General features: G+C 68.7%; 90 protein-coding genes and 12 pseudogenes (1 of these 102 cut by a window edge). 57 read left to right on the top strand and 45 right to left on the bottom strand.

Features of this window, described 5'->3' with window-relative positions; genetic code table 11:
* Positions 1 to 693 carry the 3' portion of a DUF998 domain-containing protein gene (locus ACQPZG_RS00510; RefSeq protein WP_433543737.1) on the top strand. Its footprint begins 3 nt before the window's first position, so 693 of the gene's 696 nt are visible here — the last part of the coding sequence; the start codon falls outside the window, past its left edge; its stop codon occupies positions 691 to 693.
* 53 nt (positions 694 to 746) lie between these two features.
* Here ACQPZG_RS00510 and ACQPZG_RS00505 read toward each other — a convergent pair whose 3' ends face one another.
* Positions 747 to 953 (bottom strand): hypothetical protein, encoded by a 207-nt coding sequence (locus ACQPZG_RS00505; protein ID WP_433543736.1) that lies wholly within the window; start codon positions 951 to 953, stop codon positions 747 to 749.
* Between the two features lie 329 nt (positions 954 to 1,282).
* Between ACQPZG_RS00505 and ACQPZG_RS00500 the strand changes: the two genes are divergently transcribed.
* From ACQPZG_RS00500 to ACQPZG_RS00485, 4 genes are all read left to right on the top strand, one after another.
* Complete coding sequence (locus ACQPZG_RS00500) at positions 1,283 to 2,476, top strand: ROK family transcriptional regulator (protein WP_433543735.1); 1,194 nt, start codon at positions 1,283 to 1,285, stop codon at positions 2,474 to 2,476.
* A gap of 468 nt (positions 2,477 to 2,944) precedes the next feature.
* Positions 2,945 to 3,073, top strand: a complete 129-nt coding sequence (locus ACQPZG_RS00495) for a lasso RiPP family leader peptide-containing protein (protein ID WP_433543734.1) — start codon at positions 2,945 to 2,947, stop codon at positions 3,071 to 3,073.
* A 17-nt stretch (positions 3,074 to 3,090) separates the two neighbouring features.
* Positions 3,091 to 4,992 carry an albusnodin/ikarugamycin family macrolactam cyclase gene (locus ACQPZG_RS00490; protein WP_433543733.1) on the top strand — a complete coding sequence of 634 codons (1,902 nt, stop codon included), beginning with the start codon at positions 3,091 to 3,093 and terminating at the stop codon, positions 4,990 to 4,992.
* Complete coding sequence (locus tag ACQPZG_RS00485) at positions 4,989 to 5,876, top strand: lasso peptide biosynthesis B2 protein (protein WP_433543732.1); 888 nt, start codon at positions 4,989 to 4,991, stop codon at positions 5,874 to 5,876. The genes ACQPZG_RS00490 and ACQPZG_RS00485 overlap by 4 nt, the downstream gene beginning before the upstream one ends.
* A 237-nt stretch (positions 5,877 to 6,113) precedes the next feature.
* Here the strand turns inward: ACQPZG_RS00485 and ACQPZG_RS00480 are convergent, their stop codons facing one another.
* The 3 genes from ACQPZG_RS00480 to ACQPZG_RS00470 form a co-directional block, all read right to left on the bottom strand.
* Positions 6,114 to 6,254, bottom strand: a complete 141-nt coding sequence (locus ACQPZG_RS00480) for a hypothetical protein (RefSeq protein WP_433543731.1) — start codon at positions 6,252 to 6,254, stop codon at positions 6,114 to 6,116.
* An 881-nt stretch (positions 6,255 to 7,135) separates the two neighbouring features.
* Entirely contained in the window at positions 7,136 to 7,606 is a 471-nt protein-coding gene (cynS, locus tag ACQPZG_RS00475; RefSeq protein WP_433543730.1) for a cyanase, read from the bottom strand.
* 110 nt (positions 7,607 to 7,716) lie between these two features.
* Complete coding sequence (locus tag ACQPZG_RS00470; RefSeq protein ID WP_433544575.1) at positions 7,717 to 8,301, bottom strand: carbonic anhydrase; 585 nt, start codon at positions 8,299 to 8,301, stop codon at positions 7,717 to 7,719.
* 126 nt (positions 8,302 to 8,427) lie between these two features.
* On the opposite strand from ACQPZG_RS00470, the gene cynR reads away from it, so the two are divergent.
* Positions 8,428 to 9,336 (top strand): transcriptional regulator CynR, encoded by a 909-nt coding sequence (gene cynR, locus ACQPZG_RS00465; protein WP_433543729.1) that lies wholly within the window; start codon positions 8,428 to 8,430, stop codon positions 9,334 to 9,336.
* Positions 9,337 to 9,730: 394 nt separating this feature from the next.
* Here the strand turns inward: cynR and ACQPZG_RS00460 are convergent, their stop codons facing one another.
* From ACQPZG_RS00460 to ACQPZG_RS00445, 4 genes are all read right to left on the bottom strand, one after another.
* Complete coding sequence (locus tag ACQPZG_RS00460; RefSeq protein ID WP_433543728.1) at positions 9,731 to 10,822, bottom strand: carboxylate-amine ligase; 1,092 nt, start codon at positions 10,820 to 10,822, stop codon at positions 9,731 to 9,733.
* Positions 10,823 to 11,798: 976 nt separating this feature from the next.
* Positions 11,799 to 12,323 (bottom strand): DUF2199 domain-containing protein, encoded by a 525-nt coding sequence (locus ACQPZG_RS00455; RefSeq protein ID WP_433543727.1) that lies wholly within the window; start codon positions 12,321 to 12,323, stop codon positions 11,799 to 11,801.
* Between the two features lie 222 nt (positions 12,324 to 12,545).
* Positions 12,546 to 13,241 (bottom strand): response regulator transcription factor, encoded by a 696-nt coding sequence (locus ACQPZG_RS00450; RefSeq protein WP_433543726.1) that lies wholly within the window; start codon positions 13,239 to 13,241, stop codon positions 12,546 to 12,548.
* Entirely contained in the window at positions 13,238 to 13,408 is a 171-nt protein-coding gene (locus ACQPZG_RS00445) for a hypothetical protein (RefSeq protein ID WP_433543725.1), read from the bottom strand. Before ACQPZG_RS00445 ends, ACQPZG_RS00450 begins: the two co-directional genes overlap by 4 nt.
* 185 nt (positions 13,409 to 13,593) lie before the next feature.
* On the opposite strand from ACQPZG_RS00445, the gene ACQPZG_RS00440 reads away from it, so the two are divergent.
* Both ACQPZG_RS00440 and ACQPZG_RS00435 read left to right on the top strand, forming a co-directional pair.
* Positions 13,594 to 14,529: a hypothetical protein gene (locus ACQPZG_RS00440; RefSeq protein ID WP_433543724.1), complete on the top strand. Its 936-nt coding sequence runs from the start codon at positions 13,594 to 13,596 to the stop codon at positions 14,527 to 14,529.
* 80 nt (positions 14,530 to 14,609) lie between these two features.
* Positions 14,610 to 15,041 (top strand): hypothetical protein, encoded by a 432-nt coding sequence (locus ACQPZG_RS00435; RefSeq protein WP_433543723.1) that lies wholly within the window; start codon positions 14,610 to 14,612, stop codon positions 15,039 to 15,041.
* A gap of 206 nt (positions 15,042 to 15,247) precedes the next feature.
* Here the strand turns inward: ACQPZG_RS00435 and ACQPZG_RS00430 are convergent, their stop codons facing one another.
* Positions 15,248 to 18,154: a hypothetical protein gene (locus ACQPZG_RS00430; protein ID WP_433543722.1), complete on the bottom strand. Its 2,907-nt coding sequence runs from the start codon at positions 18,152 to 18,154 to the stop codon at positions 15,248 to 15,250.
* 850 nt (positions 18,155 to 19,004) lie between these two features.
* Positions 19,005 to 19,232: a hypothetical protein gene (locus ACQPZG_RS00425; protein ID WP_433543721.1), complete on the bottom strand. Its 228-nt coding sequence runs from the start codon at positions 19,230 to 19,232 to the stop codon at positions 19,005 to 19,007.
* Between the two features lie 573 nt (positions 19,233 to 19,805).
* On the opposite strand from ACQPZG_RS00425, the gene ACQPZG_RS00420 reads away from it, so the two are divergent.
* From ACQPZG_RS00420 to ACQPZG_RS00410, 3 genes are all read left to right on the top strand, one after another.
* Positions 19,806 to 21,464, top strand: a complete 1,659-nt coding sequence (locus ACQPZG_RS00420; protein WP_433543720.1) for an ABC-F family ATP-binding cassette domain-containing protein — start codon at positions 19,806 to 19,808, stop codon at positions 21,462 to 21,464.
* 94 nt (positions 21,465 to 21,558) lie between these two features.
* Positions 21,559 to 21,741 (top strand): DUF5302 domain-containing protein, encoded by a 183-nt coding sequence (locus tag ACQPZG_RS00415; protein ID WP_433543719.1) that lies wholly within the window; start codon positions 21,559 to 21,561, stop codon positions 21,739 to 21,741.
* Between the two features lie 641 nt (positions 21,742 to 22,382).
* Complete coding sequence (locus tag ACQPZG_RS00410; protein ID WP_433544574.1) at positions 22,383 to 22,694, top strand: hypothetical protein; 312 nt, start codon at positions 22,383 to 22,385, stop codon at positions 22,692 to 22,694.
* Positions 22,695 to 22,819: 125 nt separating this feature from the next.
* On the opposite strand, the pseudogene ACQPZG_RS00405 reads toward ACQPZG_RS00410, so the two are convergent.
* Positions 22,820 to 22,945: pseudogene (locus tag ACQPZG_RS00405) on the bottom strand (30S ribosomal protein S18); the annotation flags it as partial.
* A 25-nt stretch (positions 22,946 to 22,970) separates the two neighbouring features.
* Here ACQPZG_RS00405 and ACQPZG_RS00400 point away from each other — a divergent pair.
* Positions 22,971 to 23,085 (top strand): annotated as a pseudogene (locus tag ACQPZG_RS00400) (30S ribosomal protein S14); the annotation flags it as partial.
* A gap of 650 nt (positions 23,086 to 23,735) precedes the next feature.
* Entirely contained in the window at positions 23,736 to 25,310 is a 1,575-nt protein-coding gene (locus tag ACQPZG_RS00395; RefSeq protein WP_433543718.1) for a GMC oxidoreductase, read from the top strand.
* A gap of 674 nt (positions 25,311 to 25,984) precedes the next feature.
* Here the strand turns inward: ACQPZG_RS00395 and ACQPZG_RS00390 are convergent.
* A complete protein-coding gene (locus ACQPZG_RS00390) occupies positions 25,985 to 27,121 on the bottom strand; it encodes an SDR family oxidoreductase (RefSeq protein ID WP_433543717.1) in 1,137 nt (378 codons plus the stop codon).
* A gap of 254 nt (positions 27,122 to 27,375) precedes the next feature.
* Here ACQPZG_RS00390 and ACQPZG_RS00385 point away from each other — a divergent pair, with 254 nt between their 5' ends.
* Entirely contained in the window at positions 27,376 to 34,929 is a 7,554-nt protein-coding gene (locus ACQPZG_RS00385) for an SDR family NAD(P)-dependent oxidoreductase (protein ID WP_433543716.1), read from the top strand.
* A 183-nt stretch (positions 34,930 to 35,112) separates the two neighbouring features.
* Here ACQPZG_RS00385 and ACQPZG_RS00380 read toward each other — a convergent pair whose 3' ends face one another.
* The 3 genes and pseudogenes from ACQPZG_RS00380 to ACQPZG_RS00370 all read right to left on the bottom strand — a co-directional run.
* Entirely contained in the window at positions 35,113 to 37,437 is a 2,325-nt protein-coding gene (locus tag ACQPZG_RS00380; protein WP_433543715.1) for an MMPL family transporter, read from the bottom strand.
* A gap of 104 nt (positions 37,438 to 37,541) precedes the next feature.
* Complete coding sequence (locus ACQPZG_RS00375; protein WP_433543714.1) at positions 37,542 to 37,949, bottom strand: hypothetical protein; 408 nt, start codon at positions 37,947 to 37,949, stop codon at positions 37,542 to 37,544.
* A 384-nt stretch (positions 37,950 to 38,333) separates the two neighbouring features.
* Positions 38,334 to 38,539: pseudogene (locus ACQPZG_RS00370) on the bottom strand (CocE/NonD family hydrolase C-terminal non-catalytic domain-containing protein); the annotation flags it as partial.
* A gap of 22 nt (positions 38,540 to 38,561) precedes the next feature.
* On the opposite strand from ACQPZG_RS00370, the gene ACQPZG_RS00365 reads away from it, so the two are divergent.
* The 5 genes and pseudogenes from ACQPZG_RS00365 (at position 38,562) to ACQPZG_RS00345 (ending at position 42,031) form a co-directional block, all read left to right on the top strand.
* The gene (locus tag ACQPZG_RS00365; RefSeq protein WP_433543713.1) at positions 38,562 to 39,257 is read left to right on the top strand and encodes a hypothetical protein; all 696 of its coding nucleotides are present in this window, start codon (positions 38,562 to 38,564) and stop codon (positions 39,255 to 39,257) included.
* A 50-nt stretch (positions 39,258 to 39,307) separates the two neighbouring features.
* A pseudogene (locus ACQPZG_RS00360) lies at positions 39,308 to 39,641 on the top strand (transposase); the annotation flags it as partial.
* Positions 39,642 to 40,041: 400 nt separating this feature from the next.
* Positions 40,042 to 40,539 carry a DUF2975 domain-containing protein gene (locus ACQPZG_RS00355; RefSeq protein WP_433543712.1) on the top strand — a complete coding sequence of 166 codons (498 nt, stop codon included), beginning with the start codon at positions 40,042 to 40,044 and terminating at the stop codon, positions 40,537 to 40,539.
* On the top strand, positions 40,539 to 40,763 hold the full coding sequence (locus tag ACQPZG_RS00350; protein ID WP_433543711.1) for a helix-turn-helix domain-containing protein: 225 nt from the start codon (positions 40,539 to 40,541) through the stop codon (positions 40,761 to 40,763). The genes ACQPZG_RS00355 and ACQPZG_RS00350 overlap by 1 nt, the downstream gene beginning before the upstream one ends.
* 935 nt (positions 40,764 to 41,698) lie before the next feature.
* The gene (locus ACQPZG_RS00345) at positions 41,699 to 42,031 is read left to right on the top strand and encodes a hypothetical protein (protein ID WP_433543710.1); all 333 of its coding nucleotides are present in this window, start codon (positions 41,699 to 41,701) and stop codon (positions 42,029 to 42,031) included.
* A 778-nt stretch (positions 42,032 to 42,809) separates the two neighbouring features.
* Here ACQPZG_RS00345 and ACQPZG_RS00340 read toward each other — a convergent pair.
* A pseudogene (locus ACQPZG_RS00340) lies at positions 42,810 to 42,947 on the bottom strand (WhiB family transcriptional regulator); the annotation flags it as partial.
* On the opposite strand from ACQPZG_RS00340, the gene ACQPZG_RS00335 reads away from it, so the two are divergent.
* The 4 genes from ACQPZG_RS00335 to ACQPZG_RS00320 all read left to right on the top strand — a co-directional run bounded on the left by ACQPZG_RS00335 (position 42,903) and on the right by ACQPZG_RS00320 (position 47,355).
* Positions 42,903 to 43,502 (top strand): Stf0 family sulfotransferase, encoded by a 600-nt coding sequence (locus ACQPZG_RS00335; protein ID WP_433543709.1) that lies wholly within the window; start codon positions 42,903 to 42,905, stop codon positions 43,500 to 43,502. The pseudogene ACQPZG_RS00340 and the gene ACQPZG_RS00335 sit on opposite strands and share 45 nt — an antisense overlap.
* Positions 43,499 to 44,461 carry an aldo/keto reductase gene (locus ACQPZG_RS00330; RefSeq protein ID WP_433543708.1) on the top strand — a complete coding sequence of 321 codons (963 nt, stop codon included), beginning with the start codon at positions 43,499 to 43,501 and terminating at the stop codon, positions 44,459 to 44,461. The genes ACQPZG_RS00335 and ACQPZG_RS00330 overlap by 4 nt, the downstream gene beginning before the upstream one ends.
* Positions 44,462 to 44,532: 71 nt before the next feature.
* Positions 44,533 to 45,786: an MFS transporter gene (locus tag ACQPZG_RS00325; protein ID WP_433543707.1), complete on the top strand. Its 1,254-nt coding sequence runs from the start codon at positions 44,533 to 44,535 to the stop codon at positions 45,784 to 45,786.
* A 294-nt stretch (positions 45,787 to 46,080) separates the two neighbouring features.
* Positions 46,081 to 47,355 carry a DUF1266 domain-containing protein gene (locus ACQPZG_RS00320; RefSeq protein ID WP_433543706.1) on the top strand — a complete coding sequence of 425 codons (1,275 nt, stop codon included), beginning with the start codon at positions 46,081 to 46,083 and terminating at the stop codon, positions 47,353 to 47,355.
* 629 nt (positions 47,356 to 47,984) lie between these two features.
* On the opposite strand, the gene ACQPZG_RS00315 is transcribed toward ACQPZG_RS00320, so the two are convergent.
* The gene (locus tag ACQPZG_RS00315; RefSeq protein WP_433543705.1) at positions 47,985 to 48,857 is read right to left on the bottom strand and encodes an aldo/keto reductase family oxidoreductase; all 873 of its coding nucleotides are present in this window, start codon (positions 48,855 to 48,857) and stop codon (positions 47,985 to 47,987) included.
* Positions 48,858 to 48,997: 140 nt separating this feature from the next.
* Here ACQPZG_RS00315 and ACQPZG_RS00310 point away from each other — a divergent pair, with 140 nt between their 5' ends.
* The gene (locus ACQPZG_RS00310) at positions 48,998 to 49,435 is read left to right on the top strand and encodes a winged helix-turn-helix transcriptional regulator (RefSeq protein ID WP_433544573.1); all 438 of its coding nucleotides are present in this window, start codon (positions 48,998 to 49,000) and stop codon (positions 49,433 to 49,435) included.
* A gap of 60 nt (positions 49,436 to 49,495) precedes the next feature.
* On the opposite strand, the pseudogene ACQPZG_RS00305 reads toward ACQPZG_RS00310, so the two are convergent.
* The 3 genes and pseudogenes from ACQPZG_RS00305 to ACQPZG_RS00295 form a co-directional block, all read right to left on the bottom strand.
* A pseudogene (locus tag ACQPZG_RS00305) lies at positions 49,496 to 49,690 on the bottom strand (CPBP family intramembrane glutamate endopeptidase); the annotation flags it as partial.
* Positions 49,691 to 49,919: 229 nt separating this feature from the next.
* Positions 49,920 to 50,807: a DUF1963 domain-containing protein gene (locus ACQPZG_RS00300; protein ID WP_433543704.1), complete on the bottom strand. Its 888-nt coding sequence runs from the start codon at positions 50,805 to 50,807 to the stop codon at positions 49,920 to 49,922.
* A gap of 511 nt (positions 50,808 to 51,318) precedes the next feature.
* Positions 51,319 to 51,912, bottom strand: a complete 594-nt coding sequence (locus ACQPZG_RS00295) for a TetR/AcrR family transcriptional regulator (protein ID WP_433543703.1) — start codon at positions 51,910 to 51,912, stop codon at positions 51,319 to 51,321.
* 98 nt (positions 51,913 to 52,010) lie between these two features.
* Here ACQPZG_RS00295 and ACQPZG_RS00290 point away from each other — a divergent pair, with 98 nt between their 5' ends.
* Together ACQPZG_RS00290 and ACQPZG_RS00285 are read left to right on the top strand one after the other, a co-directional pair.
* On the top strand, positions 52,011 to 52,907 hold the full coding sequence (locus ACQPZG_RS00290) for an NmrA/HSCARG family protein (protein ID WP_433543702.1): 897 nt from the start codon (positions 52,011 to 52,013) through the stop codon (positions 52,905 to 52,907).
* Positions 52,908 to 53,268: 361 nt separating this feature from the next.
* The gene (locus tag ACQPZG_RS00285; protein WP_433543701.1) at positions 53,269 to 54,069 is read left to right on the top strand and encodes a DUF6193 family natural product biosynthesis protein; all 801 of its coding nucleotides are present in this window, start codon (positions 53,269 to 53,271) and stop codon (positions 54,067 to 54,069) included.
* 27 nt (positions 54,070 to 54,096) lie between these two features.
* Here ACQPZG_RS00285 and ACQPZG_RS00280 read toward each other — a convergent pair.
* Positions 54,097 to 54,287 (bottom strand): annotated as a pseudogene (locus ACQPZG_RS00280) (NF041680 family putative transposase); the annotation flags it as partial.
* 342 nt (positions 54,288 to 54,629) lie between these two features.
* Between ACQPZG_RS00280 and ACQPZG_RS00275 the strand changes: the two are divergent.
* A complete protein-coding gene (locus ACQPZG_RS00275; protein WP_433543700.1) occupies positions 54,630 to 54,863 on the top strand; it encodes a hypothetical protein in 234 nt (77 codons plus the stop codon).
* 171 nt (positions 54,864 to 55,034) lie between these two features.
* Here the strand turns inward: ACQPZG_RS00275 and ACQPZG_RS00270 are convergent, their stop codons facing one another.
* Positions 55,035 to 55,694, bottom strand: a complete 660-nt coding sequence (locus tag ACQPZG_RS00270) for an MSMEG_1061 family FMN-dependent PPOX-type flavoprotein (RefSeq protein ID WP_433543699.1) — start codon at positions 55,692 to 55,694, stop codon at positions 55,035 to 55,037.
* 46 nt (positions 55,695 to 55,740) lie between these two features.
* On the opposite strand from ACQPZG_RS00270, the gene ACQPZG_RS00265 reads away from it, so the two are divergent.
* On the top strand, positions 55,741 to 56,709 hold the full coding sequence (locus ACQPZG_RS00265) for a transposase family protein (protein ID WP_433543698.1): 969 nt from the start codon (positions 55,741 to 55,743) through the stop codon (positions 56,707 to 56,709).
* 102 nt (positions 56,710 to 56,811) lie between these two features.
* Here ACQPZG_RS00265 and ACQPZG_RS00260 read toward each other — a convergent pair whose 3' ends face one another.
* Positions 56,812 to 57,015 (bottom strand): hypothetical protein, encoded by a 204-nt coding sequence (locus ACQPZG_RS00260; protein ID WP_433543697.1) that lies wholly within the window; start codon positions 57,013 to 57,015, stop codon positions 56,812 to 56,814.
* Positions 57,016 to 57,174: 159 nt separating this feature from the next.
* Between ACQPZG_RS00260 and ACQPZG_RS00255 the strand changes: the two genes are divergently transcribed.
* Both ACQPZG_RS00255 and ACQPZG_RS00250 read left to right on the top strand, forming a co-directional pair.
* Positions 57,175 to 57,396, top strand: a complete 222-nt coding sequence (locus ACQPZG_RS00255) for a hypothetical protein (protein ID WP_433543696.1) — start codon at positions 57,175 to 57,177, stop codon at positions 57,394 to 57,396.
* Between the two features lie 4 nt (positions 57,397 to 57,400).
* Positions 57,401 to 57,964, top strand: coding sequence for an AAA family ATPase (locus tag ACQPZG_RS00250; RefSeq protein ID WP_433543695.1), 564 nt, complete (start codon positions 57,401 to 57,403; stop codon positions 57,962 to 57,964).
* A gap of 538 nt (positions 57,965 to 58,502) precedes the next feature.
* On the opposite strand, the gene ACQPZG_RS00245 is transcribed toward ACQPZG_RS00250, so the two are convergent.
* Positions 58,503 to 58,901 (bottom strand): hypothetical protein, encoded by a 399-nt coding sequence (locus ACQPZG_RS00245; protein ID WP_433543694.1) that lies wholly within the window; start codon positions 58,899 to 58,901, stop codon positions 58,503 to 58,505.
* A gap of 668 nt (positions 58,902 to 59,569) precedes the next feature.
* On the opposite strand from ACQPZG_RS00245, the gene ACQPZG_RS00240 reads away from it, so the two are divergent.
* The 3 genes from ACQPZG_RS00240 to ACQPZG_RS00230 are packed head-to-tail and all read left to right on the top strand — an operon-like array spanning position 59,570 to position 61,776.
* On the top strand, positions 59,570 to 59,881 hold the full coding sequence (locus ACQPZG_RS00240) for a hypothetical protein (protein ID WP_433543693.1): 312 nt from the start codon (positions 59,570 to 59,572) through the stop codon (positions 59,879 to 59,881).
* Positions 59,882 to 59,923: 42 nt separating this feature from the next.
* Entirely contained in the window at positions 59,924 to 61,411 is a 1,488-nt protein-coding gene (locus ACQPZG_RS00235) for a PP2C family protein-serine/threonine phosphatase (protein ID WP_433543692.1), read from the top strand.
* Complete coding sequence (locus ACQPZG_RS00230) at positions 61,408 to 61,776, top strand: STAS domain-containing protein (RefSeq protein WP_433543691.1); 369 nt, start codon at positions 61,408 to 61,410, stop codon at positions 61,774 to 61,776. The genes ACQPZG_RS00235 and ACQPZG_RS00230 overlap by 4 nt, the downstream gene beginning before the upstream one ends.
* Positions 61,777 to 62,371: 595 nt before the next feature.
* Here ACQPZG_RS00230 and ACQPZG_RS00225 read toward each other — a convergent pair.
* From ACQPZG_RS00225 to ACQPZG_RS00215, 3 genes are all read right to left on the bottom strand, one after another.
* Positions 62,372 to 63,529 (bottom strand): SagB family peptide dehydrogenase, encoded by a 1,158-nt coding sequence (locus tag ACQPZG_RS00225; protein ID WP_433543690.1) that lies wholly within the window; start codon positions 63,527 to 63,529, stop codon positions 62,372 to 62,374.
* Between the two features lie 82 nt (positions 63,530 to 63,611).
* Positions 63,612 to 65,864 (bottom strand): YcaO-like family protein, encoded by a 2,253-nt coding sequence (locus tag ACQPZG_RS00220; protein WP_433543689.1) that lies wholly within the window; start codon positions 65,862 to 65,864, stop codon positions 63,612 to 63,614.
* 100 nt (positions 65,865 to 65,964) lie between these two features.
* The gene (locus ACQPZG_RS00215; RefSeq protein WP_433543688.1) at positions 65,965 to 66,096 is read right to left on the bottom strand and encodes an azolemycin family RiPP peptide; all 132 of its coding nucleotides are present in this window, start codon (positions 66,094 to 66,096) and stop codon (positions 65,965 to 65,967) included.
* An 871-nt stretch (positions 66,097 to 66,967) separates the two neighbouring features.
* Here ACQPZG_RS00215 and ACQPZG_RS00210 point away from each other — a divergent pair.
* On the top strand, positions 66,968 to 68,563 hold the full coding sequence (locus tag ACQPZG_RS00210) for a PQQ-binding-like beta-propeller repeat protein (RefSeq protein WP_433543687.1): 1,596 nt from the start codon (positions 66,968 to 66,970) through the stop codon (positions 68,561 to 68,563).
* Positions 68,564 to 68,647: 84 nt separating this feature from the next.
* Here ACQPZG_RS00210 and ACQPZG_RS00205 read toward each other — a convergent pair whose 3' ends face one another.
* A complete protein-coding gene (locus tag ACQPZG_RS00205; protein WP_433543686.1) occupies positions 68,648 to 69,052 on the bottom strand; it encodes a hypothetical protein in 405 nt (134 codons plus the stop codon).
* 58 nt (positions 69,053 to 69,110) lie between these two features.
* On the opposite strand from ACQPZG_RS00205, the gene ACQPZG_RS00200 reads away from it, so the two are divergent.
* Positions 69,111 to 70,850 carry an immunity 49 family protein gene (locus tag ACQPZG_RS00200; RefSeq protein WP_433544572.1) on the top strand — a complete coding sequence of 580 codons (1,740 nt, stop codon included), beginning with the start codon at positions 69,111 to 69,113 and terminating at the stop codon, positions 70,848 to 70,850.
* Positions 70,851 to 70,937: 87 nt separating this feature from the next.
* Here ACQPZG_RS00200 and ACQPZG_RS00195 read toward each other — a convergent pair whose 3' ends face one another.
* The 3 genes from ACQPZG_RS00195 to ACQPZG_RS00185 all read right to left on the bottom strand — a co-directional run bounded on the left by ACQPZG_RS00195 (position 70,938) and on the right by ACQPZG_RS00185 (position 73,385).
* Complete coding sequence (locus tag ACQPZG_RS00195) at positions 70,938 to 71,282, bottom strand: hypothetical protein (RefSeq protein ID WP_433543685.1); 345 nt, start codon at positions 71,280 to 71,282, stop codon at positions 70,938 to 70,940.
* Positions 71,283 to 71,515: 233 nt separating this feature from the next.
* A complete protein-coding gene (locus ACQPZG_RS00190) occupies positions 71,516 to 71,704 on the bottom strand; it encodes a hypothetical protein (protein ID WP_433543684.1) in 189 nt (62 codons plus the stop codon).
* 445 nt (positions 71,705 to 72,149) lie between these two features.
* On the bottom strand, positions 72,150 to 73,385 hold the full coding sequence (locus ACQPZG_RS00185) for a helix-turn-helix domain-containing protein (RefSeq protein WP_433543683.1): 1,236 nt from the start codon (positions 73,383 to 73,385) through the stop codon (positions 72,150 to 72,152).
* Positions 73,386 to 73,552: 167 nt separating this feature from the next.
* Here ACQPZG_RS00185 and ACQPZG_RS00180 point away from each other — a divergent pair, with 167 nt between their 5' ends.
* A complete protein-coding gene (locus tag ACQPZG_RS00180; protein ID WP_433543682.1) occupies positions 73,553 to 74,158 on the top strand; it encodes a hypothetical protein in 606 nt (201 codons plus the stop codon).
* A gap of 154 nt (positions 74,159 to 74,312) precedes the next feature.
* Positions 74,313 to 74,820 (top strand): annotated as a pseudogene (locus tag ACQPZG_RS00175) (hypothetical protein); the annotation flags it as partial.
* On the opposite strand, the pseudogene ACQPZG_RS00170 reads toward ACQPZG_RS00175, so the two are convergent.
* Together ACQPZG_RS00170 and ACQPZG_RS00165 are read right to left on the bottom strand one after the other, a co-directional pair.
* Positions 74,816 to 74,962: pseudogene (locus tag ACQPZG_RS00170) on the bottom strand (ion channel); the annotation flags it as partial. The pseudogenes ACQPZG_RS00175 and ACQPZG_RS00170 sit on opposite strands and share 5 nt — an antisense overlap.
* Positions 74,963 to 75,475: 513 nt before the next feature.
* Positions 75,476 to 76,006, bottom strand: a complete 531-nt coding sequence (locus tag ACQPZG_RS00165; RefSeq protein ID WP_433543681.1) for a DUF421 domain-containing protein — start codon at positions 76,004 to 76,006, stop codon at positions 75,476 to 75,478.
* A 1,017-nt stretch (positions 76,007 to 77,023) separates the two neighbouring features.
* Between ACQPZG_RS00165 and ACQPZG_RS00160 the strand changes: the two genes are divergently transcribed.
* Positions 77,024 to 77,395, top strand: a complete 372-nt coding sequence (locus ACQPZG_RS00160) for a DUF4190 domain-containing protein (protein WP_433543680.1) — start codon at positions 77,024 to 77,026, stop codon at positions 77,393 to 77,395.
* A 162-nt stretch (positions 77,396 to 77,557) separates the two neighbouring features.
* Here ACQPZG_RS00160 and ACQPZG_RS00155 read toward each other — a convergent pair whose 3' ends face one another.
* Both ACQPZG_RS00155 and ACQPZG_RS00150 read right to left on the bottom strand, forming a co-directional pair.
* A complete protein-coding gene (locus ACQPZG_RS00155; RefSeq protein WP_433543679.1) occupies positions 77,558 to 77,944 on the bottom strand; it encodes an STAS domain-containing protein in 387 nt (128 codons plus the stop codon).
* A gap of 210 nt (positions 77,945 to 78,154) precedes the next feature.
* On the bottom strand, positions 78,155 to 78,292 hold the full coding sequence (locus ACQPZG_RS00150) for a helicase associated domain-containing protein (RefSeq protein ID WP_433543678.1): 138 nt from the start codon (positions 78,290 to 78,292) through the stop codon (positions 78,155 to 78,157).
* 401 nt (positions 78,293 to 78,693) lie between these two features.
* Between ACQPZG_RS00150 and ACQPZG_RS00145 the strand changes: the two genes are divergently transcribed.
* Positions 78,694 to 79,365, top strand: coding sequence for a hypothetical protein (locus ACQPZG_RS00145; RefSeq protein ID WP_433543677.1), 672 nt, complete (start codon positions 78,694 to 78,696; stop codon positions 79,363 to 79,365).
* Between the two features lie 258 nt (positions 79,366 to 79,623).
* Here ACQPZG_RS00145 and ACQPZG_RS00140 read toward each other — a convergent pair whose 3' ends face one another.
* A complete protein-coding gene (locus tag ACQPZG_RS00140) occupies positions 79,624 to 80,604 on the bottom strand; it encodes a hypothetical protein (RefSeq protein ID WP_433543676.1) in 981 nt (326 codons plus the stop codon).
* Positions 80,605 to 80,920: 316 nt separating this feature from the next.
* On the opposite strand from ACQPZG_RS00140, the gene ACQPZG_RS00135 reads away from it, so the two are divergent.
* From ACQPZG_RS00135 to ACQPZG_RS00115, 5 genes are all read left to right on the top strand, one after another.
* Complete coding sequence (locus ACQPZG_RS00135) at positions 80,921 to 81,595, top strand: glycerophosphodiester phosphodiesterase (protein ID WP_433543675.1); 675 nt, start codon at positions 80,921 to 80,923, stop codon at positions 81,593 to 81,595.
* A complete protein-coding gene (locus ACQPZG_RS00130; RefSeq protein ID WP_433543674.1) occupies positions 81,592 to 81,957 on the top strand; it encodes a glycerophosphodiester phosphodiesterase in 366 nt (121 codons plus the stop codon). Before ACQPZG_RS00135 ends, ACQPZG_RS00130 begins: the two co-directional genes overlap by 4 nt.
* A gap of 418 nt (positions 81,958 to 82,375) precedes the next feature.
* Positions 82,376 to 84,667 (top strand): CDP-glycerol glycerophosphotransferase family protein, encoded by a 2,292-nt coding sequence (locus ACQPZG_RS00125; RefSeq protein WP_433543673.1) that lies wholly within the window; start codon positions 82,376 to 82,378, stop codon positions 84,665 to 84,667.
* Between the two features lie 111 nt (positions 84,668 to 84,778).
* The gene (locus tag ACQPZG_RS00120) at positions 84,779 to 85,336 is read left to right on the top strand and encodes a hypothetical protein (protein ID WP_433543672.1); all 558 of its coding nucleotides are present in this window, start codon (positions 84,779 to 84,781) and stop codon (positions 85,334 to 85,336) included.
* The gene (locus tag ACQPZG_RS00115; protein WP_433543671.1) at positions 85,333 to 86,499 is read left to right on the top strand and encodes a glycosyltransferase family 4 protein; all 1,167 of its coding nucleotides are present in this window, start codon (positions 85,333 to 85,335) and stop codon (positions 86,497 to 86,499) included. The genes ACQPZG_RS00120 and ACQPZG_RS00115 overlap by 4 nt, the downstream gene beginning before the upstream one ends.
* A 68-nt stretch (positions 86,500 to 86,567) precedes the next feature.
* Here ACQPZG_RS00115 and ACQPZG_RS00110 read toward each other — a convergent pair whose 3' ends face one another.
* Both ACQPZG_RS00110 and ACQPZG_RS00105 read right to left on the bottom strand, forming a co-directional pair.
* Complete coding sequence (locus ACQPZG_RS00110) at positions 86,568 to 87,455, bottom strand: FG-GAP repeat domain-containing protein (protein ID WP_433543670.1); 888 nt, start codon at positions 87,453 to 87,455, stop codon at positions 86,568 to 86,570.
* A 24-nt stretch (positions 87,456 to 87,479) separates the two neighbouring features.
* Positions 87,480 to 88,670, bottom strand: a complete 1,191-nt coding sequence (locus tag ACQPZG_RS00105) for an ISAs1 family transposase (protein ID WP_433543669.1) — start codon at positions 88,668 to 88,670, stop codon at positions 87,480 to 87,482.
* Between the two features lie 148 nt (positions 88,671 to 88,818).
* Between ACQPZG_RS00105 and ACQPZG_RS00100 the strand changes: the two genes are divergently transcribed.
* Complete coding sequence (locus ACQPZG_RS00100; RefSeq protein WP_433543668.1) at positions 88,819 to 89,325, top strand: hypothetical protein; 507 nt, start codon at positions 88,819 to 88,821, stop codon at positions 89,323 to 89,325.
* Positions 89,326 to 89,365: 40 nt separating this feature from the next.
* Here ACQPZG_RS00100 and ACQPZG_RS00095 read toward each other — a convergent pair whose 3' ends face one another.
* Entirely contained in the window at positions 89,366 to 90,346 is a 981-nt protein-coding gene (locus ACQPZG_RS00095; protein WP_433543667.1) for an endonuclease/exonuclease/phosphatase family protein, read from the bottom strand.
* A gap of 506 nt (positions 90,347 to 90,852) precedes the next feature.
* Here ACQPZG_RS00095 and ACQPZG_RS00090 point away from each other — a divergent pair.
* Positions 90,853 to 91,161, top strand: coding sequence for a transposase (locus ACQPZG_RS00090; protein ID WP_433543666.1), 309 nt, complete (start codon positions 90,853 to 90,855; stop codon positions 91,159 to 91,161).
* Complete coding sequence (locus ACQPZG_RS00085) at positions 91,158 to 92,075, top strand: IS3 family transposase (protein WP_433543665.1); 918 nt, start codon at positions 91,158 to 91,160, stop codon at positions 92,073 to 92,075. The genes ACQPZG_RS00090 and ACQPZG_RS00085 overlap by 4 nt, the downstream gene beginning before the upstream one ends.
* Positions 92,076 to 92,106: 31 nt before the next feature.
* Here ACQPZG_RS00085 and ACQPZG_RS00080 read toward each other — a convergent pair.
* A pseudogene (locus ACQPZG_RS00080) lies at positions 92,107 to 93,228 on the bottom strand (IS110 family transposase); the annotation flags it as partial.
* Between the two features lie 281 nt (positions 93,229 to 93,509).
* On the opposite strand from ACQPZG_RS00080, the gene ACQPZG_RS00075 reads away from it, so the two are divergent.
* Complete coding sequence (locus ACQPZG_RS00075; protein WP_433543664.1) at positions 93,510 to 94,235, top strand: SMI1/KNR4 family protein; 726 nt, start codon at positions 93,510 to 93,512, stop codon at positions 94,233 to 94,235.
* A 221-nt stretch (positions 94,236 to 94,456) separates the two neighbouring features.
* Here the strand turns inward: ACQPZG_RS00075 and ACQPZG_RS00070 are convergent.
* The 4 genes and pseudogenes from ACQPZG_RS00070 to ACQPZG_RS00055 form a co-directional block, all read right to left on the bottom strand.
* Positions 94,457 to 94,725 (bottom strand): annotated as a pseudogene (locus ACQPZG_RS00070) (IS3-like element ISMyma3 family transposase); the annotation flags it as partial.
* Between the two features lie 223 nt (positions 94,726 to 94,948).
* Positions 94,949 to 97,180, bottom strand: coding sequence for an FG-GAP-like repeat-containing protein (locus tag ACQPZG_RS00065; RefSeq protein WP_433543663.1), 2,232 nt, complete (start codon positions 97,178 to 97,180; stop codon positions 94,949 to 94,951).
* A gap of 1,271 nt (positions 97,181 to 98,451) precedes the next feature.
* Complete coding sequence (locus ACQPZG_RS00060) at positions 98,452 to 100,644, bottom strand: trypsin-like serine protease (RefSeq protein ID WP_433543662.1); 2,193 nt, start codon at positions 100,642 to 100,644, stop codon at positions 98,452 to 98,454.
* Between the two features lie 313 nt (positions 100,645 to 100,957).
* A complete protein-coding gene (locus ACQPZG_RS00055; RefSeq protein ID WP_433543661.1) occupies positions 100,958 to 101,452 on the bottom strand; it encodes a hypothetical protein in 495 nt (164 codons plus the stop codon).
* Positions 101,453 to 101,724: 272 nt separating this feature from the next.
* Between ACQPZG_RS00055 and ACQPZG_RS00050 the strand changes: the two genes are divergently transcribed.
* From ACQPZG_RS00050 to ACQPZG_RS00020, 7 genes and pseudogenes are all read left to right on the top strand, one after another.
* A complete protein-coding gene (locus ACQPZG_RS00050) occupies positions 101,725 to 105,468 on the top strand; it encodes a hypothetical protein (protein WP_433543660.1) in 3,744 nt (1,247 codons plus the stop codon).
* Between the two features lie 4 nt (positions 105,469 to 105,472).
* The gene (locus ACQPZG_RS00045) at positions 105,473 to 105,832 is read left to right on the top strand and encodes a hypothetical protein (protein ID WP_433543659.1); all 360 of its coding nucleotides are present in this window, start codon (positions 105,473 to 105,475) and stop codon (positions 105,830 to 105,832) included.
* A gap of 816 nt (positions 105,833 to 106,648) precedes the next feature.
* A pseudogene (locus ACQPZG_RS00040) lies at positions 106,649 to 107,806 on the top strand (ISNCY family transposase); the annotation flags it as partial.
* Between the two features lie 10 nt (positions 107,807 to 107,816).
* Entirely contained in the window at positions 107,817 to 108,281 is a 465-nt protein-coding gene (locus tag ACQPZG_RS00035) for a hypothetical protein (RefSeq protein WP_433544653.1), read from the top strand.
* A gap of 64 nt (positions 108,282 to 108,345) precedes the next feature.
* The gene (locus tag ACQPZG_RS00030) at positions 108,346 to 108,744 is read left to right on the top strand and encodes an AAA family ATPase (RefSeq protein WP_433543658.1); all 399 of its coding nucleotides are present in this window, start codon (positions 108,346 to 108,348) and stop codon (positions 108,742 to 108,744) included.
* Positions 108,666 to 109,073 carry a hypothetical protein gene (locus ACQPZG_RS00025; protein ID WP_433543657.1) on the top strand — a complete coding sequence of 136 codons (408 nt, stop codon included), beginning with the start codon at positions 108,666 to 108,668 and terminating at the stop codon, positions 109,071 to 109,073. Before ACQPZG_RS00030 ends, ACQPZG_RS00025 begins: the two co-directional genes overlap by 79 nt.
* A 2-nt stretch (positions 109,074 to 109,075) precedes the next feature.
* Positions 109,076 to 110,146 carry a hypothetical protein gene (locus ACQPZG_RS00020; protein WP_433543656.1) on the top strand — a complete coding sequence of 357 codons (1,071 nt, stop codon included), beginning with the start codon at positions 109,076 to 109,078 and terminating at the stop codon, positions 110,144 to 110,146.
* Positions 110,147 to 110,686: 540 nt separating this feature from the next.
* Here ACQPZG_RS00020 and ACQPZG_RS00015 read toward each other — a convergent pair.
* On the bottom strand, positions 110,687 to 113,242 hold the full coding sequence (locus tag ACQPZG_RS00015; RefSeq protein ID WP_433543655.1) for a Helicase associated domain protein: 2,556 nt from the start codon (positions 113,240 to 113,242) through the stop codon (positions 110,687 to 110,689).
* 286 nt (positions 113,243 to 113,528) lie between these two features.
* Here ACQPZG_RS00015 and ACQPZG_RS00010 point away from each other — a divergent pair, with 286 nt between their 5' ends.
* Both ACQPZG_RS00010 and ACQPZG_RS00005 read left to right on the top strand, forming a co-directional pair.
* Positions 113,529 to 113,723 carry a double zinc ribbon domain-containing protein gene (locus tag ACQPZG_RS00010; RefSeq protein ID WP_433543654.1) on the top strand — a complete coding sequence of 65 codons (195 nt, stop codon included), beginning with the start codon at positions 113,529 to 113,531 and terminating at the stop codon, positions 113,721 to 113,723.
* A 110-nt stretch (positions 113,724 to 113,833) separates the two neighbouring features.
* Positions 113,834 to 114,127, top strand: coding sequence for a hypothetical protein (locus ACQPZG_RS00005; protein WP_433543653.1), 294 nt, complete (start codon positions 113,834 to 113,836; stop codon positions 114,125 to 114,127).
* Positions 114,128 to 114,529: the final 402 nt, after the last annotated feature.

The following is a 114,529-nucleotide window of genomic DNA, read 5'->3' as shown; positions in this document are numbered from 1 at the left end:
ATCGGCTGTCCGCACGGGATGCACGTGACGGAAGGTGGACGGGTGGGAGTCCGGATCGGGTACGGGGCATGGATCGTGGGCGTAGTGCAGTTCTTCGTCATCCACGGGATCGCCGAGTCGGCTTGGGCCAGACCGTACAGCTGGGCACGGAACAACATCAGCGATTTGGGCAACGTTCACTGCGCTTTGCAGCCGGAGCCTGAGCCGCGGTACGTCTGTTCTCCCGAGCATGGCCTGATGAACGGTTCATTCATCGTCCTGGGAGTGCTGCTCGTTGTCGGCGTCGCCCTGATTGGTGGTGACCTCTGGCGCAGACGCCGGGCCGCCACCATGGCCCGCCTGCTTCTGGCCGGTGCCGGTACGGGTTTCGTGCTCGCCGGGCTGGCCCCTGCGGACGTCGATGAGAACCAGCATGTCCTGGGCGCTCTCCTCATCATGGCGGCGGGCAACGTCAGTCTCGTCCTGGCGGGCTTGGGCCTGGCAGAACGCATACCGACCCCTGTGCGGTGGGGCACGAGCATGTGGGGAGTCACAGCGATCACGGCCTTCGGGCTGTTCCTCTCCCACCACTATCTCGGTCTCGGCATGGGAGGCATGGAACGGGTCGCTGCTTTCCCTCTCCTGGTCTGGGCGCTCGCTGTCGGCGTGCGTGGCGTCATCCGTCGGGCAGACCGTGTGCCTGCCGGGGCGTGATCGCACGAAGCCGCGCACGGAGGGACGGTGCCCTGCCGCTGATCTTGTGAGGTCTACCTGGACGGGTCCGCCGGTACGCACAGCTCAGCGATGAACCGGCGCGGCGGAACGGGTGGGCACTGGGCGTCATTCCACCGGGGCGTCACGGCTGAAGTTGGCGTGGAGGAGGTGAGGTAGCGCCCGGTGCCGTTGGTCGCGGGCGAGACGTAGCGATCGATGACGTCGAGGAGTTCGGAGTCGGAGGCACGAGGAAAGCGCATGACGGCATCTTCCTGCTCACCCTTGTCTTGTCGGCCCTGCCTGCACTGCCTGCTATTCACGCGAACCACCGCGGGAAACCGCTCACTCGATCAATGGATGAACATCGTGATCGAAATCAGCTGAGCCATCGACTTCTCCGGACAGTTTCAGCCAATTGTGGATCGCCGAATAGATCATCGACGTACTTCAGGACACGTGGAAACCCCACCGGCCACACCCTTGCCACTCACTTATTCGAAGCCGAAGCCGGTTCAAGTTGAAGGCCCTCCTGGTAGCATTTTCTCTTCGATCCAAAAAATCGAGATGCGCGCACCCGGGTGGGGGAACAATGGCGAACGCGGACGATCTCCTGGGCCGGTTGCCTGCGGCCGGCCCCACGCGGGCGGCCAACCGCCGGAAGGTCCTTCTCGCCGTGGCGATCAAGTCCGGTACGCAGGCCGACATCGCGCACCGCACCCTGCTCTCGCAGGCCACCGTGTCGGCGGCGGTCCGCGAACTCGCGGAGGCCGGCCTCGTGCCCACCACCAAGGAGCGCGGCAAGGTCTGCCTCTCAGCCGTCAACGATGTCGGCGTGGGCGTGCACCTCGGGTTCAACCACATGACCGTGGTCGCCCGCAGACTCGACAAGGAATTCGACCAGGTGACCTCGCGGGGCAGGTCGGAGGGCGTCAGCAGGAGTTGGTCCCGGGCTCTGCCCGAGGTCAAGGAGATGATCGATGAGGCGATCGAGGGTACGGGGCGGTGCCGCTCCGACGTGTTCTCCCTCGGCATCGCCGTACCCCGGATGATCAATCCGCGCACCGGCGGCTTCACCCCGCCGATCCTGCCGCCCTGGCGGGCGGGCGACGACCCGGCGAACGACCTGGGCACCTGGCTGGGCGTGCACGCCTTCATCGACAACGACGCCAACCTCGGCGCGCTGGCCGAGCAGACCTACGGCACCCGGGAACACGCCGAGACGGTGGTCTACGTGAAGGCGTCGACGGGTATCGGCGCCGGCATCATCGTGCACAACAACGTGCTGCGGGGCCATGGCGGCATGGCGGGGGAGCTGGGCCACCTCACCGTGGACCCGCACGGCGCGGTCTGCCAGTGCGGCGGACGCGGCTGCCTGGAGACGGTGATCGGCGCAGACGCGCTGATCGCGCAGGTCCGTGCCGCTCGCGCCCGTAACAGTGTGCCCGCGCCGGAGACGCTCGAACAGGTCATCAGGGCCGCCGAGGCACAGGACGCGGTCTGTATGCGGGTGATCCACGACGCCGGCCGGCGCCTGGGGCAGTCCCTGGCCCAGCTGTGCAACCTGCTGAACCCCGATCTCGTCGTCCTCGGCGGGCAGCTCGCCCAGAGTCCTCTGCTGTTGGCGGGCTGCAAGGAGTCTTTGCGTTGTTTCGCGCTGCCCGGCGCGGTCGCCGAGGACTCCGAGTTCGTCCTCGACCTCAGTGAACTGGACACCCGGGCCGAAGCTCAGGGCGCTCTGGTCCTGGGACTTCGAGGCATGGAGCACGCGGCCAACCACACCTAGACACCCTGCTGCCGGACGTGTGCTGCGCCCCGCCAGAAGCACTTGTGGAGATGCTCGATGGACAACGTGCCGCGCAAGTCCCTCTCTCCTTCGAAATGCAGGGGCGGATGCGATGTCACCGCCGCGCGCGTTCAGATGAGTGAGCGCTGTCGACCGAATGAATCGAGCCTTGGCCGGTGGGCCCGTGGCGGGACCGGAAGCTCTTCTTTCGCCAGGAAACAGGGGCGGTAGCCGCGAGGTCCGAGCACCGATGATCGCGGGCCGGTTCGGCATCCGGTGCGGCTGGGGAATCGCTACACTTTGGCCCCGACGGCGCCGGAACAGCCGGTGCACGCGTCTTTCCCGTTCCGATCTTTTCCGGGGCAGCTGATGCCCCTGACCCGAGGCGGTCTCATGGCCTACGAGCCCATTTCCGTATTCCCGTGCGAGAATTTCGGATATTCGCGACAAGCGGTGAAGGGCGGGGCCGTGCCGTCCCCCGAGGAACCGGCCGCCTACGAACCGCCGACGCTGGTCGACCTGGGTCATGTGCGTGAGGTGACACTGGGCAGTTCCCCCAGCGGGCGCGCCGATGCCAACGCCCAGTACTACTACTGATATTCCGGACAGTTGTCATGCCCCGACCCGCGGTCCCCGCCGCAGCCACGGACCCGCGTCGCCCGTCTCCGGTCCTTCCCCCTCCCGACGGGCCCACCATCGCGGGACTGCTGTCGCCGGCACCTGCTCCGGCGCCGCGTGGAGCCACCCTGCTGTGGCCGGGCGAACCCCTGCTCTGGTCCTGGGGGCCCTGGCATCCGGGCGAGGTCCGCACCGTGCAGTGCGCACATGCCCGGGTGGCCGCCATCGGCCAGTGCCTCGCAAGCGAAGTGACGATGCGTCACGACCTGCGACGGGCCGTGCAGGACGGCCGCTGGGAACGCCTGACCCGATGGCCCGGCGCGTACCTGCTCCTCGTGGTCCGGGACCACGGTCACCTCACTGCGTACGCCGACCCGGCGGGCCAGTTTCCTCTCTACTACGGGCGCCACGGCCACCACACGGTCCTCTCCACCCGGGCGAGGACCGCGGCGGCCCTGTCGGGGACGGCCACCCGGCCCGACACGGCTGTGCTCGCCGCGCACCTCGTCTGTCCCGCAGTGCCCGAACTCACGGAAGGACGCACGGCGTACGACGCAATCCGCCGGCTCGGTGGCGGCCAGGCCCTGCAAGTCGCTCCTTCCGGCCGCTGCACCCGCTGGACGTACGAGGAAGTCGCCCCCGACCCCGGCACGCGGTTCGAGGACAGCGCAGACCAGTTGCGGTCGGCCCTCTCAGGCGCCGTCGCCCTGCGTACCGACAGTGCCCCACGCATCACCTCGGACTTCAGCGGCGGCCTGGACTCCACCTCCCTCGCCTTCCTGGCCGCCCGCACCACCGGCCGGCCGCCCCTGGACGCGTTCGTCTACCACTACCCCGACGCACCCGCCGGCGACCTCGCCCACGCCCTGGCCCACGCCGAGCAGGCTCCGTCCATCCGGCTCGCCGTGACCCGTGGCAGTGAGGACTCCCTGCCCTACAGCGGCCTGCCCGAGCACGGCTCTGCGGACCAGCCCGACCCGGCGGCAGTCATCGGCGCCCGACAACGGCTGCGGCTGGACCACATCGCGCGCGGCGGCCCGAGCATTCACCTGACCGGCGAGGGCGGCGACGCACTGCTGGCCGCGCCCCCCTCCTACCTCGGTGACATCGCGGCCACAGCCGGACTGCGCCGGCTCCTGAGCGAGGGGCGCGCGCTGGCCCGCATGCGTCAACTCTCCCCGGCAGAAGTCGTCCTGCGGGCCAGACGCCTTGCTCGCACACCCTTGCACCAAGCGATGAGCAGACTCGCCTCCCGTCTCGACGAACCCCTGGACCACCCGCCGCAGTGGGCGGACGCGGTCGCCTGGTGGCCGGACCCGGGACCGGAGACGGCCTGGCTGACCACCGGAGCACGCCGGCACCTGGCCGAACTGGCCAAGGAGCGCGCCTCGTCGATCGGTCCGCCATCCGCTTCGGCGCCCGCGACGCCGGGCACCCGGGCAGTCCTGTGCGAACTGCGCACCTCCGCCGCCGTACAGGCCCAGTTCACCTCCACAGCCCGCGCGTTCGGCATCTGGCCGCACGCTCCCTTCCTGGACAGCGAGGTCGTACGGGTCTGCACCCGCCTCCCGTTGGCGCACCGGATCGACCCTTTCACCGCCAAGCCGCTGCTGGCGGCCGCTTTGGCCGGCCTGGTTCCCGCCCCCGTACTGCAGCGCAGAACCAAGGGCGACTACGCGGCCGAGAACTACCGCGGCGCCCGCCGCTCGGCGCCACAGATCAGAGCACGACTCCTCCGGTCCCCGCTGGCCGAACTCGGGATCATCGAGCCCGCGCGGGTGATCGCCTCGGTCGAACGGGCGATCGCGGGTCTGCCCGCACCCTTTCCAGCGCTCGACCGCCTGCTCGGCGCGGACCTGTGGCTGACGGCCGGTGACAGCGGACAGGAGCGGCCATGACGCGGCTGAGCGTGTCCGAGCACGTCCGTGAGAGCACCTCGCCGCACGGTGGCAGCGTGCTGCTGGACGTGCGGTCCGGCCACTGCTTCGCGATCAACTCCGTGGCGCGCACCCTCTGGCAGGAATGGCACCGCAGCGGGAGCTTCGACTCCGCGGTGCTGACGCTGGCCGGTCGTTACCCGGACCTGCCGCACGACCGGATCCGCGAGGACGCCCGCCGTCTCGCCGACGACCTGATCGGTCTTGGCCTCCTCACCGCGCACGCCCCGGGCCCGACGCCCCCCGGGGCGGGACGACGCACCCACCCGTCCCCGGCGGCCGACGCTCCGCCTCCCACGGCGGAACCGGCACCGGTCACCGCGGGCCGAGGTCCGGACGGCCGCGGATCCGCCCGGCCAGCCCCATCGGAGGACAAGGTTCCGCCTGTCGCCGAAGTGCCTGTGGCCGCAGCCCAGATGGCTGCCGAACCGCTGCGGGACGAAGGCGAACGCTCCCTTCGCGGCACCGTGACCGCGGTTCTCAGTCTGTTCGCACTCCTCGGCGCCCTGCTGCTGATCCGGCTGCCGTTGAGAACCGTTCACCGTACGGTGCGTTGGATCGCGCGCACCTGGTGCCGGCGGGAGGCCACGCCGGAGCAGGCCGCACTCTCCCTCGCGGCGGTGCGCCGGGCAGCCCGGTGGTACCCAGGACGCGCCGCCTGCCTGGAGCTTTCCCTGGCCACGCTCGGAGTGCTGGCACTGACCGGCCGGCGGGTGGTGTGGTGCATCGGCACAGCGGACGACCCGTACCGATTCCACGCGTGGGTCCAAGCCCGGGGAGTCGCGATCGCCGCACCCGACGAGTACGGAATCACTGCATTCCGCTGTGTTCTCTCCGTGAGCTGATCCAGCTGGACACGCCGACTGCGGGAACGTGCCACTCCGCGACCTTTTCCGGCTGCCGTGTTCAATTCGCACCCGCCCGATGCCGGCCGGGGACCCTTTCGGACAGTTTCAAGAACGGCGTGGAGAATTCGAGCGTACTCCCCTTCATCGGCCGGACCCTGTGCGCTAGCCTGACAAGGCGAAGGGCGATCACCGGTCTCCCGGCAACCGCCCTCGCCGGAGGGGCCTGCTCGCCCCTCAGACGCGCGGCAACAGCGCGTCGACCAGCGTCATTTCACCGTTTTCGTGAGCCATTGCTGTCAGGAACACGAGGACCATGACGATGATGACCACTCGCACGTGCTGCCAGTGCACGGAGACCGAACAACGAGTGGTCATCGTCAAATTCATACCCATGTGACTTCACCTCACCTTCCCCACGCGCCAACACCGATTTCCGGGAACCCGGCGATGACTCCGTGTGAGGAACAGTGTTCCCGTCAACCCGCCGCAGGACAACGGTGCTTGATGCGGCCTCAGGCGCCCCATGAGCCCCATCCCGTGGGAATTCACTCCGCGTCCCACTTCGATTCGCCCATGGGCGACGAGGGGTGTATTCCGCCGCGCCATGAACCGAAATGTGAGACCGCTCTCCGCTCCCGGCCTCCCCTCGGTACGCACCGCAGAGGCAGCCCCCCTCACGCCGGCGAACCGTCAACGAGCTCTCCCGCGCCTCGGTCTTGCCGGGGGCACGCCCCATACGTGATTCGAAGGCGAGCGGAGAGGGAACACCCTTCGCCCTCATCGAATAGGGCGGCGCAGGCCCCGCGCTGATGCTGTTTCCGCGTACGTGTCAGCAGCTCGCCCCCCCAAGAATGTGACGCACATCACGCGATGCGGGTGCTGAAGTGGCAGTGGGCGCGGAGGACGTCTCCGGGCTGGTTGCCGGAGCGCTACGGAACGGCTCCGGTACGACGCGGTCCCGGCCGGCCGCAGGTCTCGCCCTCCGTCGCCCCGTGTGTTGCGGAGCATGTGGCAGCGGAGGGGGGAAGCCTGCGCGGGGTGTGCACGGTCCGCCTCTCTGGAGGGATCGGCGGCGACATTGCGGCGGGCGATGTCGAGGGTGCGCCGGACGAAGTCCATGGAGAGCCTCGGGATGGGGAAGCGGGAGGTGAGCCGCGTCGGCGGCGTCGCGTGATCGAGGGACGCGGCGGGGCGGGCCGGAGACTGTTTCCGGCCCGCCCCGCCGCTGTTTCCGTGTGACGCCGTACGCGCGCCCGTCAGAAGGGCTTGGTCGGCAGGTACTTGCCGTCCAGGGTGATGACGGCGCGCTCGCCGCCCTCGGGGTCGGCGACCTTCTTCACGTCGAGCCTGAAGTTGATCGCGGAGATGATGCCGTCGCCGAACTCCTCGTGCACCAGGGCCTTGAGGGTGGTGCCGTAGACCTGGAGCATCTCGTAGAAGCGGTACATGGTCGGGTCGGTCGGGATGCGGTTCGGCATCGAGCCGCGGGCGGGGATGGTCTGGAGCAGCAGCACCGCGTCCTCGTCCAGGCCCAGCAGCTCGGTGACGGCCTCGGCGGCCTTCTCCGGCAGCGGGTGCTGGCCCAGGACGGCGGCGGTGGTGAAGGCCACCGAGAGTCCGGAGACCTCGGCGATCTGCTTCCAGGAGAGGTCCTTGCGGATCTTCGCCTCGACGGCCGCGTCGGCCAGGGCCTGGCGGGCGGTGGGGTCGAGCTGGGCGTGCACCATGATCAGTACTTCTTTCCGTGTGGGTGGACCGCTTCGGGGCAGGGCAGGAGGCGGCGAGTGGGTGGCTCCCGGCGCGGATTCGCGCAGGGGAGGCGGAGGCGGGGCCTGGATCAGGCGGCGGTCGCGGAGCTGTCGGTCAGCAGGTCCTCGACGCGGCCGGTGCCGATGTCGTAGACCCAGCCGCGCAGAGTGACCCTGTCCTCCGCCACGGCTCGGGCGACCGAGGGGTGAGTGACCAGGTTCTCCAGTTGCGCGAGCACGTTCTGCCGTATCAGGGCGGGAACGTCACCGGCGGTGGTGCCGGCTCGGGAGGCATCGGCGTGCCGCAGCCAGGAGGCGACCGCCGGAGCGCCGCTGAGGTCGTGCCCCTCGGCGAGGGCGGTCATCGCACCGCACGCGGAGTGACCGCAGACGACGATGTCCGACACTCCCAGCGCGGCGACGGCGTACTCGATGCTCGCCGCCACCCCGTCGGCGCCGGGGCCGTGGGCGGGCACCAGGTTGCCGGCCGTACGGATCACGAAGAGGTCGCCCGGCTCGGTGCCGGTGAGCAGCTCGGGGACGACGCGGGCGTCGGAGCAGCTGATGAACAGGGTGTGCGGCGTGTGATGCGTGGCCAGATGGGCGAAGAGCTCCGCCTTGGCCGGAAAGACGTTCCGCTGGAAACGGGCGACGCCCTCGGCGAGGTCCTGCATGGTCACTCCCTTCGGGTGGTGATCGGCCCGTTGCGGGCTGTTGGGATCCACCATGCATGACCTGCTTCTATAGTGTCCAAGAGCTGATATCGACGCTAGCTATTGCTGACACCTATGGTTCTTTGCATGGCTGCTCTCGAACTGCGTCACCTGCGCTACCTGCTCGCCGTGTCCGAACACGGCAACTTCACCCGCGCTGCCGAAGAGCTGCACATCTCGCAGCCCACGCTCTCCCAGCAGATCAAGCAACTGGAGCGGACCGTGGGCGTGCAACTGCTGGACCGCACCGGCCGCACGGTACGGCTCACCGACGCCGGGGCCGTCTACACCCAGCACGCCCGGCGCGCCCTGCGCGACCTGGCCGCAGCCGAGCGCGCCGTCCACGACGTCCACGATCTCTCCCGCGGCCACCTGCGGCTCGGCACCACCCCCACCTTCACCGCCTACTTGATCGGCCCGCTCACCGCCGAGCTCCACACCCGCCACCCCGGCATCGGCCTCACGTTGACGGAGATGCCCCAGGACCACATCGAAGCAGCCCTGCTCGCCGACGACCTCGACCTGGGCATCGCCTTCACCGGCCCTCACCCACCCGGCGTCACCAGCACCCCACTGTTCACCGAGACCCTCAGCCTCGTCACCGCTGCCTCGCGTGCCCGGTCAACGCCCGGACCGCTACCGGTGCACGACCTCAAGGACAGACAACTCGCCCTATTGAGCGGCGACTTCGCCACCCGCAGCCACATCGACGCCTACTTCGCCCGCCACCGGACCGCCCCACGCGTCTCGGTCGAGGCCAACTCCATCCAGGCCCTCACCGAAATCGTGCAACGTACCTCGCTGGCCACCGTCCTGCCCGACGCCGTCACCCACGACCACCCGCACCTCGATCCGGTTGCCCTCGACCCGCCCCTGCCGACCCGCACCGTGACCCTCCTGCACCGCCAGAGCGCCTATCGCACCGCCGCCGCCCGCGCCTTCACCGAGCTCACCCACGACCTCGTCCGCACACGCGGCTACACATCGCCCCTGTGAACCGACCCGCCCCGGGGGGGCCTCCCGAACGGCCCCGCCGATCGTGGTGGGGATCGTCGGCACTCCCATGCCCTGGGCAGCGCGGGCGACCATCTTGGTGTTGGCTTGCAGCAGCCGAGTGTCCATGGAGCGCATCAGGGAGAACGTCTCGGGCTGGGCTGGCAGTCGATGAGGACCAGGATCGGCCGGGGCGTGGAACCGGACTTCGAGGAGCTGCCCCGAGGGGTTGCGTGCCAGCCGGTGCTTGCCGCCCTCCGTATCCCCTGGCGCGGCTCAGGTGTGGGTCCACTTCGTACCGTCGTTGTTCCCCGCGGAGAGCGGCCCGGCAGCGCGTGGCCGCGCAGTGTGAGGCCCCGCAGAGTGAGGCCACGCAGAAGCGCGGCGACGTCAGCGATCAGACGCTGGCGATGAGGTGATCGACGACGTCGGTGAGGCTGCCTCGGGTTCGATGGGCGGCGCGTTGCCGCTCGGCGCCGTTGCCGTGCGTGCGCTGGCGCGCCCAGAGGGTGTGGATCAGTTCGCTGTCACCGTGGGTCAGCAGGGCCGGCTGCAGCCGGGACAGGAGCCGGTCCACCTGGCCGATGGCGGGGGACAGGCCGCCGGTGGCCAGGTCGATGCCGAGCCCGGCCAGACCGTGGCGCGCCGCGTGCCAGCAGGCGGCGCGCAGCATCTCGGGCCGCGGCCGGAGCGCCGGCTCGCCGGTGGCAATGGCTTCCAGCGCAGCTGTGGTCATCGCCCTGAGGACGCCTGCGAGCAGCACGGTCTCTTCCGGGGTGGTGGCCGCGTCGGCGAACCGGAACTCCAGCGTCGGTACGTGGTGGGAGGGCCTGATGTCCCAGTACAGGCCGCCGCGGTCCATGACAGTGCCCGTGGCGATGAGACCGTCGACGAGGTCCTCGAAGTGGGAGAGGGAATCGAAATACGGCGGAGGTCCGGCCACCGGCCAGCGTCCCCAAGTCGTCGTGCGCCAGCTGGTGTGGCCGGTGTCCCGACCGGACCAGTAGGGCGAGTTGCCGGTGAGGGCGATCAGGACCGGGATCCAGGGCCGCAAGTGGTTGCTCACCTGCACAGCGGTGGCGAGGTCGGGTACGCCGACGTGGATGTGGCAGGCGCAGGCGCTCTGTTCGTCGTCCAGCGCACCGAACATCGCGGCACTTCGCGCGTAACGGGGACCTGTGGTAAGCGGCGGCGGGGTGGCCTGGCCCAGGACGGGCGTGCCGCTGGAGATGATCCGCAGCCCCTGCCGCGCGGCTGCCCGTGCGACGGTCGCACGTGTAGCGCGTACCTGCTCGGCGAACGTCGTCAGGCTGGTGTGCGGGTCGGTGCGCACCTCGACCTGATAATCCGTCAGCTCCGGACCGACGCGGTCACCGAGCTCGTCCGCGGCCTCGGCAACCACCTTCGCGCCCTCCGCGCTCACCGCGCGCGTCACGGGGTCGACCAGGAGGTATTCCTCCTCCGCACCCACCGTCAACGGGAAAGGCACACCCGCAAGAAGGCGACCCCTGCCCTCGCCCGCCGACGAACCTTGTGGACCGGCAGGGCTGCACCCCGTATGCGTCATGTCCATCATGCTGGCACCGGAGTCAGCACGGGTCGACCCCGTGTGGTTGGCGGCGAGGACTCATGCCGGTGACGGCGTGGGCTCTGGCCGGTGATGGCGCGGGCTCAGGCCGGCTCGGCCGAGAAGGATGCACGGTCGCCCGTGTACGCGTTCGTACGCGTTGCACCGTCCAGGCCGACAGAAAGGGCACGTGCTCGGCTCCCTGACCGGCGGGGGAGGGTCCCGCGCCTTTCCGGTACCGGCCGAGGCGGAAGTCCGGTCGGCGACCGTTGCCCATGCCGCGTAGGCGGCCGGGGCGCCTCCGGGCCGCAATCCCGGGCCGGCACCAGACACGGACCACGAGACCGGCCATCGACCGCCTCTCTCCGGCATCGCTGTCCCGGACCGTCCGTCTCGCACGCACCCGGAACCGTCTCCCACCCGGCGCTGTCGGCGCGGCCTTGCGCCGGTGGAAAGTCCACGTCCACCGCACCCAGCACGATACGAATGGTGGCTCGCCGACGAGTTCGGCGACGTCCACTGCCACCGCTGCCCCCAACCCCTTCGAAGCCCGTGCCCTGCTCGACGCCGTGATGCGGGCGATGCCGCAGCGCGGTGCCCGCGAACTCCGCAGGGGCATCGGAAAGACGGACGCCGTCATGGGCCCGCTCACCCGGCCGTGGTACAGGCGGCTACGTACAGACGGACCAACTCCGCGTCCCCGCCGCGAAGGGGCTCCGTGGCGTCCTCGTTCACCAGCTTCTGCACGTGCTCACCTCTCCTGTAAGCCGCCCGTACGGCCGTCATGCCCACAAGAGGCCGACGCGTTCCAGGGCTTGGGACACCAGCACCGCAACAAGGTCAACGTGCGCAGGGGTGGGCACCTGAGGAGCCCGAGGCTCTCGCGTGTCGGCCCTCATCACTGGCTCCTGTCGCGGGAGGGGTGAAGCACCGCTGCGGCAATCTCCCTTACGCGGTGCCGGGTGATACCCGTGCGCTGTTCGACGGCGAGGGGGTGGTCGGTGGGTTCGAGTTCGACGAGAGGGCGCTCGCCGACCGGGCGGGTGTGGACGTGCGTCTTCAGGTGGAGAGTCGTGGGCGAGTAGGCCGAGAGGTCAGTAGTGAGCCAGCCGAAGTAGGGCGCCTCCGCTTCTCGGCCGGTGGTGTTCCACATGTCCGCCGCGCGGGAGAAGTTCTCGCGGCTGAGGGAGACCCAGACAGCCCAGGAGAACACCTCGTCGCTGCCGATGACCGGTATCTCGATCAGACCCTTGACGAAGTAGTGCTGTGCCCGGATCACGCACTGGTCCGACGAGAGCAGGCAGTCGTCCGCGTCAGCGAAGGCCGGATCCCACGCGGCCGGGGCCTCGGCCGCGTAGTTCATGGGCAGCTCAGGGTGGTGCGCCCCACAGCCCGAGCAGAGAAAGCCGAGATCACTGGTCATGACGTGGAGCCTAGTGACCGCCTTCGCGGCCCTCGATCGGCACCCACTGGCACCATCTACGAGCGTGCGGGTTGCGCGTAGCGCTCGATCCACGAGCATGCGGGTTGCGCGTAGCGCTCGGGCGGGCCGACTCCGTCCGTCACAGCAGCCTGGCGACCGCCGGCCACGGGCATCACACACCTCGTTCAAGTGAATGACCGTGTGGGGGAGTAACCGCGTGTGTCAGTCTCCGAAGCCGGCTGCCCCCTCGGGTGGGACGGCGTTGATGATCCGATATCCCACGCCGGGTGTGGTGGCGATGACCGGGGGGTCGCCGAGTTTGCGGCGCAGGCGGCTGATGGTCACCGTGACCGTGTGGGTGAACGGGTCGGCGTGCTCGTCCCAGACCTGTTCGAGGAGGTTCTCCGTGCTGAGGAAGGCGGGGCTCGCGTTCAGGAGTGCTTCGAGTACCGCGAATTCCTTCACGGAGAGGTCGAGTTGGTGGCCGTCGCGGCTGACCGTGCGGCGCATCGCGTCGAGTTCGATGCCTGCCGCGCTCAGGGTGCGGGACCGGGCGGCGGGGCGACGGCGGGCCAGGGCGCGGATGCGCAGGACGAGTTCGGGAAAGTGGAAGGGCTTGGCGACGTAGTCGTCAGCACCCAGGATCAGGCCGCTGACGCGGTCGCCGGGTGAGCCGGCGGCGGTCAGCATCAGGACCATCACGCGGCCGTCCCGCTCGGTGATCATCTTGCAGAGGGTGTCGCCGTGGATGCCTGGCAAATCGCGGTCGAGCACGACGACGTCGTACGCGTTGACGTCCAGCTTGGCCGCGGCGTCGAGCCCGTCGTGGGCCACGTCCACGGCCATGCCCTGGTCGCGCAGTCCCTCGGCGATGACTTCGGCCAGGGGGCGGGCGTCCTCGACCACCAGGACCCTCAACGCGCCACGTCCGTCTCTGTGTCGGGGGCTTTCACCGTCGCCCTGCCGTCAGTACGGGGGAGGGTGAGGGTCACGCGCAGGCCGCCGTCGGGGAGGGTGAGGGTCACGCGCAGGCCGCCGTCGGGGCGGGCGCGCAGGTCCAGGGTGCCGTGGTGGGCCGGAAGCACTCCCTCCGGCCTTCCGCCGGGTGGTCCGGCAGACGCAGTGCCGGTTGTACGGGATTTGTTTGTACGGCGCCGGCCGTCCGACGCCGAACAACGTCGTCGGGCTAGACAGGGTGGCGGCTGCCCCGGGCGACGGGTGCACCCTTCCGGGACTACGACCCCGCCCCTGCCGAAGAGGAGCCGAACGCATGCCGAAGCGGAACGGAGCACGGACCTGCCCGGTCACGGCAGCCCTCCTGAGCATGTTGACCGCCGCCGGCCTGGGCCTCACCGCCTGCCAGCCCGGCGGGGCGGCGAAAACGCCGCCCGCCACGGCCTCTCACGCCACTCCACCACGCGCGGTGACTGCCCAGGAGCTGGACCTGCTCCACCGCGCGAAGCAGCTCCTGCTGCGCGACTGCATGCGGGCCCACGGCTTTGTCTACCTTCCTGTGCCGCGGGAACCAGTTCCGGAAGCCCGCGACTTCCCGTACGGCATCGACGATGCGGCCTGGGCGGCCAGGCACGGGCTGGGGTCCGACATCGACCGGCAGCGGGAACGGATCCGCCGACAGGACCCGAACCAGGTCTACTTCAGGGCCCTGTCGCCACAACGGAAGGCCGTCGCCCTGCGGGTCGCCAACGGACCCGAGCCGGCCGGGCTGACCGCGCGTACGGCCGACGGCGCGGTCCTCACCCGCAGCAACCAGGGCTGCCTGGCCGAATCCGACCGCGCGCTCTACGGCAACCTCGGTCGCTGGTTCCAAGCCGTCTCGACGGCTGATTCACTGGCCGAGCTGCGCCGACAACGCGTCCTGGGCGATCCCGCGTACACGGAGGCCGCCCGGGACTGGTCCGCCTGCATGCGCAAGGCGGGACACGCGTACGCCGACCCCGTTCGACTACGGGCGGCCGTCGGAAGGCAGCCGTCCTTGCCGAAGGCCCGCGAAGTGGCCCTGGCTCTCGCTGAAGCCCGCTGTGCCACGACCTCGGGACTGGCCGCCGTCGCAGCAGAGCTCGACCGCGAGCACGCCGCCCGGCTGCGCCAGGGGCGCGAAGCCGAGGCCGATGCTCAACGGCGTCTTCAGCTCACCGCGCTTCCCCGCGCCCGGTCCGTCGTGGACGGCGCCACGGCCGGGGGATGAGCGCGGGCCCGTGCCCGCGCGACACCGCACAACCCAACACAACAGAACAGCGACCCATTCGTGCACCAACCGTGAAAGGCATGACGATGAATCGACTGCGTACCGCCCTTGTCGGCGCCGGTATCGCGCTGGCGCTCGCTACCCTGCCCGCGACGGCCCAGGCGGCCGAAGCACCCTCGGTCCCGGCACCGAGCGGGGCCGCCGCCGACGGCAAGCTCCACGTCTACCTCGACTACAACTACGTCGGTGAGTGCGCCGCGTGGGCGGGCAACTCGGCGAACTGGGGCACTTGCCGCAACAAGGTCTCCTCGCTGCGCAACAACGGATACCCCGGCAGCCTGGACGACGTGTGGGTTTACTACGGCCTCAACTACACCGGGGCCCGGCGGGGCGTGCACAACGGAGTGAGCCTGTCCAACCTCTCCCAGTGGACCTTCGACCCCAACACGGGAAGCGGCTCCGGCCAGCAGCTTAACGACAACATCGCGTCGCACAAGTGGACCAACCTCTAGTTCCCTGGCTCCGGCGGGGCCGGGCGTGGCCGAATGGCCGCGCCCGGCGCCATCGCCGCCTATGCTCCAGGCTGGATTGCCCACCGTCCGGTCAGACGGATCCCACCGCTGCGGGCTCGGCGGATCCGTCCACCGGCACAGAAGGCCCCGCGGCCACAACAGCGCGACGGTGCCTCGGCCCCCGACAGCCGCCTCACGCGACAACGTCACCTCCGGTCCGCCGGGCAGGACGGGCTGTGGACAACGTCAGGGAAGTAGCGGTCCCACTGCGTACGGGTGAGAGGGGTCGGGTTTCGGGCACAGATCCGGGAAAGCGCCTCCTTCGGATTCGTCGACCACAGCCGTGTGTCGCTTTCCTCGCTGCCCGTGACCAGGGTCCCTCCGTCCGGCGACAGCACCACCTCGTTGAGGGCACCTCCGGAGCCACTGAGTACTCCCGCAGGCCGGGGGCGGCGCGGGTCGGTGACGTCCCAGAGCCGGGCGACACCGTCGTAACCCCCCGAGGCCAGAAGCCGTCCATCGCTGCTGAGCGAAACGGAGATCACCACTTCGGTGTGGCCGGTCAGTACGGGGAGCACGGCTGGGCGCCGAGGGTCGGAGACGTCCCAGAGTCGCACGGTGTGGTCGTCGCTTCCGGAGACCAGGGTGCGGGAGCCGGGGCCGAAGGCCAGGGACGTCACGAAGTGGCGATGGCCGGTGAGGACCGCTGACCTGACCGGCGTACCGGGCCGGGTCACGTCCCACAGCTGCACCGTGCGGTCATCGCCTCCGGTCGCCAAGTACCGTCCGTCGTGGCTGAAGGCCACGGCTTTGACATTCAGTCGGTGGCCGGTCAGTACGGCTCGGACCACGGGGCGGGAGCGCGTGGTGAGGTCCCACAGGCGGACTGTGTGGTCGTAGCTGCCGGTGGCCAGGGTCCGCCCGTCAGGGCTGAAGGCGACGGCGAAGACCACATCCGTGTGTCCGGCGAGAGTGGCGACCGGCGCGGGATGCCGACGGTCGGACACGTCCCACAGTTGTGTCCGGTGACGGAAGCCCCCCACGGCCAGGGTGCGGCCGTTCGGAGAGAACGCCATGGATGCCACCGGACCGCCGCCTACCGCCTCTCCAGCCTTCAGCGGCGGCCCGGACGGGGGGACGTTCCACAGCCGCACGGTGTCTCCTCCCGTCGCCAGCCCGCGCCCGGACGGATCGAACGCGACCGCGGAGACACCCCGGACATGACCGGGGAGCGCTGTGGCGGCCGCGTCGAGGAGGCCGTCGCGAGCCTCCGCGGTCGGTGACAGACGGTAGGCCGCGGTCATCAGTCGCGCGTACAGGGCGGGTTGGGTGTCCCGCAGCAGGCTCGCCTCGGTCACGACGTTGCGGGAGAGGACGTCGTTGCGCTGCTGAGTGACCTCCCGCTGGACGTGCAGGGCGTAAGCCGCCGCGCCGGTGGCGAGGAGAGCCATGGCGGTCAGCAGGGCCACGAGCCGGCGCAGCCGTCGTGTCTGCAGGGCGGTGTGGCGTTCGGTGTCCTCCTCGGCCGCCAAGCTGGCGTCGAGGAAGGCGCGTTCCCGGGCGCTGAGGGTGCCGGAGAGCGGTGGCTCCACGAGGAATTCCTTGACCATCGCGAGGCGCCCTCCGCGGTACAGGGCGTCCGGGTCCTCGTCGAGCGAGTCCCAGAGCAGGGTCGCCTCGGTCAGTCTGCGGTGGCGGCGGAGGCTTTCGCGGTCCTCTGTCAGCCACTGGTGCAGACGTGGCCAGCACCGGATCAACGCCTCGTGGGTGATCTCGGTGTGCAGGTCGTCGACGGTGAGCAGACGGGCGCCCGCAGCCTGCTCCAGGACGGCGGCGGTGTCCTTGTCGAGGTCGAGTTCCCCGCGCAGCAGTCGTCGTTTGGTGTCCTCGGTGCCTTCACCCAGCGCGGTCAGCCGCAGGAAGAGCTGCCGGGCCAACTGCTGGCGGGCAGGCGTGAGTGAGGTGTAGAAGGACTCCGCGGTCCGTGCGAGGGCGCCTTCCACGCCGCCCGCGGCCTGGTGTCCTGCGAGCGTGAGCGCGTTTCCCCGGCGCCTGTGCCAGGTTTCCAGCAGGGCGTGCGAAAGCAGGGGGAGCACTCCCGGGCGACCGTGGCACTCGGCGATGAGCGAGGCCACGAGCGGGGCCTCGACGCTCAGCCCCGCGCGCGCGGCGGGCTGGACGATCGCCTGGCGCAGCTGTTCGCCCGTCATGGGACCGAGGACGATCTGGCTGTCGGCCAGTGCGGCGACCAGCTCCGCGTAGTGCGTGCAGTGGGCGTAGAAGTCGGCGCGTACGCCGAGCACCACGCGGCAGCGGCTGTTGGGGGCTTGCGCCGCGAGGCACAGAGCGGTGATGAAAAGGGCCCGCTCCTCCTCGCTCGGGCACAGAGTGAAGACCTCCTCGAACTGGTCGACGACGAGGACCGCCTCGGCTGCGGCGGGCCGCTCGGCGAGCAACTGCCGCACAAGCCGGTGCAGGTTGGCGGGGTCGTCCGCCAGTTCTGCGTGCAGCGCCCCGGCCGTGGCCCCGAGCCGCCCGGCCAGCGTGACCGCGCACTCTTCGAGCGGGCGCGGGCCCGGAGTGAGGAACACCACGGCTCCAGGTTCGGCCTCCGCGTACAGCCTGGGCAGCAGTCCGGCTCTCAGCAGGGAGGACTTGCCCGAACCGGAGGCTCCGAAGACCGCCACGAGCCGCCGCGTCGACAGACTGCGCACCAGGGCGTTCGTCATCTGTTCGCGGCCGAAGAACCTTTCGCCGTCCTCCAACTGGAACGCGGCGAGTCCTGGATACGGGGCGCCGACGGGTGTGCCGCAGGGGCTGTCGCGCTCCTCCGGGGCGTCGCGCGCGGCGACTTCGGCAGCGGTGGTGTGCCATAGCCGCTCCCACTCCTCCACGACTCCGTCGCAGGCCAGGACGTAGGCGAGGGTGACCGGCAGCGAGGGCAGGCTGCGGCCTGCCGCGGCGTGGGACAGCGTGGTGACGGAGTAGTGGGAGCGCTGCGACAGGGTCCGGTAGGTGGGACTTCCCGCCTTCTGCCGCAGCTGCCGCAGGGCTGCCGCCAACCTCAGCTCCGGGCTGTCCCCGTCTTCCAACGGCCGTTCAGTGCGCGGCACAGCCGCCCTCCTCGCGTACCCCTTTGTTCCGGTGATTGTTTCTCACCACGGGGCTGACCGCCTTGCTTTCAATGCTGGACGGCTTGGTTTGGCGCATTTGTGGAGGGTCGGCTTGATGTCGCACACCATGTGATCGGCGGGTCTGGGCCGGCTCTGCGGGCCCTCTTCTTCGGACCCCAGAGCTTCCTTCGTGGGTGCATGCCGCCGAGTTGTGTACCGACGCTCTCTCGGCGTTGTTCGGCCCTCGAGTCAGCCACCACGGAGCAGGGACACCGCCGACCTGGACATCCCCGGCCTGACACCACGGACCCGGGCGCCCCGCGACCGCGCGACACTCGGGACTCTGCGCCTGCTCGACCTGCCGTCGGCCCTGGTGGTGCCGCGTCCGGTTCGTCGACGCCCGCATCGCCTCGTACGAGAGCACCTCGCCCCGCACGTCCTCCACGTGCGAGCGTTCCCCTCCTGCGCGCCGTGAGCCCGGATCTCCTGTCGCCCGACCTGGAGGTAGCACTGCAACGTGCGAGATGCCATGCCGTGCGCTCGCAGTACGCGGCGATCAGCATGGCCACCGCCACCATGTCCGTGGTGTCCGCCGCGTCCGTGACCCCGCACAGGGCCATCCGCTTCCAGGCGTGCGCCGGGTCGGGCCCGGCGTACACCGCAGCACCTCCTGGCAGTTCTGTACGACCTCCGAGGCACACTGGTCGATCGCCCGCCGCCCCACCTCGGGCATCGGAGCGGAGTCCATGGCCGCACGGTGAAGGAACCGCGCTCCCTGGCCGCGCACTCCCGGCCGCCGGCATCCCGGACGCGCCCAGACGCCGTCACTGTCACAGAAACGCCGTCACAGTCACTGCGGACCGGCCACACTCCCCTGGACGCCGCTGCGGACGTGGTCCTGCTCGACGACCACGCGGGCCTCGCTCCCGTACAGGAGCACGTGCCCGATGCCAGGGCGCTGGTACGCCTGCTGGAGGGGGCAGCCCCGGCGGCCCTGCTCGCCATCTCCGGCGCCGACGGCGCGGTCGCCCAGGATCGCCCAGTTCGACGGCCCCGGCGACGCCCTTGTTGCCACCACGGCCCTCGCGATGCCTTCCCCACCACGGCCCCCGCGACGCGCGGCACCGCCGGCCCGCAGCCACCCCGCACCCTCCGCGCGCCCGTCTGGGCCTGCTCCACCCCATCGGCCGCTACGCCACCACCTGACTCCGGTCAGGCACGCCGCCCGCCCGCCCGCTCCTTCGTGCAGGGAGACCCGCTCCTTCGTGCAGGGAGAGGCGGGCCCTTCGTTCAGGGAGGGGCGGGCCCGGAACAACGCACGAGGAAAGGGACACCGTTGACAACTCCTCCCCCCTCCCATACGTTGTATAGCGATCCTGTTGTCGTCGATCGGAGTAGGACGTTGCTCGTCTGAGGTCTTGAAGACACCGCTGTGACCCGCATGACACGCCGCTTCCGTCGGCGATGCGTCAGTCCGTGTGTGTGCGACCTCGACATGAGCGAGACGTCCCTTCCCAGGGTCCTTCCCCCCCTCAAGTCCGGCAGAGCCCCCTCCACGGGCAGCGGTCCACCCGTTCCCCTGCCGTCGCCACGCCCCGGTGTCTCGAATGCGTTGCCCCATCACGTTCGAACGAGCAACCGCGAGGCCCCCATGTCTGTGTACCCCGGCTTTCCCACCTCCGCCGCTTCCGTCACCTGCACCGCCCTCCACTACACCTGGCCCGAGGGCACACCCGTCTTCGAAGACCTCCAGGTGGCCTTCGGACCGGGCAGGACCGGCCTGATCGGCCTCAACGGATCAGGGAAGTCGACCCTGCTCAAGCTGATCGCCGGACAGCTCACCCCGTCCTCCGGCACCGTGCGCACGGCGGGCTCCCTCGGTTACCTGCCGCAGAACGTCACGTTCGACACCCAGTTGCGCGTCGACGAAGCCCTCGGCATCGCCGCCACCCGCACCGCCCTGCACGCCATCGAGGCAGGGGAGGCCACAGAGGAGAACTTCACCGTCGTCGGCGACGACTGGGACGTCGAAGAACGCGCGATCGCCCTGCTCAGCAGCCTCGGCCTCGGCAGTATCGGCCTCGACCGCACCCTCGGCGAGGTCTCCGGCGGCGAGTCGGTCCTGCTGCGGCTGGCCGCGCTGCTTCTGGAACGCCCGGACATCCTGCTCCTGGACGAACCGACGAACAACCTCGACCTGCGGGCCAGGCGAAGGCTGTACGCCACCGTCGAGGCATGGTCCGGAGTGCTGATCGTCGTCAGTCACGACCGTGAACTCCTCGACCGCGTCGACCAGATCGCCGACATCCGCAGCGGCGAGATCATCTGGTACGGCGGCAACCTGTCCGCCTACGAGGAGGCTCTCGCCGCCGAACAGGAAGCGGCCCAGCGGATGGTCCGAGTGGCCGAGTCCGACCTGAAGAAGCAGAAACGCGAACTGGCCGACGCCCACGTCAAACTGGCGCGCCGCAAGCGCTACGGACAGAAGATGTGGGACACCAAACGAGAGCCCAAGATCGTCATGGGCGAACGCAAACGGCAGGCCCAGGTCGCCGCGGGCAAACACCGCGTCATGCACGAGGAGAAGCTCACCGAAGCCAAGGAGCGGCTCGACGAGGCGGTGGAAGCGGTCCGCGACGACGCCGAGATCCACATCGACCTGGCCGCCACCGCCCCGCCGCCAGGTCGCACCGTACTGACCCTCAGGGATCTCCACCTGGTCCACGGGGCGCGTGTACAGGGGGAGTTCGAGCTACGCGGCCCGGAGCGCATCGCGCTCGTCGGACGCAACGGCGCGGGCAAGACCACGCTGCTGCGCACCATCACGGGGGAACTGGCGCCCCTGGAGGGTGAAGCGGTGGCACACGTCCCGCTCCGCTTCCTGCCGCAGCGCCTCGACGTCCTGGACGACGAACTCAGCGTCGCCGACAATGTCGCCCGGTTCGCCCCCGGCGCGACCAACAACCACATCCGTGCCCGGCTGGCCCGCTTCCTGTTCAAGGGCGCGCGGGCCGACCAGAAGACGGCGACCCTCTCCGGCGGCGAACGGTTCCGCGCCACCCTCGCCGCCCTCATGCTCGCCGAGCCCGCCCCCCAGCTGCTGATGCTCGACGAGCCGACGAACAACCTCGACATGGCGAGCGTCCGCCAGTTGACGACTGCCCTGGAGTCGTACGAAGGCGCGCTGATCGTGGCAAGCCACGACGTGCCGTTCCTCGACTCGATCGGCATCACCCGCTGGCTCGTGCTCGACGGAGAACTCCGCGACACCACACCGGAGGAGGTGCGCGATGAACCCATCACCGGCTGAGGCCACGTCCCCGGGCGATGCACCACCACCCGACCGGCGGACATCACGTCCGGCAGCACGCCGACTTTCCAGCGGATCACACCAGGAGGCCTACATGACCGCCATTCCGCACAGCAACGCGACCGAGGACGAGACCAAGCGCAAGTTCCAGGAAGCGCTCGCCCGCAAGGGCCCGCACCCGGCGTCCCGCACTGCGCACGAAAATGCCCTGGCCCGCACCAAGGGCGGCACCCATCCCGCCGGAGGCAAGCGGCAGTTCCGCCGCAAGACTGGATGAGCCGCACACGCCTGCCGAAAGGAAGGGACGCCCCGGGGCGTCCCTTCCTTCGTGTCACCGCTGCCTCACCCTTCACGGAGGATGACGCACACCTCCACCGCTGCTGGACCGGCATGGAACCGATCCCCGTGAAGGTGGAGAGGACGCGAGCGGCAGGCTGCGTGCCCGACGACGGCCTGACGACGACACGTTCACGAACACTCGGCCCACCACTGCTCCCCACGGTCCGGAGTGTCGCCGTCGTCTCTTCACCTCGAAGTGGGAGAGCTTGGCCTGCGGGAAAGCAGGGTGCCTGCGTGTCGACCAGGGGCGGCTGCACAGGCCGGGGAGGGAGGGTGTTTTCCGTTTCGTGTTTTCCGTTTTCGGGCTGACCGCGGAAGACCCGAATCGGAAATTCATCGCTTCATGTGCCGACCGCGGAAGGCCGACACCGAGGTGCCGTCACGAAACCGACCGCACGCATCGGCCGGAATTGGTGAACCGCATTCTCTGATACAGCATCGAAAATCATTGTCGACAGCAAGCTGTGCCGTTGGCCTGTTTGCCGATACGCGCCCCGCGTGGCAGCCTTTGTACGCGAGGCGGAAATGAGAAGCGGTCAGGCCGCCGTCGCGAGCGGGCGGTGGTCCGAATCCATGGAGATGAGTGAAGTGGCAACATCTTTGCAGCATCAGCCGCATCCCGGACACGATCACACGCACGGCGAAGGGTGCGGACATATGGCCGTTCCCCACGACGGCCACGTCGACTACGTACACGACGGGCATCTGCACCGTCAGCACGACGACCACGCCGACGAGTGCGAGGCCGAGGGTCATCGGGAGCATGGCGCGCACGCTCATCTGCACGGCGAGGGCTGCGGGCATGTGGCGGTTCCTCATGGTGACCACCTCGACTACGTGCACGACGGTCACAGGCACGCCCCTCACGACGGTCACTGGGACGACCACTGACCGCTTCTCGTCACTCCCCCTGAAAGCGAAATGCGCCCTTGCTTCCAAGGGTGCATTTCTTGTGCCCCCGTAATTCCTGCAAAAGGCGTGCGCAGGGTAGCGATCGCTTCTTTGTCGACTTGCGTACTTACGGTCGGAGATGAATTTCCGCAAGAGGTGGGCGTCCTTGTAGTCGATGTACGTGATGCCGGCCGCGTCCAGCGGGTTGGGACGGGACTTCCGCGGTTTGCGGGGTCTTGACGGCGGGCCATGGTGCTCCTTTTGTGAGGTGACGGTCGGACAGCGTGGGACGGGCGACCGCGTGGCCGCCTCCGGAGGCTGGGCCTGTCACGGATCCGCGTGCGTGAGCAGGCCCACGCCGGTTTCCTGCCCGGTCACCAAGTCCTCCTGGTGGCCGTGCCACTCCTACGGCGAGCGGAGACGGAAACGGGCGCGGCTGCATCTTCGTGCACGCGGCGCCGCGGTGGATCCCGCTCACGCCGCTGACAGCGACACCCGGACTTCCGCTGTCCCGGCGGGACGAAGAGTCCGGTGCCCCGACGATTCCTGCGGCGCGCTGAGGAGGCAGGGTTCCGAGGGGGCGAGGGTCATGCCGACGTCAGCCTTCGGGGCGGAGCAGGCCGCTCGTACGCCTTCGGCAGAAGCTGGGGGACGCGGTACTGCAAGCCGTCCACCTCGATCGTCACCCGTGGGGGCGTCGTGGCCCGGCCTGGACGAGGCCCGCTGCACTGCAAGTCCTTTCCTGCAGAGCACCCGCGTCCCCGTGACCGCAGCCGAGTACCTGACGCTGTCGGCGATCTTGCAAGTACCGGTCTCCCGTGCTCGGTAGCCTCAAGAACCCCAGGAGCCATTGTCTCGTGTGCACAACAGCACTCGTGTGTACGACAGCAGGGGTCAAAGCCCGCAGGAGGCTTACCCGTGTCGGGTCGCGCGGTGAGGTCGTTGTCTGTTCGAGGGGCCCGTCACGACCCTGAAACCGGGCCCCTCGTCTGCGGCATGAGCCGCCCTGTGTCTCGTGGCGTGTCACCCCTGGAGGACCCCATGTCTGTGTCGCGTCGTGGGCTGATCGGTTGTGCGGCGAGCGGCTCTCTGGCTGCGTTCGCCGAGGCGGCCGCCGCATCCGGCGGTCGCTCGGATCGTGACGTCCGCCGCGGGCACTTCCGTGCGATCGTGATCGGCTCCGGTTTCGGCGGTTCCGTGGCCGCGCTGCGTCTGGGGCAGGCGGGAATCGACACGCTGGTACTGGAACGCGGCCGGGAGTGGCCCGTCGCCCCCGAGCGTCATCTCTTCGGCTCGGCGCACGGCATCACCAACACCATGTTCTGGCGGCGCCACACCACGCGGTGGCCGGCGATGCTTCCTTTGCCGGTACGGCCGAACCTCGGTGTCATGGAGGTGTCCCAGGAAGCCGGGCTGGACATCGCCTGCGCCGCCGCGGTCGGCGGCGGATCGGTGGTCTACACGGGCGTCACCCTCGCCCCGCCCCGCCGCTACTTCGAGTCCCTCTACCCGGGCGCGTTGCGTTACGAGGCGTTCCACCGGCAGTGGTTCCCGAAGGTACGCGCCATGCTCGGCGCAACCCGTATGCCCGATGACGTCTACCGCTCCGCGCGGTTCACCCACTCCAGGCTGTGGGACCGGCAGCTGCACCGCGCGGGACTGCGTACCTTCCCCCTGGACTCGACCTTCGACTGGACCACCATCCGCGCCGAACTCGATGGCACCGCACCGCTTTCCGCCACCGTGGGGAACTCCGACTTCGGCTGCGGCAACGGCGCGAAGAAGTCCCTCACCCGCAGCTATCTACCCGCCGCCGTGGCCACTGGCCGTGTCCGGCTGCGCCCCCTGCACGAAGTGATCTCCCTGCGTCGCAGGAGGCGTGGCGGCTATCTCGTGGGGGTCCGCCGTCTCGACGCCGACGGAACGGTCCTCGAAACCCTTGAGCTGAGCTGCGGGATGCTCTTCGTGGCGGCCGGCACCCTCAACACCAACCGACTGCTGGTCGCCGCCCGCGAACGGGGAGACCTGCCCGACCTGCCCGCCGGTATCGGCACCGGATTCGGCGACAACGGCGATCAGCTGAATCTGCGCAGCCAGCCCCTCGCCTTCCACGGCGGCAGCCAGGGCTCACCGAGCGCCTCGGCGGCGTTCCTGCACCGCGACTTCGGACTTCCGCTCCTGGTGGAGAGCTGGGTGCTGCCCACCTACTCGGCTCTCCCGGCGCTGGTCACCTTCGGAATGACCGTGGATCACGACCACCGCGGGACCTTCCGCTACGACCGCGCCTCCGGCCGCGTCCGCCTCGCCGACTGGACCGCCGAGAAGTCGGCCGCGGCCGCCCGCGCGTTGCGGGCCCACAGCGGCCGCGTCGCCGCCGCCAACCCGGGCACGCTGCCCCTCACACTCAGCAACCCCTACCAGTTCACCGGTCACCCTGTCGGCGGCTGTGTCATCGGCCACTGCACCGACCTGTACGGGCGGGTGCGCGGCCACCGCGGGCTGTACGTGGTCGACGGATCGCTGCTGCCGGGCAGCGTCGGCGGCGCGAACCCCTCCCTCACCATCGCCGCCCTCGCCGAACACGCCCTCGCCGGCATCGTCACCGCCGGTGGCTGACGGAGCCTCCTGGAGCGCGACCCGCAGTCCCGGCTACGCGATGGTGCGGATGAGGGCGGCGTTCTGGCCGCCGAAACCATGGAGCTGGGTGAGGTCGTGACCGAGGTCTTCAGCTGTCGGAACCCACGTGGCGAAGACACTGGACCTCTGGCTCTCGACGATCCGGTGTCCCGAGCCCGGGGCAAGAGCCTGCGGGTGACTGAGGGCAGCAGGGCCGCGTCCCCCGGTCGGGCCGTCAGCATTGTCGGTCGAGGTCTTCCTCAGAGTGCGCGGGCTTGCGCGGTGTCCGGCGCAGCGGGTCGTGAGTCCTGACGGGTGGTCGCCCGTACGCGTTCCTGTGACGTCCCGTGCGGCTGGGTGTGGGTGTGGGTGTCCGTACGGTCGTGGGTGCGCGTTCCCGACAGGGCGGAGCGCCGGTGATCCCGCGTCCCCCGGGGCGAACGCGGGGCTACCACTTCACTTCTCCCGGGAGCCCGGCCCTCCCCGTCCGCGGTCTCAACTGTTCGGTTCCCCGAGTGCTGTTGCCTCGGGGCGGGTGCCCTGCCGATGTCCGCAGCGGCCGCCGGTTCACGTGCGGGCGGTCGGAAACCGGCCGATGCCGGACGTGCAGGTCTTTGCTTCGCCCCTGCGCAGCGGCGGGGCAGAGACTCCGCGTCGCGCAGGCCACCGGCTGTTCACCCCGCTGCGGCGGAGGCGGGAGTGCGGCCGAAGGCACGGCTCAGATAGGCGTGGTCGACGAGGTCAGGGTCGGGGAGAGTCCCCACGGCGCCAAGCAGGTTGGTCCGGTCGTAGGTGCGGCGGTGGGTGCTGTAGGCGAGCGGGTTGGCGGCGAAGTCCGCCGCCAGTTTCTCCAGCGGCGTCGGGCGGTGCAACGTCGGCGTCATGCTCACCTCCAGTCCTGGGAAGCGTGTCTCAAGGGCCTCGGCGACGGTCTGGAACGTGACGTTGTGCGGGTGGGTGACGTGCATCGTACGAACACCTGCGGCAGGCGCGGTCTGTGAGGCGGCCAGGACCATGGCGTGGGCGGCGTAGTCGGCCTGCAGCATATTGAGGCTGCCGAGGGGGTCTCCCTGCATGCGGTATCGCAAGGATGCGGCCGAGGGGCGCGGCGCGTGCAGCTGCGTGGGCAGTGCTGCACCTGCGTCGGGGCCGTTGCCCATGATCTGGTGCATGAGGCGCAGCAGGACATCGGTGGGCTGGCCGGGCAGGCCCTGAGGGGCGGGCCGGTCGGTGACGAGCAAACTGGGCCGGAACACGGTCGCGTCCCGATGTCCGCCGGCTGCCCAGGCGTGGACCATGCGCTCGGCGGTGTAGTTCGACTCCTCGTACGGGATCTGGAAGCCGCTGGTGTCCTGGAGGTCGTCTTCCATGATGTGGCCGGTGCTGCGTTTTCCGGCGACGTAGGCGGTGCTCACGTAGAGCAGCCGAGCGCCTGGGGCGTCGTCCGCGAGTTCGAGGACATGGCGGGTGCCGATGACGTTGGCGTGATGCAGCGGTGCCGGATCACCTTCGAGTACGACCAGGGCCGCGCAGTGCCACAGCGTGGTCAGGCCCTCGGTGATCCGGGCCCGTTCCTGCGGGTCCAGGCCCAGACCCGGCTGCACCAAGTCACCGCTGACGTAGCGTACGGCGGCCATCGCGTGCGCGTCGAGCAGCGGGGTGGCCAGCCACTGGACCGCTGCCTCGACACGGGTGCGCAGTTCATGGGGCGTTCCCCGTCCCAGAACGGTGACCTTCTCGCCCCGGGCCAGCAGCTCGCGCAGGAGACGGCAGCCGAGGAAACCGGACGCACCGGTCAGCAGGACAGACAAGAAGGGCTCCTTCTGCGAGGACGGGTCCCGTGGGCCGGGGAGCCGGATGCTACGCGCTGAGGGCCGGCGGCCGAGCGCAGCTCGGGACGCGCTCCGCACAACCATCCGCGCGAGTGAAGGGCACTGTTTCCGCCACCGTCACTCCTTCGGAGGTTTCCCGGATACCCCCTCTGCAGTGGTCACTCTGTGTGCAAAGTTCGATGACTGAGGGCTACGCTGCGTTGCTGTCCTGCCTCTGCAGTGAAAGGCCGCTGATGCCGCAGTACCCAGCCCCCGATGCCCCCGAGCGATCAATCGCCGTCGTCGGCATCTCCTGCCGCCTGCCGGGCGGAATCCACCATCTCGACGGGTTGTGGGACGCCCTGCGCGACGGGCGGCACATGGTCGGCGAAGTTCCCGAGGACCGCTTCGACGCACGCCGGTTCGTCACCACCGACATGGCCCGCACCGGCCGCAGTTACACCGCGGCCGGCGGCTTCCTCAACGACATCACGGGTTTCGACGCCGGGTACTTCGGGATCTCCCCGAAGGAAGCCGCGCAGATGGACCCGCAGCACCGCCTGTTGCTGGAACTTGCCGCCGAAGCCCTGGACGACGCCGCCATCGCCCCCGCCCGCCTCGCCGGCACGGACACAGCCGTCTACATCGGCATCTCCGACGCCACCTACGGGGCACAGCAGGCCCTGACCCTGGAGAACATCAACCCGTACACGATGCTGGGGGCGGCTTCCTCACTCGCCGCCAACCGCCTGTCCCACGCATTCGACCTGCGTGGCCCGAGCATGGCCGTGGACACCGCCTGTTCCTCCTCCCTGGTGGCACTGGACCGCGCCTGTCACACCCTGTGGGAGGGCACCAGCAGGGTGGCCTTGTGCGGCGGCGCCAATGTGCTGCTCAGCCCCCTGCACTATGTGGGGTTCTCCCAGGCGTCGATGCTGTCCCGGCGGGGACACTGTGCCGCGTTCTCCGCTCAGGCCGACGGCTTCGTACGCGCCGAGGGCGGCGGTCTGGTCGTGCTCAAGCGGCTTGCTGATGCACTGGCCGACGGCGACCGGGTTCTCGGGGTCGTCCTGGGCAGCGGAACCAACAGCGACGGGCGCACCACCGGCATCGCGCTGCCCAGCGCCCGGGCGCAGGAGGAGCTGCTGCGCCGCGTGTACGCGGACGCGGGTGTCGGCCCGGACGAGGTGATCTACTTCGAGGCCCACGGCACCGGAACCGCTGCCGGGGATCCGCTGGAGGCCCAGGCGATCGGCCGGGCGCTGGGGGTGCGCCGCATCACCGGCGCGCTGCCCATCGGTTCGGTCAAGACCAACCTCGGACACCTCGAACCCGCCTCGGGCATCGCCGGCCTGTGCAAAGCGCTGCTGGTACTGCGGCACGGCATCGCCCCGGCCTCGCTGCACGCCGACACCCCCAACCCGGACATCGACTTCACCGGCCTCGGCCTGAGCCTGACCAACCAGCAGCAGCAACTGCCGGTCACCGACCGGCCGGTCGTGGGCGTGAACTCCTTCGGCTTCGGCGGCTCCAACGCCCACGTCGCCCTCACCGCCGCCCCGCCCGCCGCAACCGTTCATACTGCGCCACAGCCGCCGCCCGAGGGCCTGCCCCTGCTGGCCAGCGCCCGCACACCCCACGCGCTGTCGGCCGCCGCCGCAGCCATGGCCGAGCGTCTCGCACACTGTGCCGACGACGACTTCTACGATCTGGCCTACACCTCCTGTCGGCGTCGTGGCCTGCACGAACACCGTGCGGCCGTCTTCGCCCGCACGCCACGGGAAGCGACAGAGGGATTCGCCGCCCTGGCCGCACAGTTGGACACCGGCGTGGCGCAGACGGCCGGCCTCCCTGCGGAGGTGTCGGCGGCCGTGGCCGAGGCCGCCTCCGGCGGACAGATCACGTTCGTCTTCGACGGCAACGGCTCGCAGTGGGCTGGTATGGGGAGTGACTTGCTGCGCGAGGACCCCGTCTTCCGCGCGGCGGTGGACGAGGTGGACGCCGAACTCGCCCCCCGGCTGGGCTGGTCGGTCGCCGAGGAATTGCAGACACCCGTTCACACCTGGCGGCTGGAGGCCACCGAGGTCGCACAGCCGCTCTTGTTCGCCGTGCAGGTCGGCATCGTGGCCGTACTGCGTCACCGCGGAATCACGCCCGCCATGGTGCTGGGCCACAGCGTGGGAGAAGTAGCCGCCGCCCACACCGCAGGTGCCCTGAGCCTCGCCCAGGCCGCACACGTCATCGCCGAACGGAGCCGGGCGCAAGCAGCGACCGCGGGCTCGGGCCGTATGGCAGCCGTCGGTCTCACCGTCGAAGAAGCAGCCGCAGCGATCGCCCCCTGGGGAGAGGCGCTGGGGATCGCGGCGGTCAACAGCCCCCAAGACGTCACCATCGCCGGCGAAGCCGACGCATTGGCCGCCCTGGGCGGTCAACTCGCCGGCCGCGGAGTATTCTTCCGCGATCTGAGCCTTGACTACGCGTTCCACAGCCGGGCCATGGATTCCCAGGCCGGGCCCCTCACCGCAGCCCTGCGGAGCCTGACGCCCGGCGACGGGGAGATCACCCTGTACTCAACGGTGACCGGCGGCCGACTGCTCGGCAGGGACATGAACGCCGAGCACTGGTGGCACAACATGCGGCGTCCGGTGCTGTTCGCCCCCGCCGTCGAGCAGGCCGCACAAGAGGGCGGTGACGTTTTCGTCGAGATCGGCCCCCACCCCGTGCTGCGCACCTACCTGCAGCGCATCGCCGGCACCCGCCCCGGCAGCAGGACGGTCATCGTGCCGACGCTGCGCAGGGACACCGACGGGTCCCGCGCCCTGGCGTCCGTGCCCGCCACACTGCTCGCCGCGGGAGCCGACACCCCGTGGGACCGCTACTTCCCGCACGCCGGACGGGTGACAGCCCTGCCCGCCTACCCCTGGCAGCGCGAGCGCCACTGGGCCGGAGACGCACACGTATGGGGTCGTAGCGGTCCCCTGGTGCACCCGCTGCTGGGTGGACGTCTCACCGCACCGCACCCCGTATGGGAAGGCAGCATCGAACCCGGCCTGGTGCCCTGGCTCGCCGACCACCGCGTCGCCGGTTCGGTCGTGATGCCGGCCACCGGCTATGCCGAAATGGCCCTGGCCGCCGGACGGGAGGCCCTCGGCGGACCCGTCGAGGTCCTGCATCTGGACATCCAGTCCGCTCTGGTCGTGCCCTGGGCCGAGGCACCTGCCACCAGCGTTCAGACAGCCCTCCATCCCGACGACGGCGTGCTGACCATCACCAGCACCACCGCGCGCACCCAAGAACCACGCCCCCACGTCCGTGCCCAGGTACGGGCCCTGCTGCAGCCCCGGCCCGCCGACCTGGACCTGCAGGAGACGGCCGACCGCTGCCCACAGCACCTCACCGGCACCGCCCACTATGCCGCCTGCACTGCCGCGGGCCTCGACTACGGGCCCGCCTTCCAGGTGCTCACCTCACTGGACATCGGTGAAGGCGAGGTGCTGGCCCGCTTCCGGCACGACACGCCGGGCCGGCCCTTCGGCGTTCACCCGGCGCTGCTCGACGGCGCCCTGCAAGCCGGCGCACCACTCCTCGCAGACCTCGCGGACGACGGAGCAGCGTTCCTGCCCGCCGCCATCGGCACCCTGCGGATCTGGGAGGAGCCCCCGCCCACCGGGGCGGTACGGGTGCGCGAACGCAGCCGCACCCCGCACGAGGTCTGCTGGGACATCACCCTCACCAGCGACGACGGACGGGTCGTCGCGCAACTCGACGGCTGCCGCCTGCGGCGCGTGGCAGCGACCCGCCGTACGCCCGTCACGGTCCACCAGACGCAACTGCGCGCAGCGCCGCACACCAACAGCCCGGCCGCCCCCTCCCCGCTGCCCTCTCCGCAGCACATCGGCCGAGCAGCAGAGCCGCACCTCGCCGCCCTGCGTCGGCAGTTGCCCGCTGCCAGTGGATCAGCGTTGGTGGCGGTGCGGAAGTGGGTGGCGGGCCGGATGGCGACCGTGTTCGCCGGCCTTCTGCCCGACCCCGCTCATTCCTTCTCCCTGGACGATCTTGTGGCCGCGGGGGTGCTGGACAAGCACCGGCGGCTGTGCGCGCTGCTCATCCCGATGATGGAGGATCTCGGCCTGCTCACCCGCACCGGATCCGACCGGTGGCGCCTTACGGCGGGACAGATCACCGCTGCCCAGGCGGCTCGTGAGATCGTGGCCCTCGATACGGCGGCGGTCGCCGGGCACAGCCTTGCCGCCCGCCACGCCGGCATGAGCGAAGCCCTCCTGCGAGGCGACGCGGACCCCCTGGACATGCTGGTCACCGACCACGCAGCACAGGCTCTGGAACACTTCTACGACCTCTTGCCCGTGACGCGGTTCCACAGCCGCCTCGCTCAGACCCTCCTCCGTGAGATCGTCGCCGCGTGGCCGCAAGGACGCACTCTGCGGATCCTCGAAGTAGGCGCCGGCACAGGGGCCACCACTGCGGCACTGCTTCCGCTACTGCCGCGTGAGCGCACTCACTACTGTTTCACCGATGTGTCCGCGTTCTTCTTCCCGCGGGCGAAAAGCCGCTTCGCCTCCTACGACTTCGTCGACTACCGTGCCCTCGACCTCGCCCAGGACCCCACCGCGCAAGAATTCGCGGCGCACAGCTTCGACCTCGTCGTCGCCGGACACGCCCTGCACACAGCACCGGACCTCGCCGACGCACTGAGGAACGTGGCCACGCTCCTGGCGCCCGGCGGACAACTGCTGGCCACCGAGGCACATGACCCGCTGGACCTCCTGCCCTACTTCGGCTTCCTGGACAGCTTCTACAGCAACACCGACACCGAACTGCGGCCCGAGTCGCTCCTGCTACCCCGCGAGGAGTGGCCGGACCTGCTGAACCGCTGCGGCTACACCGACGTCCTGCAGACCGGTCATGACACAGCCCCCCTGCAGGACAGCCTCTCCGTCCTGCTCGCCGCAGTCCCCTCCACCACAGCGGCCGAGCCACCCGCACCGGCAACGCCCCCCAGCGCCACGGCCTTCGTCGTGGTACCGGAGACAGCCGCCGAACAGGAGCAGGCGCTGGCCCTGCAAGCCCGCCTCACCGACGGCACCAGCACGGCTCGCACCCTGACCATGACCGACGACGAAAACGTCTGGACACAAGTACTCCAGGGTGCCCGCGACGAGTCGCCCGCCGAACGCACCGCGGTCATCCTGCTCCTGGCCGATGTGGCTGCCGACGCACCGGCCGACCTTACGACGCGCGCCAGCCGGCGGGCGGGGGCCCTGAGGGCGCTCACGGCAGCGATCGCCACGACGGCGCGCAGCACGCCGCCCGAACTGTGGCTGGTCACCCGGCCCTGCGGCAGCGCCCCCTCCCTGCGCGTCACCCACGAACTCGACGCCGCCCTGTGGGGGATGACCCGCAGCCTGGTCAACGAAGTGTCCGGGCTCAGCAGCCGCCGCATCAGCCTGGAACGCACCACGGACGTCACCCATGACGCCCGCCGGATCGCCCAGGAACTGTGGCAGCCCACGCAGGAGGACGAGATCCTGCTGACCGCCGAGGACCGTTTCGTACCCCGCGAAGTACCCCGCCCCACCGCCCAGCCCTGGGACGGCAGCTCCCCCTTCGCCCTCAGGGTGGACAACCCCGGCCTCTCCTACCAGCTCGCCTGGCAGGAGAAGGGGCTTCCCGAGCCGGGACCCGGCGAGGTCCTGATCGAAGTACGTGCTGCGGCACTCAACTACCGCGACATCATGCAAAGTGTCGGGCTGCTGCCCGAAGAAGCCATCGAAGGCACCCACTCGGCCAAGGGATGCGGCCTGGAGTGCGCCGGCGTGGTGATCGCCTGCGGCCCAGGAGCCACCGGCCTGTCGCCGGGGGACCGGGTGGCAGGCCTGGCACCGGCCACTCTGGCCTCGCACACGGTGACCGACGCCCGCGCCGTATGGAAGCTGCCTCCTGGCATGCCCTTCACCGACGCCGCCACCATGCCCGTCGCCTACGCCACGGTCCACTACAGCCTCAACCGGCTCGCCCAACTCCGCCCCGGCGAGACAGTCCTGGTGCACGGCGCGGCCGGCGGAGTCGGCCTGGCGGCGATCGAGTACGCGCGTGGCCACCAGGTGCACGTGATCGCCACGGCGGGCAGCGACCTCAAGCGAGACCTGCTGCGAAGCCTGGGCGTGCAGCACGTGTTGGACTCCCGCACCCTCGACTTCGCCGCCCAGGTCAAGCAGATCACCGACGGGCGGGGCGTCGATGTCGTCGTCAACTCGCTCGCCGGCGAGGCCATGGCCCGCAGCCTGGAACTCCTGCGCCCCGGCGGCCGGTTCATCGAACTGGGCAAGCGGGACATCTACGAGAACAAACCGCTGTCGCTGCGGCCCTTCCGCAACAACATCGCCTTCTTCGGCGTCGACCTCACCAAAGTGCTCGACGACACACAGGAATCCGACGCACTCAGCGCCGCACTCAGCACGGCGATCCACGACGGCACGTACCGCCCGCTGCTGCATACGGTGTACCCCGCCGCACGGGTCGACGAAGCCTTCAAGCTCATGCAGCACTCGCGCCACATCGGGAAGGTCGTCGTCGCCTTCGACACCCTGGACGAACCACCTCTGGTGGAGCGCTCATGGGACGCCCCCCGGCTGGACGAGAACGCCACCTACCTCGTCACCGGAGGCACCAGCGGCTTCGGCGCCGCCACCGCCCAGTGGCTCGCCGGCCTGGGAGCCCGCCATGTCGCCCTGGTCAGCCGCCGCGGCAGCCAGGCTCCCGAATGCGACGGCGTGCTGGCCGCGCTCACCGCACGAGGGGTGACAGCAACCGTGTTTGCGGCGGACGTCACCGACCTGGACGCCATGCGCACTGTCGTCGCCCACATCGACGCCACCGGACATCCCCTGCGCGGCGCGGTGCACTGTGCCATGCACCTGGACGACGCCCCGCTCACCGCCCTGAGCGACGAGCGGATCGCCGCCGTCATGGCCCCGAAAATCACGGGAGGGGCCGTTCTCGATGCCCTCTTCCGAGACCGGGAATGCGACCTGTTCCTGATGTACTCCTCCGAGTCGGGCACGCTCGGCAACATCAAGCAGACGCCCTACGCAGCCGGCAACCTCTACCTCGAAGCGCTCGTCCGGCGCCGCCGCCAAGACGGGCTTCCCGGCCTTGCCATCGCCTGGGGAGCCATCGCGGGCGTGGGCTACGTGGCGCGCAACGGACTGACCCAGTCCGTGGAACGCCTCGGCTTCGGCCTGATGCCTGCGGACGAAGCACTCGTCGCCGCCACCGCGCTGCTGGCCTCGAACGCCGAAGTAGCCGGCGTCGCCCGCAGCGACTGGGGGCCGGAACTGCGGATGTGCCCGTCCACCACCGCCCCCAGGCTCTCGCCCCTGATGCCTCGAAGCAGCGAGAGCGGGGAGGCCAACGGACAAGAGCTACTGACCACCCTGTCGGCGATGTCGGGCAAGGAGGCGCTCGACCACTTGTGCCACAGTCTCGCCGGGATTCTGGCCGACATCCTGCACATGGACGTCGAAAGCATCGACCCGCACCACCGACTGGAGTCCTACGGCCTCGATTCGCTGATGGCAACCGAGCTCCTCGTGAAACTCAACCGGCGCTTCCACGTGGACATTCCGCCCATGGAACTGCTCCGAAGCAGCTCCGGCACCCTCGCCGACGTTGCGCAGACGCTCCACCTCAGGCTCGGTCTGGGCGCCACCGACACCTCCGCACCCGACACCACCATCCCGCACCAGAACCACAGCGCCGAAACGGAGCAGCCTCTCACCACACGCTGAGGTCCCGAGAACACCCCTCACCAGCGTCGCGACCGCCCTCCTCCGCCACGGCTCTCAGGACAGGCGTCGGCCGACCACGACCCAGCACCGGCGGGCAGTCCCCGCGCTTCGTGCAAACGAAGCGCGGGGACCTCGCCTCTCTCCGCAGCCGGAACTTCGCCACGCCGTGCCGGAATTCTCGGATCACCTCATCGCTGTGTCCTCCGACGCTGTCTCGTGGCGGTCGTGGCCGCGAGTGGCGGGGACGGATGCCGGCGGTGGGAGATGCACCCGTGCCGGATGGCGTTGGTGCCAGCGGGTCAGGGGTCCGGGTGCCCACCAGTTGGCGCGGCCGAGCAGGCACATGACGGCGGGGACGAGAACGCCGCGTACCAGGGTGGCGTCGACGAGAACGGCGAGCGCGAGGCCGAGCCCGAGCATTTTGAGGATGGTGAGCTGAGAGGTGATCAGGGGGAGCAGGGCGAGAGCGACCAGCAGAGCGGCGGTGGTGATGATGCGTGAGGTGGCGGCTACGCCGGTGACGACGGCATCGTGCAGTGGCCGGCCGTGGTGGTGTTCTTCGAGGATGCGGGCGAGGAGGAAGACTTCGTAGTCGATGCCGAGGCCGAAGGCGACGCAGAACATGAGGAGCGGAACGGGCAGGATGAGTTCGCCGGTGGGTGGGCCGCCTCCGATGAGGGTGAGGAAGTGTCCGTCCTGAAAGACGGTGACCAGGGCGCCGAAGGTGGCGCCGAGGCTGAGGAGCCCGACGATGATGGTTTTGAGGGGCAGGACGAGGGAGCCGGTGAGCAGGAACAGCAGCAGACCCACGGCCGCGGTGACGCAGCCGGCGGCGAGGGGCAGACGTTCGGCGAGGGCGGTTTCGGTGTCGGCCTGACGCGCGGGTTCCCCGGTCACCAGGTGGGTACCTGGCGCGGGCAGAGCGCGTAGCCGGTCGATCAGTGTGGCGTCCTGAGTGGGCGGTTCTGCGGCGACGACGGCGAGCCAGGTGGCGCCGGGCGCGGTGTAGAAGGCGGCGGACGGGCCGGGGCTGCTGTGCTGTTTCCCGCTGCGGTAGGTGCCGGTGGGCCCGTCGACCATGCGGACGTGGGGCAGGGCGGACACGCGGCGGGCGTAGGCGTGTACCTGTTGTTCGCGGTCGATGGCGTCGGTGTGCGGGAGCAGGACTTGCAGGGTGCGGTTCCAGGGCACGTCGAACTCGGTGCTGATCTGACGGGACACGGCGTGTGCTTCTGCGTCCGCGGGCAGGACGCGGGCGTCCGCCGGCCCGAACTTGATGTGCGCGAACGGCAGCAGGAGGCACAGGAGTACCCCGGCGGCGCAGCTCGCGGACAGTGCGGGACGGCGGGTGGCGATGCGGGCCAGGCGCGTCCAGGGGGCGGTGGGGCGTAGGCGTGCCCAGCCCTTCCGGTAGGGATGCGGGGGTGAGGCGGGGCGCCGCAGACGTTCGCCCAGGAGCAGGAGGGCGGGGGGCAGGAGCAGGAGCGTGGCGGCGGCGGACAGCGCGACGACGAGCATGCCGGCCAGGGCGAGGGAGCGCAGGAAGGGCAGAGGAAAGAGCAGGAGGGCGGCCAGGCACGTGAGGATGGTGGCGGCGGAGTAGAAGACAGCGCGACCGGTCGCCCGCATGGTGGTGGTCGCCGCGACGCGTACGGATGCTCCGGTGGCCAGTTCGTCGCGGTGGCGGGTGACGACGAGAAGGGCATAGTCGACGGCGAGGCCGAAGCCCAGGGCCACGGCCAGGTTGGGGGCGAACACCGAGATGGGGTAGTGGGGGGCGATCAGCCGCAGAGCGGCGAGCGTTCCGGCGATGGCGAGGCCGCCGACCAGGGCCGGCAGCAGGGCCCCGGCCACCGAGCCGAACACCAGCAGCAGTACCAGCACGACCAGGGGCGCGCCGAAGAGTTCCGCTCTGATCAGGTCCGACTGGCTGAGCTGGGAGACCTGCACGCTGGTCCAGGACGCCCCCGTCGCGGAGAGGGTCAAGGGCCCCTTCCGGCCGGAGAGTTGGGGCACCAGCATCCGGGCGGTCTCCACCGCCTGCGCCTCACTGCCGGCGAGGTCCACGGTCACCAAGGTGCTGCGGCGGTCGCGGGAGAGCAGCCGGGGGTCCTGCTCGCTCCAGTAGGAGAAGACATGCTGAACACCGGGCCGGTGGGCGAGGTCTTCCACGAGGCGCAGTCCGGCGTCGGCGACAACCGGATCGTCGGCGTGCGCGGTGCTGCGCACCCGCAGGACGAGGTCAGGCAGCCCGGCGCCGAAACGCTGTGCCAACAGGGCGTCGGCCCGGGTGGCTTCGGTGTCCTGTGCCACGTAACCGCCGGGGGACAGGCCCGCGGGCATCAGCAGCAGAACCGCCCCCATGAGCACAGCGGCGAACAGGCCGGCGGCGGCGGCGCGGCGCGGGCGACGAATGACCATGCCCACCACGCGCGGCATCTGCCGGTCCCCCCGGGGGCCGGCGCCGACGTCGACGGGAGGCTGCGGGCGCGGAGTGGCGGGTGGCATGAGGCTGCTCTTCTCCTAAACTCAACCACGGTAAGTAGTCAATAGACTTCAAGGAGTAATGGTATGGGTCTGGTGCAGCGCATCACCAACGCCTGCGTACGCGGTCAAGCAGAAGCGGGACGGGCACTGCGCCGGGCCGCTCTCACGGCGGCAGCCGGAGGATGCGCCCTACTGACCGTGCTGAGCGGCCAGCCGGCGACCGCCTCCCCGGCGACCGCCTCCCCGGCGACCGCCTCTCCGGCGGCGGCCTCCCCGGCGACCGCCTCCCCGGCGACCGCCTCCCCGGCGACCGCCTCTCCGGCGGCGGCCTCCGTCCGGGCGGCAGCAGCAGCCCAACTGTCCTGCTCTGCGCGGACGGTGCCGGGCAGCCCGGTCCGCTTCAGCCCCGCCGTGTCCGCGCGGGCGAGGGCGGTCCGGGCCGAGGGCACGGTGCTGCTGGAACGCTGTTCTTCCCCCAACGGGCGCCAGCCGTCGGTGCGGTCGGGACGCCTGACATTCCGTGGGACGGGCATGGCCACCTGCACCCGTGTGCGTCAGGTGCGCGGCTCGGCAACGGTGACCTGGTACGACGGCCGTGGGCGCAAAGTGGGAGTCTCTACTCTGGCACCCCGCGCGAATCCCGGGACGCCGCTGAACGCGCTGGTCTCCGCTTCTGTCACCCGTGGCACGATGGCCGGCCGACAGATGCGCGGCCGCCTGCAGCCCACCAGTGACGTGCGCAGCTGTGGCACCCGCGGCCTGTCAAGCGCTCACGGTCGCGGCGCTCTTTCCCTCCACTGACCCCGCGGGTGCGCGGCTTCCGGAGCGGCTGTCGGTGCGTCCGCTGCGCGCCCCGGACGCGGTCGGCCTGGACGACGAAGGCGGTGCCGATCAGTGAGCCCGTCGAATTCGGCTCGTCAGGTGTTCTCCGGGGGACTGAGCCTGGCACTGTGGGCAAGCGTCGCAAGCATCAGCGCCGAGTCCGCATGAAGCGTGATGCGCACCGGTGTGAAGGTGGTGGCGTCCACCGGCGACCCCCGGTGCCGGGATTGCGGGCGTAGCGCGGACGGGCGCCTCCGCTGATCTGCCAGCGTATGCGGTGGCCGGCGGCGAAGCGGTGGGCGGTGGCCTCGTATGCTGCGCGGATGAGCGATCAGAGGGTGAACGTGCCCATGGCGGGCGGTGTCGGGGACGCGGCCGGGGCCGGAGCGACCGCTCCAGGCGGGCAGCGTACGGGTAGGAGCGCCGGGGCGTCCGTACGCGCCACGCTCTGGGTGCTGCTGGTCGCCTGGGGGATCGCCGCCGCCAACACCGGACTCGCCTACGTCACGCTGGGCATGGACTTCGTCCCGATCGCGGCGGGCGTGCTCGGCTGCCTGGTCTTCGTGATCGTGCTGCGGCTGCTCCACAGGGCCTGGTGGCTTGCCGTCCTCTCCGTGGTCCCCGCGCTCTTCATTCTCGTCGGGTCCGTTCAGTACGCCCCCGAGGCGGCGCTCGACCGACGTGGCGTCCGCGAGACAGTCACGATCACCGCGGACAGCGCGGCGGGAACCGCGAGCAAGAACCACCGGTTCACCCTGGTCGGGACGGGCGGTGAACTCGACGAGACCCTTGAGTACCGCGGGAGCAACCCCGGTTACCGGGTGGGCGACCGCATCGAGATCCTCCGCGACCCGCAAGGCGCCGTCCCGCTGGAGGACGCCGCGGACGTCGACCCCGAAGGCAGGCTCGGCGGCCTCGTCACGGGAGTCGCCGCATGGACGGGCATGACGCTGCTCGCGGGCTGGCGCGGCCATGTGCGCCGCCGGGAGAACCGCCGGGCGTGGAGCGGCACGATTTAAGGGCCTGTGCGATGTCGTGATCGAGTTGTGGGTTCTGCCCTCTTCGCGGGGTGGAACCCGCTCGGACCGGGGGTGTAACACGCAGGCAACTCACCCATGCCCAGTTCATCGAGCCGTACTTGCCGACCGGTCGTCCGGCCCGTACCCGGAGCGGTTGCGCGAGCAGGTCGAAGGGGTGATCTGGCGGTTCCGGTCCAGTGCTCAGTGGCGGGGGATGCCTGCCGTGCTGGGGCCCCTGGGCGACCGTCTTCTACGGACGCTTTCGCGCCGCACGACGCAGGTGTCTTCGCCGCCCTGCTGGAAGGTTTGATCGCCGAAGGCGCCCGCGCGGGGAGGATGGACCTGTCGCTGGTCAGCGTGGACTCCACCACGGGCCGCGCCCACCGGTCAGACAGCGCCACTGGCAGCCCGCCCGGTTCTGGTAGAAGACCGCATTCACGACTTCCCGGAGGTCGTAGAACCCGGGAGCCGCCCCAGCCGCCCAGTCAGACGATCTTCACCATGGACACCCGCCACCGATCAGCACGAGCACGCTGGAATCCGCGCACACCAGCCCCCGACCTGCTCACTTCACGGTGCACACCGCTCCCTGGGCCTGAATGGTCTCTCTCTGGTCTTGCTCGTCCAGTTCCTCCGCCCGACAAACCCGCCCGAACTGTGCTTCGGCCTCCTCCGGGAGCCGATCGGCAGGGCCGAAGTCGCTGACCTCGACCCTGACTGCGGCGGTTGCCACAGTTATCGAAAATCGATAGATTCTCATCGTTGGTCGATAGGAGGACGGGTCATGGGTAAATTGACGGTGCTTGCGTTGCGAGGCGTACTTGTACTGCTGCTGGGGGGCTCGCTGTTCGTGCAGGCGGTGATGGTCCCGCTGCTGGCCGCCGACATGAAGGGTCCCACCGGGGACTTGGCGCATCTGCGGACACCGGTTCTGGTGATCATCGTTTTGGGAGTGGTCACCGCACAGGTGACCTTGGTGTGCGTGTGGCGGCTGGTGTCGATGGTGCGGAGCGGAACAGTGTTCTCGCAGAGGGCCTTCCGCTACGTCCATGTGGTGATCGGCGCGTTCGTCGCAGCCGCCCTGCTCGTGTGGGTACTGGGCGCGCTGCTGGCGCCCGGCGAAGCGGTCGCGCCGGGAGTGGTGCTGCTGCTGGGCGGAGTCGGGCTGGCGATTCTTGGGGTCGCGCTGGTTGTGCTCGTCCTGCGGATGCTGCTCGCGCAGGCAGTGGCGCGTGAGGTGCAGGCATCGCGGATGAAGGCGGAGCTGGACGAGGTGATCTGATGCCGATCGTGGTTGACATCGACGTCATGCTGGCCAAGCGGAAGATGTCCGTGGGCGAGCTCGCTGACCGCGTCGGCATCACCCCCGCCAACTTGGCCGTACTCAAGAACGGCCGTGCCAAGGCGGTCCGGTTCACCACCCTCGCCGCCCTGTGCGCCGTACTGGATTGTCAGCCGGGTGAGCTGCTGCGGTTCGAGGAGGAGGACGGCGCAGCCCGCCCCTGACCGCGGCGGGCGACCAGGGCCCGGTGCAGTCTCGGCGCAACAGGGAAACCTTGTTGGGCTCCATGGGGCTGACCTCGGCGCTCGACGACGTTCGTCGCCACGTCGAACAACGGCCTCGGGACTGGTGGGCTCGCATGTTGAGGTGTCGCGTATGCGTAACTGACGTCGTCATCCCCATGGCGCTGAGTGAGTCGTCAGGGCTGTCGAGCGCGGTGGGATGATCGCATGGTGAGTGAGTGAGTGAGTGAGTCGAGGTCGTTGGCTACGGAGGCGGCGCGACCTCTCAGAAAGCTTTCACCGTGCTTGCCGTGACGACAGCCGCCCTCGGCTCTGGCCCGGCGGCTGCGGCTGCCGCGCCTGCGGCGGCCGGCGAGAACATCGTGGGTATCGGCAACGCCGCCTTCGACAACACGATGATCACCGTGAGCCGGCAGGTCCGGGCGGTGGGACACACGGCACATGGTTCCGGGGCCCTGAGCACCCTCGCCCATCTCCCCCTCAGCCTTCCCCGCAACGGTGGCGTCGGCGGCGACCCCTTCGGTCTCGTCAATGCGGAGAACACCGCCGTGGTGTCCTCGGGCTGCGAACCTCACGGAGTGGAAGTGGCCTGTTCCCGTAAGAGCGGCAGCGGCTTCCCGGGTTGCTCCGGCCTCCCGCCTTGGGCGTGGGGCCCTCTCCATGCCCGATACGGGAAGGGCCGGACTTTCGGAGCCCGTCACCGAGCCACCATGCTGCGTCCCGGGGGCCCGGCGGCTGCTCGCCGCGGACCAGGTCACGGTGACGGCACAGCCGCCGGCCGGGCCCCGCAGACCGTCTGCTGATGTGACGAGATGGCGAAGAGGACATCCGGGTGGACTGCGGACCCTGGTGAAACTGAGGGCGTGCCTCATGCCGTCCCCTTTGCCAACACTCGTACGACGTGTGGGGAGATAGGCATGACCGTCTGGAAGTTTCCTCCGGTTCCGTCGGTGGACGGGTGGCTGGACGCGGACCCCTACCGATACCCGGGCGCCGCCACCACCGACTCTCTTCCGGGCGCCGGATGCGGCCCCGTCGAGCGTGACAGCTCCCTGCTGTCCGCGGCAGATACCGGGCGGCTGTCTGCGCGGTTCGAGCCTGCGGCCCACCGGCGTCTCGACCTGCTGGCCGCGCTGACAAGGGCGGGTGTCGCACCGGCGCCCGGTGACGCGGAGGCCCTCGACGTGTTGAGCACCCTGGACGACAGCACCTGCGCCGTGCTCCTGCGCTGGATTCACCGCATCTGGTGACCTGTGAGGTGGGCCGAGGCGTGCCCTTGATGATGCCGCGGGCGCGAGCTGGCCCTGTTCCCGGCCGAAAGGACCGGTCCGCGAGGCGGTGGCCCGGCGTGGACGTCGCCTCCACGGTGCAGCTGTGAAGACCGGTGTCCGGGATGGGCGGGTGACGGATTGGTTGCAGGCCCTACGCGGCGGTGAGTGGGTCGTTGGCACAGTCATGCATGGTCAGCACCGAGCACTCTTCCCTCCCGCCCCCGCGGCCCTCCGCGGCCGCCCGTCTGGCAGCCGCCAAGTCCCGCCGCCAGGCGCACGGCGGACGACGGGACGCCGTTCTACGACGCCCTGGTGCGGGCCTGGCGGCAACAGGGGCGCGACCTTCCCCGAGCCGCCGACACCGACCGCGGCTCCGGCCAGCGCGATCCGAGATCTCTGCCGGTCCCTTTGCCACGTCGGTCCGTCAGCCGACAGGGGACCGCCGCCCCGCCCTGAGGGGAGGGAGGGGGCGCAGGCGCCCGCAGGTACCCATCACGAGCAGTGAACCGTCTCTCGCGACCGCGGGGGGCGTGAGTCCCGCTCATGCTTGCCCGACAGTCCTGCTCATGCTTGCCCGACGCGGTTGCTGCCCAGGAGTGACCAGCACCTGCGCCCAGCGGGGTACGCGGGTTGCATGCTGCGAGGGTGTACAGCTCGGTTGCCGAGTAGAAGTGTGTCCGCAGGTGGCCGACTGAACGGCCTTCACCAGCCCGCGCGGCAGTAACAGGCGCTGGGCGCGCGCAGCCGGTGCGGCGGGTCATCCGTCCGCGGACCGGTACTCCGAACGATCCCGTGTGCGCAGTGCATGTCGGCGGCGTGCGGATTCTCGCAGGTCCTGCCAGGACGCCACGTGGGGGCGACGGCGCAGAAGGGCGCGTCGTTCGCGTTCGGTCACTGGCACCAGTACCAGTGGGTCCGGCAGAGCTTCGGCGTCGACCCGTTGCAGGTCTTCGGGGACGCGGCGCGGCCTGCGGCGGTGCGGATCTACCGGAAGGACCTGGTGGGCCAGGCCGTGTCGAGCCTCATCGCGGACACCACCCACGTCTTCTTCCAGCGCAAGGGCGAGGAGCCTTCGGTCTCCTTCGAGTACGAGGGGACGGACCGTTCCGAGACGGTGGTGTACGACTTCTACGAGATCCTGCGCCGCGTGATCCGCTTCGCGGAGGACGAGGAACACTGGTCCAGGTTCGTCGCCGACCGCGGTCTGCGGTCGGCGAGTGTCGCCTACGAGTCCCTCGTCGAGGACCTGACGGGCACGGTCGGGGGAGTCCTCGACCACCTCGGCATCGCGGCCCGGAGCGAACCGGCGTCGAGCCTTGCCCAGCAGGCCACCGAACGGAACCGGGAGTTCTCGGAACGTTTCCGGGCCGACCTGCGCGCGTACCGCGTGCCGGATTCACTGTCCGAGGGCATGGTGCACCGACTGGGACTGGAAGGAACGGCGACATGATCACGCGTCCCCTCGGTGCCACCGGGCCGCTGCTCCCGGAGATCGAGCTCGGCACATGGAACTGGGGCAGGGAGGTGTCCCTGGACGAAGCCAGGGGATGCCTGCACACGTATCTGGACGCCGGCGGCTCCTTCCTGGACACCGCCGCCTCCTACAACGCCGGTACCTCCGAAGAGTTCATCGGATCCCTCCTGCGGAACGGACTGCGGAACCGGCTGGTCATCGCCACGAAAGCCGGCGTCGACCCACGGACCAAGGAACTGGACGTGTCCCGGCGCGCGATGCTGCACGCACTGGACGAATCGCTGCGCCGGCTCGGCACCGATCACGTGGACCTGTGGCAGGTCCACGCCTGGTCGGACGCCGTCGACCTCGCCGAGACCCTGTCCGCGCTGGACACCGCGGTCGCCACCGGTCGCGCACGTCACGCCGGCCTGTGCAACTACCCCGGCGAGCAGGTCACACGGGCGTGGATATGGGAGCGCGAACACTCCGCCGGCCCTCTGGTGTCCGTCCAGGCCGAGTACTCGCTGCTGCGGCGCGGCATCGAACAGGACACGCTCCCCGCCGCCAGCGCCGCCGGAATGGGGTTGCTGGCCTGGTCACCGCTGGCCGGAGGTGCTCTGACAGGCAAGTACGGCGTGACCGACACCATCGGCACGCGCGCGGACACCCCGTACTACGAGGGGTTCTGCGAACGCTACTTGGACCAACCGGACGACCGGCGCGTGGTCGAAGCCGTTCGGCTCGTCGCCCAGGCCATGGACGTGCCGGCCGGTGCGGTCGCCCTGGCCTGGCTGCGTGAGCGCCCAGGGGTGGTCTCCGCCCTCGTAGGGGCCCGGAACGCCGACCAGTTGCGCGCCTCGCTGGCTTCCTGTGCGGTACGCCTTCCCGACGAGCTGACCCGGGCCCTCGACGCCGTCTCCGCGACGGCGACGGAAGCGGCGGTCCAGCCATGAGGCCGGACCGCACGCACCACCTGTACGGCGCACCCCGTACAACTCACGAAGACGCTCAGTAAGAGGTGACAGTGTTCTCTGTTCTGCGGACCCCGAAGCTCGGGCGCGTGTGGGCGGGGCAGTTCGTCAGCATGGTCGGCGACGGGGTCTACGCCATCACCGTTTCCCTGTACCTGCTGCCCCGAGCCGACGCGGCACAGGCGCTGGGCACCCTGCTGGCGGCGACCACCTTGGGCAGCGTCATCACCCTGATCTTCGGCGGAGCCGTCGCCGACCGGGTCCGCAGATCCCTGGTCATCTGCGCCGCCGACCTCCTGCGGATCCTCGGGGTCGCCGCCCTCCTGGTCACGGGCCCGGACGCCCCGATCGCGCTCCTGGCGGTCCTGGGAGCCGTCTTCGGCTGCGGCGCGGGCATCCACCGCCCCGCGTACACGGCGCTCATCGCCCAACTCGCCGGACGGGACCAGCGCCGTGAGGCATCGGCGCTGCGCTCGGCGACCAGCCGCTTCACCGGAATTGTCGGCCCGGTCATCGGTGGGTCCGTCACCGCTGCCTCGTCCCCGCGCTGGGGTCTGCTGATCAACATCCTCACCTTCGTGTTCAGCCTCGCGACCCTCGTGAAACTGGAGGAGCCGAAGGTGAGTTCCGGCAAGGACGGCGCGGACAGGGCCGGATTGGTGCGCGAGGCGTTGGACGGCATCAGTTATGTCCGTGGCCAGAGATGGATGGTCGGCGTCATGGTCCAGGGCACTGCCCAGGCGGCACTGGTCATCGCACCGATGGCAGTGATCGTGCCGCTCGTGATGGGTGGCCGCGGGCCGGCAGCGCTCAGCTTCGTCACGAGCGCCACCGCGTGCGGCGCGCTCGCGGCGAGCCTCACCGCCTCCCGCATACGCTCCCGGCGGCCCGGCACCGTCGCCATGCTCGGCCTGTTGTGCGAGTTGCCGCAGATCGTCGCCGTGGCGGTGGACGCGCCGACCGCGTGGGTGGTCGCCTTCAGTGCACTGGCCGGTGCGGGAGCGTCCGTGTTCGCGGTCCTCTGGGGCGCGGCGCTGCAGGAACAGACCCCGGACCACATGCTCGGCCGGGTCTACGCCCTGGACGCCCTGCTCACCCAGGCCCTCATGCCGCTCTGCGTGGCAGCGGCAGGCTTCCTGCTGGGCGTGCTCTCCGCTTCGGTGATCGCCACCTTCGCCGCCTGCGCCCTGCTCCTCACCGTGGTCGCCGTCCTGCCCGTGCCCGGAGTCGCGATGCTCGGCACCACCATCCCGGACGAGGAGCCGGACAGGGCACCGCACAACCAGGAGTCGGCCGGGCGCGCCTGACGCGACCGCAGAGGAGCCCTCAGGCCACGAACGGTCCGTCGGGGTGAAAGAGCACTACCGAGATCGGGACGGCCCCCTGCTCCCCGTTCGGGCCAGTTGGCATGCAACGCACCCCTGGTGGCCCGCATCACGAGGTCATCCCCATCTGGCTGGTTGGGGCCGTCAGTCAGGGCGCGGATCCGGGAGGCCCTGCGCCTGGACGCCGAGGCCCGCCTCGGCGCAGTCGCTCCGGTCTACCTCCGCCCGAAGGGTCCGGGACACCGACTGTGCCGGAGTGCCCCTTAAGCTTTGCCCATGGGTTCGACAGCAGGTCACGACGGAGGAGCTCTGCCCAGCCAGACGGCCCCCGCGCAGGGCTGGCAGGCGCCGAGCACGGTCGAGTGGGGGCTGTACGAGGCGAAGACACGTGGCGACTGGCCCGCCTATTACGACCTCGTCGCTCGGGCCGACCTGTACATGATGCAGTCGCGGGAGTACGTCGACGCGAACCCGGGCAACACCCGCTTCCACCCCTACTGGAGCCCGCAGACTCAAACCGTGTGCCTGGCCGTTTACACCGGCGGCATGCTGCCGCCCCCCGTCGCCGATCCGGTCTACAACTGCTACGACTTGGGCTGGTTCGCGAAGGCCTGGCACCAGAACGATCCGCCCTACCTCGTCGTCAACCCCGGCAGTCCCTGCGAGGGCATCCTGCCGGCCGGGCCGGAGGGCCGCGCCCTGTGGCAGCACCACTCCGCCCGCGTCGAACGACCCGGGCTGGCCCAGGACGCCGTCCACACACTGGAGTTGGGCGGGCCACGCAGCGGTCCCGTCGCCTTCGGTCTCGCGGTCGGAGCCCACGTCAACGTCCGCAACGGACACTACTGGAACTCGATGGCCTACCACGGCAGCGGCTACCGCAGCGAGAAGCGCACGCTGGAACGCTGGTGGGGCGTCCGCACCCGCGAGGACTGGCAGGACACGCAGGAGAACCTGCTGAGCGCCGGGATGGTCAGCGGCGTCTGGGAGTTCGTCCTGCAACTGCGCCGCTCCATGGCCCTGGACTTCGCGGGCCCCGTCGACGTCGACCACTGGCGCCAGGCCGCGGCGAATGCGGTACGCCGCCGCACCGAGGCCGCCGCCGAACCCCGCCTGACCGCGGACGGCGTCACCCAGGGCCGGACCGTCACCGCCGCAGAGCTGGAGGGCCAAGTAATCGGCGTGCAGCGGCTCATCGGCCGAATCGCCCGCTACGAGGCCCGGTTCCGCGCCGACGGCCTGCTCCCCGAAGGGGGCTTCATCCGAAGCGTTGAGGCATGGGACTACGGCCGGGCTTCCGGCATGGCCCGCTGGGGCCTCGCCGCCCGCCTGTGCTCCCTGCAGGAGGCGGAGGCGGCCGTGGTCCGCGCAGGCCGTCTCGTTCAGCTCAACTACCGCTCGTGGGACAGCTTTTCGGCCGCCTACATACTTGGCCGCTGCCTCCACTTCGACGAAGAGGAGTTCGGCGAGTGGTATCAGACTGCCCTCGCGACACACCGCGCCCTGACCAGGGACCCGTCCAGCCCGTGGCGCACGCTCCCCTGGACCTGAGGTGTGCAGACAGGGCAGGTCGGAGGCGGCCGAACCGATCCCGAGGTTCTGGGCGACCTCCCTCAAGGCAGCCGACTCGTCCGGGTAGTCACCACGGACCTCGGCGACCCTACGGACCGCTTGTTTGTGCGGCTCAGAAGGGTAGGAGGCAGGGCGTGCCATGATTTAGTCCTTCTCGGGAGCGAGTCCTTACCTGACCCGGAACGGTTCAATCGCAGCGCCGGTACCAATGGCGGGACGTGACGACCCAGGCACGCGAGAACCGCACGGTCCGGGGTGGGCCGCTGACCGGTGGCTTCGGGCCCGAGTTCGTCGAGGCGGCAGAACGTATTCATGTCGGCTCGGGCGAAGCCGCCCTCAGGGGTAGCGTCGTGCGACGTCGCAGTCTTCCGGATGGGTTGGGTGCAGGAATCCCCGGACCTCGGGAGACCTCGGCGCCTACCCGGCCACCGACGCAGGGTGGGCTGCCATCGCCGGTGTGACACAAGGTCCTGACGGTTGATGATCTGAAGTCATCCAGGTGAGGGCGAATCGTCCTGCTTCGGCCCCGGCCCACGCGAAGGTGACCGGGGCCGGAACGTGAACGGTGGCTTTGGTCACGGCTGGTGAGGCACTCAACTCTGCAGCGTTCAGCGGCCGATGTCGTCCAGCTCGGTCAAGTCCTCATGAGAGAGGGAGAGTCCCGCGCCTGCGATGTTCTGGCGCAGGTGTGCCGTCGATGACGTGCCGGGGATGAGCAGGATGTTCGGTGATCGATGCAGCAGCCAGGCCAGTGCGACGGACATCCGAGGCGCCTCCAGTCGAGCGGCGACCGCCGAGAGCGCCGAGGACTGAAGCGGGGTGAAGCCTCCGAGGGGGAAGAAGGGCACGTACGCGACGCCGTCGGCGGCGAGCCGGTCGATGAGCTTGTCGTCGTGGCGGTGGGCGAGGTTGTACATGTTCTGCACGCACACGATCGGCGCGATGCTCTGTGCCTCGGTGACCTGCTCCTCGGTGGCGTTGCTGATCCCGAGGTGGCGGATCAGGCCCTGCTGCTGGAGTTCGACGAGCGTCTCGAACGCCTCGGCGAGTGAGCCTGGCTGGGGACCTTCGGCGTTGCCGAGTCGGAGGTTGACCAGGTCGAGTACGTCGAGGCGGAGGGACTTGAGGTTGTCGTGCACCTGGCGGCGCAGATCTCCGGGTCGGCGGGCTGTAGGCCAGCCGCCCTGTTCGTCGCGGGTCGCGCCCACCTTGGTCACGACGTGCAGCGACTCGGGATAGGGGTGCAGTGCCTCGTGGATCAACTCGTTGGTGACACGCGGCCCGTAGGCGTCGCTGGTGTCGATGTGTGTGATACCGAGGGCGACCGCTTCACGCAGCACGGCCAGGGCACTCTCGCGATCGGCGGGCGGCCCCATGACCCACGGGCCGGCCAGTTGCATGGCGCCGTAGCCGAACCGGGTGACGGCCAGGTCACCCAGAGCCCAGGTGCCGCCGGGAAGGGAAGGGAAGGGTGTGCTCATCTTGTTGCCTTTCGTCGTGCACTCGGGGGTGGCGTCTGCTGCCTCCCTGCATCAGCATTGGAGAGGAACTTCCTGTCGGGAAGTAGGCACTTGGAAGTGCTTAACCCACCCATCGGTGAGAGGTGCGATCAGTGACGACGATGAAGGCGGCCCAGAAGAGGGCGCAGGCCAAGGTGGAGTACAACGCGTTCCTGGCAGGGTGCCCCAGCCGGCAACTGCTCGACCGAATCTCGGACAAGTGGGTCGTCCTGATTCTGTGTGCGCTGGGAGGCGACAACAGCCCTGGCCAGCCCGGTGCAGCACACGCGGACGCCCCGAAGGCGATGCGTTACTCCGAGATCTCTCGTCTTCTGGCCGGGGTCAGCCAGAAGATGCTGACCCAGACGCTACGGTCGCTGGAGCACGATGGTCTGCTCACCCGTACCGTGACGCCGACCGTCCCTGTCACCGTCTCCTACGAGCTGACCGACCTCGGCCTCTCGCTCCACCACATGACCCGCGGCCTCAGAAACTGGGCGCAGACACACATGGCCGAGGTCCTCGCAAACCGCGAGAACTACGCCGCTCGCACCCCCTGACGACTCACATCCGACCATCCGACAGCTCTGCATTCTCGGCCTGCACCCTCAACTGCGAAGAGCCCCTTTGCGGGCCACTTCGGTGGACGGGCGGTGCCCGGTCCTGCCTACCACCCAGCCGTAGACGAGTACGGCGAGCACCGCTGCTGTCACGAGTCCCAGGATGAGCTGGAGCCATGGGTTGTCCTCTGCGGCGACCTGGCTGCCGATCATGGCGACCCACACGACGGCCAACAGTTGTCGGACGAACCTCATGAACGCTCCTCTTCCGGTCCGCGGCCAGGGTGCCGCGACACCTCGAACGCCACGGAATTGGCGGTCCCGCATCGTCACCTCACGGTAGACACCTGCGCGTAGCTCGCATGGAGGAAAAGCCCGCCCAGCAGGCCGGCCGGCCCGGTCGTGACCATGACGCCGACGCGCCTGGACAGCCTTGGTGAACAGCCTCCGTCAGCCCCCAGTGGTAGAGGTGCATTGCGCCTGGTCACGGGGCCACGAAAGTGGTCACAGCTAGCGCCTTGTCTACCCGAGCGGCGGCCAGGTCGTCGTGACGGATCACAAAACTCGTGCAGTACTCCTCGTAGACCCGGGCTTCACTGGCGAGTGATATCCATTCGCTCGTCATCCGGTGTTTTTCCTTCTCCAGGTGGGAATCCCGCTTCGCGATCGGGATGGCTGGAGTCTTGTCTGCCTTCTCGCGCCCCGCGAGGGTCTGCTCCGCAATGCTGTTGATCACCTCATCATCGGCATACCCGCCGATGGCAAGGTAAGCGTCAGACGGCCAGAGGTCGTGGGCCAGAGCCCGAAGTTCGTTCAGGTGCGGCAGGTCACACTCCACGTACCGCACCAATTGCTGCTGGAAGGGCGACATGTCCTCCCAGTCGAGATCCTCCCAGAACTCGTGCCAGTCCTCGTCCTCGCCCTCCTGGAGCCAGAGGGGCAGTTCGGCTCTGAGCTCGGCGCCGACGTCGAGCTGCTCGCGGACACACGTGGAGTCAGGGGTTTCCGCGACCGCGGTTTCGGTACCGTCCGGTACATACACGACTCGCGCGTACCTCCCGGAACCGTCCTCATGGTCCATCTCCTGGTTCACGAAGAAGAGCAGTGTCCCGTCCGCCGGCAGGTCGAAGCCGTCGACTCTCGGCAGCGCCCCGCAAGCGACGGAAAGGAGCAACGGCAACGGAATGTCCCCGGCGGACGGCCACTCCATACCCACCGGCAGCCGGGGCAACCCGCCGAACTGCCCGACCGGAGGACCACCGCCCACGGACAGTCCGATCGACAGACGAAGGTGCTGTCCGAATCTGCTGATCTCGTCGTCCGGGATGCCCAACTCAAGCGCTGCCCGACGAAACTCTCCCTGATGATCCATGCCCGAGAAGGTAACGCCTTCTCAACCCGGCTGTGTCTGGGGGGTGTTGGCGGACGTGCTGTACGTGGTGGAGCGAACGGTCGGTCATCTCGGATCCTTCCCGCGGATCCGCCTCCAGGAAGCGCGGCGAGGCCTTCGGCCAGGCCGTCCAGCAGAGCTGAACTGACCGAGACGACATCCCGCACCCACTCCGCCCAGCGTCTTCCGCTCGCGCCGGGACGGCTTGCGCTCGCTGGGCACGCTCATCACCTCGCCGGCAGGCCAATGCCGTTCCTGCGCTCGCTGCCGCAACAGGGGGAGCCGGTCCGCATCCGGATCGGGCCGCAGGACGCCTACGTCGTCACCATCGCATCATTGATCCGGCAGACCCTTGGGGAGATGTTCGACGAACTGCGCCAGCAGATGGGCGAAAGCCCTGCCCAGCGAGCTCCGGCCTGCAGCGCGCAACGAGGCTTCTTCTCCGCCTCGGTGCGAAGAGCTGATGGACCTCACAGGGCAGCCGATGAGCTGCTTACAGCGAGGTGCACGAATGGATCTCGTTTGTGGCACAGGGTCGCACGCCGTCGAGAGCGAGGTGGAGCAGGCGGCGAGCAGCTGCCGGATCGTCTTCAGTGACCAAGGAAACGGCCTCGGCCAGGGTGAGCAGATCCTCCGGGGAGAGCCCAGGGCGGACGGCGGCCACCGATATCGCTCGCTCCACCAGAACCGCCGTCGACTCGCGCATGACCACGTGGCAGCTCTCGCCGTTCGGCGGTTCGTTGTCCGCTCCGGTGGCCAGCCATGCAGCCAGGCCACGGGTGTTCGCGGCACAGACCGTCAGCTCCTCAAGCCATGTGACAAGTCCTGTTCGCGGGTCACGGCCGGCCAGTTCGGCCGCTCGTCGGCGAAGGCGCTCGACGATGCCCTGAAAGACCTCTTCGAGCAACGCGCGCCGAGAAGGAAAATGCCGGTGCAGGGTCGCGGAGCCCACGCCGGCCTCGCGGGCGATCTTCTCCAGGGAGACCTGGGCGCCGTCGCGGGCGACGAGGACCGAGGCGACCTCGACGAGCCGTTCGTGGTTGCGCTGCCAGTCCGTCCTCTGTGGCCTGGGCCGCTGGTTCGCCACCGATGGCAACCTTTCACTTAGACAAACGGAGGGACACCCCATATCGTAGCCGACATCAAACGGGGTGCCACCCCGTTTACGGTTTCAGGAGAACAGCTATGTCTGCATCGTCATCGTCCGTGCTGGTCACAGGAGCGACGGGCAAGCAGGGAGGCGCCGTGCTTCGCGCGCTGCTCGCCTCCGGCATCCCGGTTCGCGCCCTCGTGCGCGACCCCGAGTCCCAACGCGCCGCCGCCCTCAGTGATCTTGGCGCCGTGCTCGTGCACGGTGACTTCGAAGACGTCTCGACCCTCACGGCCGCCCTTGAAGGCTCCCGCGCAGTGTTCTCCGTGCAGACGCCCGACATGGCTGACCTGATGGGCGATTCCGAAGTCCGACAGGGCCGCAACCTCGTCGAGGCCGCTCGCACGGCGGGTATCGAGCACTTCGTGCACACCTCGGTCTCGGGCGCGGGCACCATCGACATCGAAGACTTCGACGAGCAGCGCTGGGGCGCGCACATGGGCCACTACTGGCGAAGTAAGGCTGCGGTCGAGGACATGGTGCGCGCGGCGGGGTTCTCCCGGTGGACGATCCTGAGGCCGGCCACGTTCATGGAGAACTTCGTCCGGCCATCGATCTACTTCGCCGACATGACCTCGGATCGGCTCCTCGTCGGCGTCGACCCCGACGCTCGGCTTCCCTTCGTTGCGGTGGACGACATCGGAACGGCCGCCGCCGCAGCGTTCGCGGAGCCTCAGCGTTTCCACAGCGCCGAACTCGAACTCGCCGGCGACGTCCTGAGTTTCCGCGACATCGCCCAGCTGCTGTCCAAGGTTCTGGCGACGAATGTCGAGCTCCCCACCAGCCCGGAGCACGCCCTCGCGGAGGGTCTCATGGCCGCGCTCTTCCAGGCACAGCAGTACATGAGTACGCATCCCGCGCCGGCGCGTCCCACGTACGCGGCGAACCTGGGTATACCGACGACCACCTTCCACGACTGGGCGCAGAGCTGAAATGCCTGGTAGAGGCCAAGCACCCAGGACTGAAAAGTCACCAGGCCCGTCGAAGCGGCTTGCCCAGGGGCCGGCTCGGGCTTGACCGCGTACGCCCCTGTCACGCCGGGCCCCCAGCGCGGGTGTCCGAGCCGTCCCCGGGGCGGCACGGACACCACTGGCTCTGTGCACGAGATCGACAGCAGTTGTTCACCGGTTCGAGCGGCGGTTGGGCCAAGGGCGGGAGTCGAACTGTTCATGAGTTCGGGTTCTGGCTCACTTTTCGTGGAGGGCTGACTGAGTGTGGCGTCAATGGCTCCCCAGGCCGTGAGCAACGGGTCTATGGCTCCCCAGGCCGTGAGCAACGGACAGCCGGGATCACGTGCCCACGACCTCGCTGCATCGCCTGATCGCCGTTCTCTTCGTGGCGTCGCGACGGCAGACTATGAAGGTGGACTCTGACCTTTACCCTGATCTGGCCGCTGCGGGCAGCCTGGCCGCAGCGCTGGAACAGCTGGCGGCCGAACTCGGTGCCGATCTCACGGTGGTACCCGGCGATTGGGGCCCACTCGTTTCGGCGGGCATTGCCCCGTCGGTCCCTGAGCGCAAGCCGCTATCCGTTCACATCGGGGCGGAGAGCCGCTGGTTCGGTGTCTCCGGCTGGAGTCACGGAGTCGAACTCATCACCGGAGCCACGTCCGACCTGGCGGATGTCGTCAGAGCCGGAGCGGCATGGGGGCAGGGCAGGAGCCTGCGGGAGCTGCGGGCTGAGCTGTCGTTTCTGCGTTCCAGCAAGCGCGCGGAAGCTCACGAACGCGGGTCGGCCGCGGTGGTGAAGCTGCGGTGGCGCACAATGCGGGAGCAGGCGGCCGAGGAACCGGATTTCACAGGGTTCGGCGAACTCGTGGAAGCGGCTCATGCAGAACCACGGCTGCGACAGCTCTATGTATTCTCCAGCCATTGGACGCTCGGCTTCAGCTCCTGCACTGGATACCCGTTCCGCATTGAGGTGGCCATCGTCCCGTCACACAGCGGCAGCCCATTCCGCGTGAAGAGGCATCCGCTCTCCGATGATGTTCTCGGCAAGGCCGCCACAGCCGAAGAGGCCGTTGCCCTGGCAATGCGCCATCTCCCCACCGATCTCGGTCCGGCCGTCGCGGGAACCGCCGAACAAGATGGATGACGAGCGTGAACCAAGCCACTGACCGTCACCGGTTCCGTGGCCGTGCTCGGGTGCCGGCGACAGCTCGACCAAATGCGGACCAGACCGTCTGCGCACAGGATCGCGTCGGTGAGCTCGAAGAGCGCATCCGGGCGGGCGTGGAGGGAAACGTAGAACTCGACCCGAAAGCGGGACAGTACGCCCCAACGCCTCGCCCGCGGACACCTCGACAGGGACACTCATGAGCAGCGGCCGTTCTCGCAGCAGGTCGAGTGACCTGCGATGTTGAACGCCAAGCTCAGAGCAGCTCAGCCGACCGCGGTACGAACGAGCTGAGCCCGGGCGACCTCAAGGCCGTGATGCAGAGCTGACCGGCGCACTATTCGGACGCCCCACGGACCAGCCGCCCGTGGGGCGTCCGTGTGTGCCCCCGGACGGCCGGACCAGCCGATGTTCCGCCTCGTGGGACGGACGGCGCAGTGGCCGCACCAATGGGCGGGACGTGACCGGCGGCGCGGCTTTGGAGTCGGCCTGGAGCGGCAGGGGTGCCGGGACGTGACCCACCCAGGCCCGGAGCCACGATGGTCGGCCCGATCCCCGCGTACCTCTTGCCCGAGCACCCGGAGCACCCGGAGCACCCGGAGCACCTGGAGCACCTGGAGCACCTGGAGGAGCTCGTCGCCGCGAGCCGACCGCGCGCGGCGCGGTTTTCCTCCCGGAAGCCGCCGCCGGTCCGCCGCCGCTCCCGGCAGCACCCCGGCGGTCGGCCGAACCTGTGGCGGGTCGCGCGTCTGCGCCGACGCCACCACGGGTGAACCGACACGGCAGACGCCACCGCGCGTCCAGGTGGGGCGCCACCCAGAGGGTGGGCTCCCCCGCGGCGCGCGTCGGGCTGGAGTGGACTCCACACTGATGTCCATCGGATGAGAGTGGAGCCCGGCGTCGGGCTCGGCTTGCTGGTGGTTCGGCAATCGCTGGTTGGCTCCTCACTCGTACCGGTACTTCAGCGAATCCGCTTCCGCCTGTTCGATGTCGGCGATCGTCAGTTCCGGCATCCGCAGCTGGGCCAGGGTCACCTCGGCCGAGGCCGGCTGGGCATCTGCCGACAGCCACTGCTCCGGTTTCCAGGCTCCGCTGCGCAGCAGCGACTTGGGGCAGTGCGGGTAGACCTCCTCAATCCCCAGCACCAGCGCACTGGCCGGCGGCTTGCCCACGGCGGTCAGCTGCGACAGCAGCTCCGGGCGGGTGGAGACGCAGGCTCGGCCGTTCACCCTGAGTGTCGTGGCGCGCCCCGGGATGACGAACAGCAGCCCGGCCCGTCCGGTGGTGATGACATTCTGCAGGGTGTCCAGACGCTTGTTGCCGGTCGCGTCCGGTATCGCCACCGTCCGTGTGTCCAGGACGGCAACGAACCCGGCGGGGCCACCGCGCGGGGAGACGTCACAGTTGCCCTCCGCGTCCGCGCTGGCGACCAGGACCAGTGATGAACAGCCGATCAACCGCTGTGTCTGTTCAGTGAGTTCGGTCATCTGCTTGCGAACGGCCGCGTCGCTGGGGAGGCCGTAGGCCCGGCGCAGCATCTCCTTGTCGGGAACGGCGTCAAGGCGAAGCGAGTCGAAGGCGCTGCTGGCAAGGGGTGTCGTCATGCCTCCGACCCTAATGGGCCGACCTACAATCGATCTTGGTCAATAAATGTGGGGACATGGAGACGGCCTCGCGAGTTGTCGGGCGTGTGAAGGTCAAGAAGGTCCGCGCGGCCATGGCTCATCCTGCCTTCTGCGGACTGTCGCGCCAGCATCTGGGCGAGTTGGTCGCAGGCTCGCCCCACGCTGGGTGGCACGCGGTGAGTCCGGGCGCCATAGGCGACGTAAGGGTGACCGTCGGCGGGAGGCGGGGGTCGGGCCGAAGTACGAACTGGTCCTCACCGACTGGCTGCTGGTGACACTGGTCCATCTGCGGACTGGGCTCACCCATGAGGCGTTGGGCGTGCACTACGAGGTGGGCTCTTCCACGACCGGCCGGGCGATACGGGAAGTCCGCCCGATGCCGGCGGATCGTGGGTTCGCCGTCCCCGACCGGCCCGGCATCCGGCTGCGGACCCTGGAGGATGTGTCCGCCCATGACGCAGCCGAGGACGTCACCTTGCGGATCGACGGGATGGAGACCCAGGTCCGCCGCCTGCACGCGGGCTGTCCCGGTCGGCGGCGAGCTTTCGTCTCCGGCAAGCGCAGGCAGAACACCGTCAAGACCACCACGATCAGCGACGGCCAGGGTCGCACTCTGTGGCCCGGGGCCCAGCGCCCAGGTCGGATGCACGACCGGAGCGCCGTGCGCACCGAGGGCATCGCGGAGCAGTTCCCTGTGCGACGCCAGCCGCGACGGGATCCGCCTGTACTACCCGGGCAGCGACGTCGAACACGTCACCCCGCAGGTACGCGCGGACGTCCACACGGCGATCACCACGAGCCTGGCACGGGACTGGCCGCCCTACCTCCAGGGCCTCGACCGCGGCGCCCTGCAGCCCTCATAGCCACGCCGCCCGCACTGCGGGCCCGGCCACCCTTCCGGGCCGGGCCCGCAGCCCCGGCACTCTCCCGGGCCGGGCCCGCAGCCCCGGCACTCTCCCGGGCCGGGCCCGCAGCCCCGGCCGCGAGCGGTTGAGCCTGCCGCTATGGTCAGGAGACCGCGTGTGCGCCCGGCCCGGTCCATGGCGTGGGGTCGGGCCATGGCTTGGGGTCGGGCACACATCGCCCCCGCGGTGTCCTAGCCGGCGGGTTCCGGTGGGATGCGGGAGGTGAGCTGCTGGGCGAACCAGTGTGCTTCCTCGGCGAGTTCGTCGTCCTCGTCAGCGACGAGCTGCAACAGGCGCAGCAGGTCATGACTTTCGGAGAGGGTGAGCAAGGGCAGCAGCGGACCGGCGTTCTCTGCCGCACCGTGCGCGGGTGGAGTGGTCTGGGGATGAGTCATGACCTCCACAACGCCTACAGACGTGCCCGGATACGCACCGGTACGCCAACGGAGTTCCCAGCGAGATCGCGCGCACCCCCTGGGCGACCCGATGGAAGGCACGGCCGTTGTCGGACCCTGTCCGTAGCCTTGGCTGAAGTACCCCCGGCAGGAGGGCACGTGGCCCGCAGCGGAATCAACAGGATCAACAAGCGTGAGATCGACACGGGGGCGAAAGGCTCGGGCAAGGAGGCCCACAAGAGCCTGGAGCTGGCTCAGCGTAGGAACTTTGGACGCGTATCCGCCCAGATCGATGCCACCATGGGCGCGGTCCCCGGCTGTGGGGTGGCCGAGAGCAACGGCTGCCTGGTACCGCTGCGCGACCCCGCCCGGAGAGCGTGACCGCGTGACACTCACCGCACCCGGCACCGTAGGTACCGAGGACACGCGCCTGATCGTGGTCCGGGGCAACAGCGCCTCGGGAAAATCGTCCGTTGCCGCCGGGCTGCGCGAGCAGTTCGGACGCAACCTCGCCATCGTCGGCCAGGACAACCTGCGCCGGACGGTGCTGCGCGAACGTGACCGGCCCGGCGGCGCCAACATCGGCCTGATCGACCTCACCGCCCGCTACGCCCTGGACAACGGCTTCCACGTCGTCGTCGAAGGCATCCTGTACGCCGACCGCTACGGCCCCATGCTCCAGAACCTGGTGCGTGCCCATCGTGGGGTCTCGCGTTGCTACTACCTCGACGTGCCGTACACGGAGACGGTGCGGCGGCATGCGACGAAGACGGATGCCGAGTACCTCACCCACGTCACCCCCGATCACCTCAGCGACTGGTACCGGGAGAAGGACCTGCTGCCCGAAGGCCTGGAGAGCGCCATCGGCGCGACCAGCACACAGGACAACACCATGCAGCAGATCCTGCGCGAAAGCGGGCTGGACCAGATCCCCCCGATCGACCGCTGACGATGCCCTTCGACGACTCGCGTCCGGCTCGTAAGGGGCCTCGATACGCGACTGGACCGCGTCACCGCAACTGACCGCGCAGGAGGAGGCCCAGTGGCTGCTTGGGGAACCCGCTGCTCAGCGGGAACCCCGTTCTCCTTGGGAACGGGCTGCCCCCTTGTGCAGCGTGACGTCTGCCTACGACACTACGGCCAGTCAGTTCTGACCCGGGGGTGGAATGCATGGCAGCTCAGCGCAGGCGTATGACTTATCAGCAGTTGCGCTTTCGTGTGACGGTGGGCGTGTTCCTCGTCGTGATAGCCCTGGTGACCTGGGACATCGTGACGTCCTGATCCTGAAGTCGACCGGGAGAACTGCCACCGGGGCCGGGAACGGAGCAGAACTCCCCCTGTGTCCCCGCCTCTTGGACGGTGTCCCCTGGTTTGAGGTTGGGCAGGACTGCCCCACACGAGTCAGGGGAGGCGGGGCTGGATTGTTCCGGACGGGCTGTGGGAGATGCCGAACGGAACGGGAATTCATGAGGTAACCGGCAGTCAGGTCACTCCTCCGCAAGCTCGGGACAGTAGCCTCGCTCGTAGTACTGCAACGTGGCCGCGCGCTTTTCGCCGTTACCGCGGCAGATCGGGCACACCCGGTCCCGGTGGCACTCCGAACAGCTGCGCCGACCCCGTTCAACGTCCGGCACCCAGGTACGTCCCCAGCAGGTCGTACACCAGCCCGGGCCGTCGCACTCGTAGCACAGCACGTATCCGGGAGCGAGGGTGTCGGCGGTCCGCACAGGGTCTGGTCCGACGAGAACTTCAGGCGTGTGAAGGGCCATCGACGGCGTTTGCGCCTGGTAGAGCACCACGTCGGAGATCTTGGCGATCCGCACCCGGATGACGAGGCCGTCGAGTCTGCCGGTGATGAAGTGAACTTCGGCGACCTCTTCCTCCACGCTTTAGCCCGCAGCGGTCATTGCCTCCGCCGCACGCTGTCCCATCTCCGCCGGAGCCACGGCTTCAGGCCGGGCGCCACGAAAGGTCATCGTGTGGTGAAACTGGAGTGGCTCATGCCAATCAGACACGGACGGTACCCCCAACCCCTGCGGAGACACCCTCGCTCCCGGCGTCAGCCGTGCAACCAGCACACGCACCTGCGTCTGCATGAAGCGACCCAGCCGCTCCCACTCTTCACGCGCGCCCGGTATCTCTGGCATCAGCCCCCTGGAGAACGTTGGTGCCGTGACCGCGAACGGTCACCGGGTTGGTCGCGAAGTTCTCGATCAGTCCTCCTCAGGTCCTCCCTCAGCGGGCGCTCCCGGCCGGTCCCGGTCAGCACAACGCAGGTCCCTTCGTCGGGCGGGAAGATCCACCAGCAGTACAGCAGCCGCGCAGACCGTTCATGGAACGGTGGTCAGACCCGCTGCTGGATGACGTCATCTCTCAGTTCTGGCACAGACCGGGGGTGGCCGCAGAGCGTGACCTTGATACTCGTTCGATCGCGGGCAGTTGGCTCGTGTGAGACGGCGTGCGCCTTGGCATCTGACAGCCGCTAGTGACGCTCCCTCAGGCCCTTGTTGATCGACGCCGCCGTGGTCGGTTGTGGACAGTGATGGTGCTGGTCATGCAGACCGATGCACCGTTCTGGGACTCGCTGGCGTTCGACGGGATCGACGAGGTGGACGTCGAGGCGGTTACGGCCGCGTTCGGCACGGTCGAGGTGATGGCGAGAGGCCGCGCGGCCGGGGGCGCGTGTCCTGACTGCGGCGGTTTCTCGGACCTGGTCCACGACCGATACCAGCGCAGGTTGCAAGATCTTCCGCTCGCTGAGCAGCACTTTGTCACCGCCTCAAGTCCGTCAGCGCTGTTCCGACCGCCTCCGGGCCGGCCGGGCGGCCCTGTTGTTGCCGGATCGGGGCGCGGAGGTGTTCGGTAGAGTTCCCGGGGTGCTGGCTGTCCGGTCGGTGCCCTGGGGGGGATGAGCGAGACGAGGAACATGCCGCAACAAGCGAGTCCGCCTGCGATAGCACCGAGCGAGCCTTCGGCTGGGTCGGTGGAGGCGGCGCGGATGGCGGCGGTGCGCCGTTACGACATCCTCGACACCCCTCCGGACGGTGCCTACGACCGGGTCGCAGCACTGGCCGCGCGGCTGTTCGGGGTGCCGGTGGCGACGGTGACGATCGTGGATGAGGACCGGATCTGGTTCAAGGCCACGCACGGCCTGGAAGGCGTCACCGAGATCGGCCGGGATCCGGGCCTGTGCGCCTCCGCGGTGCTCACCGATGACACCACTGTCATCCCCGACACCCTGCTCGACCCCATCGCCTGCTCCAACCCGCTGGTCGCCGGCCCGATGGGGGTACGGTTCTACGCCGCCGCCCCGATCGTCACTGCCGACGGGTACCGGCTGGGCACGGTCAACGTCCTCAACACCCGCCCCCGCGAGATGACCGAGGCCGATTCGGCCACGCTCGCGGACCTGGCCGCGGTGGTGCGCGATCAGCTGGAACTGCGGCTGTCGGCGCTGCACGTCGTGCGCGCCGAGCAGGAGCGCCGCAAGGTCGAGGAGGACAGGCGCCGGGCGGAGGAGGAAGCCCGGCAGCGTGCGGAGCGGGACAAGGTGGCCATCGCCGCGTTCGCCTCCACCCTGCAGCGCACCCTGGTGCCTCCCGCTCTGCCCGCCGTACCCGGGCTGGAGCTGGCCTGCCACTACAAGACCGCCTCCCCGCAGGACGTGGGCGGTGACTTCTACGACGTCTTCCCCGTCGGCGGGGGCCGGTGGGCGTTCTTCCTGGGCGACGTGTGCGGCAAGGGCGCCGAAGCCGCCTCCGTCACCTCACTCACCCGCTACACGCTGCGCGCCGCCGCCCTCGTCGACGCGGACCCGATGGCCGCGCTGCAGGCGCTGAACACCGCGCTGCTGCTGGACGCGTCGGTCGGCACCCGCTTCTGCACCGCCGTCTTCGGGCTGCTCGACCCTGTCCCGGGCGGCGGCTTCACGGTCACGCTGGCCACCGGCGGCCACCCGCCCGCCTACCACCTCAGCCCCACCCAGGACGGTGGCGTGCACGTGGAGGCGGCCCGAGCCCAGGGCGGCATGCTGGTCGGCGCGTTCGCCGAAGCCGCCTTCGCCTCACGCACCCTGCACCTCGCACCAGGCGAAGGACTGCTGCTGTACACCGACGGGCTCACCGAAGCCCGCACCGCCGACGGCGACATGCTCGCCGACACCGGCCTGACCGACTTCCTGGCCCAACGCCCGGCACCGGTCAGCGCCGCTGCCCTGATCGCGGACACCGTCGCACTCCTGGACACCCTCCCCGACACCGAACGCGACGACGTGGCCCTGCTGGCCCTGTCCGTCCCCACTCCCGATGCCGCCCCCGCGGGCATCACCACCACCGCTCACAGCGCCGCCGCCCCGACCGCCGACGCCCCTGTCGGGCAGGAGAACCGACGCCCATGACCGACGCATTCCACATCGACGTCCCACACACCCACGCCACCCTGGCCGTGATCGCCCTGTCCGGCGAATTCGACATCGCCACCGCACCCGCCGTACGGGCCCGCGCTCTGGACCTCATCGCAGCCGGTCACCCCGACCTGGTCGCCGACCTGGCCGGCGTCACCTTCTGCGACTCCTCCGGGCTGGGCACCCTCATCGGGATCTGGCGCTGCGCCAAGGAAACAGGCGGTTCCCTGACTTTGGCGGCCATCCCGGACCGGCTGGGCCGCCTCCTCAGCGTCACCGGGATGGACACCCTGCTCCCCGCCCACCCCACCGCCGACGCCGCACTCGCCGCAATCCAGAGCAACCGCACGACCGCGTGAACCGCCTCACTGGCGAGGGCAGAATCAGTGAGACGGCGCAGCTCAGCCGACGACTCGCGGCCGGCGTCCCCGCTACTTGAATCGCCCCGGCTCGAATGGAGACTCGGTTTCATGAAAGGGATCGAGTCATGGCACCACCTTCCCGTTCCCCCTTGAGCTCCGCCGCCGTGCGGTGCGCATGGTCGCCGTGGTGTGCGACGACCACCCGAACGAGGCGGCCGCTGCGCAGGTGGTGACCGAAAAGCTCGGCATCGGGTCCCGCGAGACGCTGCGGAACTGGGTGAAGCAGCAGGAGGTCGACGCGGGGACACGACCGGGGACGACGACGGAGGAGTCCCCGGCCGGGCGGTGTGACGCGATTCCTGCCGGCGGGCAAACCTCCCGGTCCTCCCTTGCGCTCCCCGGTCGGACGGCGCGCGCCCGAGTGCGTTCCCGTCGCTCAACCGGCTCAGCACCCCTCCGTGGAGGGATCCTGTACGCGCCGTCGCCGGCCGCCGACGTGAAGGCGATGGTGAGCGGGCCGTCGCGCCTCTGGAAGGAGGAGCGGTGACCCGGCCCAGGAAGCAGTGGTGGAGCAGCCCGAGCATGCGGCACCTCAGACCAGTGGCTGCGGAGGCGACGGAGCGGCGCCGGGGCGGGGCATACCCAGGGCCAGATTCCCTACGTGCAGGAGCATCTCCTGATGGGGTGCGAGGAAGTTCACCGGTCCGGTCGGCCGCATGGTGCCGGTGGGGCAGGCGGCGAGTCCGAGATCGGTGGCGGTGAGACAGAGTGTCTGCAGCAGGCAGCCGGCGTCCCGGTAGATGAGGCTCAGGGCGAGCCCTTCGTACTTCCAGCCGGTGCGTGCCGCGTGGGAGGCGAGGTAGATGCCTACGGGCGGTGGCTCCTCCAGGTAGGCGGGGACGGTGACGGCCTGGCGCAGTACGTCGGCCACCTCCTCGTCCCACGGGGCGAGGCGGTGCAGGACGTGGTCGAACGGGTCGTAGTGGTAGGCGCCTTGCGCGAGGTCCTCGACGTCGCGGGCGAGTACGTACAGCTCGATGCTGTGGCGCCCGCCGCCGGACGGCGAGGGGCGCTGGGTCTGCTCGTACTCGGCGGGGCCGAGCCGGCCGCGGACGCGCGCGGAGCGGCCGAGGAGTGCCCCGAGAAGGTCCAGCGGCAGGGGCGACGGCGCGTAGCCGCGCAGGGAACGCCGCCGGTCGAGTACGCCGCGCAGGGACCCGCTGGGCAGACGGTCGTCCGCGGCGAGGGCGACACTGTCCGTGCTGTGGGGATGGCGCAGACGTGCCGAAGGAGCGGGGCCCCTTCCCGTGCCGGGAGCCATCCCCTGCCCGGCCCGTGCGTGAGCGGCGAGATCGTAGGGCGTCAGTCCGAGCGAGGGCGGGGCTGCGCGGGACGAGGCGCGGAGAAGACCGACGTCGGCGAGTCGCTCCAGCATGCGCCGGGTCGTCGTCACCGCGTCTTCCCTCCCGTCCCCTCTGCCGTCGTGCCCGTCACCAGCCTCCCCTTCGGCGATGTGCTCGGCGCTGCCGTTCCACTTCGTGTGAGCTTCGCGGGCGGTCAGGGGGCGGTCGAGGAGATTCAGCAGCTCCAGCAGGCGGGGGCCGGCGGCGAACTTGCGCCAGTGGCGGCAGTCGATGAGGACGGGCCCCGCCCCGTCCTGCCACTCCAGAAGTACGTCGGGGTTGCGGGAGTAGCGGACGATCTGCCCGGTGTCATGCCCGGGGCCGGGGGTCGACGGGTGTGCCTGCACATCGTGACCGGACTTCACTGGTTTCGTCGTGTCCTCTCTGCGGCAGGGGGGATGGGCCAAGGGGTGTGGGCAGTGGCGGTGGTTACAGGAACGGCAGGGGCAGCGGGTTGAGTTCCGCCTCCGTCAGCGGCGTGCTGCGCACGCCCATGGCCACGGGTGCGTCGAAGACGCGCGGCCCGCCCCGTCGGTGGAAGTCGCTGCGCAAGGTGATCGGGCACAGTCCGGGCACCACGGTCCTGACGACTGTGACGCCGCATTCGGCGACGTCGACGGGGGTGATGTCGACGGCGACCGCCTCGTACCCCCGCGCGGCGAGCCGCCGGGCCGCTTCCGTCACCTCCGCCCGGAACCCGGCCGGCGCACGCGCCGCCGGGGCGTCCCGTACCGGGCCCTCGTCCCAGAACTTCAGGTGCCGCACCCGGTCGGGCGCCCAGTAGTAGAGGGAGAACTCCTTGAGTGAGGTGAGTACGTCGTCGGGACCGGGAATCGACTCGCCCGCATCGAGGTGCTCCTGCCACAACCGGGCCCCCGCCCAGCCCAGGCACCCCTCCTCCAGCGCTCCGAGCAGGGCCGCGTGCGGGTCGAGGCCGGCGCGCGCGGCGTGCGTGACGACAGGCCGCCTCTCCGTGTGCCGGAGGAAGCGCACACCGACCACGGGAATCCCCAGATCGGTCGTGAGGTCCTTCGCGGTGACCGAGACGCCCTGGTCCCGCATCCGGACAACGATGCGCCGGGCCGGGCCGTCGGGCAGGGTGTCCAGGTCGAGGGTGGGCAGGGTGAGACGGTTCTCCCAGAAGAGGACGGTGGCGTCCCGTTCGACGGCTTCCATCAGCCCGCCGTGCACCGCGTGCTGGTAACCACTGCCCGCCGCGAGACCGGTGGAGATGGGGTCGTACCAGGCGCGGTGTCCCGGCGGGAAGCGGTACGGCAGGTACACGGCGCACGCGGGGACGTGCCGGAGGTCGCCGGTGACCAGCGACCGGCCGGGCGCCCAGTCGATCTGCGCGTCCGGGTCGCACGGGGCGAGACGGCTGTACCGGGCGTACTCCGCGGCCGAACCCAGCGGCAGCGCACGGGGGTCCACGGCGTCCTCGCCCAGCTCGGTGAACGAGGCGCGCACCAGCCGGCGCGGATCGTAGACGCCTGCCGCGTACCGTTCCAGGGTCTCGCCCACCGCGCAGACACGAGCGGTCACCGGGTCGCTCTTGACCGCGCCGCCACGTGCCTCCGCCGTGACGGGGGAGAACCAGCTCGTCCTCGTCATGCCCGCGGTACGGGCGTACGTCGCACCCCCCAGGTCGCTGTCGCACTCGTCCACCCGCAGCTGGGGCACCATGCCGGTGAGCGGGTCCACGGCGTCCCGCATCCGCTCCCAGCAGGCGGCGTCGTCCCTCCGTGCTGCCTCGTCGTCGTTCCCCGGCGGCGCGACGGCGTGGTCCTTGTCGTGCGGGGTGGTGTCGTCATGCGTGAGCGGCGTGACGTGATCCGCGCAGACGGGGCAGCCGGGCAGGTGGAAGAGCCGGTGTTCGGTGCGCTCAAGTGAACCGTGCGTGAGTTCGGTGAGCACCGTGCGGGCGGGGTGGTTCGGCGCGTCCGCGTCGGTGCCGGCCGGTGTGCCGGGTGCGGGCCGTGGTGTGCTGCCCAGGAGTACGAGTACCTCGTGTGCGAGGAGTCCCGCGGCGACGACCGTGCTCGGGCAACCGTCGCCGTGCGCGGCGCCGAACAGGGTGTCCAGGGGGAGGCCGGCGATGGCCTGCCAGGAGTGGTTGGCGCGCAGGCGGCGGACGAGGCACACCGGGCAGGGGGTGGCGGGCGGGGTCAGCGTGGTGAAGAGCAGCCGCGTGGGGGTGCTCAGGTACACGACCAGGGGTGTGCCGCCCTTCAGTGCCGCCTCCGTCTGCCGTACCAGGTGCTCCTCGGGCAGGGTGAGCGGCAGTACGGTGACGGCGGCCCTCTCCGAGGTTGCGTCCGGCACCGTCCGTACGCCCGCACGTCCGAGCAACGTGCCCAGCGGGTCGCCGAGTGCCTGCGGTGCCACGGCGACCGTCCGGCCCTCACCGGCCGCCAACTCGCCGTAGAGCGGGTGGACGTGCCGCCCGCTGTCGTACGCGAGCCCCCGGGAACGCAGACCCTTCACCACGGCGTCGGGCACGTTGTCCGTGCGCCGAGTGGCGGCGTCTGTCCCGGTGCCGGTGCCGGTGCCGGTGTCGCTGTTGTCGGCGGGCGCGGGGAGGGGGACGGGGACCCGTAGCGTTCCCGTGCTCGCGCAGACGTACAGCATGTCGTCGCGCGGTACGAGTCGTACGTCGGGCCGCAGTTCCGTCTCGGCATCCATGGGGTCCGCCTTCCTGGAGCGGGGCGAGGGGTTCACAGCTGGGGCTCTGGGCGCCGGCACCCCTGGCCGCCGGGCAAGCGGCGGCCAGGGGCTTACCGGGCTAGGACGCCTCGGGTTCGGCCACCCAGCACAGGCAGCTGTGGCCCGCGAAGGCCTCCTCGTTCTCCGGAACCGCCATCTCCTCGAACAGCGACTCGACGTCGGTCGTGACGACCTGGCTCGTGGATTCCATGACTCACACCTCTTTCGGATCCTTCTCCACCGGTGCCACCGCACCGGCGACCCGCCACCCTGGCGGTGTCCTCCATTGAATGGGAGCCGGAAGAAAATAGGCAAGGAATCGGGAATCTAACCCCACGGTAGAGTGGAAGAGGAGCTTTCCAGCGAATTAAGGGAGCGCATTTCCTCTTCCCGTCCGCGCCCCTCGTGAACAGAAATCCCACGCATCTTCCACCTCGCCCGTACCACTGGTGAACTGCAACATCTCCAAGGTCACAGCGTTGGAGCACCGCACCCCGACATGACATTGCGGAAACGATAAAGCGGAACATTCCCGATGTCCGGGAACAGTCAGGAGGCGCAGGAAGAGGAAGCAGGAGGACAACTGCGAACGGCGACGATACGTTTCTTTCGGCCGGCCGCGAGATGCCTTCCCGTAAAAATCGGAGTCGCGAGCCGCATACCGAAGATATTGAACGCTACACGTCCCGCACATGAATTCCTGGTGCCACGGCACCCGACAGCGGCCGACCCGCGGTGCGCCGTCGAGGGAAACGCCGCGCACGGGCGGATCGGTGCGGCAGCCGAGTGTGCCGACCGGCGACGTGCGGCGGGCGAGTCCACAGCCGTGCGAGGACGACGGGGGCCGCGAGCGGGCTCACGAGGGGGTGGGAGAGCTTCTTCGTGAAGTGAGTGTTTCGCGAGACCGGGGGCCGCGATGCCGTCGGCTCGTCACGCTGCCCCGGACGGGCACCCGTTGCACGGTCGGAGCCGCGTCCGCGCGAAATCCATTGGCGCGCCCTGACGCCTGACGGGATCATGAGCTGCCGCCGTGCCGCGCCCGGGACGGCGGCAGCTCATGTGCCGCCCGGGGAGGGCTCTGTATGACTCTCGTGCCGACAGTCCGCCGCGTGCTCGGCGGCGGCCCGTTCGCCGAGATCGGCGTACCTGCTCTGGCCGTCGCGGACGAGCGGTCGGGGACGGTCGCTGTGGGTGGGGACCTCGGCATCGTCCAGTGGAGCGGCAGTGGGACCGCGGACTCCCGGTGGACGGGGCACCGGATCGGTGTCTACGCGCGGGACGGCTTGCGGTGCAGGCACCTGGTGCGGTCGAGGTACCCCGTCCGCTCTCTCGCCTTCCACCCGGTTCTTCCTCTGTTGGCCGTTGGCACGGGGCGCTACGACGGCGGCTACTCGTTCGACGGTGAGCTGCTGGTCGTCCATCTGGACTCCGGTGACGTGGTGTCCGCCCTGCCCCACCCGCGGGAGGTGCTCGACCTGGAATGGTGCAGCGATACGGCACTGCGTCTTGTTCTGGCGCCGTGTGACGACTGGGAGAACCCGAGGGCACCCGAGCAGGGGCACGCGGTCGTCGTGACGCGCACGGACTGGGGCGCCGTCGCGCGGGGGACGATCAGTGCCGACGAACTGGCCGCCCCCGCGGAGCCGGTCGTCCGGAAGGACCACAGCGTGGCGGCCCGTCGAAACCTCGCGGACCTCGCGTCCTCGGCGGGACGACAGTGGTGCGTACGTCGGCGGGTGTGGGCCGTCGAAGGCACGGAGGACGGCCGCGTGCTGGCCGCTCTGGACGGGGTTCTGGTGGAGTCGTGGCTGCCGTCAGGAGAGCTCCAGTGGGCGGTCGGGGACGAGGAGGGCGGCCGGCAGCTGGTTCTGGCCCCCGACGGCGCATCGGTCTGGACCAACGCTGAACGTCGCCGTCGCCGTACGGGAGGCAGTAGGGAGACGTCCGCACCCCGGGTCGCCCGGGTCGCCCGGGTCGCCGTCGACACGGGGCAGGTGCTGGAGACGCTGAGTCCGGGGGTGTGCACGGCCCTCGTCGCAGGCGGCCAGAGGCCGGTTCTCAGGCCGTTGCACGGCCGCAAGCGTGCCGAACGACTGCTGATGTCCGACCTCGACGGGCTCGTGAACGGCCCGCCGGTCGGTTCCTTCGACCTGTTCAATCACCCGTTCCCCGTCCGTCGCGCGAGCCGCCCGTACGTCCTCGTGGGTACGGACCCGGACGCGCCGCACGAGGACAAGTGGGTCACCGCCCTGGACGCCGATGGGACGTCGCGGCGGCTCTTCCCGCACTCCTGGGTGCCGGGGGAGCATCATTTCGGGGGGCCGGCCGTCGAATGCGGACAGTCCCTGGTCCATGCCGGCACGGTCCACCACGGTCACGGGCTCCAGCCCGGTGGTGCCTATGTCGTACGGCGGTCCCTGCACGGCGCAGTGTGGTGGCAGCACCGCACCGACCATCCCGTCACGGCCCTCGACGCCGACGGGGACACCGTCTACGTGGCCTACAACTCCGGCGCCCTGACAGCGCTGGACGCCGCCGACGGCTCGGTGCGGTGGCACACCGAGATCGAGGTCGACGGAGCACCGACCACGGCGCTGTCCCTCGCTGTGACACCCCGGGGGCACTTGCTCGTCGGGACCGTCGACGGCCGGATTCTGGAGTTCTGGCCCCGCCCATGAGACCGGGAGCGACGCCTTGTTCTCCGCAGCCCGCGCACCATTCCCAACTCGGCGCCTGGGAAAGGATTTCGGGGCAGCCGGGCGTTAGGAAGCCGACCGCCCCGAGACCGGGTCCTGAAGCGAACCGATCCGAAGGAGCGAGAGACGACTACGCAGTACGGCAACCCGTCGACCGGGCAGCACCGGGGCCGGGCAGTGGCGGTGCGGCCCGGTGAACACCGGGGCCCGGAAGCCGTCGGCCTTCTGCTCGAACAGCACGGGCCGCGCGCCGGGTGCCGGCAGGGCCGTGACGGGGCGGGTCGGCATCGGCTCGATCGGCGGTGAGAGGTCCATTCCTACGCCCTTCGCGCTCCGCTTGCCGCCCGCAGCGCCGATCAGGACGACGAACAGCGCAGCACTCGGGCAAAGGTGGTGGTCGACGCTCCTGTACTGGACCGAGGCGGGGCCGGTGTGCCAGGCCGCCAACCAGGGGCCTGTCAGAGCCCGCACCTAGGCTGTCGTGAAAATTCGGTCAAGGAGCAGGGCAGTGCGAATAGAACGTCACCAGGTGGGCGGAGCCGTCGTGTCAGCGGCGCGCGAGGACTTCACGAACCGCATCGGGGGTCAGGTGCGGTCCATGTCGAAGGCCGACCGGATGGCCACCTACGAATGGCAGTCGATCGCAGGGGAGTTCCTCGACTACCTGGGGGCGCTCTCCGTCGAAACCCCCGGCCTCGGCACCCCGGAGGCCCAGGCTGTACTCAAGGACGCCTCCGAAGCAGCGGCAGGCGCCGTCGCCTACGCCGCGTATCACCCGCACTGCAGCTTCCACGTCTTCCTTGAGTACGTGAACTTCGGCACGAGCTACGACCGGGGTGATGACGCCCCCCAGGAGAGCATCACGACCGGGCAGTGGATCGATGCGCTCTGCCTGGCGGTCCTGCGGGACAAGGCCGCGTTCCACGGTGAGGCCTTCTACTTCGCCCGGCGGAAGTTCGCCGAGCAGGCGAAGAGCACGCCCGCCGGCGAGCTCGCCACCGGATTGACGGCCGTGGTCCTGGACGACACCGGCGACGACGAGGAGTATCCGCCGAGCGCACAGGCCAAGCTCGCCGCCGTCGACGCGGCCCTGGACCGTGTCCGCACCCGCGCCGCCGAGACCGGCCGGCCTCTGTTGGACAGGGCGGACAGTACGGCGCTCCACGCCCTGCGCGCCCTGGTCGTCGAGGACCGGGAGGCCTTCGAGGGCGCGCTTGCCGACCTCCTGGCCAGGTATGCCGCCCTGCACGGCCCCACAGCCTCCCCGAGGACGCTGCTCCCGCTCGTCCCCATCGCCCTCGCCGCGCTCGCGTACCGGACGCTGGGCTGGGCACCGGCTGTGCGCACCGACTACCTCCCACACGCCTTGATCACCGGCTTCGAGAGCCAGGGCCCGCGCGTCGCCGGGCTCGGCCGGAGCCGGAGGCCCGACGCGGCCGCCGCGCTCGCCGCGGGCCCGCTGGTGGTGGAACGGCCGGCCTGCGAGCGGGACGGGGTCCCGCAGATCGAGGCCGTATACGAGGACCACCTGCGCGAGGCGTTCACCCCCGCCGACGGAAAGCCCCTCACTGTCCGGCGTCTCGGCGACGCCATGGGAGATCAGGAACGCCTCTTCAAGTGGCGGGCGGGCAACCCCGGCGACATCACGGACGCTCAACTCGCCACGCTCCGGCTGGCCTCCGGCCTCGGGGCGGCCCTGTTCCGCATCGCGCTGGCGGAGCCGGGCACCGAGGTCCAGGTGACCGTCGGCGGCCGCACGCTGCGCTGCCCGGCTCAGCGGGGCCGGGAGGCCGGCCCCGGGAACTGGCAGACGGCCACCGACTTCGCCCTGATCACCGGCGTCCGCGAGGACCTCGCCCCGCTGGTCCTCACCGGCCCGGCCTTCGCCTGCCCGGACGGCTCCGCCTTCACCGCATACCGCGAAGCCCTCCACGCCTACCTGAAGGGTGCCGAGCCCGAAGCGGCCGCGCAGCGGGCGCTGCAGCAGGCCGAGAAGGCGAGGGACTGGGGCTTCGCGATGCCGCCGGCCGTGCTGTTGTCACAGCTCGTGGAGGGCGACGAGGAAAGCTTCAACCTCGCTCTGGCGGACGCGCTCGAAGCCCATCGCGCCTACTACCAGGTCGCCGACCGCTCCGATGATCCGGATGCGTCCGTCAACCTCGACGTCCTGGCCCTGGCCTGCCACGCGCGCCGGCGCGGCTGGGCGATCCGCGTCGAGTCCCCCTACCTTCCGCCGGACCTCCTGCGGGCGGCCGCCGAACCCTTCTGAGGCGTTCCGGGCGGCCCGTGGGACACCGGCTCTGGCCCGTGGTACGCCAGAACGCGAGCGGGGGTGCGCCCGCCGGCTGCAGCCGGATCACGCGTGGCTGAGGATGACCATCAGCGCGGTGGCCTCGGCGAGAAGCTGGCCGGCGAGCGCGGCCCGGCGCACCCGCACGGAGGGCGCGGCCAGGGCGACCAGGAGCGCTACCGCGCCGACGCAGGTGCCCCACTCGAACAGCCAGCCGGGCAGCCCCGGCGTGCACTGTTCGCCGTAGGTCACGCACCGCGAGGCCTGCTCCAAGGCCGGCGTCGGGATTCCGGCCACCACGGCCGCTGGCACGAACAGGAAGGCGGCGACGGCGGCCCACAGCCGGGTGCGGTCGGTCGGCGGCTCGGACTGGACCGGGTGGAGCGGGACGGCAGTGGATACGTCGTTCATGCCCTCATCCACTCCGGACGGCTGGCGGCGCACAGCAGTCCGGCCACTCAGATCCCCTGGGTGGCGTACTCAGACGTGGCTGCCCCACCTGCCCCAACACTGCGACTGGGCGTCCTGTCCGGCAACGATCGGCGGACAGGACGCCCCGTACCCAGCGGGCGGCTCGCGCGCGGTGCCCGGTCACAGCGGAGACTCGTCCACGACCGCAGGAGCCTCGACCACGACACAGGGGCTTACTTCGGACTGTTCCTGTGGGTCGGCGGAAGGTCGACAGTACCCGTGTCGTCGGTCCACTTGTCGAGCCACTGCTTGCGGACCGTCACCTTGTGGGACCAGGCCGTCGAGGGCGGGTTCTGCACCTTCCAGCCGGTCGTCGACGGCGGTGCCTGCCCCTGGAGCCTCGACTGCCACAACTGCGACAAGTTCGTTCTCTCCGGTGCCGATCTGTTCTCTTGGCGGCGGAAGCGTGAGCAGTGGCGACCATGTGCCGAGGGTGCCCCGGACGACGCCACCGCCGACTACGCGTGGCCGCGAGCGCCACGGCCTGGGCGGGCTGTACGCCCAGCTTCGACAGCCGCTCTTGCTGCTCGGTCGACAGCTGCGCCCAGGTGCCCGGGTTCTTCTGCCGCTGAAGCCACTTGCTCAAATCACCGCCCTCGAACAGCACCCCGGGTGACGGTGGGCCCGATGTTGCCATCGCGGTCGAAGAGGTCGCCGCGGTGGGCCCGGCCACGGCGCCCTCGTGGTCCATGCCCACGACGAACCGGACGCCGTCCAGGTCTTCACCGCTTGGCGTGCGATGTCCGAGAGGGAGAAAGAGGTGGCTAAGCGCTTGCTGAGCCTATGTCAGCGGAAATCACTCATCGGTCACCCGGTCTGACCAGAGTCCGGGTCTGCGATCCAGCGCCCTTCGGCGGAGTCGTGCACGTACGTCGGCCTCCCCCTGGCCCCGCTCGTGCGGAACGGCTTCCCGCCGTCCGTGATCCGCACCGTCCCCGTACGGCCTCCGGCGCTCCACTCCAGCTCCAGGTACCAGCGGCAGTCGCAGCCCGCCGCCCGCGCGGAGACCAGCAACTCCTCGGGGTCGGAGGAGGTGACCTTGTACGGGAAGGAGACGGCCGGGATCTTCCGGACCTCGGCGCCGGAGGCGTCAAGGCCGTCGACGGGCCTCGCGAGCGGGCGCGGCCGGTCGAGGTCCACGGCGAAGTGGCGCGGGGTGACGGCGCCGCCACAGCCGTTGTCCATCCGGTACGCGTTCCACGGCAGCGGCGCGGCGCGCTCGACCACGCGCACGTGCAGGGCATGGAGGACGACGGCGTCGGACGGTGACCGGCCCTGGACGGTGATCCGCACCAGCGCCTCCCCGCCGTGCACGGCACCGTGCGTCCCGGCCCACGTCCCGGAGTCGGCCGCGACCGGCGGCGGGGCGACCGCGTGGGGGGCCCGGTCCACGAGGTAGGTGTGCCCGCAGCCGCCCTCCCAGAGCTGGGAACCGATGCTCCAGGTGAAGGGGAGGGGGGCCTCGGTCCGCCCCGGAGCGGAGGAAGCGGGAGCGGGGGCGGAAGCCGAACGGGTGGGGTGGCCGAGCAGGGCGGCGGCGAGGGCGAGCACGACGAGGGCGACGGCGGCGGCGACGAGGAGGGGAGCGGGGGCACCACGACGGGGGCGGGCGCGGGGCGCCTCCGGCGCGGACGGGTCCGGCGCGGACGGTTCCGCGGCGGACGGGTCCGGCGCGGTCGGGCCCGGGGCGGGCCCGGGGCCGGGGCTCGGTTCCGGCGCGGACGGTTCCGGGTTCGGTTCCGGCGCGGCCGATACGGCCGGCACAGGCGTGGGCGCGGGCGAGGCCGCTCGGCGGCGGGCGCGGTCCGCCTCCGTCCAGGCCGCCTCCAGGGCCCGCCGTTCCTCCTCGTCCGTCCCGCACAGCAGGGCGAGGCGGTCGACCACGGCGAACTCCTCCGGGACGGTCGCGCCCGAGCAGTAGCGGTGGAGGGTGGACGCGCTGACGCACAGCCGCCGGCCCAGCGCCTCGTAACTCCTCCCGTCCCGCGCCTTCAGCGCGCGCACGAGCCCCGCGAACTCCTCGACGGCGGTGTCCTTCGGCATTCCATCCCCCTCGACCCTGCGTCCCAGCCTTCACGTCCTTGCACGTCAGCGGGGGTGGAATGGTTCCGGGACGGCTGGTGGGTGCGTGATCGTTGCAGTCGGCGGGCGCCGGCCCCACGCTGATTGAGCACTGACCGAACGAACGACCCGACGGGGGATCCACCACCATGAACAAGCTCCGCACCGCACTCGCCACCGCAGCCGCTGCCGCACTGGGCCTCGCGGCCCTCGCCACAGCCCCGGCGCAGGGCGCTGCCCAGCCCGCCTTCCTCGCCGCCTCCCAGATGCCGCCGTCGTCGACGCCGTGGACCGCCACCCAGGTCTTCACCGGCGTCCCGGAGAACGGCGGCGTCCTCTGCGCCCCGTACAAGATCCCGGCGCAGAACACCCGCTACCGCGAGTTCAGCACCGAGCTCGACACCAATGGCGTGCAGGTCACCACCGTCGCCCGTACCGAGGCCGACGCCGTGAAGCTGGTCGACACCCTCCGCGGGGCCCTCGCCGGCTGCGGCCCCCTGCTGGAGCAGCAGAACCCGGGCCTGCAGGCCGTCAGCGCCTCCCACGGCAAGCTCGCCGTCGAGGAGGGCGCCTGGGTCTACAGCCTGGACACCGCCGACCCGCAGATCGGCATCTCCGACATCCACCTGTTCTCCGTCGGCCGCGACGGCCGCACCGTCACCCTCGTCCGCTGGGGCCAGATGGGCGACCTCAAGGACGCCCCGCTGACCGCCTTCCGCACCACGACGAAGACCGCCGTCAACAAGCTCCACTGACCCGGGGCTCCCCGAGGGCTGACCACAGCTCGACAGCGGCGCGGCCGGAACCCGGGCGCGCCGCTGTCGAGCCCACCTGCTCCGTCGGCGGCGGAGAGGGGCCGGACTGCTGCCGGGATTGCGCACGGCCGATGTGCGGTCGCCGCGCGACGTCGTCCGTGCCCACCACGACGCCGCTGGGATGCGCATCGGCAAGGAGGTCATGGACGCCCTTGAGGAAGCCGCCGCCGAGCAGGAGCGGGCCCGGCAAAAGGGGGCGGCCGGCCGGAACAGAACGGACAGGGCGGACGTGAAAACTCCGACCGGGAAGAGCGGCGGCACATCAGGCGACGACGCAGGCTCCGCTTGCAGCAAGCCCTGCTCGGCAGATCCCGTGGCGGGCTGACGAGCAAGGTTCATCCCGCTGCGGACCGCAGATGCCGTCCGCTGGCGTTCGTGCTGACCGCAGGCCAGGCTGCCGACAGCCCGCAGTTCGTCGCCGTGCTGCACAAGGTGCGGGTCCTTCTGCCAGTCGGACGGGCCCGCGGCCTCCCGTGCCGTGCGCAGTGATGCGAGGCGCAGGGCCAGGACACGCCTGCGGGCCAGGGCCGGGTAGGTCTGTCCCACCCAGGAGACCGCCGCGGTCAGGAGGGCGAATCCGATCAGGGCCTGGAGGGGGGCGGCGATGCGGAGCCAGGCATCGGTCGGAACGATATCGCCGAAGCCGAGGGTGGCGACGCCGACGAGTGGGAGATAGAGCGCGTCGAGAAGGTCGGCACGCTGTCGGGGCTGGAGGGCGGGGCTGGAGGAGAAACCTTCGGGCATGTGGGCCCAGTAGATGAGCGTCCAGCCGGCCACGACCATCGATGTCCATCCCACGATCACCGCGACCATGGCTATCGGCCCGACGACAGCGGAGAGGCCCGGCCTGCTGACGCGGCGGGACAAGCGCCACAGCCCGTGGAGCACCAGTGCGCTCAGACTGCCGCTCCGCTGGGATGCCACAGCGTGTGAAACACGTCGCGCAACGCCACCAAGACAAGAGTGACCCCCACCACGGAGACGAACCAGTTCATGTGGGTACCTCGGTACGGCCCGCGGCAGTTGCTACGAGGGCACTAGCTGTATGGACCACGGGCGTGGTCGGCACTTGCTGGCTTGTGCAGAGAGGTGTTGCTCCGCTCAGCCGAGACGCGGGCTGGAAGAGTAGCTGCCCGAGAGGGTCCGGCGGCCAACGACTGGGGCAGTCCGATGTTTCCGCCCCTGCCGAAATGGCATGTGAGCACTCTCGTGCGCAGACCTGCTCAGTCTGCACGCGGACCTCTCCGGTGCAACGCATCAACTGTCCGGCTGCGCTCGAAGTGGCCTGCCCACGTCCTTCAGCGAGCTGCCGGAGCCGGTCTGGGACCGGCTGAGGACGCTGAACCTGCCGTCGGTCTCCAGTACCACCGCGGTGACGTCCTCGACTGCGCCGATTCCTTGTGAGCGGATCGCCTGGAGTACTTCGCTCTCCGTGATCCGCTGCCGGGCCATTGCCTCGGTGAGCATGCGTCCCTCACTCAGCAGCAACGACGGTTCCGCCTTGATCACGCGCCGGAAAGAGCGGTAGCGGACTGCGGCCTTGGCGTTGACGAACTGCAAGATCACCAGCAATGCCAGAGCGAGAGCTCCCTCGGCCAGGGAGACGCTGCGGTTGAGAAGGATCGTGGCCAGAGTGGAGCCCAGAGCAACGGTGACCACCAGATCGAAGGCATTCATCTTTGCCAGCGTGCGCTTACCCGACAGCCGCACCACCACAATCAGTGCCGCATAGGCACACACGGCCATGACCGCCACCCGCAGCCTGTCGGACCAGGAGTCGAAGAACATGCCCAACCTCTACCCGAGAAGGCGACAACCAGCCCCTCGGCCATGCCCACGGCACGCCAGTGCGGCAACAGCGTAGCCGGGCAGGCCGTGTTCCGCCCGGCCGCTGCTTCTACTGTCCGAGGCCCAGGACGTGACAGAGGGCCCTGAGCCAGTCGGGCGGATCGCTGAAGACCTTGTCCGTCACCCGGTCCATGAAGGTCCTGGCGGAGCCCTGCACGGCGCCTTGGGCTGCAGCGCCGGCCAGGCCGCCACTCCCGCATCTCGCGGCGGAGGGTGAAGGACACCGACGGCAAGGAGCGCCCGACCGAAAGACGTTCGCTCACTCCGCACTCTGACGGATGCCCGTTCCGACAGCGTGGCCGCACGCCCATGGCGGCCGTGTCCGCGTGGTGCAGCCAGACAGCAGAGGTCGCACCATGGCGCTGTGCTGCGGGCGTGGCGCAGCAGGCGTCGTTCGCTCGCTGCTGTCACTGGCTGGGGAGCAGATCCCAACGGTCCCGGGGGCGACTCGGCAGAATCCGTCAGCGGCCTGACGACCCGTACATGGCGGCGGCCGCATGCCCTGCCTGACGTGGCCCCCGGTCGTGGAGATCGAGCGCCCCTCGGGCAGTACCCAAGGCGTGGAGACCCGGGCTTCGAGAACCGGCTGCGAGGCCGCATGGCCGTGCCCGACCTGCGGCTGTGTGACCTGGCTCAGGGCACCGGGGCAGTGACGGCAGGTGGGAAACACCCCTGGTCCGAGGCGGCGACTGCAGTCCCTGCGCCGGCTACAAGGAACGCGACCGGCAGCAAGCTGAGGAGCGGGCCGGGCTGGAAGGGGGAAGGGAAGAGAACGGACTCTTCGGCTTTCTCCGCTGCGGCCCCGCCGATCCGGTGCCGCAACTCAGCGTGTCGCGCGCACCGTTCGGTGTCACGGCCCGGTAACGCCTGAGTGCCGGTGCATTCTGCACCCGAGGGTGGGCACATGCGCCTCGTACGACAACCCGTCGGATCGGACACAGAGATGAGCGTGAGGGCATGTCCTTCTCCCACAACCAGGCGCAGCAGAAGAACGGGATGGCCATCGCGGCGCTGGTCCTCGGCATCCTGGCGGCTCTCACCTTCTTGACCATCTTCGGCGGCATCCTGCTGGGGCTGGTGGCAGTGATCCTCGGCATCATCGCCGCACGCAAGGCACGCGGCGGAAGGGCCCCGAACGGCAAGATGGCCGTCATCGGTGCAGGGCTCGGCGCCGTCGGGATCATCGGGTCGATCGTGATCATCGCGATGGGTGTCTCGTTCCTCAACTCGACCGAGTTCAAGAGCTTCGAGGAGTGTGCCAGCAAGGCGAAGACGCAGAGCGAGCGCACCGCATGCGAGAAGGACTTCAACAAGGACATGAACAACTGACCCTGCGCCCCTCAGGACGAGCGTCCGGTGAAGCGTTGCGCTCTTGTTGACTGTGACTTCTCATCGGCCCCGGCACGGCCGCGCTTCCCACCCGTTCGGCGGGGGACAGCGCGGCCGTCGTGCGTTCCGGGGTGCCTGGAGGAGTCGAGTCCCGCTTCTCCGTCAGCCGTCGGGGTTGGTGCTGGCACGGGAGCCGGCTCCGCAGGTCGTGAGGGTCCCGACCCCTCCCGGTCGACGCCTGACGCGCCGGCCTCGGTGACTTCTTGCCGTGTTTGCTTCTGCTGTTCCTGCCGAATCACGCGGGGTCAGTCGTGTGGTGGGTGGACGGCGTGTGCCAGGTCGTTGTGCAGGGCGATGGCCTTGTCCAGGCCGAAGAGGCGCAGGGGGTCGCGTGTGGGGGAGGGGGCAGATCAGGCGCAGCCAGCCGCCGGTAGCGGTCATGGTGCGGTGGGTGTACAGGAGGGTGTTGATGCCGGCGGAGTCCAGGAAGGTCACGCCGGTCAGGTCGAGGACCAGTCGAATGGTGCCGTCCTGGGCAGGGTGGCGCAAAGGTGTTCGAGGAAGGCGGCGTCGTGCGGGTCGGTCTCGCCTTCCACGGCGAGGACGAGGGGGCCGGGCGCAGTGAGCTCATCGCTGCTCTGGACTCCTGCACTCGAACCCTGCTTTCCTCCGGCCACGCGTTCGACCGAGATGATCTGCAGCGAGTCTTGGCACGCCTCCGATAGCTGCACCAACAGGTCGGACTCGCCTGGTGGCGAGTCATGTCCACTGCGTACCGAGCTCCCGCAGTGCTTTCAGCTGCTCCTGGGTGAGCTTGTCGCGTCTCATTTTGGTGTGGGAGATCCATACGCCCAGCTTCACGACCACCGGCTCCGCCTCGCCGCCGACGGTTGTCACCGGTCAGTAGAACTGAGCAGCAGTCACGTTCTGACCTGGGGCTGTGCAGGTTGAGTGAGTGACCCTGCGGTGGGGCTGGCTTACTACATCTGCGCAGGGTGCGGGGCATGGTCGGTATGTGGCCTGCGGATTCTTCTCGCCCCGGCCCTGGCTGCGCAGGTCGGGTGAGCGTTGCGCAGATTCGTTGACGGTAGACACCCCGTCGGCGACGGGCCGGAACACGATCTCCCGGTAACTCCGCCTGGATGAAGGGGCAGTGGGTTTGCGGGCCTGCCGCTCCTGTCTCATCGGCTCCCGCACGGGCCGGCCGAACCGATGCGGCTGACCGAACAGATCCAGCCCATAGAGTAGGCAGTTGACAGCTGGACGCACCCCCTTAGCAGCCTTTAGGAGCCCGCCGGGTGAGCAACGTACTGAGTATGAACAGCGTCGAGGGAAGGGTCCAGGACCCGGGGAAAGTCAGGGATTCGATCGACTTCACCGACGGTTCGGGACCGGCCCGCGCGGTTGCGTACCCGGAGCGCGAGCTGCCACCGGGCGGCATACCCGCCTATCTCGCGGCCCGCAAGCGCGGCACCCGCGCCTTCGTTTTGTGGGCCGACGAACACCGCCGGGAGCGGGTGGCCACGGTGGTGACCCAGTCCGCCGTCGGCGGTGTCGCCACCTTCCATGTCCTCGGCGCGCACGGCGAGTACATCGGTACGATCGTGCGCGAGAAGACGTTCCGGGGCAGGGGCCTTCGCACGCGCTGGATCGTGACCCCGCCCGGCGGCCCCGATGCGGTGGGCTACAAGGGCCGGATCGTGTGGTGGTTCGTGTGGTGGTTGTGTCTGCCCCTGATGGTGCTGATCGTCCTCGTCTCCGTCTTCGACAACTCCCCGGGCGTGGGCGGTGCCGCGCGCGGCCCCCGGCGCATCCGATGGCGTGCGGGCGGCAGGATGCCCTTGGAGTTCAGGTCCGGCGGCGACAAGCTGCACCTGCACGAACCGGACCTGGACTGGCGGCTCGGGGCCGCGCTGGTCGCCCTGGTGCGCAGTTTCAGCTCCATCAGGTGGGACGCTATGAAGAAGTGAAGGATGGTGTTCCAGGACCGCGCACAGTAGAACTTGTCCCATGCCCGACCAGCAGCCTCCCCTCCCACTGGCCCCGGCCGCCCGGCGCGTACGCGCCACCGCAGGCCCGTGAGGCCACCGCTTCCTACCGGCGGTGGGCGGGCGTTCTCACCTGGACCGCCGTCGTCGTCGCCCTCATGGCGGTCGCGCTCGTCCTCTGGGTCGGGGTCGCCGCAGGGGTACCGGCCCTGATCGTTCTCAACTGTTCTTCTTCTGTGATTACTTGACGGCCTTCGCGGCCTCAAGGGCCTCGCTCATGCGCTTCTTGAGGGCGGCAAGCTGGTCCTTGTTCTCCTCGATCAGCCGCTTCTGGATGGCCGACTCCTCCTGGAACCAGACCTCGATCAGGCGGGTCTGCTTCTTGCAGTCGATGTCGTCCAGCGCGAGCTCGATCGCGTTCTTGGTGGTGCCGTCGCCGTCGGCGTAGCCCTGTTCCATCGCCCGGTACGGATCGGCGGCCTTGCGGCCCTTGTCCTTCATGCAGGCCGACCAGCTCTTGAGAGCCTTCTCGACCGGCTTCAGAGGCCGGGACTCGGAAAGGCTTGTCGAGGCGAGCCTGGAGACAAAGCCCGCATCTTCTTCGTTGACCTTGAGCCGCCGCTTCGACCAGCCGGCGCAGCCGCCCACGTGCAGCTTCTTTCTGTTGTGCTCGGCGCGCGCGGGCTCCGGCACCCTGCCGAAATGGCCCTCGCTGCCCTCGGCGCTCCTGGGCGGGGCGAACTCGGGCTTCTTCCGCCCGGTCAGGACCTCCACCTCGATGCCTGAAAGCCCCTTCTCGACGGATTCGAGACTCCGGGTCAGCTCCTTCGGCAGCCCGTACCCGTGCTTCTGTGCCTGTGCGCGGTCGCTGAGGCCGTAACGCCGCTCGATCGAGACGGCGTTGCTGTGGGGCGGCGGATTCGCGCCGGGTCGCGGCAGATCGACGGTCAGCCCGTACTCGGCCATGCACCGCGTCTGCAGGGTGCGCAGCGCGGTGTCGACGGCGACCTGATCCGCGTAGGAGGGCAGGTAGGACTCAAGCGGCAGCTCCAGGCCCTTGACCAGTCCAGAAGCGGGCACCTCCGCAGGCCAGTTGGCCCGGTTGATCGGAATCTTGTCCTTCGCCGAGTCGGAGACCGATCCGGACGAGGAGCAGGCACCGAGCGACATTGCCGCGAGCATGACAGTGGTGGCGACGGTCGTTCGCCTGAGGACGTGCATGGGTTTTCCTTCTCTGCGTGACGTGAGGGGGTCCACGTGCGTGGCGTGTGCCGGCCGCGCTCCTTGCGCTCAGCGGCGCAGCGCTGCACACGGGCAGCAGCAGTGAGCTGAGAAGCCCCCAGGATCCCTCCTTGGCTCCGACGCTCGGCTCGGGGACCGTGTACTGGACGTGCATCGGCGCAGTTACCGGGGTTTCGGCGCGCGCTGCAGGCCCTGGTCTCCGCACACGAGGGCCCCGTGAGCGGCGCGCCGACTGGGCACGGAACGCGAAGGTGACCCAAGCCGGGCCCCTCCCTCAAGCCTGGGAAGGGCGCCCATGCGGTCAGCTTTGCCCGTCGGGGATGCAGGGTGCCTGCGTGTTCGCCAGAGGTGGCTGTCCGGGTCGGGAGGGGAGCGTGTTTTCCTTCGACTCTTGCACCGGCACAACCACCTGCAGATCTGCCATGTCACTGAAATCTGCGCGGGCGCCGTTCAGGGCGGCCGCCACGGCGCTGCTGGCGTGCGCGCTGGCTGCTTGCGTCGGCCCCGCCAGCACCATACCTGGCAGCCTGGGCAGCACCGCAACCGACGGCCGCGCCAGCAGTGCCCCGTCGGCAAAGAAGGACCCGGGCGTCTGCCCCCGTGCGTAGACCATCGGCCACCGGGGCGCACCCCGGCGGTACCGCAGAACACCCTCGCGTCTCTCCAGGCGGCGGTGCGCCAGGGGGCGGAGGTGGTGGAGACGGACGTGCAGTTCACCAAGGACGGCACACCGGTGCTCATGCATGACGAGACCGTCGACAGGATGACCGACGGCACCGGGCGTATCGACCGGCTGACCGATGTGCAGCTCTCCCGGCTGACGGTCACCGGCGGAAGCCGCATACCCACCCTGAAAGAGGCGCTGAAGCCTCTGCAGGCGGGCTCGGCCCGCCTGTTGCTGGAGATCAGGGCCCGCAGACGGCTGCCGCTGTCCATCGGGCCCTGCAGCAGGTCGCGGACGCCGGGATGAGAGGCCGCACGGTCCTGCAGTCCTTCGACGAACAGGTCGTGAAGGACGCACACACCTCACCTCACCGCACCCAGGTGGCCCTGCTGAGATCCGCCGTGGACCCCGACCCCGTCGCCACGGCGAAGAAGTTCTCGCTTTCCGCGTACTCGGTCAACTTCAAGGGCCTGTCGACCAGGCCCCAGGAGGTCGCCCGGCTGCAGAAGTCGGGGGTCAAGGTGTACGTCTGGACAGTCGACAAGGAGCGCGACTGGAAGGCGGCGGCCTCCTGGCACGTCGACGGCATCATCACCAACGTCTCCGACGGCTTCGTCGACTGGCGCACAACCCAGTGCGCCACACCCCCGCCCTTTGCAGCGCGCTGAAGCCGCCCCCTCCCGGCATGCCGCAGCCACGTGCTCACAGCTTCGGCCCGTCTTCAGCGCAGCCACCGCCCGCAGCCGCGATGCCTCTCGCGCCGACGGTGACAAGTGCCTTGCATCGCAGCCAGTTCACTCGCGCACAGTCCAACGAACCAGTACCACGCGCACTTGGGATCAACAGGAGGTACATACCGAACCCCGACTGAAACTTTGGTTTCATCGCGAGTAAGATTTGGGTCAGCCATGGGGGTTGTGTGACCGCGCGGCGGAAATTTCGCTAGAGGCATGGGTGCTGCGCGCGACGACTGAGGTCCTAGCCGGGATCGCGCCAGGCCAAATTGACACCGCGAGCCGACCGCCGGATTTGTTTTGTTCAGACAGCGTGTCGCCATGGATGATCTAGATACAGGAAGGCCAGCAAATGGACGAGTCGGACATGCCGAGCATAAAGCCGCGAATAAGTGTAATTGTGCCGATCTATCAGGTGCAGCCCTTTCTGCGGGAGTGTCTCGACTCCGTCCTTGAGCAGTCCTTCCGTGACATCGAGGTCATAGCGGTGAACGACTGCTCGCCGGACCGGTGCGGGGAGATCGTGGACGCCTACGCTGCCGCCGACAGCAGAGTCCGGGCGGTGCACCTCACGGACAACGTGGGTCTGGGCCGTGCACGGAACGCGGGCATGGAGGTCGCCACCGGCGACTACTTGTTCTTCCTTGACAGCGACGACACGCTTACTCCCGGTTCGCTGCAGCTCATAGCCGACCGGCTGGCCAAGACGGACGACCCGGATGTCTTGATTTTCGACTATGCGCGTACGTACTGGTGGGGCGGACTGACTCGCAATAGCTTGTCCGCGGTATTCAAGGGGAACGGGCCGGAGGTCTTCACGGCCAAGCAGCGCCCGGAGTTCCTCAAACTGCTGATGGTCGTGTGGAACAAGGTGTATCGGCGTGACTTCGTCGAGCAGGGCGGCTTCCGTTTCCCGCCGGGCTACTACGAAGACACGCCGTGGACGTTCCCGGTCCTGATGTCAGCGCACAGGGTAGCCGCCCTGGACGAAGTCGTCGTCCACTACCGTCAGCGCCGACAAGGCAACATCCTTCGCACAGTCAGCCGAAAGCACTTTGACATATTCGATCAGTACACGCGGGTCTTCGCCTTCGTCGACAAGGACCCCGCGCTCAGGGAGTGGCGAGCTCAGCTCTTCACTCAGATGATCGACCACTTCGTGGCCATTCTGGCGAAAAGTAACCGGGTGCCCGAAGAGGCACGCGCAGAATTCTTCTCTCTGGCCTCCGCGCACTATCGGCGATACTTGCCGGAGGGATACGTACGTCCCGAGGGGAAGTCGGGAATCCGTCATGCCCTGATAGCCCGTGGTGCATATCCGGTCTACCAGGCCATGAAGGTGGCCAACAAGGGAAATCGCGAGGTGCGCAAGAAGGTCCGCACCGTGCAGAAGAAGGTGGCACGCAAGCGCTTGGACCGCGGGTACGAAGCCGCCCTCAAGCGGCCCGTCGACCCGAACCTGGCAGTTTACTCGTCCTACTGGGGCCGCGCCTACGTGTGCAACCCCGCTGCCTTGCATGCCGCAGCGAGCAAGATAGCCCCGCATGTCCGGGGCGTGGTGGTCGTCAAGCAGGAAGAAGTCGCCAAGCTCCCCGCGGGGGTCGATTTCGTTATTCCGGGAACACCCCGGTACTGGGAAGTCATGGCACGCGCCAAATACTTCTTCAATAACGTCAACTTCGAGGACAAGGTCCTCAAGCGGCCCGGCACAGTCCATGTGCAAACACAGCACGGAACGCCGCTGAAGCGTATGGGCATCCATCTTCTGCCCTACTCGGCGGCTGCTAAGGGAATGAGCTTCGGAAAGCTTCTGGAGCGTTCGGACCGCTGGGACTACTGCATCTCCTCCAACCGATTCTCCTCCGGTGTGTGGGAGCAGGCATTTCCCTGTTCCTTCCAGAATCTGGAGACGGGTTACCCGCGCAACGACGTCCTGTACACGTCGTCCGGGGACGATGTGCGCCGTATTCGGGAAGAACTGGGCATCCCGCAAGGGAAGACCGCAATCCTCTACGCGCCCACCCACCGCGATTACAACAAGAATTTTGTCCCGCAGCTCGACGTCGCGCGTCTCGCCAGTGACCTCGGCGAGGACTTCGTGCTATTGATGCGCGGTCATCATTTCTACGAACGGACTGCCGAACTCAAGGAGTTGGTGGCATCAGCCCGAGTGATCGACGTCACTGACCACTCATCGTCGGAGGAGCTGCAGCTGGCTGCGGACGTACTGCTGACGGACTACTCGTCGATCATGTTCGACTACGCCAACCTTGATCGGCCGATCGTGATCTATGCCGACGACTGGGAGGTCTACACTGCCTCGCGCGGCGTGTACTTCGACCTCCTAGAGCAGTCGCCCGGTCACGTTGCACGCACACAGGGCGAACTCTTCGATGTGTTCACTTCGGGAGCGTGGAACGACGATCGGTCCGACACCCTGCGCGAAGCGTTCCGCCGTAAGTTCTGCGAGTACGACGACGGCCGCGCAGCCGAGCGGGTGATCCGGCAGATCATGCTCGGTGAATCCGCCGAGAATCTGCCTGTCGTGCCACTGGACGAGCGGATTCCCGCTCCGTCGCCGACGGTTGCGTATGCAGATGCGGCGGACCGGGAGCCGCAGCAGCAGCACACTACGGCCGCGTAGGCCTGCTTCGCACACGCCAGGCACTGGGCAGAGCTGAGAAGCTCTGCCCAGTGCCTTCCCGTATCTGCAAGCCGGCTTCTCTGGTCGGCGAACAACGAGCACGGAGGAAGCATGACTGCGCAGACAGGCGCCACAACTGGTTCTCATGCAGAAGTCAGACAGGTCTGGCCGCGCGACGGCCGGATCCGAGTTCTCGGCACGGTCGTCACCGGTGGAGTACCTGATGCCGCACCCGCGGACAGGCAGTGGCTGCTACGACTCACCTCCCGAGAACGGTCCGACACCGTCACCCCGCCTGTGACCCGGCGGCTGACGAACCGGTTCAAACACATAGTGACCGGCACCTCTGTGCCCACTCCGCGTCGGTTGCTCTTCCCGGTGACTAGCGACGGCGCGGATTTTGAGGCCGTTGTCCGCGTGAGGGACCTGGCAGTCTGGGACGCATTGCCCCAGGAGCTCTGGGACTTGGAACTGGTGGCGACACGCGGAGGCAAAAAAGTGATCTTGCGAGTCGGCGGACACCTCGACGACATGCCGGGCAAGAAGCAGATAGTGAAGTTCCCCGAGCAGTCGCTTGCTGGAGTCGCTGTGCTTCCGTACTACACCGACAGCGACGACCTGTCCGTGCGCACCGCCCGCATCAGCACCTCCGACCAGGGTGCCGCATGAAACTCTCCTATCTGATCTACAACGCGTTCGGCGTCGGTGGCACGGTCCGCACCGTGTTCAACCAAGCCAACGCCATGGCCGAGCACGGCCATGACGTCGAGATCGCGACCATGCTTCGGTACCACGAGGAACCACCGTTCCTGCTGGATCCGCGGGTGAAGATGATCGCCCTCGTGGACAACCGAACCGGCCCCCATTCCTACGTGGACTGGGACGGATACGAAGGCCAGGAGGACACCTCCTGGCACACGCTTCTGCCGCTGGGTGTCTCCAAGAACGCTGACAGTCGTCGCCGCATCAGCGCGCTGATCCGCTACTTGCAGAGCCTGGACGACCGGATCGTGATCGGTACCCGGCCCACCATCAACCTGGTCGTCGCGGAGTTCACGGATCCCTCACTGACCCGGATAGTCCAGGAACACGCAGGCCTCTCCACGCACAAGGGGGAATGGCGTGAGGCTATCGACACCGCCTACGTCAAGCTGGACGCGGTTGTCTGTCTCACTCAAGGGGACCGCGCCGCCTATACCCAGGCATTCCCGGATCTTCGCGTCGATCTCATCCCGAATGCGCTGCACACCCTGGACGTCCCCCAGACCGACCTCAGCCGGCCTCAGATCGTCAGTGCCGGACGGTTGGACGAGAACAAGGGTTTCGACAAGCTCATCGAGGCATTCAGCCAAGTATCCATGACGCATCCGGACTGGACCCTGCGCATTCATGGCCATGGTCCGGCGTTGGAAGGACTCCGCAAGCTTGTCCGTACCAAGCACTTGTACAACCACGTATTTCTCATGGGTTCCACAAAAAACCTTGACGCAGAACTGGCGAAGGGCTCAATCTTCGCGATGAGTTCGCGGTCCGAGGGCTTCGGGATGGTTTTGCTGGAGGCCATGAACTGTGGACTCCCTGTGGTCAGCTTTAATTGCCCGGTCGGTCCTCGCGAACTCATCACCGATGGGGTGGACGGGCTTCTCGTCCCCGAACGTGACGTGGATGCACTGGCCGCCGGCATCAGCCGCCTCATCGAAGACGAGGAACTGCGCGGCCGCCTCTCCCAGTCCGCGCTGAAGAAGGCCGCAGAGTACGGCCCTGCTCTTGTCGCGCGTTCCTGGGAGCAGCTCTACAAGGAGCTGATCACGGCCAAGAGAATCTCACCATAAATACGGTGCTGCGATGGTGAGTGTGGGCGTGAGGCCGTTCTCCGTGGTCTGGGAACGGCCTCACGCTGTCAGAAGAGGTGCTCGTCGGCGGTTGGGTAGCCGTTGCCGATCTTTTGACGGGGGGCGTAGCCGCCGGCGCCGTTGCCCTTGTAGAACCAGAGGTTGCCGTAGTCCTTGCCGGTGACAAGGTCACGGCCGACCAGATCGGGGTGGCTGTCGCCGTCGAGGTCGCCAGGGGCAGCCAGAGCCGTGTAGGTCTGCCAGCCGTTGCCTATCCTGACCCGCGGAGCGTAGCCGCCGGCGCCGTTGCCCTTGTGGAGCCAGAGGTCTCCGGCGCTGTCCCTGCCGATGAGGTCAGGGCGGACCGGGTCGGTCGCACCGTCGCGGGCGAAGTCGCCGGCGGCGATCAGTATGTTGTAGTCGCCCCACGATTTGCCGACGCCGGGGGGATCAACCTGTATCCCGGTGGGGCGGTAACCACCAGTGGCCGTGCCGGAGTGACGCCACAGCTTGCCCCCCTGGCGCACGAGAAGGTCGGGGTTACCGTCGCCGTCGGTGTCCCCGGGAGTGAGTACATCGTCGGCGCCCTTGAGCCCGCTTCCCGCTTTCACGCGGGTGCTGCCGGAATACCGGCCGGTTGCCGGATCAGCCGGGTACCCCCACAGGTCACCGGCCTCATCCACGGCGACCAAGGTGCCTCCCTGGCGGGAGATGTGAAGCATGTCCCGCCAGCCGGATCCCACCTTGCACGGAGCCGCGAGGCCTCCGCTGGTCTTGCCGGCGTAGCGGAACAGCGCGCCGGAGGCGTCGACACGGAAGACCGCGCCCTTGGCGAGTGCGGCAGGTGCGGAAGGTACGCAGTCTGCCCAGCTGGCAGCGCCGCGCAGTTTCGCGTGATCGGAAACGGCCGCGTCGCGGGGCAGTGCGTCTCCCTTGACGTCCCAGGGCCTCGGCAAAGTGGAACTTCGCCCGTTTCGCGATCATCTGATCCCGAGGAGAGCGAGGGGGCGGTGGGGGTCTCGGGCGTTGTACCGCAGGCCGGCGGCGATGTTGGTTGCGCCGGCGAGTCGGAGGGCGCCGATGGCAAGGTTGCGCCAGGTGGCCATCGCGCGGGGCGCGTTGCCGGTCCGTAGTTGCGAGGCGTCCTCGGCGAAGGTGGTGTCCCGGACGTGGTGCAGCGATTCGACTGACCAGTGGCCGCGGATCAGCGTTGCTAACTGGCCGGGAGTCGCCTGTTCTGCAGTCAGGCTGGTGACCGCGTGGACGGTGTGCAGGGTGACCTTCCCGGTCTTGCGGTGCACGCGGCGGCGTTTGAGCTGGATGGCCTGCTGGGCGCCGGGGAACAGGAGGTTGCTCACGGTGCAGACCTTGATACGCCGGATCTCGCTGCGGCCGTGGCCGGTTGCGCGGGTGCGGTCCTGCAGTGGGATCTCCTTCCAGGGAAGGGCTTTGAGCTGTTGGCGGAGCTTCTTCTGGTTCCCCTTGGCGATCACGATGTAGTGCGCGGCGCGTCCAGTCAGGTAGGTGGCGTGCTCACGCTGGGTGTGGAGTGCGTCGCTGGTGACCACCGCGTCAGCGAGGTCGGCCACGGTGTCCAGGAGTGGTTGGAAGCAGGTGATCTCGTTCGTCTTCTCGCCGACGTCGAGCTGGGCCAGGACCAGGCCGCTGGTGTGGTCGAGCGCGGCGAGGAGGTGGATCTTGCGACCGCCTGCGCGGGCAGCTCCGCGCAAACTCTTGCCGTCAACGGCGAACCCGCGCAGACCGGTGGCCTGCGGGATGGTCTGGCGGCGGTCCGCGAGCCAGCGTCCGATGGCCTGATCGAGGGCGTCGCCGTCGACGCGGGAAAGGACCCGGCGCAGGGTCGCCTCTCCGGGCACCGGGTAGTGCCCGGTCAGTACGTCGAGCGGTCCGCCGAGAGCGGCCCGGACGGTCTGCGGGGAGTCGGCAGACCATTCGCTGACCGCCAGGAGCGAGGTCGCGCCGGCCAGTACAGCCGAGGCTGCCAGTGCCAGGACGTAGACGAGAACGTGCCGTATCCCGCGAGCGGCCCGCGGATCGGGGACTTCGGCCAGGCGTTCCAGCAGGCCAGGATGTTCGGCCGTCTGCGCGGGAGGCTGATCGCGGAGCTGGTCAAGAACGGGAGGGATCAGGGAGGATGCAGGTGCAGGCACGGTCTTCCGTAGGGATCATGGGAACTCGACACTCACATGATCATGGAATTCGGTGCCTGCTTCGTTTCTGCCGTCCCACCCCACCCCACCCCGGCTGGCGGGTGGCGGGGTGCGTTCGGGACCTGCACCGCCCTGAGAGGACCCTCGCGTGTTCAACTTCGGGATCGAGAGCTACCGGCCGCGGTGGCTGACCGGCCGTAATGCCGTCATGGCCGCCGACGGCGAACGGCTGCGCGCGCTCATCGGCCGCACGCTGACCCGTGCCTGGCTGGTCTGGGACCTCCAGGACAACGAATGGTTCCCCGACTGTCCCGTCCTGCTCGACTTCGACGGGGAGCAGGTCGAGATCAACCACCACAAGTTCGACGACCTCTCCATCACCTGGAACACCATCGACCCGCACAAGCCGGTCCTGTGGCCCGACTTCGACCTGCAGTGGCGCCACGACGCGCGCGCTGAGCTGCACGCCCTCCAGGGCCAGGTCCTCCAGGACGTCGAGCTCATCGAATGGATGGAAAACAAGTCCGCCCAGGGGTCGGTCGACGTGAGCTTCCTCTTCCCCGAGAAACAGCTGACCATCGTCAACGCCCTCGACGAGAACGGGCTGACGTTCGGGCTCCCCGAGCCGCACCAAAAACGTCACTCGTTGCGCTGACGAACACACCCCAACGCCAAGCGCTCTCCCAAGACGGACATCACAGAACTTTGCCGAGGCCCTGCTTGACGTCCGCGAAGAAGCGGGACGTCATGAAGATGTAGTCAATCTTTCTCGCACTGGCCCCGTAGTGCGTGGGTTCACGGGAGCGGCAGCGGGTCAGCCTGAGCTCGACACATTTCTTTGCGCTTCCCGTTGCGTCCCGCTGAAAGAACACCGCATCCGTTTCATCGACTTCCCTCATTATCCCATCAGATCCCTGATCGAAAGTCGGGAATGGCTCGTAGAAGGGATCCGTTCCGGGGTTCCATGGCTGGGTGTTGAAGTCTCCTCCAACAACTGTGGGGGTCCCGTTGCCGATGGAATTCCATTCGGCTACCTTGGCGCCGAGCAGCTTCGCCTCAGCGTTACGGTAGGCCGACGTGGCCTCATTCTCCGCGCCCCAGTAGAGGTGCACTGAGCACGCCCACATGGGCCGGGATTGCACATATGCCTTGATGCAAGGACTCTTGATGTCCTCTGACTCCAGGCGGCCGACCTTGTTGACCGGGTCCCGATAGGTGTTCAGATCCAAATCGGTATCAGCGGAGTTGTAGCCGTTTTCATTCGCAGCAGGAACGCCCTTGACAAACACGGCCATCCCGTAGCCTGACTTATTCAGGCAAAGACCCTCCCTGCCCTTTGGCGGGATTGTCTGAGCGTAGTTTCCGATGTATCCTCGTGTGGTCAGCGTACCTAGAATGCTGTTGTACTGGTACTCGCATATCTCCTGAACGAATACGACATCGGCTTCCCACCCAGTCGGCTCCGTCTCCTTGATGACTTCACTTACCCGAAGGCCTTTATCATCGTCTTTTACGCAATTATGCCCGCATATGTTGTAGGTGGCGAACCTGACTGGTGGCGCTGTGCTCGTTTCCACTACGTCTGCCGCCCGTGCGGTCGGCGTACCGGTGACGCTGGCGGCGAGCAGGAAGACCAGACTTCGCAGCACGGCCAGCCCTGACCTGAGTGTTCTCACGTGATCCCTTGCGAAACCCCAGCCGACAGCCGGGGGAAGTTGAGGCGTACTGAGGTCCGACAATCAGGAAAGGGCGATGGTTGTACGCAACCTCGCCGTGCTCGGCGTCCGCGACCGAGATGACACCGAGGGCGGCCAGTTCGGAGATATGGGATGCGGTGGCGAAGCCGAACAGCACCAGGACGGCGTTGCACTTGCCGACGAGGGCGGTCCGGTCGGCGCCGGACAGATCGGCCACCTAGCCTCGGCGCGGCGGATTCGGCCCCACAAACCAGGAAGGCGCAGCCGGATCCCTGGCGGGAACAACGCCTCGCGATGCTCGGCCAGAAACGCGGATACGCCCCCTGCCGAGATCAATTCCCGGCAGGGGTTCCACGCACCCCGCCCCACCATCTCCCCGGCCCATTTTCCCGTGCATGCCGACAGGAATGGCCCCGTGAGGTTCCCCCGAGATGCGGTGGGTGGTGACAGCGGGTCAGATGGGTCTCATGAGAGGAACTCTGGCTATGGCTGCACCGAGGAAGTACCCGCAGGAGTTGCGTGATCGTGCGGTGGGGATGTACCGCTCCGCCGATCCGAAGCCGCAGATCAAGCGGCTGGCAGCCGATCTCGGGGTGCATCCCGAGGCCCTGCGCGGCTGGATCCGCCAGGCCGAGGCCGATGCCGGCGAGCGTGACGACCGTCCGACCATGGCCGAGCGCGAGGAGCTCGCGGCCCTGCGCAAGGAGAACACCCAGCTCAAGCGGGCGAACGAGATTCTGCGGACGGCCTCGGCTTTTTTCGCGGCCCAGCTCGACCCGACCCGGCCCAGGTGACGGCGCTCTTCACCGAGCACCCGCACCTGGAGGTCGAGCCCACGCTCGGGGAACTGCACATCGCCTCCTCCACCTACTACCGCTGGCGCCGCGCCGAGAAGGAACCGTGCGAACGGGTCCGCAAGGACGTCGAGCTCACTGGCCGGATCCGCGAGATCCACACCGATTCCGGCGGGGTCTACGGCTCCCCGCGCGTGCACGCCGTCCTCAAACGCGAGGGCGTCCAGGTGGGCCGCAAACGCGTCGAGCGATTGATGCGCGAGGCCGATCTCGCGGGCATCAGCCCTCGCCGCAACAGCTTCACGCGCCGGGACCCCAAGGCCACCCTGGCCCCGGACCTGGTCGAGCGGGACTTCACCGCGCCCGCACCGAACCGGCTGTGGGTCACCGACCTCACCGTGATCACCACGACTGAGGGTCCGCTGTGGCTCTCGGCGATCCGGGATGCCTTCTCACGCCGGGTGGTGGCCTGGGAGACCTCCGCCCGAGCGGACGCCGACCTGGTCCTGTCCTCGCTGGAATACGCGCTGGCCAGCCGGGACGTCGAGCCCGGCCGACTGATCAACCACGCCGACCACGGATGTCAACACACGTCCGTGAAGCTCACAACGCGCTTGTTGCGGGCAGGAATTGAGGCTTCCATGGGCTCGGTTGGGGACTCGTACGATAACGCTCTCGCCGAGAACTTGTGGATGCTGATCAAGACTGAATGCGTCCGCGGCCGCGTCTTCGCCACGAGGGCCGAGGCGAACCTGGCGCTCTTCGAGTACATCGACGGTTTCTACAACAGCCGGCGCATCCAGAAACGGCTCGGCTACCTCAGCCCAATCGAGTTCGAGGAGCAGTACTACGCCGACCGGGCGACGGCCGAACAACCGAACCTGAACATCCAACAACCCGCTCTGACCAGCTGATCAGCACCTCCCGCACACCGGGGGAACCTCAACGGGCGAGCGAGAGCAGGGCTTGGGTGTGCAGCAGGCCCTCGGATCGCTTCTTGAGGTAGTAGTCCCGGGAGGGGCCGGGCCGCATCATCGCGGCCTGCGCCGACATGTAGAAGATGTGCCGCAGGCGCCGGTGGTAGTGCTTGGGCCGGTGGTAGTTGCCGGTGCGACGCCCGGAGTCCCGGGCGACCGGCGCCAGACCGGCGTGGGAAGCGAGGCGGCCGGCGTCCTTGTAGCCTCCCAGGTCGCCGACGATGGCGATGAACTCGGCGCCCAGGATAGGGCCCATGCCGGGCATGGACTCGATGATCTCGACCTGGTCGTCGGTGGGGAAGCTCTCGCGGATCTCCCGCTCGTTGTTCTTGATCCGCTCGTCCACGGCCAGGAGTTGGTGGGCCAGGTCGCAGACCAGCTCTGCGGCCCGCCTCTCACCCGGCAGAGCGGTCATCTGCGACTTGGCGGCCTCCACGGCGCTGGCGGCCACGACGTGGGCACCACGGACCTTGCGCCGTTCCAGCCAGGTCGTCAGCCGCTTGACGCCGATACGCCGCAGAGCGGCCGGGGTCTGGTACTCGGTGAGCATGACGACGGGACCTTTGGCCGCGGAGTAGTCGAAGGCCCGCTCCAGGGCGGGGCAGATGCCCACCAGCAGGTCACGCAGCCTGTTGATCAGCCGGACCCGGTCGGCGATCAGGTCGGCACGGTACTTCGTCAGCAACTGGAGGGTGAAGACCAGTTCGGGCGGAGTGTCCAACGGAGCGAAGTCCCGGCGCATGCGGGCCTGATCCGCGATGACCTTCGCGTCCTTGGCATCGGTCTTGCCCTCGCCCCGGTAGGTCCCGGACATCCGGTTGACCGTGCGCCCCGGCACGTAGACCACCTGCTGGCCATGGGCGATCAGCAGAGCCAGCAGCAGCGTGGACGCCCGGCCGGAGATATCCACCGCCCACCGCACCTCGTCAGCCTTCTCCTTGGCGGTGCCGATGAGCGTCAGGATCTGCGCTTCGTCGTTGATCACCTTCGTCGAGAACAGCGTCTCTCCGTCGGCATCCACCGCCACCGCCCAGTGATGCCCTTTGCCCGCATTGATGTCGACCCATATCCGTGTACGAGACGCGCTCAAGACCGTCGCTCCGTTCCACCGTGACCAGAACTTTCACGGTCCGCAGAACACTCCGCCGACAGGTCCCTAACCAGCGATGACCGCAGTCCTCAATCAGTGGTCGGAGCGTCCCGGAGGGTCGGGCGGCCATTCTCCTTGAGCCATCAACGGCAACCCAGCATCAGCCACACCCGGTCCTCCCGGACCGCCTACATTCTTAGGGAGTCCAGCATGTCCCGGATTCCCGAAGCGCCTGGTCGGGGAGGGGATAGGGCGGGCGGTGGGGCGGCTATCGTCCTGGCATGACGACACAAGAGTTCGACCTTGTCACCTCACTCGCCCGAGGCGTGGAAGGACGCAGTGGCGCGTGGACGTTCATCCTGGGGTTCGCCGCCCACTGGACCGGCGCCGCTCTGGGAAGCGAAGACGGATGGGCGGAAGCCGATCTTGATGCTGCCGAGGAAAGGCTGGGCCTCCCACTGCCGACGGCATTGCGTGAGGCGTATCTGCTGTTCGGGCGCCGGCAGGATCTCACCAGCAACCACGATGTGCTGCTTGGCCCGGCAGAACTGTATGTCGATGACGCCAAGGAAGCCCTGGTCTTCCGTCACGAGAACCAGGGAGCCGCGTCCTGGGGCATCCCTCTCGACAGCCTCCCAGATGACGACCCCGCGGTGGCCGTCCGGCTCGACCTTGCCGACAAGGGCGCCGAGCGATGGGAGGAGTGGCTGGCGCGTCTTTCCTTGTGCTTCGTCGAAATTGTTCTCTCCGAGGCTCTGCAGGCCGATGAAGAGCTCTGCGACTTCCTCGACCCCGATGACAACAGCCTCGAGCTGCTGGAGACGAACTTCCTCCGACTGCCGTTCCCTGCGTACCCCATGGGCGAGGAGACCCGGTGGTTTTTGGGCCAAGACGTCCTTGTGCGCGATGACGACGGCACGGCCATCCTGGCCCGCGGACGGACGGCCAAAGCCGTCGACCGTGTCCGTGACCTGATCCCGGGCGACTGGCAGAACGACTATCGCTGACCCACGGCCCGGCGCACGAGGCAGGGCCGTTTCCATGATCATGAAGTCCGCCACAAGCCATGCCCTGCTTGCAGAACGTTCATAACCACGCATCATCCGTGATCTGGACCGGCCCTGGACCAACTCCGCGAGCTGCCCGCGGTAAGGCCCGGGGAGGTGTTCGGCCCGCTGGAGCGGCTGCTGCAGCGGCTCGGCGTACCCAGTACTGACCCGGAGAGCGGTGCTTCGATGGCCGGTTGAGCTCGGCCGCGAAGAAGGCCGCGGCCGCCTTGAGGATCTCGTTCGCTCTGCGCAGTTCGGCGTTCTCGGCGCGCAGCCGTTTGGTCTCCGCGACCTCCTTGGACGTCACCCTGGGTCGCCGGCCGGCGTCGACCTCTGCTTTGCGGACCCACGTTCGTACCGTCTCGGTAGAACCGATGCCCAGCGTCGCGGCAACCGCCTCCATCGCGGTCCACTCAGTTGGGCAGTTGTGGTGGATCTCTGTGACCATGCCTGCCGAACGCTCACGAAGCTTGGCAGGATAAGCGGACGGACGGGCCGTGGCTCGATCCTCTAGGGAATCGAGCCACGTACAGACGCGGGGATGCAAACGGCCCTTGCGGCTCCTGTTTGGAGGGCCCGCAGGGGCCGTTGTGACCCCTGTACGTAAGGGGCCTGTTTGCGTCGGACGTTCGTTATCGCGATCCCAGGGGTGGGTGTCGCTCTGTCGGAATCTAGTTGGCGTTGCGGAGGAAGGTGCTGACGTTGATGTTCCAGCTGGTGGTGGTGGCGCTGGTCCAGCCGGCGAGAGCGCCGTTCAGTCTGTTGTCCTTGTTGGCGGTCCAGGTGAACATGCGGACCTTGCCGTCGCTGTAGCCGTACATGGCGGCGAGGTCGTCTCGGCCGTCGCCGTTGTAGTCGCCGGCGACCATGCGCATGTGGGCGTAGTGGAAATTGCCTGCCGCGGTCTCGTAAATCTGCACTGGTGTGGAGAAGTGGCCGTCGGGGTCGCTCTTGGCACTGAGGAAGTGGACGGCGTCGCGGCCGTCGGAGTAGTCGTACCAGGCGGCGATGTCGTCACGGCCGTCGGCGTTGAAGTCACCGGCGTGAACGTTTGTGCGGTTCCAGTCGCCGAAGGTGGAGCTGGCCCAGGAGCCTTGCGAGGCCTGGAACTTGCCGTCGGCTGTGGTGAGGAAGCTGAACATTTTGATACTGCCGTCGGCGAAGCGGTAGAGGCCGCCGATGTCGTCGCGGCCGTCGGCGTCGAAGTCACCGGTCGCGAACTTCATATTGTCGACGTTCCAGTCCTTGGGGTTGCTCCACGACGAGAAAGGCGCGTTGAAGCTTCCCTTGGGGGTGGAAGTGAAGGTGTGGAGCGTGTCGCGGCCGTCGGAGTAGTCGTACCAGGCTGCGATGTCGTCGCGGCCGTCGCCGTCGAAGTCGCCGCTGTGGAGTGTGGCGCGCTCGGCGTACCAGCTTCCGGGGGTGGAGGTCCAGGCGACGAAGGGTGCTTCGAAGCCGCCGTCGGGCTTGCCGAGTGAGGTGAAGAGCTGGGCTTTGCCGTTGCCGTAGTTGGCCATGATGGCGGTGTCGCCGCGGCCGTCACCGTTGTAGTCACCGGTGGTGAGCTGGATCTTGTCGATGTTCCAGCTGCCTATGGCGGAGGAGTATGACTGGAAGGGCTGTGCCAGGGAGCCGTCCGCGTTGGACTTGATGGTCTGCAGTGCGGAGTGGCCGTCGGAGTAGGAGTACCAGGCGGCCATGTCGCTGCGGCCGTCGCCGTTGTAGTCGTTGCGCGGGGCGGTGCCGCTGGTCCACAGCGACTGGCCCTTGGCGTTGTAGATGACGAGGTTGCCGCGGTTTTGCAGCACGGCCACACCGCCGGCACCGGCCGCGGAGTTGTTCGGGTCCGCCGTCACGGCCGGGATGTTCGTGGACCACAGACGCTTGGTCTTCGTGGTGTCGCTCGCGCACGCGGCGAGGTCGGCGTCGGTAGCCGCAGGAGCACAGATGGCGAGGTTGCCGCTGTCCTCCATTACCGCCCTGGCACCCGGATTGCCGGAGGTGCCGGCAGACCAGATGACCTTGCCCGCATTGGTCGTGATGCTGAGCACACCATTGTTCATGGCGAGCTTCGACGCCTTCGACGTCAGAACCTCACCATTACCCAAGGACGTACCAGCCGGAAGCGGAACACCATTCGGAAACCGGTGTTGGATCCAGCCATCGGTGGTGGCCTGCTCCAGTGCTGCGTTGTAAACAGCGGCCATTTTTCGGTATCCGGCGTCATTGGGGTGCAGCCCGTCGGGCAGTTCCGTGGTTACGTCTAGACGGGGGGAATCGAAGTAGCGCACGTGCTGACCTGTGTCGAGTCGCGCAGCTATATTTGCCTTGACCGAGGAGTTGTAAGTAGCGGCTCGTGCTTCCTGGCCACGCGTGTCTACAAGCAGTCCTTGAACGAGGACGGTGACAGTCGGCTGGTTCGACCGGATTCGGTCGATGAGGGAGGACAGCTCCTCGGCCGCTGCAAGGGGATCCGCGCCGGCTCGTAGGTCGTTGATGCCGAGGTGGAGAAGTACGGCGTCCGGATAGGAGGATTCCTGCCACTGGTCTATCGAAGCGCGAATGCCGGCAACTTTGTAGCCACTGTGGCCTTCGTTGTCCGGATCGGCTACCTCGCCCGCCGATCTGGAGCCGACGAAATCAGCGCTGTAGCGGTTCTGCGCAGAAATGAGATTCCATAGCGGTGCTCGGTATCCTGCCTTTGTGGTACTTCCCGAGCCCGCCGTTATGGAATCGCCGAGCGGCATGATCCGTACCGGGTTGGGCATTACCTGCGGGGCTGTGGCGGCGTGACTGATACCGGCACCGAGCGTGGCCGTCACTCCGAAGGCGGCGGTACCTGCGGCGATGATGCCGATACAGGCGTAGGTAAACGCTTTTCGCGCTGGACCTAGCGATATCACGAGTTTCCTTCTGGTGGTGTGTCAGGTCGCTGATACTGTACGGGGCGCTGTACGTGAAAAATAACTGCCCGGCGCTGCACCTCACTTGATGGAGATAGCGCCTGCGAGGCCGGGGAGCGAGCGCCTGCCGTAGAGCTCGCCTGGCCGCTGTTCCTGCTTCTTCAGATCGGCCAGGACCTCCTCAGGCAAGGAGCGGTCCGTCATCACTGAAACACCCACACCTGAAACTGGGACGACACCGCAACCCCCGCCTTAATCCGGGAACGACGCCGACCGCTGCCCCGTCCGGCGTATTACCCGCCGACGGGCGCAGGCGACGGCTCACAGAGCCCAAGCTGGGCCGACAGATGGTCAAGCACTCCATGGGCCGAAGTACCCCTCGGCTGGGTTGCCACCGACAGTCCCTACGGCCAGAACCGCAGACTCCGCGCCGCCGCGAGGCACCGCCGCCCCTTCTACGCCACGGTTCTCGCGACCGAGCCGATGCACGTGCAAGGTGCCGGCAGCCAGGGGGTGGATACTTGCGCAGCCGTCCCGCACCTCGGGCGCCGCTCGTGCGGAGCGAGGGCCCGGGCCTGCGCTCGTGCGACCGGGTGCTGGTCGAGGTGACCCGGCGCGGCGACACCGAGGCGGTCCGTGCCCAGCCATATCCTCCTGCCGCACTCGAGCGCTGACTTGAGCAGTGACTCAAGCCACATAGTCTGCTTCGCTGCCTACATCGCCCGGGTGTAAGGCCTGTGCTGGTCCCTCGAAGATTGCTTCGCGGCAGTCAAGCGGACCGGACCACTATGGGGTCCGTAGCTGGGACTCCTACCGTCCCAGTACCCGTCCACGGCCAGGATGGGTCGTCTTTCCTCGTCTTCGGCCGACACAACCGCGACCTGCAACACCGGCGATGCGCACCTTAGTTGCTCGCTCGGCCAACACCGTGCGAGGAAGCTGAAAAGGGCGAATCGCCAGGCAGGTTGGAAAGCTGGTTGACTGCACCGCGGAATGGATCCGCTGTCGGCTCAACCTGCTCCTCTGGGGCTACCACACCTCCGCAACCGACGATCGCGCGCGCAGTCGTGCTGCCGCTCACCCATCAAGCCCACAAGTAACACTGCCACTACGCCATCCGCGACAGACGCGATAACGAATGCCCGCTGCAGTACCTGCCGGCCCACCTCCCCCATGGGGGGTGGGCCAGCAGGGCCAATGCGCCCCCGCGTGGGAGGGTGGCGACCACAGGGGGGACGTTGCCGCTACGCGGAGTGCCGCTTTACCGCACCCTAGTTGGCGTTGCGGAGGAAGGTGCTGGCGTTGATGTTCCAGCTGGTGGTGGTAGCACTGGTCCAACCACCGAGGGCGCCGTTGAGCTTGCCGTCCTTGTTGGCGGTCCAGGTGAACATGCGGACCTTGCCGTCGCTGTAGCCGTACATGGCGGCGAGGTCGTCTCGGCCGTCGCCGTTGTAGTCGCCGGCGACCATGCGCATGTTGGGGTAGTGGAAGTTGCCCGCAGCGGTTTTGTAGGCCTCGACCGGAGTTGCGAAGTGGCCGTCGGGAGTGCTCTGGGCGGTGAGGATGTGGACGGCGTCGCGGCCGTCGGAGTAGTCGTACCAGGCGGCGATGTCGTCACGGCCGTCGGCGTTGAAGTCACCGGCGTGAACGTTTGTGCGGTTCCAGTCGCCGAAGGTGGAGCTGGCCCAAGAGCTCAGTGACGCTTGGAACTTGCCGTCGGCTGTGGTGAGGAAGCTGAACATTTTGATACTGCCGTCGGCGTAACGGTAGAGGCCGCCGATGTCGTCGCGGCCGTCGGCGTCGAAGTCACCGGTCGCGAACTTCAAGTTCGCCACGTTCCAGTCTGAGGGGTTGGTCCACGAGGAGAAGGGTGCGTTGAAGCCGCCCTTCGGGGTGGAGGTGAAGGTGTAAAGGGTGTCGCGGCCGCTGCTGAAATCGAACCAGGCTGCGATGTCGTCGCGGCCGTCGCCGTCGAAGTCGCCGCTGTGGAGTGTGGCGCGCTCGGCGTACCAGCTTCCGGGGGTGGAGGTCCAGGCGACGAAGGGTGCTTCGAAGCCGCCGTCGGGCTTGCCGAGTGAGGTGAAGAGCTGGGCTTTGCCGTTGCCGTAGTTGGCCATGATGGCGGTGTCGCCGCGGCCGTCACCGTTGTAGTCACCGGTGGTGAGCTGGATCTTGTCGATGTTCCAGCTGCCTATGGCGGAGGAGTATGACTGGAAGGGCTGTGCCAGGGAGCCGTCCGCGTTGGACTTGATGGTCTGCAGTGCGGAGTGGCCGTCGGAGTAGGAGTACCAGGCGGCCATGTCGCTGCGGCCGTCGCCGTTGTAGTCGTTGCGCGGGGCGGTGCCGCTGGTCCACAGCGACTGGCCCTTGGCGTTGTAGATGACGAGGTTGCCGCGGTTTTGCAGCACGGCCACACCTCCGGCACCGGCCGCGGAGTTGTTGGGTGCTGCTGTCGGGGCGGGGATGTTGGTGGACCACAGGCGCTTGGTCTTCGTGGTGTCGCTCGCGCATGCGGCGAGGTCGGCGTCGGTAGCCGCAGGAGCACAGATGGCGAGGTTGCCGCTGTTCTCCATTACCGCCCTGGCACCCGGATTGCCGGAGGTGCCGGCAGACCAGATGACCTTGCCCGCGTTGCTGGTGATACTGAGCACACCATTGTTCATGCTGAGCTTCGACGCCTTCGACGTCAGCACCTCACCATTGCCCAAGGACGTACCAGCCGGAAGCGGAACACCATTCGGGAACCGCAGTTGCTGCACCCACATGTTGATGTCGTCCACGCGCGACTCAACGGCACCGCGACGGGTCTCGGCCACGTTGAAGCAGCCGCCCTGCCACGAGGTGCTGTTGACTCCCACCAGCTCGACAACGCCTCCGGTGGTTCGCAGAGCGGGCCCACCGGCGTCGCCCTTGCAGATGCTGGAGGTCTCGTCACCAGTGATGGCGATGGTGTTCTCACCGGTCGCGTCCACCGTGAAAGTACCGGTGTGCAGACGGTCGGGAACCCACTCGTCCTTGGTCTGCCCGAAGCCGGACACCACCAGCTTCTCGCCACTGACGGGGACAGAGGCCGCGAGCGCAACGGGAGTAATGTCGGTGACCGGCGTGGCGAGCTTGGCCATCACCATGTCCCGGTCCTGCCGGGGCACGAGCTGGACGACATCAACGACCTTGCCTGCGTTGGTGGCGAGGTCGGTGCGCCCGATCGTCGCCGTGGTCTTCTGCTTCGGCGCACCCGCGGGTATGGGGAAGGCCTGCGCAGGGTTGTCGGCGAAGCAGCTGCTCGCGGTGAGGATCCACTGCTCGTCGACGAGGGCGCCGGTACAGCTGCGGTGGTTGTCACCGATCGTGAGCTTGGCGGTGAAGGCGTAGCTGCCGATCGCGGGGGTGATTCCCGAGACAGCGGATGCGGGCGCCGCGGTGAGGAGACCTGCGGCTACGGCCGAGGCGGACAGGAGACTCACTGCCCATCGGGAACGGGCGGTCTGTTTAGGCATGGGGTCCTCAGGATGCGTAAGAAGTGTCGGGGACTGGAGGCCGGTCCCGAACGTGAAGGCAGGAGAGATGGACGGGCCGCGGATCTAGCGAGACGGCGCTTTCCCTACGAATGCCAGGTGCTGACGCAGTGTCGGCCCGGAACGGGTCGTAGTGCTGTCCTGGCCGGACGTACGCGTAGGGTCAGGCCGCCGCGCCGCAGAGTTTTGGTCAGAACTCCGTACACGAGGCGTTGTTCCTGCGCTCGTCGATGGGCGGGGGCGATTGCCCGCGGCGGTGCTGTCAGCCGGTGATGCGAAGTTCGACCAGCATGGAGCGCTTGCCGGTGTCTCCTGTTTCGCCCATGGGGGTGTAGTCGTCCTTGGGGGCGTTGATGACGGTTTTTTCCTGGTCCGCGGTGAGGGTGGCCTGTACGGGCTGGTCTGTGGTCCAGATGCCGAAGGAGTCGGGCAGCTCCAGGGTGACGTAACCCTTCTTGCCGGTGACGTTGAAGCAGACTCCTGCGCTGTCGGTGCGGGACTTGACCTTGATGTCCCAGGAGTTGGCGCAGTCGCTCAACAGAATGTGACCGTCGCCCTTCTTCAGAACGATCTTGCGCTCCTCGGCGATCTTCGCGGCGCCGGGGTACGCGAAGTCTTCGACAGCGGCAGGCATGTCGGCTGCAGCTGCCGGGGCAGACGGGGCCGCCTGCGCGCTGCTCAGGGCAGCCACGCCGGCCATGGCTCCGACGGTGGCTATAAGACCTGCCAGCAGGCTCCTGGCTCGGAACTTTGTCACGGATTTCCCCTCTGAGTGCTGATTCAGGGGGAGTTGACGACCCCCCGCAAGATTCACGTAAGTAAAGCATATGTAAGATGAAGGTGAAGATGCGAGCACGGCGAGTTTGCTGCAAGCGATGCCCGAGGCGCGCCAACGCCCGTACAAGCAAAGGGTGTTGACGGATGTGCTCGCCATCGGGGGAGTGTCGAGTCGTATGTCAATCAGGCTGTATGTCCGAGTTCATTCGTTTGCGGTCGAGTTGACGGCAATTCAATGAGGGGGAGCGGGAAATGAAACAAGCCTTCGAAAATTCGTTGAGGCCACCAGAAACGAGACGCACCTGGAGACGAGCTCTCGCAACTGGAGTCACGGCTTCGAGGACGGGTTTCCGGCGTCGGGGGAGTGCGCGCCGTGCTGCGGTCGCGCTGTCGGTACCTCTAGCGCTGACAGCAGGTCTGCTGGGCGCTGGTCCCGCCGCCGCCCTCGACAACGATCTGCAGGTCCCTTACAGGGAAGACGTTGTCGACTATTGGCGGACCGGAGGAGCGGGTGTTCAAGAGGCGGCCGAGCAGGCCCTCCTCGGAGATGACGCGGGCATCCGAAAGTTCCTGGATGAGGTCGACTCGATCGAGTACGACGACGACTACGTAGATGCTAGCCGGATCTTCAACACCGGTGGTGTGGCGGTTCGCGATGCGACGAAGCAGGCGCTCCAAGGGACACCTGAGGAATTGCGCGAGTACCTGCGTGCCGGTTGGCAGAAGCCGTTGGAGCAGGACCGTGAGGTTGAGGCTTCGCGGGTTGTCAACTTTGGTGGCATAGGGGTTCAGGAGGCGGGTAAGGCCGCGTTGCAGTCGGGTCCTGCGGCTGTGGCGAAGTTCCTGGAGAGTGGGCAGTACCAGGCGCAGGAGATGGACGACGAGGTCGAGGTCTCCAAGCTGGTCAACTCCGGTGGCCCGAACATGAAGGCCGCGGGCAAGCTCGCTCTGCAGGGCACTGCGGCTGACATCACCGAGTTCCTGGAGGTGGGCCAATTCGTGGCCCGCAATCGTGACCAGGAGCACGCCACGATTGGGCAGTTGACGGAGCAGGCGAAGCAGGCCGGCCGACAGGCCGACGGTGCGGCTGACAAGGCCGAGACTGCTTCCGCCCGCGCGGTGGATGCAGCAAATCAGGCGAAGAAGGCTGCGGCGAAGGCTGCGAAGGAGGTGCTGGAGGCCGGCAAGGACGCCAAGCGCGCAGCGTATAAGGCACAGCAGGCCGGCGCATCCGCACGGGCCGCAGCCGGAGCGGCACAGCAGGCCGTGGGTGCGGCCGGGGCCGCCAACCGCGCTGCCCGCATCGCTTCTCTCGCGGCAGCGCAGACGGCCAACGCCGCCGCGGCAGCGGCAGGCGCGGCCAATGACGCCTACAACGCGGCCATCGCCGCTGCAGGTAACGAGAGCAAGGCGGCGGCCGCCACTGAAGCGGCGAAGAAGGCACGCAACGCGGCCATCCTGGTCTCACTCTCCGGTGAGGCGTCGCTGAAGGCCGCGGAGGCTTCGCGCGCCGCCGGCGCTGCGGCTGCAGCGGCACGGGGTGCCGGCACGAACGCAGGTGATGCCGCCGATTCGGCCGCAGAGGCCAACCGCCTCGCCGAAGCGGCGGGCGTGTACTCGGCGGAAACCCGCAACGCAGCCTCCCAGGCCCGCCGTTACGCAGGGGTGGCCACCCGCGCCGCCGACAGGGCGACCGCCCTGGCCAACCGCTCGGCGGACCAGGCGCTCGCTTCGCGTGACGCCGCGAACTCCGCAGCCGGGCACGCAAGGGCGGCTGCGGACGCAGCCGACCTCGCGGCGAAGTACGCGGGCAAGAGCGCCACAGCCGCAGCGGACTCCCGCAAATGGGCCGCCGCAGCGAAAACCGCCGCCGACACAGCGACCGCAGCCATCGTCACAGCGAAGAAGACCCACCGGATCGCTCTCGACGTCGAAACCGCGGAAGCAGCCACCCGCAGCGAAGACGCCCTGGAACGCGCCACCACCGCCAAGACCCAGAGCAACCAGCTCATCTCCGACTCGGCGACCGAGGCCCGCGACGCCCGCGCACTCGATGCTGCCGCCGCGACGCTGGCAGCCGAGGCCGCCAAACCCGGTGTCGACGTCGCTGCTCTCGCGAGCCGGGGACGCAAGCACGCCATGTCTGCCCTCAAGCTCCGCGGCCCCTGGCACCAGCAGGCTGCCGCCACGGCGCTCGGCGGCACGGACGCCGATGTGGTGGACTACCTACGAACCGGCTGGACCAAGGCGGGCCTTGAAGAGGCGCGTGACAGGGTCCTCCAGCTCAGCGTGAACAGCCCGTATCCCTCGATCCGCCAGGGTGCCGTCGAGGCACTCAAGGGAACGCCGCAGACCATTGCCGCCTTCTACACCGACGGCCAGTACACGGTGGGCAAGGCAGACCTCGAGGTAGCCGTCTCCAAGATCCACAACGAGGGCGGCATCTCCGTCAAAGACGCGGCCAAGGCAGCTCTGACCGCCGACACCGGAAAAGCCCTCGCCGCCTTCCTGGAGGCCGGACAGTATTCCGCCCGCCTGACCGACGAAGAGGTCACCGCCTCCAAACTCGCCGGCACCGGCAACGGAGACGAAGTCACCGCGGGAGCCAAAGCCGCCCTGGCCGGAACACCGAACATGCTGCACGACTTCGTCACCGTCGGCCAGTACATGGACGCCAGCCAGGACCAGCTGACCGCCCACCACCGCGCCCAGATCGACCGCCTCCTGACCGAAGGCGACATCATCGTCGCCAAGGCCCAGGCCAACCGCTGGCGCGCCGCCGAAGCCGCCGCCATCGCCAACACCGCCCAAGGCGAAGCCGCCACCGCAGCCGAAGAAGCCAAGAAATCAGAAGCGGCCGCCCAGCGGCATGCCACCGACGCAGGCAAATCCGCAGACGCCGCAGCCGCCAGCGCCACCAGGGCCGGCCAATCAGCTGCCACCGCCCGCAACGCCGCAGCCAGCGCCAAACGCGACGCCGCAGCAGCCGAAAACTCTGCCGAACAAGCCGAATTCTCCGAAAGCTACGCCCGCGAATCCGCCAGGCAGGCTGATCTCTCGGCCGCTCGGGCGCATGCGTCCGCGATCGCAGCGGGTAAGAGCAGGACAGAAGCCGACGCAGCAGCAAGCCATGCCTGGGATGAGGTCAAGCGCAAGCGCGAGGCGGAAATCGCCGAAGCAAAACGTCAGGCCGAGGAAAGAAGGAAGGAACAGGCCAGGCAGGAGGCGGAAAAGAGGAAGGCAACAGAGAAGCAGCAGGAAGAGAACTGCAGAAACAAATACGCGGGGTACAGCGTCCGGGGCCGCACCTGCGAACCCGAAACCAGCTCTGCACTCTCGAACCTCTTCAAGACCGTCGGCAAGGGCATCTGGGAACTCAGTGGCGCCGCAGACATCGAACGGTGCATCAAGGAACCCTCCTGGGGCGGCTGCACGATGGCCGTCGTCGGAGTACTCCCAGCCGGTAAAGGCATCAAACTTCTCAAGAAAGCTGCGGATGGCGTCGAGGGGATCGGAAAAGGGACAAAGTATGGAAATCTACCCAAGTGTCGAGTCCCTGTAAAGGGGCGCACGTCTCCACTGCGCGTCCTGCTCTACAATGGGGCTGATCGTCGCGAACGTCTGGCATTGAGTAATGCTGGTGAAGACCCCACCGTATTCGAGAACCTGATACCCGAAGACAAGCCGGAATGGTTTAAGGCGATTAGCCCCGGAACCGCGAAAGTTCGATCCGGTAATTACCTCTATGTCGTACTAGAAGGCGGCGAGATGGTGATTGGCAAGAGGACTGCCGGTCACGTAAATCTTGCCCAAGGTAGAAAGGTGATTGCGGCGGGTGAGTTCAAGACCAAGGGGCAGGAGCTTGTGCACATGGATAATAAGTCCGGGCATTACCGCCCCTACGGTAAAAATGCAGAGCTAGCTGCAATTGAGGCGTTCAATAGGAACGGGTTCAGTGCGAACGGGAAGTACATTCATGCATGGGGCTGCCCGTAACTCGTTGGGTGAGTTCAGGGGAATCGTCAAAGCTGCTCTTGGTGTGGCTCGCTCATCGGTGGGATCTGAGGCGCTTGCGCCGCGACTCGAAGAAATCCTCAGATTTCTTCGAGAAAACGAAAGCATGCGTCCCGAGATGGAATCCGAAATTTATTCCATGCTGGACGAAATAGCCGAGGATGGAATGGTGGAATTGATTTCGTATGCGATGTACGCGTTGCGCTGGGAGGGTGTTGCGGAGGAAGTCGAGAGACGCCTTTCGCATCCGTCTGGGGATGTCAGCAACCGCAGATTGTATGAGGCCGTACTTGATTCCTTCTCGGATTCTTGGCGAGATCGAGATCTCTATGATGGATTCGAATGAGTCTGCTGTCTGGCTACTTCTGGTTTGCTGCCGATCGACTGGCGGGCCTGAAGTGAAACGAGTACGGTGACAGTTCATTTCGAACACGTCGCAGGTCTGCGAGTGGATTCTCGATGAGTGTGAAGTGGGTCCGTCAAGCTAATGGCGGGCCTCCTTCATCTCCTTGAGTCGGCTCGGGCGCGATTTCGGCAGGCTCATGCGCGACAGCCTAATTTAAGGTGCAACAAGCAGGAAAGCAGGGAAGTGCTGACCGCCAGTGCTCGTGCTCAGGGTTGAGGACGCGCAGGTTGATGAACGCCGCGAGGGCGGCCGGGTCACGCGGCGTGGAGAACTTCAACAGGGCCTTGGCGGGGGCACTGACGCCCCGGGAGCCCGCACCGCTCCCGCTCGCAGTCTTCCCGTTGTCGTCGTTGGCTATGGGCGTGTAGCGGCTCGGGGCCTGCTGCTCAGGGAGGGCTTCCACGATCCTGGTGTCGTGTGCCCGGAGGGCTGATGCTCGGCGTGTGTTTTTCAGTGGTTCGGTGTTCTGTTTTCAGTGATGGTTCGGCGTGTGTGGCTTGAGGTTTTGGCTGGTGCGCTGAATGAGGGGTGCCGGGTGGCCGCTGAAGGCTGGCGCCGAGTCCCGGTGTAAGTGGGACGGGGAGTGTGTAGCACGGGGCGGCCTGGCTGGGTGTGGTGGCCGGGCTCGGGGGCGGGGTGGGGTCCGGTGCTGGTGGTGTCACCCGTTGGGGTGGGGTTGCCCGGCGTGTCTGCTTGCGTACTGCCCTGCAGGACAGCCTGCGAAAGGGGAGCACAGCCGGCAGCCGGAGGTGGGTGATGAGCGGTCGGGAGAGTGAGGCCTCCTCGGAAGCGGTGCTGCCTGCAGGGATGGGGCGCCGGGCTGCTGTAAGCCGACTGCTCACACTGGACGCGCGGGGTGAGTTGCGGACGGCCCATGTGCGGGTGATGGCCTTGTCTTTGGGTGTTACCGAGCGCACGGTGTTCAACTGGCTGTCTGTGGCACGCCGTGAGGGCCGGAGCGGACCGCTGCCTCGTGCGAGGTTCACCGTGACACGGGAGATCCGGGACCTGCTTGCGGTATGGGGCGGGAACGTCTCGGCTGTCCACCGCGAGCTGGTGTCCCGGGCGCCGGGGGATTCCTCACTACCGGTTCCTTCTCTTTCGGCGCTCCACCGTGCAGTGGTGCGTGATCTGTCGGCGGGGGATCGGGCCGGGTTGCGCTCTGGTGAGGCCGCACGGCGTGCGTATGACGTGTACGGCAAGCGCCCGCCCACGCATCGCAATGCGTGCTGGGAGGGCGATCACAAGCGGCTCCCGGTGCGGGTGGACGTCGAGGGCCAGGCGCTGTGCCCGTGGGTGACGTGGTTCATCGATGTCGCGACGAAACTGATCGTGGGGGTCGCTCTTACTCCGCACGAGCCGGCCCGTGATGCGGTCCTGGCGTCGCTGCGGGCGGGGATCAGCACGGCCGGCCCGCAGGGGCCGTGCGGCGGGCTGCCCACGGTGGTGCGGGTGGACCGCGGCAAGGAGTTCCTGTGCCGTACCGTCTCTCGGGCCCTGGGGGTGTTCGCGGTCCCGGTGGATGACCTTCCCGCGTACAAGCCCTACCGCAAGGGCACGGTCGAGTCGTTGAACAACGCGGTCGAGGAGATGTTCCTCGTCTCGCTGCCCGGCTGTACCCGCCGGGCCCGCCCGGTGGGTGCGCACCGCCCGGACCAGGCGGAAGGCCTCTTGTCGTTCGCCCATTTCGTCGAGGCGCTGCTGGGCTGGGTGCACTGGTGGAACACTGAACACCGCCCTGCCGGCCTTCAAGGAGGCCTGACCCCGCTGGCGGCGTGGGAGGCGGACCCCACACCCGTCGAGGAAGTGTCCGTGGAGCAGCTGGCGTTCTTCGCGCTGGAGGACGACGGCCGCACCCGGAAGATCTCCACCAACGGCATCCGGTGGCGCAGCCGCTTCTACATCGCCCTGCGGATGGTCGGCCATGCGGGAACGCGGGTGCGTCTGCGCTACCTGCCGCGGACAGATCGAGGTGTTCTGCGCCGACAACACGGACCGGTATCTGGGCACCGCATACCTCGCCCAGGCCGCCACGCTGGAGCAGCGCCGGGAGCTGAGCGCGCTCAGGGACGCCCGGGCCCGGGCGCTGAAAGCCGACCTGAAAGCCGCGGAGAGGCTGCGGCGCACTCGCTACACAGCCACCACCACTTCTGCCGGGCCCCGCCCGCGCCGCACGGTCACCCAGCAGCAGGCACAGGAGGAGCTCACCCGTGGACGTGCGGTGGATCTGGCAGCCCGGGCGCTGCCGGACCTGATCCCGCCCCGCGAGCCGCCCCCGGGCTGGGCCCGCCCCCACCCCGCACCCAAGAACCGGGACCGTCCCCCAAGCGCCGAGAACACGCCCGCCGCAGGCGACGAACCCGCCACCGAGCCCGCTACGGGCAGCTAGGAGGAACACCATGTCCACCTCACCGCGCAGGGGACGGCTGCCAGGGGAGCGGGAGGACCACTTCATGCGCCTGCCCGGCGCCCATGTCGTATCGACCCGCTCGCTGCTTATCGTCCGGGAGAACATCCGGGCCGCGATTGATGCCAGAGCGATGATCTGCATCTACGGGCAGGCCGGCAACGGGAAGTCCTTCGCGGTCAACACATCACTGCGCGAACTCGCGCCGACCGTGACCCGCCGGATCCAGTTCCGGGCCCGCCCCTCGACCCGGGACCTGCGCCACGAACTGTTCCACGCCCTGGGCCTGCAGGGCCGCCCGCCCGCGCACGCGATCGAGTTCGACCGGATGCTGCGCGGCGCCCTGGAAGAGCCCCGGGTCCTGGTGTGCGACGAGCCCAGTGGCTGTCGAAGCTGTGCTTCGAGTACCTGCGCTATCTGTGGGACGACACCGATTCCGACCTGACGATCGTCTTCACCGGCGGGAACGGCTGCTTCGAGATGCTGCAGAGCGAGCCGATGCTGGAATCCCGCGTCTACGCCTGGCAGGGAATCAGCAGCATGCCCCTGGACGAAGTCCTCACCGTCGTCCCCGCCTTCCACCCCGTATGGGCCCAGGCGGACCCGGAACTGATCGCCCTGTACGACCAGGAAGCCGCCCACGGGAAATTCCGCGCCTGGGCGAAAATCACCCACCACCTGAACGCCGGCCTGAAGGAAACCGGCCGTACCACCGTCGACGAGGACCTGCTGCGCTGGGCCTACAGCAAACTCCGCACCCGCCAGGCAGCCTGACCATGCTCACCTGCCCCCACCCGCCCCCGGCCACCCTCGTCATGGACCCGCACGACGACGTCAACCACACCCGCGCGGCCCTCGCCGCTCACGACCCCGCCCACGGCCGCATCACCGTCCACCCCACCCCCAGCACCGGCTCCACCCTCGCGCTCGCCTACGACATCCTCGCCGCCCTCAAACCCGTCCCCCTGACCGGCTACCGCACCCTCGACACCCAACCGGCCTGGCCCTTGTGCGCCGCCTGGATCCTCGCCCTGCCCGTCACCTCCCTCACCGTCCTGCGCACCCACCTCCTGAGCCCCCGTGCCCTCGCCGAACTTCTCGCCCTGCGCACCCGAACCGGCCTGCACCTCGCCCTGGTCTGCCACCAACGCAAAAGCACCACCCTGGAGCGGGCCTTGCGGCGCACAGACCACTTCCTCGCAGACGCCGAGGCGATCCTCTCCCTCCGAAAGGCCACCGACGGCGAAGAGCCGTCCCCCACCACCCCAGCCCGCCCCTCGCGGCACTGGATCAACCTGCCGTCCCTCAACCCCCTGAACTGCGCCTACACCAGCGACCTCTGCTCCTGCGGGGCGCCGGCACCACACGTGTCCCGCCTTGATCAGAGGCGCATCGCTCAACGCCTGCACGCCGCAACCGCACATCCGCACCTTGCGGCCGAACTGGCCACAGCCTGCTTCGCGGCCGCCACGATGACCCAGCTCAGCGGCGCACGCGTTGCCGACACCGCCATGGACGGCACCACCTTGATCCTCCACGACCGGACGCAGCCCTACGACCCCTACGTGACCCACCGTGTTCCGCACTGGGCCCAAGTCTTCCTGCGTGCTGCGGCATTCACCCACTACCTCACCACTGCACGAAGAAGCGACCCCCTCTTCACCGACCCCCTCGGCCGCAGCTCGCTGCCCCGTCTCACCGATTTCGCCGAGGACTGCCGACTGCGCCCGCCCCAGCCTTCGCCCGCCAGACGCCGCAAGAACTCACGCCCCACACCGCCGCCACCGACGTTGTGGCCGAGGTGCACACCTACCGCTCCGGCCGTTCTCCGATTGAGGGCACGATGACGAGCACGGTCGCTGAAGCGGACGCGTACCGCGGGCGAGGCCTTCCTCGAACGCCCGGTCCTGGAACGACCACACCACACCCAGCTTCTCCAACTCCCGTACCCGATGCCGCCTCCATCGTCTTCGCGCCGTGGGCGGTGTGCCGGTTCCGCATCCACGTCCCCAACGGAATCCCCGCAGGCGTCCAGTGATCCGAAAGTGACGTAGTCGTACGGCACCCGCAACTCCCCGCCCCGCGCTACCTCTCGTACGTACCGGGCGGCCGCGGCGATGCCGTTGCGCCAGAAGTCCGTCCCCGGATGCAGCACCCGCAGCGCCACGAACCGGGTCACCTCCGGACGTCCGCTCCGCCCGAGGTTCAGTGGTACGACGGCTACCTGCGCCCCAGCTTTGAGCCCGGCAGCTGCCAGCAGTGGCTGCGCGCCGCGAGATGACCACGGCCCGGAGCTCAACAGCCGCAGACCACGGCCCGTCTACCGCTGGCCGAAGACGGACAGGCAGCGTGTCGCCACCCACTCGGCCCCACTCTCGCCCGCGCGGTTACGTCCAGCGCATGCCGGTGTTGGAGAGTTGTTTCATTCGTTCCGGTGTCAGCCGGGCGGCTCTGTTGCGTTGGTTGTTGATCCATGCTCCGAGGTGGTACTGGTCTGCCCGGCCGTTCTCGGTGAGCACGGTCTCGGTGTGTTTGCGGGGGACGTTGAGGTGTCCTTCGCGTGCGTAGTACTGTCGGGCGGCAGTCAGGTGGGCGGCCCATTTGTCGTCTTGTGTACGGGGCCGTGGCGGCTTTTCGTTCTCGGGTGCGGGTGTGATGCCGAGGATGTGTTCGCTCATCCATTGCTGCACGGTGGTGAGTTGGTCCCACCCATACCGCACCGTCTGTACCCACCGTCCGAGGTCTTCGCCCTGGCGCAGGATTTTGCCCGGCGTGGTGGGCAGCGCCTCACCCGCGTCCAGGTGCATCCGTACGAGGTGGAAGCGGCGTTGCCAGCTCACCGGCCAGGCGGGGCACCACGAGGGGTCGATGTCCTCCAGCTGCTCACGCCGTTCGTCCGGCATTGCCCCGGCCGACGACCCCACCGGCAGCCCTTCCGCGCGCCGCTGCTCGATCTCCTGCGCTTTCCTTGCTGCGGCCCGCGCGTTCTTCAGCCAGATGCCTACCTTCGCGCCTTGGAAGGTGGCGTCCGCGGGCGCCAGGAGGTGCCCGTGTTCGGCGGCCCACCCGCGTGCGGCGGACAGGCTCTTCTCCCACGCGATGTCGTAGTGGGACCAGATCATGCCGAGCTTCTCCAGCTGTGCGATGCGGTCCTCGTGCATGTCGTCGCGGGCGTAGAGGCGGCGGGCGTCGGCGGTCCACTGCCCGAGCGGGAACCCGGCGAGCGAGGCCGGCCATCCCGTACTTTCTGTTTCCTGGCCGCTGGTGGCGAGGGAGGCCGGCCACCCCGTGTCTTCCGCTTCCTGGTCGTCGACGCCCGGGACGCGGTATGTGAACGGCACGCGGAGGTTGCCGTGTTCGCGGGCGTAGAGGGCGGCTGCTTCCACGCCGCGCCGCCAGTGCTCGTGTTCGGGGTGGAGGACGCGCAGGTTGATGAACGCGGCGAGGGCGGCCGGGTCGCGCGGCGTGGAGAACTTCAGCAGTTCCCGGGCGGGCGCCGAGGGCCCCGACCCATCCCTCTCGCCTGGGCCCTCCTCACCCCCACTGCGGCTCTGAACGCCTCTCACGCGGCTCTGCGCCTGCTGTTCGGCCAGCTGCTCGACGACCCGCGCGTCGTGCGCCCGCAGCGCTTCCAGGAGTTTGGCGAGGCCGTTGTAGGCCCGTGAGGTGAGCATGTTGTCGGGTGTCTCGCCGGGCCCGAGCAGTACCGGTACGACCAGGCTTGCCATCTTGCCCTCGCCCGGCTGCATCCGCAGCGCCCGGCCCACGGCCTGGACCAGGTCCGGCATCGAGCCGCGCACGTCCGCCCAGTACACGGAGTCACAGTCCTTCGTGTCGACACCCTCGCCCAACACCTTCACCGAGCACAGATAGCACTTCTCCACCACGGTGCCGTCCGTGGCGATCCCGGCCGCGAACTCGCCCAGCAGACGCCGACGGTGGAGCGGCTTGTGATCCCCGCACAGCCAGTTGGCCCAGATCGTCGTGGGGTACAGCTCGGGATCATCCGCGTGCAGTTTCGCGGCGACGTCGGTGAGGCCGGCCGCGAAGGCTTCGGCTTCCTTGACCGTGTGGTGGAAGACGAGTGTGCGCCGGAAGCCCTCCTCCGCGGAGGCTTTCACCAAAGCCGCCTGCAGGGCGGCGAGCCGGGCCCCACGCACCTCTGCAGAGCGGCCTTCGGCGCCCAGGAGCTGCGCGGCCTGGAGGGCGGTGTCGGTGACGTCGACGCAGACGACTTGGTAGGGGGCGCAGATTCCTCGGTCGATGGCCTCCGAGAGGGTCAGGGTGAATGCCCTGCTGCCGAAGGGGCCCTGGGGGTCGTTGTCCATGCTTGCGACCAGCTCACCGGGTGCGCCGGCCTCGTCCTCGTCTCCGAGCTGCCAGAGCCGGGGGGTGGCGGTCATGTAGAGGCGGCGCAGGGAGGGGATCTTCTGGTTGTCGTGGACGACCGCCCACGGCTTGCCGATCCGGCCGGAAACCCGGTGGGCTTCGTCCACGACGATCAGGTCCCAAGCCGCCAAACCCGCAGCGTGCGCCCGCTCCAGCGTGCCGAGTCCGAGGCTGGCGTACGTGGCGTACACGGTGACCTTGTCCAGGCCCCGCGTCCACTCCACCAGCTCGTGCACGTCCGTGGTGTGGGGGAAGGACGCCTCTTCACCCCGCAGCGAGGACACCCCGATCATCGGCCCCCGGCGGCCTCCCTCACGCCACGCGGACTCGGTCTGCGCCAGGAGATCCAGCGAGGGCACGAGCACCAGCACACGGCCGGCGTGGAGCTCTTCGGCGCTGCGGACGGCGACGAGGCTTTTCCCGGACCCGGTTGCCATGATCACCTGGGTCCGGAGACCTCGCTCGGGCACGAGCGAGCCAGCAGGAAGTTCGAGAGCACGCAGCACGGCATCCACAGCTTCCCGCTGGTGGGCCCGTAGTTGCCTGACTGCCATGTCCGATCCGCCTTCTCCTACGACTGCGAGAGCTCCCGCACTCGGCCAGGAAGCGCGAATGCGTACGCAGACGTCACCTCGACGACTACAGGGATGCCCGGATCCCGCATTTCTGCCCCTGGACAGACCACCGGTCCGATCCGAGATGCCTGTCGCTCGAACCCTTGGGGCCGCCTCGCTCCAGAGTCTATCTGAATTAAAAAATGAAGCAGAGAGTTCATGACTCGACACGCACACCACGGGTACGCGGGTTACCGATACTGCTCCCCACCGTGTCGGAGACGCCATGAACGAGAAGACTGAAAACCCCCGGGGAAACCGGTTCTGCAAGGCGTGCGGGACACCCGCACAGGACGGGAAACTGTGCGAGCACTGCGGCAGTGTCCTGGGCCTGCCGGACAACGCGGGGCTGGTCGAGGACCAGGGTGTGGCAGCACGGAGGGTCTTCGAAGGAGACAGTGGGATGCGGCAGCACCCCTGACCGGAACGAAACCGGGCCGTGAGGCGCTTTCCCGGTCCCAGCAGCCGGGACCGGCAGACCCGCCCCTACGCGCCCGGTAGGCACAGCAGATCGCGGGTACACGGGCGGGCATGGCACCGAAGACCGAACACTCTCTGTCCCCGCGGGCCGTACGGCAGCTGCACCGGACCCGTGGTTTCTACCTGGCAGGAGCCCTGCTGTGGGCGGCCATCACGCTCTGGACGGGATGGTCCCACCCCGGGAGCCGCCAGATGTGGATCTCGCTGTTCCTGGTGGTGGTCTTCACCGGTCTGCTCACCGCTACCTCCTGGTGGCTGCACCGCCTCCAGACAGCCCCGTCACGCAGGCCGGCACACCATGGCGCACCCCGGCGGGCCATTACCTCCGGCCGCGTACACGCCTAACTCCACCCCCTGGGCCCGCTAGCCCAAGGGGATGGAGGCACAGCCGGAAGACCGCGTGCTGGGGGAGCGCAGCGGACCCGGCACAACCACCCCCCGCGCACCCGCTCGTTGCACCCTCGCACAACCCCCCTACCGCTGCTGCGCGTGCGTGGGTGTGCCACGCTCCGCGCGGCACACCCACGCACGCGCAGCGTGCCCAGTGGCTGGAGCGCAGCGCAAGCCACCGGGGCAGCCGAAGGCTGCCCCAAGCCCGCAACGCGGGCCACCCCCTCCAGTTGTCGGTACGCGCGCAGCGCGCACCGCAGGGCGAGGAGCGAAGCGAACCGCCTCCCGCTCACGCGAAGCGTGAGCAACCCAGGCGCGCAGCGCCCGGGTTCGCTGCTACGGGCGCAGCCCGTAGGC

Source organism: Streptomyces sp. CA-294286, assembly GCF_050947155.1.
In the GTDB taxonomy this organism is placed as follows: domain Bacteria; phylum Actinomycetota; class Actinomycetes; order Streptomycetales; family Streptomycetaceae; genus Streptomyces.
The sequence above is the reverse complement of the archived record's forward strand: the minus strand, read 5'-3'. Positions and strand labels throughout refer to the sequence as shown.

Bases quoted from the DNA above. Each gene is read 5' to 3' on its own strand.
- ACQPZG_RS00505 (WP_433543736.1), bottom strand. From the start codon at position 953: ATGCGCTTTCCTCGTGCCTCCGACTCCGAACTCCTCGACGTCATCGAT.
- ACQPZG_RS00500 (WP_433543735.1), top strand. From the start codon at position 1,283: ATGGCGAACGCGGACGATCTCCTGGGCCGGTTGCCTGCGGCCGGCCCC.
- ACQPZG_RS00490 (WP_433543733.1), top strand. From the start codon at position 3,091: ATGCCCCGACCCGCGGTCCCCGCCGCAGCCACGGACCCGCGTCGCCCG.
- ACQPZG_RS00485 (WP_433543732.1), top strand. From the start codon at position 4,989: ATGACGCGGCTGAGCGTGTCCGAGCACGTCCGTGAGAGCACCTCGCCG.
- ACQPZG_RS00480 (WP_433543731.1), bottom strand. From the start codon at position 6,254: ATGACCACTCGTTGTTCGGTCTCCGTGCACTGGCAGCACGTGCGAGTG.
- cynS (WP_433543730.1), bottom strand. From the start codon at position 7,606: ATGGTGCACGCCCAGCTCGACCCCACCGCCCGCCAGGCCCTGGCCGAC.
- ACQPZG_RS00470 (WP_433544575.1), bottom strand. From the start codon at position 8,301: ATGCAGGACCTCGCCGAGGGCGTCGCCCGTTTCCAGCGGAACGTCTTT.
- cynR (WP_433543729.1), top strand. From the start codon at position 8,428: ATGGCTGCTCTCGAACTGCGTCACCTGCGCTACCTGCTCGCCGTGTCC.
- ACQPZG_RS00455 (WP_433543727.1), bottom strand. From the start codon at position 12,323: ATGACCAGTGATCTCGGCTTTCTCTGCTCGGGCTGTGGGGCGCACCAC.
- ACQPZG_RS00440 (WP_433543724.1), top strand. From the start codon at position 13,594: ATGCCGAAGCGGAACGGAGCACGGACCTGCCCGGTCACGGCAGCCCTC.
- ACQPZG_RS00435 (WP_433543723.1), top strand. From the start codon at position 14,610: ATGACGATGAATCGACTGCGTACCGCCCTTGTCGGCGCCGGTATCGCG.
- ACQPZG_RS00420 (WP_433543720.1), top strand. From the start codon at position 19,806: ATGTCTGTGTACCCCGGCTTTCCCACCTCCGCCGCTTCCGTCACCTGC.
- ACQPZG_RS00415 (WP_433543719.1), top strand. From the start codon at position 21,559: ATGACCGCCATTCCGCACAGCAACGCGACCGAGGACGAGACCAAGCGC.
- ACQPZG_RS00410 (WP_433544574.1), top strand. From the start codon at position 22,383: ATGAGTGAAGTGGCAACATCTTTGCAGCATCAGCCGCATCCCGGACAC.
- ACQPZG_RS00395 (WP_433543718.1), top strand. From the start codon at position 23,736: ATGTCTGTGTCGCGTCGTGGGCTGATCGGTTGTGCGGCGAGCGGCTCT.
- ACQPZG_RS00385 (WP_433543716.1), top strand. From the start codon at position 27,376: ATGCCGCAGTACCCAGCCCCCGATGCCCCCGAGCGATCAATCGCCGTC.
- ACQPZG_RS00380 (WP_433543715.1), bottom strand. From the start codon at position 37,437: ATGCCACCCGCCACTCCGCGCCCGCAGCCTCCCGTCGACGTCGGCGCC.
- ACQPZG_RS00375 (WP_433543714.1), bottom strand. From the start codon at position 37,949: ATGCCCGTCCCACGGAATGTCAGGCGTCCCGACCGCACCGACGGCTGG.
- ACQPZG_RS00365 (WP_433543713.1), top strand. From the start codon at position 38,562: ATGAGCGATCAGAGGGTGAACGTGCCCATGGCGGGCGGTGTCGGGGAC.
- ACQPZG_RS00355 (WP_433543712.1), top strand. From the start codon at position 40,042: ATGGGTAAATTGACGGTGCTTGCGTTGCGAGGCGTACTTGTACTGCTG.
- ACQPZG_RS00350 (WP_433543711.1), top strand. From the start codon at position 40,539: ATGCCGATCGTGGTTGACATCGACGTCATGCTGGCCAAGCGGAAGATG.
- ACQPZG_RS00345 (WP_433543710.1), top strand. From the start codon at position 41,699: ATGACCGTCTGGAAGTTTCCTCCGGTTCCGTCGGTGGACGGGTGGCTG.
- ACQPZG_RS00330 (WP_433543708.1), top strand. From the start codon at position 43,499: ATGATCACGCGTCCCCTCGGTGCCACCGGGCCGCTGCTCCCGGAGATC.
- ACQPZG_RS00320 (WP_433543706.1), top strand. From the start codon at position 46,081: ATGGGTTCGACAGCAGGTCACGACGGAGGAGCTCTGCCCAGCCAGACG.
- ACQPZG_RS00315 (WP_433543705.1), bottom strand. From the start codon at position 48,857: ATGAGCACACCCTTCCCTTCCCTTCCCGGCGGCACCTGGGCTCTGGGT.
- ACQPZG_RS00310 (WP_433544573.1), top strand. From the start codon at position 48,998: ATGAAGGCGGCCCAGAAGAGGGCGCAGGCCAAGGTGGAGTACAACGCG.
- ACQPZG_RS00300 (WP_433543704.1), bottom strand. From the start codon at position 50,807: ATGGATCATCAGGGAGAGTTTCGTCGGGCAGCGCTTGAGTTGGGCATC.
- ACQPZG_RS00290 (WP_433543702.1), top strand. From the start codon at position 52,011: ATGTCTGCATCGTCATCGTCCGTGCTGGTCACAGGAGCGACGGGCAAG.
- ACQPZG_RS00275 (WP_433543700.1), top strand. From the start codon at position 54,630: ATGGTCGGCCCGATCCCCGCGTACCTCTTGCCCGAGCACCCGGAGCAC.
- ACQPZG_RS00270 (WP_433543699.1), bottom strand. From the start codon at position 55,694: ATGACGACACCCCTTGCCAGCAGCGCCTTCGACTCGCTTCGCCTTGAC.
- ACQPZG_RS00265 (WP_433543698.1), top strand. From the start codon at position 55,741: ATGTGGGGACATGGAGACGGCCTCGCGAGTTGTCGGGCGTGTGAAGGT.
- ACQPZG_RS00260 (WP_433543697.1), bottom strand. From the start codon at position 57,015: ATGACTCATCCCCAGACCACTCCACCCGCGCACGGTGCGGCAGAGAAC.
- ACQPZG_RS00240 (WP_433543693.1), top strand. From the start codon at position 59,570: ATGCAGACCGATGCACCGTTCTGGGACTCGCTGGCGTTCGACGGGATC.
- ACQPZG_RS00235 (WP_433543692.1), top strand. From the start codon at position 59,924: ATGAGCGAGACGAGGAACATGCCGCAACAAGCGAGTCCGCCTGCGATA.
- ACQPZG_RS00230 (WP_433543691.1), top strand. From the start codon at position 61,408: ATGACCGACGCATTCCACATCGACGTCCCACACACCCACGCCACCCTG.
- ACQPZG_RS00220 (WP_433543689.1), bottom strand. From the start codon at position 65,864: ATGGATGCCGAGACGGAACTGCGGCCCGACGTACGACTCGTACCGCGC.
- ACQPZG_RS00215 (WP_433543688.1), bottom strand. From the start codon at position 66,096: ATGGAATCCACGAGCCAGGTCGTCACGACCGACGTCGAGTCGCTGTTC.
- ACQPZG_RS00210 (WP_433543687.1), top strand. From the start codon at position 66,968: ATGACTCTCGTGCCGACAGTCCGCCGCGTGCTCGGCGGCGGCCCGTTC.
- ACQPZG_RS00195 (WP_433543685.1), bottom strand. From the start codon at position 71,282: ATGAACGACGTATCCACTGCCGTCCCGCTCCACCCGGTCCAGTCCGAG.
- ACQPZG_RS00185 (WP_433543683.1), bottom strand. From the start codon at position 73,385: ATGCCGAAGGACACCGCCGTCGAGGAGTTCGCGGGGCTCGTGCGCGCG.
- ACQPZG_RS00180 (WP_433543682.1), top strand. From the start codon at position 73,553: ATGAACAAGCTCCGCACCGCACTCGCCACCGCAGCCGCTGCCGCACTG.
- ACQPZG_RS00165 (WP_433543681.1), bottom strand. From the start codon at position 76,006: ATGTTCTTCGACTCCTGGTCCGACAGGCTGCGGGTGGCGGTCATGGCC.
- ACQPZG_RS00160 (WP_433543680.1), top strand. From the start codon at position 77,024: ATGTCCTTCTCCCACAACCAGGCGCAGCAGAAGAACGGGATGGCCATC.
- ACQPZG_RS00140 (WP_433543676.1), bottom strand. From the start codon at position 80,604: ATGCACGTCCTCAGGCGAACGACCGTCGCCACCACTGTCATGCTCGCG.
- ACQPZG_RS00135 (WP_433543675.1), top strand. From the start codon at position 80,921: ATGCGGTCAGCTTTGCCCGTCGGGGATGCAGGGTGCCTGCGTGTTCGC.
- ACQPZG_RS00130 (WP_433543674.1), top strand. From the start codon at position 81,592: ATGAGAGGCCGCACGGTCCTGCAGTCCTTCGACGAACAGGTCGTGAAG.
- ACQPZG_RS00125 (WP_433543673.1), top strand. From the start codon at position 82,376: ATGGACGAGTCGGACATGCCGAGCATAAAGCCGCGAATAAGTGTAATT.
- ACQPZG_RS00120 (WP_433543672.1), top strand. From the start codon at position 84,779: ATGACTGCGCAGACAGGCGCCACAACTGGTTCTCATGCAGAAGTCAGA.
- ACQPZG_RS00115 (WP_433543671.1), top strand. From the start codon at position 85,333: ATGAAACTCTCCTATCTGATCTACAACGCGTTCGGCGTCGGTGGCACG.
- ACQPZG_RS00090 (WP_433543666.1), top strand. From the start codon at position 90,853: ATGGCTGCACCGAGGAAGTACCCGCAGGAGTTGCGTGATCGTGCGGTG.
- ACQPZG_RS00075 (WP_433543664.1), top strand. From the start codon at position 93,510: ATGACGACACAAGAGTTCGACCTTGTCACCTCACTCGCCCGAGGCGTG.
- ACQPZG_RS00050 (WP_433543660.1), top strand. From the start codon at position 101,725: ATGAAACAAGCCTTCGAAAATTCGTTGAGGCCACCAGAAACGAGACGC.
- ACQPZG_RS00035 (WP_433544653.1), top strand. From the start codon at position 107,817: ATGCGGGAACGCGGGTGCGTCTGCGCTACCTGCCGCGGACAGATCGAG.
- ACQPZG_RS00030 (WP_433543658.1), top strand. From the start codon at position 108,346: ATGCGCCTGCCCGGCGCCCATGTCGTATCGACCCGCTCGCTGCTTATC.
- ACQPZG_RS00020 (WP_433543656.1), top strand. From the start codon at position 109,076: ATGCTCACCTGCCCCCACCCGCCCCCGGCCACCCTCGTCATGGACCCG.
- ACQPZG_RS00015 (WP_433543655.1), bottom strand. From the start codon at position 113,242: ATGGCAGTCAGGCAACTACGGGCCCACCAGCGGGAAGCTGTGGATGCC.
- ACQPZG_RS00010 (WP_433543654.1), top strand. From the start codon at position 113,529: ATGAACGAGAAGACTGAAAACCCCCGGGGAAACCGGTTCTGCAAGGCG.
- ACQPZG_RS00005 (WP_433543653.1), top strand. From the start codon at position 113,834: ATGGCACCGAAGACCGAACACTCTCTGTCCCCGCGGGCCGTACGGCAG.